Below are 115,343 nucleotides of genomic sequence, written 5' to 3'. Positions count from 1 at the left end.
TTCGTGGTGCAGTCGCGCGAGGACGGGCGAACGCTCGCCGCGCTCACACCGGACGCGGTGGTGAAGTTCAATCCCATGCCGGTCTTCGACCTGTTCGGCGGCAACGCCGAGGACCGCGCCACCGCGCGCGCCCGCCTGGGCGTGGACGGCAACGTGGTGCTGTTCTTCGGGCTGGTGCGACCCTACAAGGGGCTGGGCGCGCTGCTCGACGCGTTCGCGCTGTGCGCGGAGGAGATCGACGGCACGCTGCTGGTGGTGGGCGAGTTCTACGAGCCGCGCGCGCCCTACGACGCGCGCATCCGCTCCCTCGGCATCGAAGCGCGCGTGCGCGTGGTGGACCGCTACGTTCCCAACGAGGCGGTGGGCGGCTTCTTCCGCGCGGCGGACGTGGTGGTACTGCCCTACGTGAGCGCCACCCAGAGCGCCATCGTGCAGACCGCGTTCAGCTTCGAGCGCCCGGTCATCGTGACCGCGGTGGGGGGGTTGCCCGACGTGGTGGCGGACGGGGTCACCGGTTACGTGGTCGCCCCGGGGGATACCGGGGCACTGGCCGCGGCCATGGTCCGCTTCTTCTCCGAGCAGGCGGGGGGGCGCATGGCGCAGGCCATCCGGGCCCGGGCGGGGGAATTCGCGTGGAGCCGGTGTGCCGGGGCCATCCTGGCCGCCGCGGCGGGGGCACCGGGCGAGCAAGCCCTTTAAAAAACGCAATTTGTGGCGGGCGGTGAGTGTGGTATCATCGCGGCCACCGTCGTTCCTATGCCCGCAAAGAGTTCCAGATCCAACCGGGCTGCGGCCGCGAAGCCGCGCCCCGACGTGGCGGCCACCGGGTCCTCCGGGATCCGCTTCCTGTACACCCCGAAAGGGGTGTTCCTCGTGGCGGCCGCGGTGATGATGCTCGCCATCGCCTTCCTGTACCGCGAACTCGTGTTCGGCGGGAAGGTGTTCTTCGCCAGCGACAACCAGGCCGCGGCGAGCTTCGCCGCGGTGGGGGAGAAGGCACTCGCCGCCGGTTCCTATCCGGTGTGGAACCCCTACCTGTTTTCGGGCATGCCCAGCTTCGGCAGCCTGTCGTACACGCCCTGGATCTACCCGGTCAACTTCGTGGTCGGCTTTCTGCGCCGCGCGCTCTTCTTTCCGGAGTACACCTGGCTGCTCTTCCACACCTTTCTCACCGGCCTGGGCACCTACCTGCTGCTGGCCGACCGCGGTGTCACCCGTGCCGCGGCCATCGTGGCCGGCGTGCTGATGATGTGGATGCCGAACCTGGTGGCGGTGGGTGCGAACGGCCACGGCAGCCAGGCGTGCGCGGTCGCCTACCTGCCCTTCGCGCTGCTGTTCTGGGACCGCATCTGGCGGGGAAAGGGCCTGGTCGCCAACGGGGCCGCGCTCGCGCTGGTGCTCGGTTTCTCGATGCTGCGCGGTCACCTGCAGGTGAGCTACTACACCTACCTGCTGGTGGGGCTGCACCTGCTGTTCTTCGGCACCGCGCGCATCGTCGACGGACTGCGCGAGCGCGCGCCGGGGCGCGCGCTGGCCGGGAGCGGTTTCGCCGCCGGAGCGCTGGCGGTGATCGTCGCGCTGTCGCTGGCCATGTGCGCCGTGCTCTACCTGCCGGTGCACGACTACGCGCAGTACTCCATCCGCGGCGCATCCGCGGCGGGCGGCCTGGACTACGGCTACGCCACCTCGTGGAGCCTGCACCCCGCGGAGACGCTCACCTTCGTGGCGCCGTTCTCCTACGGCTTCGGCAAGGAACTCTACCTCGGCCACATGCCGTTCACCGACTACCCCAACTATCTGGGCATCGTGGTGAGTGCATTTGCGCTCGTCGCCCTGTTCGCTGCGCGCACGCGCTGGGTGTTGTTTCTCGCCTTCGTCGCCCTGTTTGCCACGGTGGTCTCCTTCGGCAAGTTCTTTCCGCCGGTCTACGACCTGCTCTTCAAGTTCCTGCCCTACTTCAGCAAGTTCCGCGTGCCGGTGATGATCCTCATCGTGCAGCAACTGGCCGTGATCGGACTGTTCGCGGCGGGACTGGACGCGTTGATCCGCAGCGACCGCACGCAGTTGCGCCGCTGGGCCCTGCGCGGGCTGATGGCGGCGGGGGTGCTCTTCCTGGTGGCGATCTTCTCGCACGGGTACTGGACGGACGGATTCGTGTCGGCGGCTGCGGGAAAGGTGCGCGCCACCCAGAACCCCGAGGAGCAGCGCATGGTGGCGCGGCTGGCGGGTGGCTTCATCGCGGCGGACTTCGTGCAGATCGGGTTGCTCGCCCTGACACTCGCCGCCGCCGTGTTCGCGTTCGCATCGATGCGCAGGATGAGCGCGGTAACGCTGTGCCTGCTGGTGCTGCTGCTGGGCGCGGTGGACTACCACCGTGTGGATCGCTTCATCCTCCACCCCGAGGTATTCCGCTCCCACGACGCGTACCGCATCATCCGTGACAAACCCGACACGCAGCGCTATCTGCAGACAGACGACATGATGACCTTCCTGCAGCAGCAGGAGGGGACGTTCCGCGTGTTTCCCATGGACAGCCCGCAGCGGCCCTTCTCGGCGCTGTTCGCGTCCAACCGGTTCATGGTGTTCGACATCTCGTCGGTGGGCGGGTACCACCCGGCCAAGCTTTCGGCGTACGATGCATTCCTGCCCGCCTTTGCCGGCGCGCTGGCCAACGGCAGCTTCGCGCTGCTGGACATGATGAACGTGCGCTACGTGGTGGCGGGGGCGCGCCTGCCCGATCACCCGCAGCTGCAACCGTTGTGGACGGGGCGCGATTTCGAGGGCCAGCCGCGGGCCATCTACGAGAATACGGGTGCGCTGCCGCGCGCGTGGGTGGTGGGCGATTACCGCGTGGCCGGTTCCGAGCAGGTGCTGGAGGCCATCGCGCAGCCCGGGTTCGATCCGAGGCGAATGGTGTACCTGGATCGCGAGCCGCCGCTGCGCCCCGAGGCGGGGGACAGCAGTGCCGCGGCGGTCGAGACCCGCCGCACCATGGACGAGGTGGCCTTCGCGGTGGACATGGACCGCCCCGGCCTCCTGGTGGTGAGCGAGGTGTTCTATCCCGACTGGAAGGCCACGGTGAACGGTGCGCCCGTCGAGGTGTTGCGCGCCAACGGCGTGCTGCGCGCGCTGGCGCTGCCGGCCGGACACCACGAGGTGGTCTTCGTCTACGACCGCTCGTTGATCGAGAAGAGCGCCGGCATTTCGATCGGCGCTTTCGTACTCACGCTGCTGGTGCTGGTGGCGTCGTGGGTCACGCGCCGAAAGGGAGCGCGGTGGAAACGCTCGTTGTAGTTCCCACCTATAATGAGCGCGAGAATATCGCGCGGCTGGTGGACGCGCTGCTGGCGCTGCCGCTGGATCTGCACATCCTGGTGGTGGACGACAACTCTCCCGACGGCACCGGGACCTTCGTGGACGAATGGGCCAGGCGCGAGCCGCGCCTGCACGTGCTGCACCGGCCCGAGAAGGCGGGCCTGGGTGGTGCCTACATAGCGGGTTTCACCTGGGCGCTCGCGCATACCGACGCACGCTACATATTCGAGATGGACGCCGATTTCTCGCACAACCCCAGCGCGATTCCGGAGTTCCTCGCGCGCATTCCCGACTTCGACCTGGTGATCGGTTCGCGTTACGCGCGCGGCGTCACCGTTGTCAACTGGCCGCTCTCGCGGCTGATCCTCAGCGTGTCCGCCAACATTTATACGCGCATCATCACCGGGCTTCCCCTGCACGATGCCACCGGCGGATTCAAATGCTTCCGGCGCGAGGTGCTTGCGGCCCTGCCGTTGCAGGACGTGCGCAGCGACGGATACTCCTTTCAGATCGAAATGAATTTTCACGTGTGGAAGCGCGGCTACCGCATGGTGGAAATCCCCATCGTCTTCACCGATCGCCTGGTGGGAACCTCCAAGATGTCCCGGCGCATCGTGTGGGAGGCGGCCTTCATGGTGTGGAAGCTGCGTTTCGCGTCGATCTTCAGAAGGATTCCCTGAGCGGTGCAAACCTCGGTCATCATCGTCACCTACAACAGCGCCGGCGTCATCGGTGCCTGTCTCGATTCGCTGGCCGCCGAGGCCGCGGCCGGGATGCTGGAGGTGGTGGTGGTGGACAACGCCAGCGCGGACGGCACGCCGGATGTGGTGCGTGAACGCTATCCGTGGGCCACGCTGCACGCGGGGCGCGAGAACCTGGGGTATTCCAAGGGCGTGAACATCGGCATCCGGCGCGCGCGCGGTCGCTACCTGTTCATCCTCAATCCCGACACGGTGGTGCGGCGTGGGTCGGTGCAGAAGCTGGTGGACTTCATGGAGCGCACGCCGGACGCGGGCATCGTGGGCCCGAAGCTCGTGTTCCACGACGGTACCGTGCAGCTCTCCTGCCGGCGCTTCTATACCTTCCGCGTGCTGCTGATGCGGCGTACCCCGCTGGGGAAGATCTTCCGCGACGAGAGCGCGGTGCGCGAGCACCTCATGCTGGACTTCGACCATGCCTCCACGCGGCAGGTGGACTGGCTCATCGGCGCGGCCATGCTGGTGCGGCGGGAGGCGGTGGACAGTGTGGGTATGATGGACGAGCGCTTCTTTCTGTACTTCGAGGACGTGGACTGGTGCTACCGCATGGCGCAGAAGGGACTCCGCGTCTACTACGTTGCCGACGCGGTGGTGGAACACGGCTACCAGCGCGAGAGCGCGCAGGCGGTGCTGAACCGCTCCTTCGTGGCGCATCTGGTGAGCCTCTTCCGCTACTACGAGAAGTGGAACGCACTCTTCTACTTCCTGAAGCGCTATCGCGAAGTGGGCAAGGTGGTCTTGTTTCTGCTGCTCGACGTGGTCGCGTTCAACGCTGCCTTCCTGGCCGCGTACTACCTGCGCGTGGCGCTGGGGACGCTGTTCACCAACCCCATGTTCCCGGTGCAGGCCTACGAGCGGTTCGTCGTCTTCGAGAATCTGCTGTTCGTGTTCACCTTCCTCGCGCTGGGGTTGTATCGCATCCGTCGCGAGACGCGACCGGTGGACGAGCTCTTTCTCATCGGCCGTGCCATCGTGTTCGCGTCCGTCCTGCTCATGACCAGCACCTACCTGTCACAGATCCGCACCTATTCGCGCATGGTGGTTGCGTTCATGGTGCCATTTGCGATTCTGTTCGACTGGCTGCTGCGCTACGGTGTGCGCCGGCTGCACCGCCGCCTGCTGGTGCTCAAGGTGGACCTGAAGCGGGTGTGCGTGGTAGGGCCCAAGGCGGAGGCGCGTGACATCGAGTTGAAGCTCATGCAGGACGACGAACTCGGCTTCGACGTGGTGGGAATCGTCGACACGGCGGGGCAGAGTGATAGCATCCTGACCGGCACGCTGGGACCGCTGGAGGACCTCGAGAAGATCGTGGAACGCTACCGGTTGCAGCAGGTGGTTGTGTTGCCGGGATCGGTGTCGGACGCGCAGCTGGCCGAAGTGGTGGCCATGGGCCGCCGCCGCGTCATCGACGTCACCATGCTCACCGGCTACGCGACACTGGTGTTCCACCAGGCCCGGGTGTCGGAGTTGCAGGGGAGGCCCATCATCTTCTTTCCGCGCGACACGCGTTACCTGCTGGACCGCTTCGCCAAACGCGCGCTCGACCTGGTGACCGGGACGGTCTTCGCCGTGGTCTCGGCGCCGTTCCATGTGCTATACTCCCTGTACGCTTTTTCGCGGGCGCGCAAGCCGTTCACGGTGCTGGAGCGCCTGGGAGCCCGCGGGGAGCCCCTCGCCCTCCCCATTGCGGGGAGCGGCCGGACGGATGGGCCGTCCGACTTCGTCAATTTTCCCCTGTTCTGGCTGGTCGTCATCGGCAAGATGAGTATTGTGGGACCGTACCCATTGCCCCCCGGCGAAGCACGGTACGTGGGGCGCGTGGGCCGGGTGCGCTTCGAAGTGCGGCCCGGCGTGACGGGGCATTGGCGCGAGGGGGCGGCCGTGATCGGGCGCGAGGATCTGTTCGTGCGCGACGCCGCCTACGTGCAGGACTGGTCGCTGATGAACGACGCGAAGATACTGGTGGCGACGCTCGCGCGCATGATCCGGGGCCGCCGCCGCCTGCTGGATATCACCGCCAATGGCGGACGGATGGAACCATGACTCTTTCACGCGCGACGTGTCCGGCCCTGGTGGTGGGCGTTGTGGTGTCACTGATCCCCAGCGCGGGTGCCGCGCAGTTCTCGTGGCGCAATCACATCGATGCCAGCGCGATCAACGAGGTGGTCTCGCGTGACGGCCGTCTCTACATGGCGACCTACGGTGGGCTGCTGGTGTATGACCCCGCGCGCGGGACGTTCCAGCAGTTTGACAACACCGACGGCCTGCCCTCCAATGCCCTCACCTGTCTCGCCTTCACCCCGGACGGACTGCTGTATATCGGCACCGAGGACATCGGCGTCGCCAAGGTGCGCCTTTCGGCCAACGGACTCACCCTGTTGCGCTCGCTCAATGAGCAGATCGACGGGCTGTCCAGCAATTCCATCCACTCGGTGGCGCTGTGGGATGCCGATGTGGTGTACGGCGCCACGCCGGGCGCGGGAACGATTCGCAACGACTTTGCCTCCGCGCGCTACTTCGCGCGCGACGGACTGCCCGCCGACGACGTCAACGACGTGCTGCCGGACGGTGACGTCGTATTGATGGCCACCGACGGCGGGATCGCGGTGCTCGACCGCCTGGGCCTGCTGCGCCAGCCCAGCGGGGGACCGTCCGAGGCGGCGGTGCTGGGCACGGACGGTTCGCGCATCTGGGTGGGCACCAGCGACGGCGTCTGGCGGCTGGATCCGTCGGACAGTTCGTGGACCGACATCGGACCCGACACGCGCGCCATGCAGTCCCTGTTCTGGGACGGGACCACCATGTGGGGCGGCAGCACGCGCAACCTGTTCCGCTACACCGGCACCGGCGCGAGCTGGACGATATTTCGAGCCGACTCGGTGCTGGTGCGCTACGGGTTCACCGGCGGCAACGGCGCCAACCTGATGCGGGGCTTGAGCGTGGAGTCGAACGGCGACGTGTACGCGGGTGGCATCGTGCTGCAGGACCGCCGTGGTCCAGGCATGATTCGTTTTGACGGTACAAGCATGGAGAATGTGTTTCCAAACACGCCGGGAGCCAACGACGTGATCCGGCTCTCGCAGGACATCGACGGATCGATGTGGGCCTCGTTCCGTAATTTTTACGTGGGCAAGCTGACACCGGCGGGGACCTGGATGAACTACAACTCCTCCCGTCCCGGCATCCAGCTGCCCAGCAACCAGTTCTCCAACGTCACCCTGCTCGCCGATCGCAGCGGTCTCAAGTGGTTCTGCACGCTCTCCAACCCCACCAATCCCAGGCCGCTGGACACGCTGGACGACGGTCGCGACGCCAACTACGGCAACGACGTCTGGGAGCGCAACGACATCCTCTCCGGTGGCGGCGACGGGCTCGGCTCGCTCAATCTGCAACTCGCGGTGGAAGACCCGGCCGGCAACCGCTGGTTCCTGTCCGACGAGTTCTATTCGTCCAGCGGGTGGTGGGGCATCCAGATCCTCAGGGAGGACCGCAGCGCGTGGTTCCAGATGAATCCGGGCAAGGACGCGCGCATGCTCTCGGGCAACGTCACCGACGTCGAATTCGGTTCCAGTTTTGCGTACGTCGCCCTGCGCGAGGTAGGGGTGCAGGTGTGGAGCCACGGCGGCTACGACTGGCCCAACCTGAGCAACGCGTCCAACGACGTCTGGGCCACGCCGGTTTCGCGCGGCAACGGGCTGCCGGCGGAGGCGGAGGTGAACGCGCTCGCGCTGCGCAGCGACCGCGTGTTGTGGATTGCAACCTCGGCGGGCCTGTTCCGTTACGAGTCGGGCAGCACGCGCCGCATCCCGGTCTACACCGGCACCAGCCCTGGCATCCTCAACGACCAGGTGCGCGACGTGGCGCTCGACGCCGATCAGAATCTCTGGGTGGCCACCGATTTCGGGCTCAATCGCATCGCCTTCGACGACGAAGGCGACATCGACGCGTATACCACCGCGGCGGGGTTCATCGCGCTCTCCGGCCTGCGCTACCCGCTCGACATCATTTCACCGCTGGCCCACGCCAGCTGCCAGGTGCTGAGGATGGACCTCGCCAACGACCGGCTCTACGTGGGGACGTACGGAGGACTGTCGGTGGTGGATCTGGTGGAGTCCAGCACAGCCTCGTCGGACCTGTCGCGCGTGTACCTGTATCCGAACCCGGTCTACGCCTCGCGGGGAGCCGATGCGCTCAAGATTCAAAACATCGATGGCCCGGTGACTATCGAAGTCTACAACCTGGAGGGCGAACTGGTGCACTCGCAAACCGCCGATGCGTCCGGTCAGGCGGTGTGGGATCTCACCACGCGCACCGGAGCGGACGCCGGGAGCGGCAACTACCTGGTGCGCATAAGCGGCAATGGCGTGTCGGTGACGAAGTCGATTTCGCTGTTACGCTGATTTCTGACATGACCAAGAAACTCCTGATTGTCGGTGCCGGTGAGGCGGGGCGCATGCTCGCCCGCGAGATTGCCAACCGCGCCCCGGACCAGTTTGCGCTGGTGGGCTTCCTGGACGACGCGTCATCCCTGCGCGACAGCGTGGTGGAGGGCGTGCCGGTGGTGGGTGCCACCGCCGATCTGCCCGGCGCGGTACGCGCGCTCTCGGCCGACGAGGTCCTGATCGCGGTGCCCTCCGCGGGGCGCGACTTCGTTCGGCGCATGGTCTCGCTGTGCCGCGACGCCGCCGTTCCCTACCGCATCGCACCCGGTCTGCTCGAGATCGTCAAGGGGCCCGTGCGCCTGGAGCAGATCCGTGACGTGCGGCCCGAGGACCTGCTGGGGCGGGAGACGGTGGAGTTTGACGAGGGTGAGATTGGTTCGTTCCTGGGTGGGCGCACCGTGCTGGTCACGGGGGCGGGTGGGTCCATCGGTGGCGAGATCTGCCGGCAGGTGGCGCGTTTCGACGTGGCGCGCCTCGTGCTGCTGGGCCGGGGCGAAAACCAGATCTACGAGATCGAGCACGAATTGCGCGAGCGCCACCCGGAACGGGAGGTCGTTCCCGCCATCGTTGACGTGCGCGACACGCGCGCGCTGCGCCGCGTGATGGAGGCACACCGGCCCGATATCGTCTACCACGCCGCCGCGCACAAGCACGTGCACTACATGGAGGCGTTTCCGGCCGAGGCCATCAAGAACAACGTGGTCGGTACCCAGAACGTCATCGACGCCGCGACCGCGGCCGGCACCTCGCGTGTGGTCATGCTCTCCACGGACAAGGCGGTGGAGCCGTGCGGCGTCATGGGCGCGTCCAAGCGCTTCGCCGAATACCTCATGGCCGCGCGCAACGGAGAGGGGGGACCGCGCCTCATCTCGGTACGTTTCGGCAACGTCCTCGCCAGCCGCGGCAGCGTGGTGCCGTTGTTCGTGCACCAGATCCGGACCGGTGGACCGGTCACGGTGAGCCACGAGGCGGCGACGCGCTACTTCATGTCCATCCGCGAGGCGTGCGTGCTCGTGGTCCAGGCGTCGCTCATGGGAGACGGCGGCGAAATATTCATCCTGAAGATGGGCGAACCGATCAGAATCTCGGAGCTGGCGCGCGACCTGATCGCGCTGCACGGCTATCGTCCCGGCGTGGACATCCGCATCCAGTGGACCGGGCTTCGCCCAGGGGAAAAACTGCACGAGGCACTGGTCGCCGACGGCGAGACCGCGGAGGCCTCCACGCACGCGCACATACTGCGCGCGCGGCCGGCACCGCCGCAGGGTGTCGACGTGCTGGAGTCGCTGGCGCGCCTCAGCCGCCTGGCCGGGGAAGAGGACGACGCGGGCATCCGCGAGGAACTCGACCGGGTCATCCCCGACGCGCACCTCTTCGACCCGCGGCCGGGACGCGGCGGGAAGGGCGCGTGACGCCGTGAAGGGACCTGCGCGCGCACGGCTGCCCGCGGTGGCGGGGGGGACACCGGTACGCGAGACGCCGCTTCCGTTCTACCGGGCGGCGGTCGACGAGGCGGACATTGCCGCCGTTTCGGACGCGCTGCGCTCCGGCTGGCTCACATCGGGACCCCGTGCGGTGGAGTTCGAGAACCGCATCCGCGATTACTGCGGGGTGGGAAACGCCATCGCGGTGAGTTCGTGCAGCGAGGCGATGTTTCTCGCACTCAAGGCGCTCGGCGTGGGACCGGGACACGAAGTGGTGACATCGCCGGTCACATTCGCATCCACCGTTCATGCCATCATCCACACCGGCGCCACGCCGGTGCTGGCCGACATCGAGCGGGAAACGCTCTGCGTGGATCCGGACGAGATACGGGCGCGCATGGGCGCAAAGACGCGCGCGCTGCTGCCGGTGCACTTCGCGGGGCAGGCGTGCCGCATCGAGGAGATCGTGGCGCTGGCCGCGGAGCGCGGCGTCGACGTGGTGGAGGACGCGGCGCATTCGTTCGGCGCGCGCGTGGCCGGACGGCGGCTGGGGAGCGAGGGACGGGCCACGACATTCAGCTTCTATGCCACCAAGAACCTCACCACCGCCGAGGGTGGCGCCATCACCACCAACGACGACGATCTCGCGCGGCGTCTGCGGCTGCTGGGCTACCATGGCATGTCGCGCGACAGCTGGAGCCGGTATGCGGATCGTGGCTCGTGGTACTACGAAGTGGAGATGCCGGGGTACAAGTGCAATCTGAGTGACGTGCACGCGGCGCTCGGGCTGGCGCAGCTGGCCCGTATCGACGGACTGCTCGAGAAGCGGCGCGAAATCGCCGCCGCCCTGTCGGCGGCCATGGGCGATTGCGATGCCGTGGAACTGCCGCTTGAGCGGCCGGGCAACTGGCACACCTGGCATCTGTACGTCATTCAGCTGCGTCCCGGGGTGCTGCGCATCGGGCGTGACGAGTTCATCGCTGCACTGCGCGCAGAGAACGTGGGCAGTTCGGTTCATTTCATCCCCATCCATCGTCACCCCTTCTTTCGTCCCTACCTGCCGCGCGATGCGCGTTTCCCGGTGAGCGACGACTATTACTCGCGCTGCGTTTCCCTGCCCATCTTTCCCGACATGACGGCCGGCGATGTTCGCGACGTCGCCGAAGCGGTGACGCGCATCGCAGACCACTTCCGGGCCGGCTGATCGTCCATGAACATCGCGGTGCTCGACTCTCTGCCAGCGGAACTCGACGCGCTCGCCGATGCAGCGCCGCGGGCAACGTTCTACCACACGCGCGTCTGGCTGGAATCGCTGGCCGCGGCCTACCCGCGCATGTCCCTGCGCTGCCTGCTGGCCACGGATGCGGGCGCCGTGCGTGGCTACCTCCCCTTCTTCGTTTCGCGCCGCGGGCCGCTTCGCACCTGCTGGTCGCTGCCTTTCGGCACCTACGGCGGCCCGGTGAGCGACGGGGGCGACGTCGATCGCGCCCTGCTGGCCGCCTACCGCGATCAGTTGTCCCGGCCGGGAACGATCGAGGCCGGGTTGGTGGACTTCCACAGCGGCGCACCGGATAGCGGTGCAAAGGCGGAAACGGCCGTCACCCACATAGTCGATCTGCGCGGAGGGTTCGACGTGGTGTGGAACGAGCGCTTCGACAAGCCCCGCCGCCGCCGCGTGCGGCGCGCGGAGGAGAACGGGGTGGAGGTGCGGCGCGCCCAGGGTGAGGAGGACGTGCGGCGGTTCGTCGACGTCTACCGCCAGCGGCTCGACGCGTGGAAGACGGGTGGGGGACACCCGGAGCAGCTGTTTCTGGAACTGGTGCGGCGTGGGGGCGGCAAGCGCACGGCGCTCTTTGTGGCGACACACGAGGGCGGCATCATCGGGGGTCACCTCAATCTGTATCACCGCAAGTCGGTGATCGCGTGGTATGGCATGGCGTCGGCGCGCGGCGATGAACTCAACGCGGGCACGCTGCTGTACGCACGCTGCATCCGCGATGCGTGCCAGGAGGGCTACGCCGACTACAACCTGGGGGCCAGCCTGGGGAAGCGCTCGCTCATCGACTACAAGAAATCGCTGGGGGGCGTCGAGTATCGTTATCGGATTGTTCGCCACCGGCGTTTCGTCGGACGGCTCATCGGCGCACTGCGCGGGATGCGGATGTCGGGATGACGCAGACGCGCTCGCGTTTCTTCGGCAACACTGTCTGGCTGGCGGTATCCACCGTGGTTGCCACCGGGCTCACGCTGGCGCAGATGAAGATACTCGCCGCCAACCTGCCGCTGGCCCTGTTTGGTCTGTTTGCATCGCTGCGCGGTCTGTCGCTGCTGGTTTCCATGCTGGCGGCGAACGGATTCCCCCAGCTGCTGGTCCGCTTCCTGCCCGAGCACGCCGCGCATCGTGCCGGTGCACGTGCGTTGCGCCTGAGCGCAACGTCGTTCACGGCCACCGTCGTGCTGAGCGCCGCGTTGCTGGCGGGTGTGTGGGCGTTTTCCGGAACGCTCTTTCGCCAGGCGCCGGCCGGTGAGGTGGGCGGGCCGTTGCTGGCGTGGTTCGCCGTCACCACCCTGGCGGTGGCGCTCAAGCTGGTGCTCTACGGGGGATTCAACGGACTGCGGCGCTTCGGGTCGCAGACGGTGGTGGAAACGCTTTCGCTGGCCGCGCAGGTGGCGTGGATGGCCGCGGTCGCGGACGCGCTGACGCTCACCCGACTGTTCGAGATCACCGGGGTCACATCGCTGGCGACGGTTCTGGTGGCGCTTCCGTGGTACCTGCGTGGGCTTCGGCACGACGCGGGGAGCGCGTCGACGCAGGCAGCGCCGGCGGCGCGCGACGAGTACCTGCACTACTGGGGTGGTGCGGTGGGCCTGAGCCTGGTGGCGATCGCGTTCACCGATGCCGACCGCTGGGTCCTCTCCAACGTGCTCGCGCTGGAAGCGCTCTCCCTGTTCCACGTGGCGTCGCGCATCGCGCGCCTCGCCAACCGTTTCATCGCCATCCCCGTGCTCGCGTTCCAGCCCGAGGCGACGCGCATGCAGGCCGAGGGACGGCCCGAGGCGCTGGAGTTGTCGGTCCGAACCTTCCTGAAGACCAACATCCTGCTGGCGGTGCTGGCCACGGCGGGGATCATGGTCTACGCCACGCCGCTCATCGAACTGGCATCGAGCCGGGAGTTCGCGGGCGCACGTACCACGCTGTGGCTGCTCGCCGCGTCGACACCGATTACCGCCATGACGGCATCGCTTACCGCGGTCATGAAGGCGCTGGACGGAATCCGCGCGGCGTTCTTCTGCGATCTGGCGTGGGCGCTGGTGTATCTGGCGGGCATGCTGACGCTCACCCCCCGGCTGGGCGTGGAGGGGACGGGCGTGGCGTTGCTGCTCGCGTGCGGGGTGCAGGCGCTGCTCGCCTTCCGCCTGGCGGTCATCCGCCCGCGCACGGGTGTGGCGCTGGCCACGCTGTTGCGTTCGCTCGCCTGCGCCGCGGCGGCATTCCTGCCCGCGGTGGTGGCGTTTGCGCTGCAGGCACCGCTGCTGGTGGTGCTGCTGCTGGCGCCGCCGGCGGTGTGGATCTACCTGCGGCTTTCGCGCTGGATCGGCGTACTCGCACCCGACGAGCGCGCGCGGCTGCGCCAGGTGGTGTCGGGTGGGCGCATGTCCGCCCTGGCGGGGTGGATCGCGTGAAACACCTGCTGATGATCGTGCCCTTCTTTCCGCCCATGGGCGGGGGGGGCGTGTACCGGCCCCTGTCGTTCGTGCGCTACCTTCCCGCCAACGGCTGGCGTGTCACCGTGATCGCACAGCGGGGCGATGCGTTCTGGATCCGTGACGAGAGCCTGCTGGAACGCGTCCCGTCCTCGACGCGCGTGATTCGAACGCGCACCTGGAGCGGGCAGGCGGTGTTGCGGCGCGGGGGCGCCGGCGCTCAGCGCCGGTCTTCAAGGCGCTTCGGCCTGCTGCGGCGCAGCGCCTCCGCGCTAATGGTTCCGGACAGCTACATCGGCTGGTATCCCTTTGCGTTGCGTGCGGCGATGCGCGAGGTGCGGGGCGGGACGGTGGACGCGATCTACTCGACCTCGCCGCCGGAGACCGCGCACCTGGTGGGCGGGGCGGTGGCGCGACGGAGCGGGTTGCCGTGGGTGGCCGACTTCCGCGATCCATGGATGAACCTGCACCTGATGGACGTGCCCAGCCGCGCGCACGCGGCATTGCACGCCCGCCTGGAGCGCTCGGTGTGCAGGCGCGCGCACACGGTGGTGACGACGGCCTGGAGCGAAACGTTGTTGCGGCGGGCGTGCCCGCCGGCCGGGATAACCCGCATTCCCAACGGCTACGACGGCGCGGAGATGGCCGCGCTGGAAATGCTGCTGCCGCCGCCGTCCGGGCCCATGCGCATCGTACACGCGGGCATGTTGACCCAGCGCCGCAGCGCCGGGCCGTTTCTGGAGGCGCTGCGCGTGTTCCTCGACCGGCGCCCGGACGCGCGCGGTGCGGTGGACGTGGAGTTCGCGGGCGCCCGCGAGGATGAAAACGAACTCGCGCTGCAACGGCTCGGTCTGGCGGACTGCGTACGCTTCGTGGATACCCTGCCGCACCCGGAGGCACTGCGACGGGAGCGCACGGCGCACGTCCTGCTCTTGATCAAGCACACCGATCCGCGGTACAACGGCCTGGTGCCGGGCAAACTGTACGAGTACGTGGGTGTATGTCGTCCCATGCTGGCGCTGGCGCCGGCGGGTGAGGCGCGTTCATTGGTGGAATCGCTGCGGCGGGGAGAAACGGCCGACCCGGACGATGTGGCGGCAATTGCGCGCGCCATGGAGCGCATGTTCGACCTGTACCGCGCCGGTTCCCTGGACACGCACTATGATCTCTCGCCGCGTCCCGAACTGGATCGTTCCCGCCAGGCCACGGCGCTGGCCGGACTGCTCGACCGTGTCACCGGGGGAAACGCATGAGCACGCGATGGAAAGATGCGCTGCTGCCGGTATTGCTGCTGGTGGCAATGATGCTGCCGCTGCGCCATGGCTTCACCGACGACGGATTCATTCATATCCAGTACGCGCGCAACATCATGACCCGGGGCGAATACGCCTTTAATCCGGGGGAGGTTTCGTTTGGAACCACCAGTCCGCTGTGGGTGATGGCGCTGGCCGTGGCGGGCAAGGTGGCAGCGGGGCCGGACGGGCTGGTCGGCGCGAGCCGCTTCTTCTCCTGGCTGGCGGCGCTGGCGACGCTGCTGGTGGTACACCGCGCCCTGCTGGTGCTGGGGGCGTCGCGCCTGGCGGCGCTGTGCGGGACGCTGGCGTTCGCGGCCGACGCGTGGTTCGTGCGCTGGTCGGCGCTGGGGATGGAGTCGTCGGCCGCGGCGTGGGCGGCGGCGCTCATGGTGCTCATGTCCTTCGACGCCTACTCGGGTCCCACGCGGGCGGCGCGTTTCGCCGCCGCGGCGGCGGTGGGCGCGCTCATCCGTCCGGAGATGTACCTGGCGTTTCCGGTCTTCGTGCTGGCGGCGCTCACGCTGCGCCCGCGCCCGCGCCTGCGTACGCTGCTGGTGGCCGCCGCCGTGGCCGCGGCCCTGCTGCTGCCGTGGTTGCTGTTCGCGAAGTGGCACATCGGAAGCTTCCTGCCCAACACCGCCGGCGCCAAGAGCGGCGGAATGGTGCGCGATCCGGTGACGTTCATCCGGAATTTCTCGCCGGTCGTGAAGGTCATTGCGAGCACGCAGGCGGTTGCGCTGCTGGCGTTGCTGGTCGATCTGGTGGTGTCGCGCCGCGCGGCGGTGGCACTGTCGCGCGAGTTGCGCTTCACGATGCTGTGGGTGATCGCCCTGCCACTGGCGTACGTGGTGGCGGACATTCAGATCCTGTCGCGCTATCTGCTGCTCATTGCGCCCGCCATCTGCGTGGTCGGCTGGCGCGCCGCGGGCAGCCTGGCCGAACGGCTGGCGCCGCGCCGTGCCGCACTCGCGATGGGGTCGGCGGCACTGCTGGCGGTGGCCGGCAACGCGGCGTTCTACACGCGGGTGGTGCTGCCGCCTTCGATTGCCTTCAGCGAGGACCTGCAGTCGAACATGGTGGGGCTGGCGCGTTACCTGCATGACAACTCCATGCCGGACGTGGTGGTCGCCGCGGCGGACATTGGTTACCTCGCCTATTACTCCGAGCGGCGCGTGCTCGACCTGGGCGGGCTGGTGGAGCCGAAGACGGCCCAACTGCGCGAGTCCTATGATTACGAGGAGATTATCGAGCGCGGCCTGTACTTCGGCGTTCCCGGGTACCCGCGCGTGGACTACCTGGTGGATCGCGACCACCAACCGGATCGCTTCACCAATCGGATCGTGAACGGACACACGTTCACACCGGTGTACGCGACGGTGGTGCGCAACCTCGGCATCCGCAAACCGGGTGAGTTTCATTACACGCTGTACCGGGTAATGCCGGCGGTGGGGGAGGGACCGTGAGCTTCACGCTCCCGGACATTGCAGTACCGCCGGAACTCGCTCCGGATGAGATGCCGGATCTCCTGCGCCACTGGTACCTGGGTCCACGCGCGCGCCGGCACATGATGCTGCGCCGCTTCGCGGAGGTGGACGGGCGTCTGGGTGCGTCTGCGGGAGAGCGCGTGCTCGACGTTGGATCCGCCTGGGGGTTCAATGTCATGGCGCTCAACCGACTGGGTCTGCGCGCCGTCGGTGTGGACCTGGTGCCCGACCAGTTCCCGGTGGGGGCGAGAATCGCGGCGCACAACGGGGTGGCGTTCGACGTTGCCGGTGCCGACGCGTCGGCGCTGCCGTTTCCGGATGGGCGCTTCGATCGCATCACCATGGTCGAGACCTTCGAACACATTTTCGAGGAGGATCGTCCGCACGCCCTGGCGGAATGCCTGCGCGTGCTGCGCCCGGGCGGGACGATGGTTCTCTCCACACCCAACCACGCCAGTGCGGTGGAGCGGTTCAAGCGCGTGGCCGTGCGCCACGGCTGGATACGCGGACGCCTGCCATCCATGTGCCTGCCCGACGCGGGCAGCGCGCGCGACGAGTACCACCCCTACCGCTATCACAACCCGCTTCCCGCGCGCGACATCGCGGCACTGTTGCACAGCGCGGGATTCGAGGTGACGGGAACGGCCTACTTCCTCTTCACCCTCAAGAACACGCCGGACTCGCTCTTCGGCGCGTGGTCCGCGCTGGAGCGCGGTCTCGAACGAACCCCGCTGCTGCGCGGCGTGGCCGCCACCGTCTGTGTGGTGGCCCGCCGCCCCCGCTAGGTCCCCCGGGCCTCATTTATAGAGAGAACTGGAAGCGTGGGGGAGTACAACTCCGCCCGCTTCTCCCCGTCCCCAGGGGCACGGGTCGATTTCTGTCCCTGTCTCGCGTTTTAGCTTGACCGTCGTCCCTAAAAGTCCCTAAAATCCGGCCTCAAGTGGTGCATTGTCCCTAACTAATCCGTAAATCGCTGTTTTTCAAAGAGTTAGGCTGCTCATGCAGGGCAACTTCGGCGAAAAACATTTGCACGCCATCGATCCCAAGGGCCGGCTTCAGCTGTCCCGGGCGGCCCGCGAGCATTTCAAGCTCAAGAAGGGCGACCGGCTCCACCTGCTGCCGAACATCGAGGATCCTCCGTTCCTGGAGATCCGCAACGCGGCCCAGTGGGAAGAGTATGAGCGTCGGTTCCTGAGCCAGGCCCCCGGCGACCTGAAACGGGACTTCGTGCGTTTCGTCCAGCTCCACCGCGAGACGGTGGTGGCCGACGCGCAGGGCCGCCTCATTGTCCCCAGGGGACTGCGCGATCGTTGCCAGCTCGGCGCGGAAGTGGTCGTCATCAACATGAACGCCTGCGTCGAAGTCTGGAATCCCAAACACGTTGAACAGCGCTACGCCGAAATGGCGAAGGCGTTCAAGCACATCAACAACTCGTTCTTTTAAATGCTGGCGGTGGTCGTTCCATATGCGCGCACGCACGCACGGGTGCGAACCAGGGAGAGAATGCTGCACGTCCCGGTGATGACCGAAGAGGTGGTGCGCTACCTCCTGCACGACCGCTCGCGCGTGGTGGTGGACGGCACCGTGGGCTTCGGCGGCCATGCGGAGGCAATCCTGCGCGCCAGCGCCGGCGTGCGTGTGATCGGCATCGATCGCGATCCGGTGGCCATCGAGAGCACCGCGCGGCGTCTCAGCCGCTTCTCGGACCGCTTGACCCTCGTGCAGGGGCACTACTCGGATCTGGAGGGGGCGCTCGCGGGGGTGGGGATGGTGGACGGGATCCTGCTGGATCTGGGCATCTCCAGCCCGCAGATAGACGATGCCCGACGCGGGTTCGCGCACGGGGCCAGCGGTCCGCTGGACATGCGCATGGGAGGCGACGGTGAGACCGCGGCCGATCTGCTGCACCGCTCCGGCATTGATGAAATTGCACGACTGCTCAAGGAATACGGCGAGGTCCGGCAGCCGCGTCGTGTAGCTCGCGCGATCCGCGCCGCCGCGGATCGCGACGAGCTGCGAACCACCGCCGATCTGCGCGCGGCCGTGGTCGCGGTGCTGGGGCGCAGCGTCGCCCCGGGCGAACTGTCACGCGTGTTTCAGGCGGTGCGCATCGCCGTGAACAGCGAGCTGGACCATCTGCGCCGCCTTCTCGACCGCGCCCCGGCCGTGCTGCGACCCGGCGGGCGCCTGGTGGTGTTGAGCTACCACTCGCTCGAGGATCGAATGGTCAAGGAGTTCATGCGCGACGCGGCCAGTGCATGCGTGTGCCCGCCCAGCGTGCCGGTGTGCGTGTGCGGCCGCAAGCCGTCGCTGCACATCCTCACACGCCGCGCGGTGCGCGCGGGCGATGCGGAGACTGCAAGCAACCCGCGGGCTCGGAGTGCGCTGCTGCGCGCGGCAGAGAAGATCGACCGGGAGCGTGCGTCGTGAAGCGCCGCCACGTGGCCATCGCCGCGGGACGCTTTCTGCTCGACGCGCTGTCCGGAAAGCTGGGCGTACCGATGATGGTGATGGCCTATGCCACCTCCTCCGTATTCCTGCTCGCCTACGTCTCCACCCAGGTCTACACCAACAGTCTCATGGAGACGATCGCGGAGAAGAAGCGCTCCCGCCAGGCACTGGAGGAGCGCATCGGGGTTCTGACCGCGCAGTACACCACCCTGACTGCGAAGTCGCGTATCTCGCGGCAATGCGAGGAGACGATGGGCATGGTGAGCGCGAACATGAACGATGTCGTGCGCGTGGCGGTCGAGGGCGATGCACTGCCGGAGTCGCCGGTCGAGCCGCGCGTGCGCGTCAACGAGGTGCTGGGTACTGAGATCAGCGATCTTACCCAGGTGGTGGGCGAGTGACGAGCCGCGCTCAAAAGCGGCGCCTGTGCGTTGTGGGCGGTGTATTCGTCATCGCCATTCTGGGTCTGTGGGGCCGGCTGGTGCAGGTGCAGTACCTGCGCCACGACGCCTACGCGGCGCGCGCCGCCGAGCAGCGCGAATCCTCGGTCGAGGTGGCGGCCACGCGCGGCGGTATCTTCGACCGTGATGGGCGGCCGCTCGCGCTGAATATCCGCCGCTGCTCGGTGGCCGTGCAACCGGATCGCGTGAAGGACGCAGCGGGTGTCAGTCGTGTCCTGTCCGCGAAGCTCGGCGTCTCCCGGGATGTGGTGCGGCAGAAGCTGCGCTCCCGCAAGTCATACGTGTACGTCAGGCATGATGCGATGCTGGACGAGACCGCGCGCACGGAGCTGGCCCGTCTGCGCGGCGTTGCGGTGGAGGTCAAGGCCAACCGCATCTACCCGTACGATGCGGTCGGCAGCAAGGTGGTCGGTTTTGTCAGCCGGGAGAACCGGGGGCTCTCCGGTGTGGAGGCCGCCTACGACGACGCGCTGCGCGGCGCACCCGGGCGCGAGAAGATAATTCGCAACGGCGTGTACGAAAGCGAACGCTATTACCGCTTCGTCGACCGCAAGCCGCGTGACGGCAAGCACGTGTATCTGACCATCGACGCCACCGTGCAGGACATCGCGGAGAACGAACTGCGCCGAGCGGTGGTCGAGAACGACGCGCGAGGCGGCGCCATCATCGTCATGGAGGTTGCCACCGGCGACGTGCTGGCCCTGGCGGAGGCGCCGGCAGTGGGGACGCGCGATGGCTCATCGCGCGCCGACTCGCTGTGGACGCTGCGCAGCGTATCGCACATCTACGAACCCGGATCCACCTTCAAGCTGGTCACCGCGGCCGCCCTGCTGGAGAAGTCTTCGGTGGCGCCCGCCGATTCCTTCGACGCCGAGGACGGGCGCGCCGATCTCGGCTTCGCGGTCATCCGCGATCCCCATCCGCACCGCTACCTCACCGTGGAGGAGGCCTTCGCACTCTCCAGTAATATCGTGATGGCCAAGGCGGTAAGCACGCTCTCCGCGGGCGATTTCTATGGATACGCGCACCTGTTCGGGTTCGGCGCGCGCACCGGGATCGGCCTGCCTGGAGAGTCGGCCGGCACCGTGCCGGAGATCGGCCGCTGGTCGGCGCGTACCAAGGCCACCATGGCGTTCGGCCAGGAAGTGGCGGTAACACCGATACAGATGCTGAACGCCTTTGCCTCCATCGCCAACGGCGGTCTCATGATGATGCCGCGTCTGGTGAAGGCGGTCGTCGATCCGGCCACCGGTGAGGCGGCGCGCTCCGAGCCGGTGGTGGTTCGCCGCGTGGTGACCGAAGAGACCGCGGCGATACTGCGCGAGTTCTGCCTGAACGTGGTCGAGGAGGGCACCGCCAAGGCCGCACGCGTGGAGTTCATGCGCGTCGCGGGCAAGACCGGCACCGCGCAGAAGGCGGGCCAGCGCGGCTACGTCGCCAACAAGTACATTTCGAGCTTCGTCGGATTCGCGCCCTACGAGAGCCCGCGCATCGCCTGCCTGGTCATGCTCGACGAGCCGCACTGGTCGGCCCGTTTCGGCGGTGACTCCGCGGCGCCCGTCTTTGCGCGCGTGTGCCGCAGCCTGGCCAGCGCCACCCCCATCTTCGACGATGTTCTCTCCGTGGAGACGCTCGCGGTTGCCGCCGATTCCGGCCGGCGCAATGCCGCGCCGAACTTCCTGCGCATGGAACGCCAGGCCGCGCTGGACTACGCGCGCCGGCGTGGCAGCAACGTGCTCGTGCAGGGCGATGGCGGACGCGTGGTGGCGCAGGTGCCCGCACCCGGGGCGAGGATGGATCGCAATGGCGTCATTCGCCTGCTGGTTGCGGCCGGCGGCGTGGACGGGCGCACGCGGGGCGACTTCGAACGCAACGCGCGCCTGCGAATGGCGTACCGCGACGCCTCGGCCGCGGGCAGGCGCGATGACGATCAAGCGGGTCTCGGCGCGATTGCACGCACCATGGCCATCGCCGGCCAGGCGGCGGTTGCGAGCGCCATGGTGGGGCGTTAGGGCCTGGAAAAGATGCTCACGATGACCGGGAAGAACGACGCGCACACGATGACTCTGGGATCGTTGATCGACGCCCTGGGTGTGCTGGTGCTGACCCCGCTGGACGGCGGCACGCGCACCCTGGTCGTGCGAGGCATCGCAGTCGATTCGCGCAAGGTGCAGGACGGCGATCTGTTCGTTGCGGTGCCCGGTACCGCGGTGGACGGGCACGCGTTCATCGGTGACGCGCTGGCGCGCGGGGCGGTTGCCGTGGTTGCCGAGCGCCCGGTTTCGTCCCTTGGAGTTCCCTGTGTGGTGGTGGAGAGTTCCGCGCGCGCGCTGGCCCTGCTGTCCGCGCGTTTCCACGGGGACGCGGCCGCGGATCTGCGCCTGTGCGGCGTCACCGGGACCAACGGCAAGACGTCCACCGCCCACCTGGTCCGTTCCATCATGATGGCGGCCGGGCGGCGCATGGGGATCATCGGAACGCTGGGACACGGCGTCGACACGCTGGTGCGCGATCCGCACACCACGCCCGACGCCCTTACGTTGCACTCCTGGTTCCGCGTCATGCGGGACCAGCACTGTTTCGGGGTGGTCATGGAGGTCAGTTCTCATGCCGTGCGGCAACATCGAACATGGGGATTGGACTTCGAGGTCGGGATACTTACGAATGTCACTCACGACCACCTCGATTTTCACGGAAGCATGGGCGACTACAAGTCCGCGAAGGCTGAGTTCTGCAACTCGCTCGTGGACCCCGGCCGGCGCAAGCCCGCCGGGACGCTCGTGTTCTGGATTGACGACGCCAACGCGCGCGAAATCGGCGCCGCGTTTCGCGGCCGCAAGATTGCGGTCGGCACCGGCGACGACGCCGACGTGCGCGTACGCGATATGGACGTCTCCATACACGCGACGCGTTTCACCCTGTTGTTGCCCGGCGGTGGGGAAATACGCCCCGATATGAAGCTGCTGGGCGGATTCGTGCCCGCCAACGCGGCGCTCGCGGCGGTCGCCTGCATGCAGATGGGGGCGACCCCGGAGCAGGCGCGTGCGGGACTGGAGGCGGTCGCGCATATCCCGGGACGGTTCGAAGCGCTGGGGGGCGGCGGGCGCCCCGTGGTCGTGATCGACTATGCGCACACACCGGACGGGTTCGAGCGGGTGCTGGAGACATGTCGCGGCCTCAAGCCCCGGCGCCTGGTGGCGGTTTTTGGATGCGGTGGCGACCGCGACCAGGCCAAGCGGCCCGTGATGGGCGCGCTGGCGGAACGTTTCTGCGACCGGATCTATCTCACCACCGACAACCCGCGTTCGGAACGCGCCGAGACGATCGTCGAAGACGTGCTGGGCGGGATTGAGAATCGCACCCGCGTGGTCGTCGAACCCGACCGCGCGCGGGCCATCGCCGCCGCTCTCGCCGCCAGCGGCCCCGACGACGTGGTGGCGCTGCTCGGCAAGGGTCACGAGGAATACCAGATCATCGGAACGAAGAAGATCCCCTACAGCGAACGCGCTGAGGCGGAGGAGGCGCTGGCGCAATGGCGTGCGCGGTGATCGTCAGAACCCTGGAATGGGTGCGCGATGAGTTGGAGGCCGCCGGGCAACTGGTGGACGCGTCCCTCTGTGCGGACGCGGCCCTGCTCGCCTGGTCGGGCGCCACCATCGACACCCGCGCCGAGTGCGCGGGCCGTCTCTTCTTCGCCATCGCCGGGGAACATACCGACGGACATCGCTTCGCGCTGAACGCCTACCAGGCGGGAAGCCCCGCGGTGATCATTTCCAGCGCCGCCGCGTGCGGGGGGCTGCGGGCGGCGGGTGCCCCGTATTTCCTCGTGCGCGACTCACGTGGCGCGTTGCAGGAACTAGCGCGCGGCTACCGGCGGCACCTCGATGCACAGGTGGTGGCCGTGACCGGGTCGAGCGGCAAGACGACCACCAAGGAGTACGTTCGTGCCGTGCTGCGCACCAAGTTTCGTACCCACGCCAATCGGGGTAACTTCAACAGTCAGATCGGCGTGCCCATCACCATCCTGGAAGCCGACCAGCACTGCGAGTACCTGGTGTGCGAGGTGGGCGCCAACCAGATCGGCGAGATCGACCTGCTGGGCGCTCTGCTGCGCCCGGACATCGTGGTGATCACGAATATCGGCGACGCGCACGTGGGGCACTTCGGCTCGCGTGGCGCCATCGCGCGCGAAAAGGGATCGATCCTGGCCCATCAGACCGCGGATGGACACGCCATCCTGCCGCGCGACGACGACTATTTCGAGAAGCTGAGCGCCATCGTGCAGGGACGGCTCTCCAGCTTCGGCCGGTCGCCCACGGCCGACTTCAGGCTTGCGAACCTCTCGTTCGGGGACGGGATACTCTCGTTCACGATCAACGGGGAGCCGGTAGGCCTGTCAGCCGTGGGCGACTACAACGCGCTCAACGCGTGCGCGGCGTTCGCGGTGGGGGATGTGTGCGGTGTGGATGCGGCGCGCCAGCGCGACGCGTTCCTGTCCGTGCGTCCCATGCCGGGGCGCGGGCGGATTCACACCGCCGCCGGTGTCACCATCATCGACGAGTCTTACAATGCGAGCCCGGCCAGCATGCGCAAGTCACTGGCGATGCTCGCGCAACTCGACGCCGGCCGTCGCGTGGCGGTGCTGGGCGACATGAAGGAGCTGGGTGATGCATCCGCCGCCGCGCACCGCGGGGTCGGCGAGGAGATCGCTCGCTTGAAGCTCGATCGCGTCTACTGGCTGGGTGAGGAGGCGAAGGTCGTGCAGGGCGGTGTCAGCGCGGTGGCGCCGGACACGACCGTGCATGCCCACGCGGATCTCGAGCGGCTGGTGTCGGCGGTGGCCGCGGACAGCCGCGATGGGGACGTGATTCTCGTCAAGGCATCACGGGCGTGCAAGCTGGATGAATTCGCGACCGGGCTTCTCGGCGCGCTGGTGGCGCGGAACTGAACGGAGGCAACAACCCCCCCATGCTGTACCACCTGCTGTATCCGCTGCATACCGAGATCTCGGCGTTCAACGTCTTCCGCTACATCACGTTCCGTTCCGCCTACGCCATGGTCACGGCATTGCTCATCAGTTTCGTGCTGGGGCCCGCGCTCATCCGCCTGCTGCGGCGCACACAGATGTTCCAGGTGATCCGTCAGGAGGGACCGCAGACACACCACGCCAAGGCGGGCACACCCACCATGGGCGGGCTGCTCATTCTGACCGCGATCCTGGTTCCGGCGCTGCTGTGGTGCAACCTCACCAACCGCTATGTGCAGATAGCGCTCATCACCACCGTGTGGACCGGCGCGCTGGGGTTCTTCGACGACTACCTGCGCGTGGTGAAGCGGCGCCCCAAAGGACTGGTGGGGCGTTACAAGCTGATCGGGCAGATGACGCTGGGCCTGGCGCTGGGCGCCTTTCTGTACTGGAATCCGGTGGCACGCGACGCGGGCACGCTCACCAGCATTCCGTTTGCCAAGGGACTGTTCATCAACTTCGGGTTGTTCTTCATCTTGCTGGTTGCGCTGGTGGTGACGGCCACCAGCAACGCGGTGAACCTGGCCGACGGCGTGGACGGGCTCGCCATCGGGCTCTCCGCTTTCTGCTTCTTCGCCTTCGCGGGGCTGGCGTACGTGAGCGGCCACCGCGTGTTCTCAGACTACCTGAACATCATGTACCTGGAGGGAAGCGGTGAGCTGGCGGTCTACTGCATGGCGGCGGTGGGCGCCTCACTTGGTTTCCTGTGGTACAACGCGCATCCCGCGGAAGTGTTCATGGGCGACACCGGCTCGTTGTCGCTGGGCGGCACCCTGGGTGCCATCGCGGTGCTGCTCAAGCGCGAGCTTCTGCTCGTCATCATTGGCGGGTTGTTCGTTGCCGAGGCGCTGAGCGTGATCATGCAGGTCGTCTCCTTCAAGCTGACCGGCAAACGGGTGTTCAAGATGGCGCCGTTGCACCATCACTTCGAACTGTCCGGATGGCACGAGAACAAGGTTGTGGTGCGTTTCTGGATTGCCGGTGCGTTGCTGGCGCTGCTGAGTCTGAGCACACTGAAACTCCAGTAGGGCGATGGCGAACTTCGACGAATATCATAGCTTTCTCGTGGTCGGGCTGGCGCGCAGCGGTGTCGCGGTGAGCGCACTGCTGGCTTCTCACGGGCACGCGGTGTCGGTCTACGACGATGACCCGCAGGCCATGGCACGCTTTGCAGATTCCGAAGTGGCCCGGGATTTCAAGCAACGCGTTGTGACCCTGTCGCGGCAGGACGCGGCTGTCGCCGCCACGCGCAGCGACTGTGTCGTGGTCAGCCCCGGCGTGCCGATGGAGCACCCGCTCATCGTGGCGGCGCGCGGCGCGGGCGTTCCCGTCATTGGCGAGATCGAAGCAGCCTGGCACTACACGCGGGCGCGCATCGTGGGCGTGACGGGCACCAACGGCAAGTCGACCACGGTGGGTGTGATCGGTGAGATCCTCGCCGCCGCGGGTGACGACGTGGTGGTGGCCGGAAACGTGGGCACGCCGCTGGCGGATGTGCTGCGCGAGCGCGATCCGCACACGCTGGTGCTGGAGCTCTCCAGCTTCCAGCTGGACACCATCGACCAGTTTCGTGTGGACGTCGCCGTGCTGCTCAATGTGACGCCGGACCACCTGGATCGCTACCAGCGTTCCATGGCGAAGTACGCGGCGTCCAAGGCGCGCATCCTCAACCGTGCTGGCGAGGAGACATGGTACGTGTATAACGCCGAGGATGCGGCCGCGGTGCGTATCGCGAGCGGCCATCGTGGTCCGGTCGTACCCTTCAGTTCCATGCGCTCGCTGGACCGCGGCGTCTTCTTCGACGGCGGGGCGGTGGTGCGGGTGTGGGACGGCCAGCGTGTGGAGGTCATCCGCCGCGGCGAGTTCACCCCGGCCGGAATCCACAACCTCGAGAACGCCCTGGCGGCGATCGCCGCGGTGATCCCGCTGGGCGTCGACCTGGCGTCCATACGCAGCGCGTTGCGGGCCTATCGCGCGCTGCCGCATCGGATGGAAATGGTGCGGGTGGTGGACGGCGTGGCTTACATCAACGACTCCAAGGCCACCAACGTGGATGCGGCCATCAAGAGCCTGATGAGCGTGGAGGGTCCGGTGGTGGTGATCCTCGGCGGTCGCGACAAGGACGGCGACTTTGCCGCACTCGTCCCGCAGCTGGGGCGGGTGAAACGCGCGGTTCTGATCGGCGAGGCGAGCACCGCCATCCGCGCCGCACTGACCGGGCACTGTGAAATGGCGGATGCGGGTGACATGCGCGATGCGGTGAACACCGCCCGTGCAGCGACCGCGCCCGGCGACACGGTACTGCTGGCGCCGGCGTGCGCCAGCTTCGACATGTTCAAGAACTACCAGGACCGTGGGGAAACGTTTCGCGCGTGCGTGAACGCGCTCTAGGAGGGATTGTGCGGCAGGGCACCGTCGAATCGACCGGACGTCCGTCCACGCGTGGCCAGGAAATGCTGCGCATGGTGATGGACACCCGCATCCTGGTGATCACCATGTTCCTGATGGCGATCGGGGTGAGCCTGGTGCTCTCCTCGAGTTCGTTCTTCGCGGGAGGGAAGTTCGGCGATGAGTTTGCCCTCATGCGCAACCACGCCACCCGCTGCCTGGTGGCCGTTGTGGTGCTGTTTCTGGCCTCGCGCGTGGACTACCGGGTCTATCGCAAGGCCGCGCCCATGCTGCTGCTCACCGGGCTGGTCCTGATGGCCGGGTTGTTCGTGTTTGGGGCCAACATCCGCGACACACAACGCTGGTACATCATTCCCTTCATCAAGACCACACTGCAGCCGTCCGAGATTGCGCGCACCGGACTGGTGTTCTTCCTGGCGTACTGGATTGCGAAACGGGGAAACGACATTGCCGACTTCCGCCGCGGCTTTCTTCCCGCGGCGGCCGCCATCGGACTGGTGGCGGGGTTGTCGGCCGCCATGCCCAACTTCGGGACCGCCGTCGCCACCATTCTCATTTCGCTCATCATTCTTTTCGTGGGTGGCGCGCGTCTGCTGCACATTGGCGCGTTCATGGCCGCGGGCGCTGCGCTGGCCGCATTCGCCCTCATCCGCTACGACTACGTGCGCGAGCGCGTGGCCGCCTTTCTCGGTCACGGCGGGTCTCCCACCGGCATGAACTGGCAGGTGGACCAGTCGCTCATCGCGCTTGGCTCCGGTGGTCTTTTCGGTGTCGGTTTCGGTCACAGCGAACAGAAGCTGAGCTGGCTGCCGGACGCATATACCGACTTCATCTTCTCCATCGTGGGGGAAGAGGGCGGACTGTTGTTCACCCTGCTGGTGAGTGGTGCGTTTCTCGCCATCACCCTGCGCGCGCTGAAGATCTCGCACGAGTGCAGCGATCGTTTCGGCCAGCTGCTCGGCGTGGGCATCGCCGCGTCGCTGTTCGTCTATGCAATCCTCAACATGTACGTGGTGACGGGGCTGTTTCCGGTGACGGGCCTGCCACTTCCTTTCCTCAGCTACGGCGGATCAGCTCTGGTGGTGAACGCGTTCGCGGTGGGCGTGCTTCTCAATTTGTCGCGCCGGCGCGTCAGCGCGCGGCGCGGCGCACCGATGAGCTGGGCCCCGTGGCCGGCGGCGGGTACGCGATGAGCGACACGCTGCGCATCGTGGTGGCCGGTGGTGGCACGGGGGGGCACGTCTACCCGGGCATTGCCATCGTGGAGTGTCTGCGGGAGCGCGCCGCAACCGAGGCGCTGTTTGTCGGAGCGCGCGGCGGTGTGGAGGAGGGAATACTGGCCCGCGCGGGTTTCCCGTGCGAGCTGTTGCCGGGATACGGACTGCGTGGCGCGTCCCTCGCGCGCCGCCTGTTGTTCCCCGTGGTACTGGCGCGCGGTGTTGCACGCGCACTTGCCATACTCGCGACGTTTCGCCCGCATGTCGTTCTGGGTACCGGTGGATACGCCAGCGCCGCCATGGTCATCGCCGCCGTGCTGCGGGGCACGCCGCGCGTGCTGCAGGAGCAGAACAGCGTGGCCGGCCTCGTCAACCGCCGGCTGGCGCGTTTTGCCGACCTGGTGCTGCTCGCGTTCGAAGAATCCATCCCTTCGCTGCCGCGCGGCACGCGCACGCTGGTGGTGGGAAATCCCATCCGCAAACTCCCGCGGGCGGGCCGCGAGGCGGCCGCAAAGCGCTTTGGTCTGCACGCGTCGCGGCGCACGGTGCTGGTGGTGGGTGGCAGCCGCGGTGCGCGGACGCTCAACCTGGCCGGGGCCGACGCCGCCCCACGCATCGCCGAGGCGCTGGACATTCAGTTTCTGATGCTGGTAGGCGCCAGCGATCGCCCGCAGGTGGAGCGGCGTCTGGGCGCCGCGAAGACGCGCGTGTGCGTGCTGGACTACCTGGACGAAATGCAGGATGCCTACGCGCTGGCGGACCTCGCGGTGGCACGCTCGGGTGCGTCGTCGGTGTTCGAACTCGCCGCCTTCGGCGTCCCCGCCATCCTCGTCCCCTATCCGTACGCGGCCGACGGGCACCAGGAGGGGAACGCGGCGCCGCTGGTGGCGCGCGGTGCTGCGCGCATGGTTGCGGATGCGGAACTCGACGGCGAGCGTCTGGCGCGCGAGGTAACCGATCTGATGTCTTCGCCGGAGCGGCTGGGGACGATGGGCGCGGCCATGAAAGCGTGGGCGACACCGGACGCGGGACAGCGCGCCGCGGATGCCATCCTGGACATCTGTAAAAAAAAAGACCCGGTGAGGTTGGCGGCATGAGGGGGAATGACTGACATGGTGTTCCTGGGACGAACCAGACGGGTGCATTTCGTGGGTGTCGGCGGAATCGGGATGAGCGGCATCGCGGAAGTGCTGCTCAATCTGGGCTTCGAAGTCAGCGGTTCGGACCTCAAGGCATCCGACACCACCGCGCGCCTGCAGGAGATGGGCGCCGCGGTGTGGACGGGACATGAGGGAGCGCACGTCGCGGGAGCGGACGTCGTGGTGTATTCGAGCGCGGTCAAGCCGGATAATCCCGAGCTGGTGGAGGCGGTACGCCAGGACATTCCCATCATCCCGCGCGGCGAGATGCTCGCCGAACTGATGCGCCTCAAGTACGCGGTCACGGTGGCGGGCGCCCACGGCAAGACGTCGACCACTTCCCTCATCGCATCGGTGCTGGCGCAGGGTGGGCTGGATCCCACGGTTATCGTGGGCGGCAAGGTGCGCGCGCTTTCGAGCAACGCACGGCTGGGCGGAAGTCGCTACGTCGTGGCGGAAGCGGACGAGAGCGACGGGCAGTTCGTCAACCTGCCGTCCTCGGTTGCGGTGATCACCAACATCGATCTCGAACACCTCGACTTCTACCCGGACCTGGCCGCCATCGAGGACGCGTTCGTGGCCTACGCCAACCGCGTGCCGTTCTATGGCGCGGTGGTGCTGTGCGCCGACGACGCGCGCGTGGTGGATATCGCGGCGCGCCTGCGGCGGCGCAAGGTCACCTACTCGCTGGGTGGCGAGGCCGACGTGGCGGGCCGCGTGGTGGAGCGGGGGCCGGGGTGGACGCGATTCGCGGTGCGCAACGGCCGCGCCGACATAGGCGACGTCCGCCTGCCCATCCCCGGCGATCACTACGCGCGCAACGCGCTGGCGGCCATTGCCACCGGGCTGTGGCTCGACATTCCGTTCGAGCAGGTGCGCTCGGGGCTGGAATCGTGGCAGGGGGTGGGACGGCGGTTCGAAATGAAGGGCGAGGCGGCCGGCGTGATCGTGGTGGATGACTACGGGCACCACCCCACCGAGATCGCCGCCACCATTCAGGCGGCGCTGTCCAGCTACCAGCGGCGCCTGTTCGTGCTGTTTCAGCCGCACCGTTACTCGCGCACGCGCGACCTCGCGGAGCAGTTCGCCGCGTGCTTCGACGGTGCGCACCGGGTGCTGGTGAGCGACATCTACCCGGCGGGCGAGAAGCCCATCGAGGGGATCGGTGTGGACACGATCATCGACCGCGTGCGTGAGCACGGCGGTGTGTCCGTTGCGCACACGGCATCCTTCGAGGAAATGGTGGCGCGTGTGGCGGACGAGGTACGCGAGGGCGACCTCGTCATCACCATGGGTGCGGGCGACATCACCCGGGTTGGAGACATGGTGCTGGCCGCGCTGGCGGCTGCACCCGGAAGGAAAGGATGAACGGTGGGCGCCGTCATCGACTGGAAGATCGTGGCGAAGGAACTCGCGTCCTTCCTGGGTGCGCGGGTGCGCATCTCGGAGCCCATGTCGAAGCACACCACCATCGGCGTCGGGGGGCCGGCGCGGATCATGGTATTGCCGCAGACGTCCGCGGAGGTGGCGCGCGTGGTGCGCTACGCGCTGCGGCGGGGTGTCCCCTACCTGCCGGTGGGAAAGGGGTCGAACCTGATCGTGCGCGATGCGGGCTACGACGGAATCGTGGTCCAGCTGGCCGCGCACTTCACCGGGGTGCATCTGAATCAGCGCAGCGTGTGCGCGGAGGGCGGCGCCTCGTTTGCCGCGCTGGCGCGGCGCATGACCAAGCTGGGACGCACGGGGCTCGAGTTCGCGGTGGGTATTCCCGGTTCGGTGGGAGGGGCGGTGCGCATGAATGCGGGCGCCTTCGGCGGCGAAGTGAAGGACGTTCTGCAGCGCGTACGCCTCGTGGACGGGGAAGGACACTTTCGGTCGCTGCGTGCCACGGATCTGGAGTTCTCCTACCGGCACACGTCTCTGCCCGCGCGGGCCATCGTGGTCGACGCCACCTTCAGCTGTGTGCCGGGCGCAATTCGAACCGACGTGTACGAGCGGTCGGTGGCGAGAAAGAAGACACAGCCCATCTGGGAGCGGAGTTTCGGCAGTACGTTCGTGAATCCGCCGGGGCGATTCGCGGCGGAAATGATCGAGGGGTGCGGATTGAAGGGCCGGCGGCAGGGCGGGGCGATGTTCTCGGACCTGCACGCGAATTTCATTGTCAACATCGACGGCCATGCCACGGCCGCCGATGTGGAAGCGCTGATTGAGATCGCGCGCGACGCGGTCCGGGCACGATACGGCGTGGATCTAAAGACGGAGGTGATCGTCATTGGCAATCGTGGATAAGAGTCGTGAACGCAAGGCGGCGATTCGTGCGCGTGCGGGCCGCGTCATCGCGGTGTTTGTCGTCGGTGTGCTGATCGTGTCGTCGATGTACCTGTACAACTACGCGACCACCTCGCAACGCTTCGCCATCGAGCGCGTGGAACTCGCCGGGCTCTCGCGCGTTCCGGAGAACGACCTGCGCCGGCTGGTCGCCGATCTCGACGGCGCCAACATCCTGCTGGCGCCACTGGATGCGTGCGAGGCCCGTCTGGAGGCGCACCCGCGCATCGAGCGCGTCACCGCCCGGCGTGTGCTTCCCAACCGGGTCACCTACAGCATCACCGAGCGCGAGCCGGTGGCGCTGGTGTTTACCGACCGTTTCTATGAGATCGACGCCGCGGGCATGGTCATGCCCGGCGACACCTACACGGCCCTGCTCGACCTGCCCACCATCACCGGTGTTCCCGCCGCCGAGGTGCGGCCGGGTGAGGTGTGCCGCGACCCCATGGTGACGGGTGCGCTGGAGGCGCTGGTCGTGTGCCGCTCGTGGGGCGGCGAGTTCGCCGAGGAGATCGCGGAGCTGCGTGCCACCAGCTCCGGCCTGTCGATCCGGTCGCTGCGCGAGGACTGCGTCCTGCTGGTGGGGGATGCGGACTTCGAGAAGCGCTTGCGAAAGTTCTTTCTGTTGCGTGACGAACTGGCGAGGCGGGAGTCGCCGGGCCGTCTGATCGATCTGCGCTTCGACAATCAGGTCGTCTTGCGCAGCGGCATCTAGCCCCAAACGGTGTGAAGGAGGGAAGGGCATGATCATGAAGAGCCCGAGAAAGGTCATCGGCGCCATCGACATGGGAACCACCAAGGTGGCCGCGCTGGTGGCGGAGGAAACCGGCGCCGTCCTGCGCGTGATCGGTGTGGGGGTCGCCCCGTCCGAGGGAATGCGCCAGGGCGTCGTGGTGGATATCGACCGCGCCCGCAGTTGCGTCATCCAGGCGGTCCGCGAGGCCGAGCAGATGGCGGCGGTGGCACCCCGGCGCTACAACGTGGGTGCGGCGGGTGAGCACATTCGCAGCATGAACAGCCGCGGCGTGGTGTCGGTGGCGGGGGCCGACTCCGAGATCGGCAACGACGACGTGGCGCGCGCGCTGGACGTGGCGCGCAAATTTTCCTTGCCACCCGATCGTGAGATCATTCATACCCTGCCACAGGAGTTTATCGTTGACAGGCAGCGGGGAATTCGACAGCCTGCCGGCATGTATGGCGCGCGCCTGGAGGCGCGCGTCCACGTTGTGACCGCATCGCGTCCCGCGCTGGACAACCTGGCCAAGACGCTGATGCTCGCCGGCGTGGAGCTGGGCGAGATCGTCCTGGAGCCGCTCGCGTCGGCGACGGCGGTGCTGACAGGCGACGAGCGCGAGGCCGGTGTCATGGTGCTGGACATCGGCGGTGGGACCACCGACGTGCTGCTGGTGGCCGACGGATGCGTCGTCGCCAGCGGCGTCATCGGGCTCGGCGGCCACAATGTGACGGCGGATATCGCCTATGGCCTGCGGACCTCCCCCCGCGAGGCGGAACGCCTCAAGGTGGAACACGGCTGCGCGGTCTCGACGTTGGTGCCGGGGAGCGCGGCCGTTGACGTATCGATGGTGGCCGGGCGCGGGCCCCGGCGCGTGGCGCGCCAGGTGCTCAGCGGCATCATCGAGCCGCGGCTGACGGAGTTGTTCGGGCTGATCGACCAGCAGATCGGCGGCAACGGCCTGAAGCGGACCCTGGGGGCCGGTGTCGTCGTGACGGGCGGTGCCGCCATGATGGAGGGCATGCGCGAACTGGCCGAGCAGGTCTTCGACCTGCCGGTGCGCATCGGAACTCCCGCCGGGGTCGGCGGACTCGCGGAGGTGGTGGCGCACCCGCGCTTCGCGACGAGCGTCGGATTGCTGCGAACGCTGGCGCCCGTGGGGGCGGCCGGCGAGGAAGCGTCGGAGCGAGCGGGTCGCTTCACGCTGGGACTGCATCAAGTCAAACGAGCCATCGCCAGTTTAATCTGACCGGCGGGAAGGAGAAGACCATGCGCTTCGAACTGGAAGAGGACAAGAAGCTCACGGTGCTGCGAGTCATCGGTGTCGGTGGCGCGGGCGGCAATGCGGTCAACCGGATGGTTTCGGCTGACTTCAAGGGCGTGGATTTCGTCGCGGTGAACACGGATCTGCAGGTGCTGCGCGAGTCGCAGGCGTTCACCAAGATCCAGATCGGTGAGGACCTGACCCGCGGGCTCGGCTCCGGCGGCGACCCCCGGGTGGGGCGCGAGGCCGCCGAGGAGAGTATCGAGGCCATCCGAACCGCGGTGGCGGGCGCGGACATGGTGTTCATCACCGCAGGCATGGGGGGTGGCACCGGCACCGGCGCGGCGCCGGTGGTGGCGGCGCTGGCCCGGGAAGCCGGCGCGCTCACGGTGGGTATCGTCACGCGCCCCTTCTTCTTTGAAGGGATGCCGCGGCTCAGGCAGGCGGAGACCGGCATCGCCACCTTCGCGGAGTCGGTGGACACGCTGATCGTGATCCCCAATGACAAGTTGCTCGAGACCTCCGACGACGACACCTCGATGCTGGACGCGTTTGCCGCCGCCGATGACGTGCTGTGCGGCGCGACGCGGGGTATCTCCTCGCTGATCACCGAGACCGGCGTGGTGAATCTCGACTTCGCCGATGTGCGCAGCGTCATGAAGAACGGCGGTGCGGCGTTGATGGGATCCGGGGTGGCAAGCGGCCCCAACGCCGCGGAGGAAGCGGCGCTCATGGCCATCCACAGCCCGTTGCTCGACGACGTATCCATCCAGGGTGCCACGTCGATCCTGGTGAACATCACCGGGCCCGCGTCGCTCGGGATCCGCCAGATCAGCAAGGCGGCCACCGTGGTGAACAACGAGGCCGGGGCGGGTGCGCACGTGTTCCTGGGAACGGTTATCGACGAGTACGTTCCCGAGGGTGAGGTGCGTGTCACCGTGATTGCAACCGGCTTCCAGGTGTCGGCGCACTCGTCGGTGGTCGCCGCCCCGCGTGCCGAGTCACGCACGCCGGCGCCCGCCGCGGATGTGGCCCGCCCGGTGCCGGCGCGGCAGCCGCGCCCCGAAGCGCGGCCCGCGCAGCCCGCGGCCGCTGCACAGCCGCCCCGCGTGGAGAGCGTGCCGATGATGAGCCGGATATCCGATGGCGAGCCGATGGATGACGAGGAGCCGGTGATCAGCTTTCCGGACATCCTCGCCAGCGGGAACTCGATGATCGAGTTCGAGGAGGATCCGGAGGAATCTGACGAGCCTGTGATCATGGACAACGGATCCATCCGGTCGTTCAATCCGGAAGTGTTCCGCGTCCCGACGTTCGTGCGCAAGCAGATGGACTGATCGACAGGAGGCGAAGTGTCGTTCTGGACCCGGTTGTTGCGGGGATCGGCCGGAGATCTTTACCATCGCGGCATACAGCTCTACAACGAGGGGAACTACGACGAAGCCGTGCAGGTGCTGGAGGAGGTCGTCGAGGACGGCATCCGCCGGGCCAACCCCTACGCCAAGCTCGGGGCGTTCTACGCCGCGGAGGCCCACGCCCGCATCGGCACCGCCCACCTGCACCGGGGTGAGATGGGGGGCGCCCGTCAGCACTTCGCCCGTGCGCTGGACGAGAACCCGCACTATCCCGACCTCCACTACTACCTCGGCCTGGTCGAGCACCAGGAGGGGAATCTCGAGACCGCCATCGAACACCTCCGGCGCGCGGTCGAGTTGAACCCCCAGTACGCCGAGGCCACCTGTCTGCTCGGCATTGCCCTCCACGACGCCGGCTTCTTCGACCGCGCCAGCGAGAGCTTTGGTCGTGCGCTGGAACTCGTGCGCAGCACGCCCAACCCGGTCAGCCGCATCTTCGTTGAGAAGCTGGAGGCGCGCGCCTTCGACCTGCCGGTTCTGCAGGAACTGCGCGAGATGGTCTCGGATCCCGAGGGATACGCGCAGTCTTTGCGCCAGGCCACCAATGCGTTCAACCGCGGGGAGTACCACCAGGCGGCGCAGTTGTTCCAGTCCGCGCTGGATCGGCATCCGCACTACGCCGATCTGCACGCGCGGCTTGGCCTGGCGCGAATGGAGAACGGGGAACTGGATACCGCCCTGGACGCATTGCGCCGCGCGCTGGAAATCAACCCCAACTACATCGAGGCGCGCTACTACCTGGGGGCCGCACTGTTCCGCCGCGGCGACTACGACACCAGCGTGGAAGAGCTGGAGCGCACGGTGGGCGAGCAGGGCAGCTACGCCGACGTGCATTGCCAGTTGGGGCTGTCGCGCCTGGCACTGGGTGACTTCGACGGCGCGCGCTCGGCGCTGGCGCGCGCGCTGGAGATTTCACCGGGTTACGCGAAAGCCCACTACCTCGCGGGGCTCGCGCTCTACGCGGCGGGCATGACGGCGGAGGCGGCGGCGTCGCTGCGCCGCGCGGTCGAACTCAGGCCCGACCTCTCCGCCGCGCGCATCGATCTCGGCGTGCACGCGCTGCGCGAAGAGCGCTGGAGCGAGGCCGCGGCCGAGTTCGAGGCCGCCCTGGGCGCCGCGCCCGGCCACGCGGACGCGATGTGCCTGCTGGGAACGGCGTTTCTGGGCATGGACCGGGCGGAGGAGGCGGTGCGCTGCTTCGATGAGGCGCTTGCCCTGAATCCGGGTTACGTGGATGCGCGCAAGAAGCTCGCGCTGGTGCACTACCTGGCGGGCGACTGGGAGGCGGCGGAGGTGCAGATCGATGCGGCGCTCGAAGCCCAGCCCGACTTCGCCGATCTCCACAAGATCCGCGGCGACATTCTGCTCAAGCGGGGCGATGTGGCGGGGGCGCACGACGCGTACGCCGGTGCGGCGGCCATCAATCCGGACTATTCGGACGCCGTGCTGGGGCTGGTGGTCACGCTGCGCCGCGATGGCCGGGGCCGCGAGGCGGACGCAACGTTGCGGCGGTTCATGGCGCGCCATCCGCACGACGTGATGGCACGCACCCTCCTCACCGTGGACAAGATCCCCATCCCCGACGCATAAAAAAAGAAAGGGTTCCCGAGGGCCCGGCGCCGTAACTTCGTGGAACGGGATACAGGAAGAGGAAACTTGTCCCCGAACTAACAGGCCGTCGATGCTCCGAGAATCCTTTCGACTTGAGTCTAGCCACGTTACTCCCCTCCGTCAACCGAGCCCCCCGAGATTTACCCCCCGGGCACGGGCGGATGCTATCGCGGACTGATGGGTCCGCAATCCCAACGGCGTTAGTTCACATGCCGGTACGGTGCGGTGCTTCCAGTCCTGCGTGAAGGGGAGGGGCAATGAAAAACGGCGCCCCGATTCCTCGGGCCGCCGTCATGCGCGGAGCAATCCTGCGTGCCGCCGCTAGATGACCTTCTTGATCTTGCCGGTGCGGATGCAGGCGGTGCAGACGGACGCGGTCTTTACGCGACCGTCGATCTCAACCCTGATCTTCTGCAGGTTCGGCAACCAGCGACGCTTGGTCAGGTTGTGCGCGTGACTAACTTTGTTGCCCACAGTGGGGCCCTTGGCGCATACGGCGCAGCGACGGCTCATTCCATGTACCTCCGTTATAGACCCTGGAACCGGGGTTGGCTTACCATACCAGAGCCGAACGCGTAAGGCAAGGAGTTGTCGATGGTTCAGGAACGAGCCCGCCCTGCGGCCCGCCGGCCGCCCCCCGCCCTCGAGGACGCCTGCCAGTACCTCAAAGGGGTCGGGCCCGCGCGTGCCCTCAACCTTCGCCGGCTGGGCATCGAGAATGTCAACGACCTCTTAACTCACTTTCCCAGAACCTATTACGACCGCCGGCAGCTGGCCGCCATCGCGCGCCTGCAGCCCGGCATCGAAGAGACCTTCGTGGCCCGCGTGCTCAGCGTCACCCAGCGCGGACCCTTTCGGCGCCGGTCCATCCTCACGGCAGCGGTCGGTGACGACACCGGCATCGTGCAGGTGGTGTGGTTCAACCAGCCGTACCTGGCGAAGCATCTCAGACCGGGCCGGGAGCTGGTGGTGAGCGGCCGGCTCACCTTCTTTCGCGGGCAGCGGCAGGTGGTGAACCCGGAATTCGAATTGCTCGGCGAGGAGGGAGACGAATCGCCGGGGAAAATCGTTCCGGTATACCGCCTCACCAGCGGTGTCACCCAGCGCTACCTGCGTTCGGTGATGGCGAAGGTGCTCGACACGCACGCCGGTGCGGTGGCGGAGACGCTGCCGCAGCAGCTGGTGGACGAGTATCACCTGCCCTCGCGCATCGCTGCGCTGCGCGCCATGCACTTTCCCGACGACGAGGACGCGCGCGAACGGGCGCTGCAACGTATGAAGCTCGAGGAACTGTTCTACATGCAGCTCATCCTCTCGCTGCAGCGCGCGCGGCGCATGGAACAGGCGGCCCGCCCGCGTCTGGCCACCGCGTACGAACTGGAGCGGCGCTTCATCGAGGCGCAACGTTTCTCCCTCACCCGTGCCCAGCAGCGCGTGCTGGACGAGATCCACGCCGACCTCGCCACGCCGCACGGCATGAACCGCCTGCTGCAGGGAGACGTCGGTTCCGGAAAGACCATTGTCGCGGGTGCCGCCATGCTGGCCGCGGTGGAGGCGGGCCACCAGGCGGCCATGATGGTCCCCACCGAGATCCTCGCCATCCAGCACTTCCGCACCCTGGTGCCGCACATGGAGCGGCTGGGCGTGCGCATGTCGCTGCTGGTGGGCTCGCTCAAGGCGCCGGACAAGAAGCGCGTACACGCGGGTCTCAAGGACGGGAGCATCCAGATGGTGGTGGGGACGCACGCGCTGATCCAGTCCGACGTCGCCTTCCGCCGCCTTGCGCTGGCGGTGATCGACGAGCAGCACCGCTTCGGCGTGCGTCAGCGCGCAGTGCTGGCGGCGCAGGATCCGCACATTCTGGTGATGACCGCGACGCCGATTCCGCGCACGCTGGCGCTCACCGCGTACGCCGACCTCGACATCTCGGTGATCGACGAGATGCCGCCGGGACGCGCGCCGGTGAAGACGCGGGTGGTTCCGCCCGAGAAGCGGGAGTCGATGTATGCGTACATCCGTGAGCGCCAGGCGGCCGGGGAGCAGGCCTACCTGCTGTACCCGCTCATCGAAGAGACCGAGAAGCAGGACATGGAGGCGGCGGAGGGGGCCTTCGCCGAACTGTCGGCCGGGTTGCTCAAGGGCGTGCCCATGGCGGTGCTGCACGGGCGCATGACCATGACCGAGAAGGACGAGGTCATGAACGCGTTCAACGCCGGCGTTGTGCGCGTGCTGGTTTCAACCACGGTGGTCGAAGTGGGGGTCCACGTGCCGCAGGCCACCATCATGGCCATCCACCACGCCGAGCGGTTCGGCCTGTCACAACTCCACCAGTTGCGGGGCCGCGTGGGGCGCGGGGGGCGCGAGGGATTCTGTTTTCTGCTGGTGGGTGACGGTGCGTCGCCGGAGGCGATGGACCGCCTGGGCGTGCTGGTGCGCGAGGCGGACGGCTTTCGTATCGCCGAGGAGGATTTGCGCATCCGCGGACCCGGCGAGTTCCTGGGAACCCGCCAGCACGGCGTGCCCGGTTTCCGCGTGGCCAACCCGCTGCGCGACCGGGCGCTGGTGGAGCGGGCCAGCGCGGCGGTCAAGGCCCTGCTGGACGCGGACGCGCGGCTCGGGAGCTCCGACGGCCGCCGCTGCCGGGACCACCTGCGCGCCGTGCTCTCCGAGGACGTCGCCGCGGGTGCATTCGCGGTCTCGTAGCGTTACAATCCGAATTCGGTGTCGATTCTCCGGTGGAGCGCTCCGCGCCGGAGCGGCTATGTTGCCCCGCGAACACGAACGCGGAGGGATTGCGATGAACCAGACCATGCCCAATACCCGGGAAATGGAGCGCGCGGTTTTCGCGCGCGATGCGTCTTATGACGGTGTCTTCGTGCTCGCGGTGCGCACCACGGGGATCTTCTGCCGGCCCTCGTGCCCGGCGCGCAAGCCGCTGCCCGAAAACATCGAGTACTTCGCGAGCGCCCGTGACGCCATCTTTGCGGGTTACCGCGCGTGCCGCCGCTGCCGGCCCATGGAAGCCGCGGGGGCGGCGCCCGAATGGATTCGCGGCCTCATCGACCGCGTGGAGGAAGACCCGGGTGCGCGCATCAGCGACGACGATATCCGCGCCATGCGGCTCGACCCGGCGCGCGTGCGGCGCTACTTCATGGAGCGCCACGGCATGACCTTCCACGCCTGGTGCCGCGGCCGGCGCATGATCGACGCCCTCACGGAGATCCGCGAGGGGGCGGGCATCGACGACGTCGTGTTCGAGCACGGCTACGAGTCGCACAGCGGCTTCCGTGACGCGTTTGTCAAGGCCTTCGGCACCGCGCCGGGGCGGGCGCGCGCGAGCGACGCCATTGCGGTCACCCTCGCCACCACGCCGCTGGGACCGATGATCCTCGGCGCGACGCCGCGCGCGGTGTGCCTGGCCGAGTACACCACGCGGCGCATGCTGGCCCGGCAGATGAAGATTCTCTCGCGGCGTTTCGACTGCGCCATCGTGCCCGGCGTCACCGACGTGCTGCGGCGCGCCAGCGCGGAGCTGGAAGAGTACTTTGCCGGCACGCGGCGCCGCTTCGAGGTGGCGCTGGAGGCGCCGGGTACGCCGTTCCAGGAGGCCGTGTGGGCGGCGCTGCTGCGCATCCCGTACGGAGAGACGCGCTCCTACGAAGATATCGCGCGCGAGATCGGCAGCGCCGCCGCGGTGCGCGCCGTGGGAACCGCCAACGGCATGAACCGCATCGGCATCCTCATTCCGTGCCATCGCGTCGTCAAGAAGAGCGGCGAGCTGGGTGGCTACGGCGGCGGGCGCTGGCGCAAGCAGGCGCTGCTCGACCTGGAGCGCGGTGGGCCGCAAACCACAACCCGGGAGTCATGACATGCACATCGCCCTTCGCATCGCCGCCCTCGTCACCCTCCTGGCCACCGGTGGCGCCACACCCGCGGGCACGCTCTCCCGCGATGCGGCCGTGTCCCAGCTGCTGGCGCTGCACCGGGAGGTGTTGGCCGCGCACCGCGCCGGTGACGCCGCGGCCATCGTGGCACGCGAGTCGGAAGACTACGTGACGTCCGGCCGCGGCGAGGTCACCTTCCCGACGCTGGAGGAACGCCGGCGGCAGTTTGGCGCCTACCTGGCCAGCACGCGCTTCGAAACCTACGAAGACCTCATCGAGCCGGTGGTGCAGGTATCGCCCGATGGCCAGCTGGGCTGGGTGATCGCGCGGGTGGGCGCGCGCGGCCTGCAGGAGAAGGGTGATGGCACCAGCGAGCGCGTCGAGTTCGTGTGCGCGTGGATCGAGTTGTACGAAAGCCGCGACGGGCGCTGGTTCCGGGTGGGCAATCTGGCCACGTTCGGACCGGAGGCAGAATCGGGGCAATGAAACGGGTTGCCGGGCTTCGCCCTGCGTCGTAGAATGCCCTGGAGCGGTGGAAGCCGCCGTGAACAAGGAGAAAATATCATGCGTTCTTTCATGCGGGTGCGTTCTCTCGCGCCCATTATGGCGGTGGTGCTGGTGTGCGGGGCCGCGGCGCTGCTTGCCTCGTGTTATCCGGGCGACAGCCTGACGGTGTCCGAGGCAGACGTCGTTGTCACGACATTCGACAACGCCGTCGATTTTGCGGACCTCACGAATTACGCCCTGGTGGATTCTGTCTATCACCTCGTGGGTGACGGCAAGGATGAAATCTCACGCGCCTACGACGCGCAGATGCTCGCGCAGGTCAGGAGCAACATGGATGGCCTGGGCTTCACCGAGGTGGCGGATACCAACGCCGCCGATGTGATCCTGGTGATGGCGGTGACCACCACCGAATACCGGGGCTACTATTCGTACGGGTGCTACTACTACTGCGGCTGGTACTACCCGCCCTACTGGGGATCGTACACATACACGATCGGCACCATCCTCATCAACATGGCGCGGCGCGATCCAGGCGCCAGCAGGGTACCGGTGGCGTGGCTGGCCGCGCTCAACGGCTACTCGGACAAGAACAGCAACGGGCAGCGCATCAAGAGCGGGATCAACCAGGCGTTCGCGCAGTCCAAATACCTCGGGGCGGGCAAGTGATGAGCAACAACTACAGGAACATGATGATGTTTGCGTTGGCGTGCTTGCTGATGCTCGGTTCCGTGAGCGGCGCCCGCGCGCAGGAGTGGTACGGCGCGGCGACCTGGCAGATATCGATTCCATCCGGCGACACCAAGGACTTCGTGAACAGCACGAGCTTCGGCGGCTTTGGTCTCGACTTCCGCAAAGTGGTCAAGCCCAAGACCACGGCCGGTTTCATGGCGGGGTGGAACATCTTCCACGAACGGCGCACCGGCACGGACGCCTTTGGCGACGTCACCGTGACCGGAACCCAGGACCGCTACATCAACGCGTTCCCGCTCATGGTGAACGTCCACCGCTACTTCGGTGAACGCCGGGGGACGCAGTTGTACATGGGCCTGAACGCTGGTGGCTTCATCGTCCTCCAGAAGTTCGCGCTGGGGGTCTGGGCGGTCAAGGATGACACGTGGGACTGGGGGCTCGCCCCCGAGGTGGGTGTCATTTTTCCGATGCAGTCCGGCGCCGGGTTCATGATCAACGCCCGCTACAACTGGTCGCCCACCGCGCAGGACCTTACGGGCAACGACGTGGATCTCACCTACTGGGGGATCAACATCGGTTTTGTCTGGGAGCAGTACTGATCGCGGCGGGATTTCCCGAAGCGGCAGCTTTTGCCAGTGCGGGCGGCGATCCCTCGGGGTCGGCCGCCCGCCTCTTTTCTTGCCCGGGGCAAGGGAACCCGCTGCTGGCGTGATATTTGCTGGGTAACGACCGGCGCCTGCCGGCCCGGCCGCATGGCAGCCGGGCCCGACACCGGGCCACGCCGCGGCCCGCGCGGCGCGCAAAGGCCGATTCCGAGCAACCGACGGGGTGATTGCGCGATGATCATTCAGTGCCAGAGCTGTGCGGCAAAGTACTTCCTGCCCGAGGAGAGGGTCCCGGACCAGGCGCTGAAGGTGCGCTGCCCGCAGTGCCGGGGTGTGTTCATGCTCGAGCCGCGCCCGGAGCCGGTTTCGGCCGGCGTGGCAGCCCCGTCAAAGAAGAAATCCCAACCCGCCGCCGCACCCGCCGCTCCCGAAATGGAAGCGCCGGCGCCGGCCGGCCGGCCCGCGACGGCCAAGCCATCATCGCGCCCGTCCCGCGGGGGACGAAGCCCCGAAGACCGGGCAAAGAGGTTGGCGCGCGTTCTCGTCTCAGATATTCTGTACTACAACCGCGAGCGCCGGGACGAAGCACTCGAGGACGGAACCCTGATGACAGCACTGGGCGAAGAGATCAAGAAGTCATGGGAACTCTACAAGGAAAAGGTCGGCCCGGAAGCTGCGCAGTCGACCAACTACTTCAAGGAAGCCTTGAACGAGATTCTGGCCGATGGCCAGGAAGTCTTCTGATTCACCCGCCGGTGCTCCCCCGGTGCTGCGCGCCATGAAGGAAAAGCGCGCCGTCTTCGTGGTCGCCGACGAGCCTGCCTACCTGGAGCAGGTCTTCTCCCTGTGCACGGACGCTCCCGCCGCCGCCGCACGCTTCTCGTCTCTCGATGCGCTCCTGACCGCCCTCGGTGAGTTCGAGCGCCTGCCCCTCGCATTCGTCATCCTCGTCTTCCGCCGGGGCGCCAACCTGGACATTCCCGCGCTGCGGCGCGTGCGGCTGGAATACCCGCAGTTGGTGATGATCGCGGTGCTGGGCGAGTGCGACCAGCAGAGCGCGCTGCGCCTGCAGTCCATCGGGGTGCACGGCATCCTGCTGCCGCCCTTCGAGCGCATCAGCCTCGGGCGCGAGATCGCCACCGCGGTTCCCAACGTGCCCAACTTCAAGCGCCACCCGGACCTGATGCGGCGCGCGAGTGTCCGCGTCGACTTTCTCATCCCCAGCGACCTCACCTACGTGATCGGCATCAACTACCATATTTCGAGCCTGCTCAAGGAGTTCGGCTACCCGCCGCAGGACACGCGCGTCAACATACCGCTGGCGTGCGACGAAGCCATCACCAACGCCATCGTCCACGGCAACGGCTCCGACCCCGACAAGCGGGTGGGCATTCAGATCTACGTGAGTCCCAACCGGTTTCGAATGCGGGTGCGCGACGAGGGCGCCGGGTTCAAGCTGGAGGATGTCTCCAACCCGACGCAGGGCGAGGCGCTGCTGCGCGCCTCCGGCCGCGGCGTCTATCTCATGAAGAACATCATGGATTCGGTGGAATTCAAGGAAGGCGGGCGCGTGGTGGAACTGGAAAAGCGCAACGGCGGGAACGGCAACGGCGGCGGGCACGCCTCGTGAACGGCTACTCCTGCCACTTCTCGCGCGCGAGCTTCTCGAGCATGTCGTCGATGGATCCCCAGATGCGCGCGTTCTGATCCGGCTCGAACAGGGCCTTGCGCACACGGCCGTACTGGTCCTTCTTCACGTAGCGAATCGACTTCATCGTTTCCATGGGTACGAGGATGTCCTTGCACGCCTTGACCTCGAGGGTCTTGCCGTCGAGGTTGGCGTTGGGGTTGTTGTCGGGATGCATTCCCAGGCCCCATCCGTGCGCAACCATGCTGCAGATGAGCGCGCGGAACGTGTTCTGCCCCTGGACCGTGTCCAGGTCGATCTGGCCGTCCACCTTTTCGGTTACGCCTTCGATAACCGGTACGAGCTTGTCCAGCACCGACTGGCTGACCTCTATGTTCAGCAGCCGGGCGAACATCTCCTTCATCATCTTCTCGACGACGCCCGAAGAGGTATTGCGGTTCTTCATGATTTCTCCACCTTGAGCCATTGAGTGCGTTCGAGGATGACGCCGAACAGTGCAAGAAACAGGCCCAATCCCACCAGGATGGCGGTCTTGGAGACGAAGGCGTTGATCACCGTGGCGATGATGGCGGTCGCTATATAGGTGGCTTTTATGAGCGCCTCGCGCGCGGCAAAGACACGCCCGGTAAACTGGGGCGGGCTCTGGCTCTGCATGAGGGTCTCGGTGACGATGAACACGGGGGAGAGTGCGCCGCCCAGCAGCACCGCCCAGATGCCCATGGGAATGAGCGATTCGGCCCGCCCCAGCCCGGCAATGGCGACCCCGCACAGGAGTGTGCCCACGGACACGGTCCGGTCGGCGATGACGCGGTTTCGGAACATCCCGATGATGGCCGAGCCCAGGATGAGACCCACGATGAACGCGGCGCCCACCTGGGAGAGGAAGAGGGTCTTGCCGGGGGGCGAGACCTCCTGGATGCGCGCGATGCCCACGATGCTGAGCGCCCCGCCCACCGCGAACAACCCGGCCTGGGCCACCAGGCTGGCGCGGATATCGCGGCTCTGGCGCAGCAGGTTTAGCGCGTCCGAGATGGACCGGGTGAAGAGACGGAACTCGCTGCGCACCGGATCGTCTGGAATCCGAACCGCCTGCAGCGCGGGACGGTGTGCGAACACGATTGGAACCATGAGCACCGCCGCCGCCACGTACAGGAGTGCGTCGGTGTAGAAGCTCGTTATCCACGAGTGGTAGTCGAACAACCAGCCACCCACCAGGAACCCCGCCAGCGTACCCCCGATGCCGAGGGCCCAGAAGACCGCGTTGGCCGACAGCAAACGTTCGTGCGGCACGATCTCGGGCAACAGTGCGGATCGGGTGGGCGCAAACACCAGGTCGAACATTGAGAGCAGGCATGCGGCCGCATAGAGCGTGTAGATCGAGCCGGTACGCAGGAACGCGGCCGGTACCGCGAGCAGGATCACGGCGCGGGCAAGCGATACGATGAGTATCGTGACCGGCTTGTGCCAGCGGTCGATCAGCGTGCCGGCCAGTGGCGTCAGCAGCAGGATCGGCACCTGCATGAAGAGGGTGAGCTTGAGCAACTCCACGCTCGAACCCGGCGCCAGCAGGCCCAGCATGCCGATCAGGGAGAACTGTTTGAGACGGTCCGCGGACAGGGCGGTCAGCTGGACTGCGCCGAAGAGGAGGAGCGTGGCATCACGACGTTTCGACTTCATGGGGAGAAGGCTGCGATGGTAGTCGCTGCATTCCTCGTTTTGCAAGCGCGGCAGCATATTGCACCCCGGGCGGCGGCCGCGACCCGCCCGGTTGGGGCCGCCGGACCCAACCGCATGTGGATACTGGCGTTGTGTGGGCAAGGGAGGGTGATGGTTGGCATGTTACTTGCCCTCTTCGCCAAGCCGGGGCGGCCAAATCACAGAGGCGCTTGAGCTTTCTCACCCTGGCCTCATGCAGCAAGTGCACTTTTCTGTGGGCCGCTCCGGCGACAAGACTCGCGGCAAACTCGACTTCGAGCAACATTGACGCGCAAGCTGGCGGGAAGGACGCGACGAACATGGTCGTGCTGAATTACACAGGCGGCGAGATCAACGCCAAGATCGTTTATTACGGTCCCGGGGTGAGTGGCAAGACCACGAATCTGGAGTATATCCACGAGAAGGCACCCGAGTCGGCCAAGGGCAAGATGGTCTCTATGAAGACCCAGACCGACCGCACGCTTTTCTTCGACTTCCTTCCCCTGGAACTGGGTGACATCAACGGGTACCGCACGCGGTTCCTGCTCTACACCGTTCCCGGCCAGGTGTACTACAACGCCACGCGCAAGCTCGTGCTCAAGGGCGTGGACGCGGTTGTGTTCGTTGCGGACTCGTCGCGCGCAAAGCTCGATGAGAACCTCGAAAGTCTGAAGAACCTCGAACAGAATCTCAACGAGCACGGGTTGACGCTGGACGAGATTCCCTGGGTGATCCAGTACAACAAGCGTGACATTCCCGACGCGATGACGGTCGAGGAGCTGGACGCGAAACTCAACCCACTGCGCGTGACCACCTACGAGGCGGTGGCCACGCTGGGTACCGGTGTCTACGAGACCCTGCACGGGATCTCCACCAGGGTCTACGGGGTGCTCAAGGAGCGCCTGGACCGCGAGGAAGCCGCCGGGCTTGCAGTGCCGGAACCGGCCGCGGAGACGCCCGCGGAAATCGTGACGCCGCCTTCGCAGCCCGCGGCAGCGCCCCGGCCCGCCGCTCCGGCCCCGAAACCGCAACCGCCCCGCGCCGCTCCGGCGCCAAAACCGGAGCCGCCCCGGCCCGCACCGGCGCCGAAGCCGGCACCCGAGTTTGCCGAGGTGTTCGCGGGGCCCGGAAAGCCCGCGATGTCCCCGCAGCCGGAGGACGGGGAGATCGAGCACGAGCACGAGGTGGATCACGCCATCGATTTCGCGTTGCGTGAGTCGCCCGGCCACGGGGGTGCGCCCGCGAAGCCGGTTGCCGCGAAGCCCGCGGCCCCGCGCACCAGCACGCCGCCGGCCCCGCCAGCGAAACCCGCATCCAGGACCGCCGCCGACCCTGACGACCTGTTCGAGGCGATTCCCAATTCCGGGTTTGACGAGGCACTCGGCCGCCTGCCGTCGCTCGACGAGGCGTCCGCGGCATCCGACACGGCGCGAGACGAGGGCCCGGGCGAGTTCGTCACCGATCCCATGCGCCACACCCCGCGCCGCGAGCCCGCGCCAAAGGCACCGCCCGCAGCGGCGCCCACGTCGCCGGTGTTCAAGCGCGCCGCCCCCAGGGAAGAGCCACCGGCCACGCCGCCGGCCGCCGCCGCGAAGCCGGCCGCCGGGCGCCCGACCACGCGCTCGATGGTGAGCATTCCCATCGTCGAGGAACTGCATGCCACCGTGTACATTTCGCGGGCGCAGCTCGAGCGCTCCTCGTCCATCCGTGTCGTGGTCGACGTGGAAGTCGAGGACGAGGGCGACCACGACTGATTCTCCCCTCGCGGGGCCCCGGGCGCGTTACCACCCCTGTGCGTGGCCCGGGAAGCTGCCCGGAGGGCTCCTCGGCCCGGCCTGTGGATAACCAGGCAAAACCCCTTCCGTCTCTTCAGTTGCACAATCCCCAATAATTCTTGACAGGTTTTTTCTGGCTATACTACGGTGACGCCCGGGTCACCGATCCCGTTGATTTTTCGCATGTTCGACCGTTTTTGGTCCCTCGAGGAGGAATCTGTGCTGCGTGCCGACCGTTCCAACAAGCCCTCCCGCATTCCGTTGATCGGGCGCCGTGGCGCCGAGCCGGCCCGGGACGCGGGCGAGCGCTTCGAGGCGGCTCAGGCCGCCTGGGAGCAGGGACGCCGGGCGGACGCCACCGCGGTGGTGCGCCGGCTGGTGGCGGAGCCCATCTCCCCGTCATTGCGCCAGGCCGTGGGGCAGTTTCTTGCCGACGCGGGAGAGCTGGACACGGCCCGCGACAACTTCGAGCGGCTGGTGGGGGCGCAGCCCGCCAGCGCGCTTGCGTATTACTCGCTGGGGCGTATCTACGACCGGCTGGGCCGCGTGGAGGACGCGCTGCGCACGCACCGCCGGGCCATCGAGCTCGAGCCCGAGAACGCCGAGTGCCACTACCGCATGGGTGTCACGCTGGCGCGTGCCGAGCGCTACAACGAGGCGGAGGAGAGCTACCGGCGGGCGATCGCGCTGGATCGGGGGCACGCGCGGGCGTACACCAACCTGGGTTATCTGCTGGATCTTCGCGGCGACGGGGATCAGGCCATCCGGCTGTTCCGCCGCGCGCTGCAGTTCAATCCGATGAGTGCGGAGGCGCACTTCAACCTTGGCGCGCTCTACGGAGAACACGGCAGTCACGACGAGGCGGTGCGTGAGTTCCGGCACGCGCTGCGCCTGGCGCCGGACAGCGTGGAAGCCAACTACAACCTCGGTATCGCCCTGTACGAGCAGGGCGATCTGGACGGCGCGCTCGAGTCGTTCCGTCGTACCATCAAGCTCGCATCGAGCCACATCGATGCGCAGTTCTTCGTGGGCATGATCTTCTACCGCAAAGGTCTCTATGAGAAGGCGGTCAAGATGTTGCAGGTGGCGCTGAAGTCCAACCCGGACCACGTCGGCATCCTGTATCACATCGGGATGTGCTACAACCACATGAACCAGCCCACGCGCGCCATCCCGCCGCTCAAGCGCGTCACCGAACTCACGCCCGACGACCACCGCGCGTTCTACGCGCTGGGCATGGTGTACGATCGCGCCGACATGCGCGACGAGGCGCGGGAGAGCTACCGCGCCGCCGACGCCCGGTTGCACGGCAGTCGCAGCCGCGTCGCCTAGGAGCGGAGCCCGTGCGCCCCGCGATCCGGGTGGTCATCGCGGTCGCGGTCGTCATGATCGCAGCCGTCCCGGCGCGCGCACAGGGCAACGAACGCATTCCCACCGACAACTGGAGCTATCGCGCCATCGAGCGTTTCGAGACGCTGGGCCTGTGCGTGCTCCCGGAGGACCGGCCGTTCTCGCGCCACGAGTTCGCCGCCATCGTGGGCCGCATCCGCGTGGTCGCGGCCGGCGCGGATCTCTCCGCGCGCGACCGTTACCAGCTCGACCGGTTGATACGCGAGTTCGGCGAAGGCGAGGAACTCCCCGACCCGCGCACCCGTTACGACCGCGCGTGGTACGCTGAGGATCGCAGCGTGGCGGTGGAGGGCGACCTCGACGTGCACCCCTACGTGCAGCAGGCGCTGTACGGCGACGAGGTGGAGGCGTACATCGGCTCGGACCCGGAGTTCCGCGTGCATCTGGGGGCGCGCGTCACCTACGACGTGCGCTACCGGTTTCTCTTCGGCCCCGAGAGCGGCGACCGCGCGCGCAACCAGAAGCCGTCGCGCCGCGAGAAGAGCTTCAAGGGGCTGACGTCGCTGTTCGACCGCTCCTACGTCGTCGCGGCATGGGATCAGGTTCAGGTGCTGGTGGGGCGCGACTACATCGATTGGGGGCCGTCCGCGGACGCCGGACTGGTGGTGCCGGGCGAGCGCTACTCCTTGGATCAGATGAGCACGCGCATCGTGTTCAAGATGTTCCGCTTCGATGCCTTCTTCGGCCAGCTGTTTCCGGATCCGGAGCGCTACCTGGTGGGGCACCGCCTGGAGGGGACCTTCGGCCGCACGGTGGTGGGCATGAGCGAGACGGTCACCTACGGCGGCCGCGGGCCGGACTGGATGTACGTGCTCCCGTTTGCGTCGCTTTACGCCAACCAGTTCAACGAGCGCACCAACGCCGACAATATTCTGTGGTGTCTGGACGCCAAGACCAGTTTGTTCGACCACCTGACGGTGTACGGCAGTTTCCTGATCGACGACCTGCAGTACGAGCGCGAGGACGGCTACCCCGACAAGCTCGCCTGGGAGGCGGGATTCCGCTTCGTGCCCGCGCGGCCGCTGGGGCTCGCGCTGAGCGGCAGTTACCGCCGCGCGGACGTGTACACCTACTCGCACGACGACTCGCTTTCGGTGTACGTGAGCGGTGCGGGCGAGATCGCCGGGGGCGACGTGCTGCTGGGTGGTGTGCCGGGGGGCGACGCCGACGCGTGGCGCGTCGCTGCCGACGTGTACCCGCGCGCCAACCTGCGCGTGAGTCTGGCCGCGTTCGGCGGCCGGCTGGGGGAGGGCAATCCGATCCGCGCGTTCGAACTGGGCGTGGACGATCCCGATCCGCCGTTCCCATCGGGTGTGGTGCAGAAGTCGCTCGGGTTCGAGGTGGGCGCGCGCTGGGAACTCGCCGGCAACAGCTGGCTCGAGGCGGCTTACGCGCACGCGTCGTCCGACAACCGTGACCACGTCGAGGGCGCCGACGAATCCACCGACGCGTTCCGGGTGGAGATTCGCTGGGACTTCCCGTAGTCTGGGCGCATGCGTCGCGGCTTCCTCGCACTCCTGGAGATCATCCGACCGCACAACATGCTCGCCGCCGGCCTCGGTGTGGTGGCGGGGTACTACGTCGCGGCGGGGACCGCATCCGCGCGCGTGATGGTGGTCGCGCTGGTGGCGGCACTGGCCACCGGCGCCGGCAATGTGATCAACGACTACTACGACTTCGCCATCGACCGGGTGAACAAGCCGCGGCGTCCGCTGCCGTCGGGGCGCCTGTCGCCGCGCGCGGCGCGGGTGTGGTACGCGGTGCTCGTCGTCGCCACCACGCTGCTCGCGGCAATCGCACTGCCGCAACCGTTGCTGGTGCTGGCCCTGGTGTGGCAGCTGGCGCTGTTCGCGTACGCGCGCGTGCTCAAGCGCACCTGGATTGCCGGCAACGTGACCGTGGCGCTGGTCTCGGCGAGCGCGTTTCTGGCCGGCGCCATGGCGGCGGACTGGCCGGGCGCGGCCGTGATCCCGATGGCGATCGCGTTTGCGTTCGTGATGTGCCGGGAGATGATCAAGGGGGGTGAGGACCTGGAAGGGGATCGCGACGCGGGTGTGCGCACCCTCGCGGTGGTCTCCGGTCCGGAGCGGGCCGCGCGGGTCGCGGCCGGGGCCATGCTGCTCTTGGCCGTGCTGGTGCCGCTGCCGGCGCTGGCGGGGCTGTACGGACTCCGCTATTTCCTGGCCATGGAGGTGCTGGTGGCGCCGGTGCTCATACTGGGCGCGCTCGCGGTGGTGCGCCGGCCGGAGCGCCGTGTGTTCGGCCGCGTCAGCCGTGCGCTCAAACTCGCCATGTTCGCCGGGATTCTCGCCATCGCGCTGGGCGTCTGACCGACCGGCGCCGCACGCGCGCCGTGATCAGGGGAAGAACAGGCTTACGCCTCCGGTGAACGACCAGTACTGCACGTCGAAGCCGACGATGGTCGCCACCGGGTAGCCATTCGAATCGTAGAAACCGTCCACGTACGAGTCGTAGGTAGAGCCGTCGTAGTACAGCGCCTGCGCGTTCAGCCCGAGCCAGCGCATCGGCAGCCAGATCAGGCCGCCACCCACCTGGAATGAAAACGCGGAGTCGGCCTTGTAGCGCGCCTCCGGATCCAGGAACTCGAGGGTGACGCCGCCCATGCCGGCGCGCAGGTAGGGACGGATCGGGAAGGCGGTTGGCACCACCACGCGAATGAAACCCGAGTACGTGTCGAGAGCGGTCTCCAGCGTTGCGTCGTCCTTGTCCTGGAAGGTGGAAGCGGCGTAGCTGAAGCCGATTGACCAGGTGCGCCCGGCGAAGTACTCGATCTCCACCGCCCATTCATCCGGCGGCCAGTCGAAGACCTGGCTGGTGTGGTTGCCGTAGCCCTCGCGCGAATCCGAGAACTCACCCACCGGAAGTGCCGCTCCGGCGTACCCCGAAACCGCGGTACGGTTGAGCAGCAGCGGGCGGGTGATGGTACGAACCGCGAGTGCCCGCGCCGCAGTCGTCATCAGGGTGGCGGCAACGAGAAGACTGACAATGGTCGTGCGCGTGAAACTCATCTCGTTCACCTTTCACAGGGGATGTCTCGGGGCGGGTGCGTTCGATTCTGTCCCGCGCGGGCGCTGCCTGTCAACGCCCGAGTGGGGGACGCGTTACTTCAACAGCACCATGCGCTGCGTGTCCACCGCCACCCCATCGACGCGGAGCCGAACGATATACACGCCGCTCGCCGCCCGGGTTCCGTGCTCGGTGTCGCCGCGCCACGCCGCCGTGTTCGGGCCCGCGGCGCGATCCTCTGCCACCACGCGGCGGACGTGTTCGCCGCCGGCTGCGAAGATGTCAATCTCCACCCGGCCCGCGGCTGCGAGCGCGAAGCGGATGGTGGTGGCCGGGTTGAAGGGGTTGGGGACGTTGCCCAGCAGACGGCTTGCGGCGGGATGGGGGCGGTCGCCCACGGCGGTGACGGTTCGCGCGAGCTGGTAGATGGAGCCGTCGATGGACGCCACGTAGAGTTCCCGCGTCGGTCCCACCCCGAAGGTGAGCAGGTTGGGCGCGCCCGTGACCAGCTCGAAACGTTCCGGCGGTCCGGCGCCGTCGAAGCGCAGCCCCCACACCACGCCCCCGGTGTAGTCGGCGAACACGTACAGGCCGGCGAGTTCCGGCAGGCGCGGGCCCCAGTAGCGGTGGCCGCCGATCACCGCGATGCCCTCACTGTGGTCATACGCGTAGAAGGGCGCGACGAGCGCGGCGCCCTGCGCGTTGCACTGTCCCTGATCGAGGCAGTCGGGGCCTTCCATGTACGGCCACCCGTAGTTCCTGCCCGGGGTCACGCGGTTGATCTCCTCCCACGTGTCCTCGCCCACGTCCGCCACCCACAGCTCTCCGCTCAGCGGATCCACCGAAAAACGCCACGGGTTGCGGAAGCCGTACGCAAATATCTCCTCGCGGTAGCCCTGCGCGTTGCCGGCGAACGGGTTGTCCGCGGGGATCTCGTAGTGGGTGGCGATGCCGCCCGGCGGGGCCGCGGGCACGTCCACGTCGATGCGCAGAATCGATCCGCGCAGGTCGGACAGATCCTGGGCGTACTCGCCGACCTGGTCCTCTCCGAGGCCGACGTAGAGATACCCGTCGGGGCCGAAGGCAATCTGCCCGCCGTTGTGCCACACACCCGCCTTGGGCGCCTCGAGGAGGATGGTTTCGGTGGACTCGTCCGCCACGTCGGGGTCAGCGCTCACCTGGTAGCGCGCGACGGTGCAGCGGTACGGATAGTCCGAGACGAAGAACACGAAGAACGTGCCGTTGCTCGCGTACTGGGGGTGGAACGCCAGCCCCAGTGCACCGGCTTCACCCGACGCCCTTACCTTGCCGACGAGATTGAGAAACTCCGTCACCTCGCCCGGCTGCACCTCGAACTTCTTCGGGAAGACCTTGATCACGCCCCCCTTCTCGACCACGAAGACCCGGTTGCTGCCGTCGGGGGCGGACTGGATGTCGGTCGGGAAGGCGAACGAGAGGTAGGGGAATGCGTTCTCGAGCTGATAGTCCCCGGCGAGGCCCGCGGTGGGAGCCAGTATCAGGGCAAGGCAGAGCAGCTGCAGCAGGTGGCGCATGGTTGAGCGATCGAATGGCGGCCCAGGCGACGAAAGTTGTGTCAGGGACGGCGACGGGCGTGTTTCCCGTTGGATAACCGGGGTTCCCCATTATAATGGGGAGCCTGCCGGGGGGTCAACCGGCGGACGGTGGAAAACCCACTTTTTGTGCCGGGGGTGTGACGTTGTATATGGCATATAAACAGTTCGTTACGATGCTTATCTCACTTTGTTTCGCATTGTGGATAATCCTTCTGCCGGCACCCCTTGTCGCGCAACTCCCGGGCTCCGACATATGGCTTGCCCCGCTGACCGTGGACGACGGAGCGGTGCGGGTGGGGGTCGGGGTCAACGCCACCCGGCGGCCCGGTTACGACAACCAGCCCGCCTTCGTGTCGTCGGGATCGTTCCTCTACGTTGCCGGAGACAGCACCGGCACTGATGTCTGGCGCCGGGACGCCGGTTCCGGCGCGGCGGTGAGGGTGACGCGCACGCCGGAGAGCGAGTATTCGCCGACGCCGATGCCGGACGGCGGCGGGTTCTGCACGGTGCGCGTGGAGGCGGACAGCACCCAGCGCCTGTGGTGCTTCGACTCGGACGGCGGCAACCCGCGGCTGGTCATGGCGGGTGTCGATTCGGTGGGATATTTCGAATGGATCGACGCCGCCACGGTTGCGGTGTTCGTGGTGGGGGAGCCGCACACCTTGCGCACGGTCGACGTGGCCTCGCAGCGGGAGACGGTGCGCGCACGGGACATCGGGCGCTTCATCCGCCGCGTGCCCGGGACCCGCGATCTGGCCTTCACCATGCGCAGCGCGGATGACGCGTACCGCTTCTTCCGCCTGCCGGACGGTGCGGCGCAACCCGCCTGGCTCATCGACGCGCCGGCGGAGGGCCAGGATGCGGTCTGGATAGGCGACGTGCTGCTCGCGAGCGGCGGCGGCGAAATCTTTGCGGCGCGGCCGCTGTCAGGCGGCGCCTGGGAACGCGTCGCCGATGTGCGCGAGTGGGGTGCGCCCACGGCGACGCGTCTCGCGGTGAACCCGGATCACACCGCACTCGCGGTGGTCTGTGGGGAGTAGCGCCGCCAGCATGGTTGACCGCCGCGCGCCTGAGGTGCTATCTTCCCGTGCTCCAAGGGGTTCTGTCATCGAATCCCGGACTCCATGATGGAAAAACACTTCGATCCGGCCGGCGCGCGCGCGCGATGGAACCGGGAGTGGGACTCGCGCGGCATCTTCCCGCCCGACGACGACTCCGACCGGGAGCCGTTCGTCATCATCCTCCCGCCACCCAACGTGACCGGCGTCCTCCACGTCGGACACATCCTCGGCGACACCGTGCAGGACCAGCTCATCCGCTGGAAGCGCATGTCCGGTTACAACACGCTGTGGATTCCCGGCACCGACCACGCGGGCATCGCCACCCAGAAGGTGGTGGAGACGGCGCTCGCGAAGGAGGGGAAGTCGCGCGCCGACATGACGCGCGAAGAATTTCTCGCCCAGGCCTGGAAGTGGAAGGACCACCACCACGCGCGAATCGCCGAACAGATGAAGCAGCTCGGCTGCGCGTTCGACTGGACGCGCGAAGCCTTCACCCTGGACGAGCCACGCTCACGCGCCGTGCGCGAGGTATTCGTGCGCCTCTATGAGAAGGGGCTCATCTACCGGGGCGACTACATCGTCAACTGGTGCCCCTCGTGCCAGACCGCCATCTCCGATGAGGAGGTCGTGTACGAGGAACGCGACTCGAAGCTGTGGTGGATCCGTTACCCGTCCGCACACGGTGAGGTGGTGGTGGCCACCACGCGCCCCGAGACCATGCTGGGCGATACCGCGGTGGCGGTGAGCCCGGACGACCGCGGCAAGAAGAAGCTGGTGGGCCGGACGGCCACGCTGCCCATCGTGGGGCGCGAACTGCCCATCGTGGCGGACGAGGCGGTGGACAAGGCGTTTGGCTCGGGGTTCGTCAAGGTGACGCCCGCGCACGACCCCAACGACTTCGCCATCGCGCGGCGCCACGGTCTGCCCGCGGTGATCGTCATCGACCGCAGCGGGAAGATGACGCGCGAGGCGGGTGAGGACTTCGCGGGGCTGGATCGTTTTGCCGCGCGCAAGCGGGTGGTGGAACGGCTGGAGAAGGAAGGCCTGCTGGTCAAGATCGAACCCCACCGCCACGCGGTGGGCACGCACGACCGCTGCGGCACCGTCATCGAACCGCTGCTGTCGCGGCAGTGGTTCGTAAAGATGCAGCCGCTGGCGGAGCCGGCGGTGCGCGCGGTCGAGAACGACGAGATTACCTTCTATCCGCCGCGCTGGCGCAACGTGTACATGAGCTGGATGACCAACATCCGCGACTGGTGCGTGTCGCGCCAGCTGTGGTGGGGTCACCGCATCCCGGTGTGGTACTGCGACGACTGCGATCACTTCACCGTGTCGCGCGAGGACCCGTCGGCCTGCGGCGGTTGTGGCGGTACGGCGCTGCACCAGGACGAGGACGTGCTGGACACGTGGTTCTCGTCGTGGCTGTGGACTTTCTCGCCCATGGGTTGGCCGGACGAGAACGCGCCGGACCTGAAACGCTATCACCCCACGTCGGTGCTGGTGACCGGCTCGGAGATCATCTTCTTCTGGGTGGCGCGCATGATCATGGCCTCGCTGGAGTTCATGGGCGAGGTTCCGTTCCGCCACGTGTTTCTGACCGGCATCGTGCGCGACGGCCTGGGGCGCAAGATGAGCAAATCGCTGGGCAACTCGCCCGACCCGCTGGACATCATCGACAAGTGGGGAACGGACGCGTTCCGCTTCACGCTGTCCATGCTCTCGCCGCCGGGCAAGGACGTGTTCTTCGACGAGGACAAGCTCGAGATCGGCCGCAATTTCACCAACAAGATCTGGCAGGCGTCGCGCCTGGTGATGAGCGCAGTGGAGAAGGAGACGGCGCCCATCTTCGCGGACGGTCCCGGCGCGGGTGAGGGGTCACCGTTTGTCTCCGCGTGGCGCACGGCGCACGGTTCCTCGCTTGCCTTTACACCCGACCTCGCCTGGGAGGACCGCTGGATCCTCTCGGCGCTGTCGCGCTGCGCGCTCGACAGCAACCGGGCGTGCGAGGAGTGGCGGCTCAACGACGCCGCGGCGCGCGTGTACGATTTCTTCTGGCACGACTTCTGTGACTGGTACCTGGAGCTGGCCAAGGTTCGCCTCTACGGCGAAGGCGATGGCCGCACCGTGCTGGCGGTTCTGCTGTATGTGCTGGGTGAGTCGGTGAAGCTCATGCACCCGCTGATGCCCTATGTGACCGAGGAGATCTGGAGCGTGCTGCCCATGACGAACGGGCTCCTGCTCGAACAGCCCTACCCGCGCGGCGACGACGGGGACGTGGACGCGGAAGCCGAGGCGCGCATGGGGCTACTGCGCGACGTGGTGACCTCGGTGCGCAACATCCGCGCCGCCTACCGGGTGGCGCCGGCGGCGCGCATTCCGGTGCGTGTGCAGGCGCCGGAGCACCGGGCCGCCCTCTTGCGCGAGGCCGAAGACGGAATCCAGCGCCTGGCGGGCGTGGCCTCGCTGGACGCGGGCCCCGCGGTGCAAAAGGAGAAGGGCGACGCGGCCACACCCATCGGCGACATCGAGGTGGTGGTGCCGCTGCGCGGGGTGGTGGACTTCGCCGCCGAACGCGAGCGGCTGGAGCGCGAGCGTGGCAAGGTCGAAAGCGATCTCGCCGCGGTCAGCGCGAAGCTCGCCAACGAGAACTTCGTCACGCGCGCCAAACCGGAAGTGGTGGAGCGGGAACGCGAGAAGCAGGCCCGGCTGGAGACCGAGCTCGGCAAACTACGCGAGTCGATCGGGCTGCTGCGGGCCGACGGCTGATTGACCGCGGACGACGCGCGTGGGAGGATAGGCGGTACCTATGGACAACTCGCAGGGCAAGACGGTCGGGGAACTCCTGCGCGCCGCGCGCGAGGAGAAGAAGCTCACCATCGAGCAGGTCAATCGCGAGACGCGCATCTCGGTGCAGTCCATCCGCTCGCTGGAGGGGGACGACTTCGGTGCGTTCTCCAGCGAGACCTACCTCAAGGGGTTCCTGCGCAACTACGCGGAGTTCCTGGGGCTGGATGGCGGCAAGCTGTGGGACATGGTCGGGCAGCGCGGCGGCGGCGGCACCGGGGGCGGCCCGTCGTGGGACGTGGAAGAGGCCCTGCATGTCGAGAAGCTGGGTGCCCCGCGCCTGCTCAAGTCGCTCGTCTTTCCGCTTCTCCTCGTGGTGGTCATCGTTCTCGCCGTCCTGCTCGTGCGCGAGCGCCGGCGTTCGGGGGGCGCACAGACGGGGAGTGCCGCGCCGGTCGAGGCCGTGCGGCCGGCCGGGTGAAGCCGGTGGCGGGCGGCTTCGATCTTGTTTCCCACTACAAACCCACGGGCGATCAGCCGCAGGCCATCCGGGCCCTGGTGGCGGGATTGCGCGAGAAGCGGCGCGACCAGGTATTGCTTGGCGTCACCGGGTCGGGCAAGACCTTCACCATTGCCAACGTGATCGCACAGACCGGGCTGCCCGCGCTGGTCATTTCCCACAACAAGACGCTGGCGGCACAGCTCTACGGTGAGTTCAAGGGCTTCTTCCCCAACAATGCCGTGGAGTACTTCGTGAGTTACTACGACTACTACCAGCCCGAGGCCTATGTGCCGTCCACCAACACGTATATCGCCAAGGATGCGTCCATCAACGACGACATCGACCGCCTGCGGGTGCGCGCCACCAGCTCGCTCATGACGCGGCAGGACGTCATCGTCGTCTCCAGCGTTTCGTGCATCTACGGGCTCGGGTCGCCGGAGATGGTGCGCGCCATGACCATCCGCCTGCACGCGGGCGACGCGCTCAACCGCGAAGAATTCCTGCGCAGCCTGGTCGACATCCAGTACCAACGCAACGACGCCGCCTTCACGCGGGGGTGTTTCCGCGTGCGCGGAGACGTGGTGGAGATCCGCCCCGCCTACGAGGAGGAGGCGATTCGCGTGGAGTTCTTCGGTGACACGGTGGAATCGCTCTCCATCACCGACCCGCTCACCGGCAAGCGGCTGCGCGGCATCGAGGAACTGACCCTGTTTCCGGCCAAGCACTTCGTCACCCCGGAGCCCGCAGTGAAGCGGGCGGTGAAGGCCATCCGCGAGGAGCTGGCGGAGCGCGTGGTGCAACTGCGCGAACTGGGCAAGAACGTGGAGGCGCAGCGGCTCGAATCGCGCACCCTGTACGACTGCGAGATGCTGGAGGAGGTGGGATACTGCAGCGGTGTGGAGAACTACGCCCGCCATCTCTCCGGCCGCGGGCCCGGCGAACGTCCCATGACCCTGCTCGACTTCTTCCCGCAGGACTTCGTGTGCGTGATTGACGAGTCGCACGTCACCGTGCCGCAGGTGGGCGGCATGTACAACGGCGACCGTTCGCGCAAGCTCACCCTGGTGGAGCACGGGTTCCGGCTGCCCTCGGCGCTCGACAACCGTCCCCTGAAGTTCGACGAATTCGACGGCATGATCCCGCGCTACATCTACGTGAGCGCGACCCCGGCCGACTGGGAACTGGCGCGCACCGGCGGCGAGGTGGTGGAGCAGGTGATCCGGCCCACCGGCCTGGTGGACCCCGAGATCAGCCTGCGCCCGGTGGAGGGGCAGGTGGACGACCTGGTGGAGGAGATACGGGTATGCGCGGGCATGGGGGAACGGGTGCTGGTGACCACGCTCACCAAGCGCATGTCGGAGGAACTCACCGACTACCTGTCATCGCTCGGAATCCGCGTGCGCTACCTGCACTCCGACATCGACGCGCTGGAGCGCGTGCAGATTCTGCGCGGCCTGCGCCTGGGCGAGTTCGACGTGCTGGTGGGCATCAACCTGCTGCGCGAGGGACTCGACCTGCCCGAGGTGGCGCTGGTGGCGGTGTGTGACGCCGACAAGGAGGGGTTCCTGCGCAGCGAGCGCAGCCTCATCCAGACCGCGGGGCGGGCGGCGCGGCACGTGTCGGGGCGCGTCATCTTCTACGCCGACCACGTGACGGACTCGATGCGCGGCGCCATGCGGGAGACCAACCGCCGCCGCCGCCGGCAGCTGGCGTACAACGCGGAGCACGGCATCACCCCGCGGGGCATCGTCAAGTCGCTCGACGAGGTCGTGCTGTCGACATCGGTCGCGGATGCACGGCGCCGCGACGGCGCCGACGTGGTGCTGGAAGCGGGCGCGCCCACCGAGGCGCTCGCCGCGGCCATCGAGGCGGAGATGCTGCGCGAGGCCCGCGATATGAACTTCGAGAAGGCGGCCAGCCTGCGCGACCGCCTGGACGAAATGCGCATGCAGCTTGCGGCGGCGGACGAGCGTGCACCGCGCCGGCGGCGCGGGCGTGGTGGGGAGGACCTGTGAGCCACACTGGGCCGAACCTGCAACCCCCTGCGCCGGAGCACGTGACCGCGCTGGTCCGCGCGGCGCTGGAAGAAGACGCCGCGCGGGAAGACGCGACGGTCGCGTACCTGGAACTCGACGGCGCGCCGCTGCGCGCCGAGATCCGCGTGGCGGACGAAGTCGCCGTGTCGGGAACCGGCGTGGCGCGCGAGGTGTTCCGGCAGGTCGATTCCAGTGTGTCCTTCGAGGCACCGCTGGCTGACGGCGCGCGTGCCCGCGCCGGTGATGTCCTGGTGAGTCTGCACGGTTCCGCGCGCTCGATCCTTTGCGCCGAGCGAACCGCGCTCAACTTCCTGCAGCGCATGTGTGGCATCGCGTCGCTCACCGCGCGCTACGTGCGGGCGGTGGCGGGCACCGGTGTCACCATCCTGGACACGCGCAAGACCGTTCCGTTGTGGCGGGAGCTCGACAAGTACGCGGTTCGTTGTGGCGGCGCGCGCAACCACCGCCGCGACCTGCACGCCATGGTGCTCATCAAGGAAAACCACGTGCGCGCGGCCGGGGGGCACGACGCGGCGCTGGGGCGTATCGTGCGGGCGCCACGGGCGGCGTTCGTCGAGCTCGAGGTGGATTCGCCGGACTTTCTGGACGCGGTGCTGGCGTCGCCGGCGAGCGCGCGCATCGACCGCGTCATGCTGGACAACTTCGCACCCGCGGATGTTCGCGCGGCGGTGGCGCGCATCGGCGCGTGGCGCCGCGCGGGTGACGGGCGCCGCCTGGAGGTGGAGGTGTCGGGTGGCATCGTACTGGAGACGATTGGTGAATTCGCGCTGCCGGGTGTCGACTACATCTCCGTCGGTGCGCTGACCCACTCGCCGCCCGCGGCGTCGATGAGCCTGGATGTCCTGTGATGAATCCCTCGCCCGCCGGACCGCTTCCCGCCGAACTCGCGCGCTACCTCGCCACCGCGCGGTTGGGCCGGCGCGTGTATTTCTTCCCCGAAACGGAGTCCACCAACGACGTTGCCCTGGAACTGGCCCGGGCGGGCGAGCCCGAGGGGACCATCGTGGTTGCGGACTACCAGACGCGCGGGCGTGGGCGGCGCGGTCATGCGTGGACCAGCCCGCCGGGGCGCGACGTGATGTGTTCGGTCATTCTGCGCCCGCAGGCCGACGCGCGTGCCAGCCTGGCGGTGACGCTGGCCATCGCCACCGCGATATCGGTGGCACTCTCGAAACTGCTCGACACGGATCTCATGGTGAAGTGGCCCAACGATGTCGTGGGCGCGGCGGGGAAGATCGCCGGCATTCTTGCCGAGTCCGCCGCGTCGGCCGGACGCGTGGACCACGTCGTGGTGGGCATGGGGATCAACGTGAACGCCACCCCGGACGACTGGCCCGCGGAATGGCGTGCGGCCGCCGCGTCGTGCCGAACGCTCACCGGGGTGGTGTGGGATCGCGCCCTCGTGCTCGCCGATGTGCTGGGAACCATCGAGGCGTACTACGACCGTTTCCGCCGCGAGGGCTTCGCGCCCCTGGTGAGTTCATACCAGGCGCGGATGACGCAGATGAACCGGCCGGTGGCGTTCGCGTCCGGTGGCGGACGCGTGACCGGCGTGGTCACCGGTGTGGCGGGGGACGGGGCGCTGCAGGTCGTACTCGATTCCGACGCCTCGGTGGTCTCCCTTTATAATGAAACCGTGGAGGTGATCGGTTGACACTGTGCGCGGACGCGGGCAACTCGACCATCAAGATCGCGGTGGTGGACCGCGGCCGGGTGGGTCCGGTGGTGGCTGTTGCCAGCACCGCCTCGGCGCGTGCCATCGATGCCGCGGTGCGGCGGGCCCAGCGTGGCGGGGCGCGCCGTGGCGCGTGCGCATTCTCGTCGGTCTATCCCGCGGTGAATGCCGTGATCGCCGCGGCGCTGCGGCGGACGACGGGGGAGGCGCCGCTTCGCATCAGCCACCGCATCCCGCTCCCCGTCCGCATCGGCGTCCGTCATCCGGAGCGCCTCGGCGCCGACCGTATCTGCGCCGCGGTGGGCGCGGTGGGCACGCGCGGGAGCGGCGCGGTGGTGGTGGATGTGGGCACGGCGATTACGGTGGATCTGGTGACCGACCGCGTGTTCCGCGGCGGCGTGATCCTTGCCGGGCCGGATATGGCCCTGGGCGCGCTTCACGCGGGCACGGCCGCGCTACCGGCCGTGGACTTCCGCACCGGGGCGTTCCCCCCGGGCGGTATCGACCGCACCGACCTTGCCATGCGCTGGGGCGCGGGGCTGGCGGCGGCGGGGGGAATCCGCGAGGCGGTCGCCATGCTCCAGCGCCGGGTGGGCCGTCGCCTGCCGGTGGTCGTCACGGGGGGCGGCGTCTCCCGAATCGCCTCTCTGCTACCCTCCAGCTATCGAGTGCGCCCTCATCTGACGCTCATTGGCATCGATACGATCTATAGACTGTCAAGACGCTAGCGCACTGCCATAATAGCAGTAAAATCCGGCTTACCCACCTCTCTTTACGAAAAGTTTCACTTGCCAGACCCTGGCGGCGCGGTTATTCTAGTCTCTGTTAGCACTCTCATGATGTGAGTGCTAATATCTGGCGGCGGGGCATCGCTCCCGCGCAACGAATTCCGATCATCACAACACTGGCGAGTATTCGCAACTCAACCCGGAGGAAGAGGACCATGGCCATGAAAATGATTCCACTCGGTGACCGCGTGATCGTGCGTCTCCTGGAGAAGGAAGAGCAGAAGAAGGGCGGCATCATCATTCCCGACACCGCGAAGGAGCGCCCGCAGGAGGGCGAGGTCATCGCAGTCGGCAAGGGCCGCCGCACCAACAGCGGCGAGCGCATGGAGCCCGAAGTCAAGAAGGGCGACCGCGTGCTGTTTGCCAAGTATGCCGGCAACGAAATCAGCATCGACGACGCGAAGTATCTCGTCATGAAAGAAGACGAGATCCTCGCCATTCTCTAGTCATTCATTCGGAACACACACAGGAGGCCACCAATGGCAAAACAGTTGATCTACGACGCCGAAGCGCGCGAAAAGCTCAGGACCGGCGTCGACAAACTCGCCAACGCCGTGCGTATCACGCTCGGCCCCAAGGGACGCAACGTCGTCCTCGACAAGAAATTCGGCAGCCCGAGCATCACCAACGACGGTGTCACCATTGCCAAGGAGATCGAACTCGACGATCCGTTCGAGAATCTCGGCGCACAGATGGTGAAGGAAGTCGCCACCAAGACGCAGGACGTCGCGGGCGACGGCACCACCACCGCGACCATTCTCGCCCAGGCGATGATCGCCGAGGGCATCAAGAACGTCACCGCCGGGGCCAACCCGATGTTCCTCAAGAAGGGCATCCAGAAGGCCACCGAGGCGGTCGTCGCGGAGATCAAGCGCAAGAGCACCACGATCAAGATGACCAAGGAAGGCATCGGCAGCGTGGCAACCATCAGCGCCAACAACGATCCCGAGATCGGCGACCTGATCGGCGAGGCCATGATCAAGGTCGGCAAGGACGGTGTCATCACGGTGGAAGAGGCGCGCGGCATGGAGACCACCCACGAAGTCGTGGAGGGCATGCAGTTCGACCGCGGTTATCTCTCGCCGTATTTCGTCACCAACGCCGAGCGCATGGAAGTGACGCTGGAGGATGCGGTCATTCTCATCCATGACAAGAAGATCGCGTCCATGAAGGACCTGCTGCCGATCCTGGAGAAGGTGGCGCAGATGGGCCGTCCCTTCCTCATCATCGCCGAGGACATCGAGGGCGAGGCGCTGGCCACGCTGGTCGTGAACAAGCTGCGCGGCACCCTGCAGGTGTGCGCGGTGAAGGCTCCGGGCTTCGGCGATCGCCGCAAGTCCATGCTCGAGGACATCGCCATCCTCACCGGTGGCCGTGTGGTCTCGGAAGAGGCGGGCTTCAAGCTCGAGAACGCGACCGTCGCTGATCTCGGCAAGGCCAAGCGCATCACCATCGACAAGGACAACACCACCATCGTCGAGGGTGCGGGCAAGGCGGCCGACATCAAGTCGCGCGTCGGCCAGATCCGCCGCCAGATCGAGGACACCACCTCGGAGTACGACAAGGAGAAGCTCCAGGAGCGTCTCGCCAAGCTGGCCGGCGGCGTTGCCGTCATCAGCGTGGGTGCGGCCACCGAGGTTGAGATGAAGGAGAAGAAGGCCCGCGTGGAGGACGCGCTCGCGGCGACGCGCGCGGCGGTCGAAGAGGGCGTCGTGCCGGGTGGCGGCATCACGCTGATTCGCGCCGCGAAGGTGCTCGACAAGCTGGTGCTCGAGGGCGACGCCGCAATCGGCGTCAACATCGTGCGCCGCGCGCTCGAGTCCCCGCTGCGCCAGATCGCGGCCAACGCCGGTGCCGAGGGTTCGCTCATCGTGGAGCACGTCCTCAAGCAGGCGGAGAACATCGGGTACAACGCTGCCACCGGCGAGTACGTCGACATGTTCAAGGCCGGCATCGTCGACCCCACCAAGGTGACGCGCAGCGCGCTGCAGAACGCGGCCAGCGTCGCCGGCATGCTCCTCACCACGGAATGTGTCGTCACGGACATTCCGGAGGACGAGAAGGCCGGTGCGGGACGCGGCGTCCCGGGCGGCGGCATGGGTGACATGTACTAGAATCCCCCGGGATTCTGGATCCAGACGCAGCGCGTCGCCGGTTCGCCCGGCGGCGCGCTGCTCTTTTTCCGGGTGGCCGCGACGGTTGGGGCGGGAATCGCGCCCCCGCGGCCGACAAAAAGCCCTTGAACCCCCGGGCGGCGGCGGGTATCGTACTGGCAGGATAACCCCACCCCCGGTGCCAATTTCCGTTTCCTTGCGACAGAGTCGGACGATCCCTCGGCCGGCTTCTCGATACGCGGTCCAGTTGTGGAGGTTTGCGTTTGAAAACGACGGTTCTATCGGTTCGTCTTATCTGTCTCGCAGCCGTGCTGGCGTCGCTTGCGGCGTGCGATGACAACAAGAACAGCGACACCACCACTCCCGCGTCGACGCCTCTGAAGGTCCAGCAGATCATCGTATCGCCCAAGGCCGCGACTCCCGGCGACACCATCGCGCTGACCGCCGACATCCGGTCGAGTTCGGCGAATGTGGGGGACATTCCGACCACCGCATGGACCGCCGACGGCGGGGAGTTTGTCGAGGACAACAAGATGACGGTGCGCTGGGTGGCGCCGGCCGCCATCGGCTTCTATACCGTGACGGTAAAGGCCACCAATGATGCCGGCACCGTAAGCTCGAAGACCACGCTGTTCGTGGGTGAGCAGGAGACGCTGATTGGGACGGAGGCGGGCGCGGTGACCCTCCTGCCCGGTGGCATCGATTTCTACTACCTTCGTTCTCCCGACGTATCGCTCGGTGTTGAGACCTGGTCGTACATCAGCGGCGTGGCCTCGGACGCGGTGAGCCCGGTGCGTCCGACCGGCTTCGAGCTGGTCTACGCCCCGAACCTCGCCTTCGAGGTTCATGCGACCACCGTCGCCGAACCCAACTCGCTCACGGTCGCCAACCCCAACCCGAAGCAACGGCAGATCTACGTGGGCGACTTGACGCTCGGCACGCTGCAAAGGATCAGCCAGGACCTGGCGCCGTTCGATTCGGGGCGGCGCAACCAGTTCGCCAATCCGGCCGTCTCGCCCGACGCGCAGATGATCGCCTTCCAGGGGACTGTCACCAACGTGTTCAGCGCGTCGCTGGATTCCATCGACATTTTCATCTACTGGCCCGCGGGACCGACGCGCGTACGCGCAACCGGGAACCACTCGAATCACAAGAACTACTACCCCACGTTCTCGACCGACCAGAACTGGCTCACGTTCATCTCGGATCGTGGCGGCGCGAATCAGTGGGAGGTCTACGGGATGCCGGTTGCGGGCACCAACGTGGACACGAATCAGTCGAGCCTGGTTCGGCTGACCGACACCGGCGGGACCATGGCCCTGACGCTGCCCGGAGGCGTGCCGGCGCGCCCGTTGCGCGCGTGGAACCCGATGGCTTCCACGCTGGCCATCGTGAGTGGTGACAACATCCTCTACCTCATGACCACAAGCGGTTCCGGGGCGAGCCTGGTGGACGTTTCCGGCCTGCCGATTTCGGTCCAGGAGTTGAAGTGGTCCGTCAACGGGACGCTGCTCGGCGTGTCCGCCACCGGCAAGAACGCGGACGACGCGTCGGTTGCGCAGGTATTCACGGTGACCGGCACCACGGCGCAGCTGCGCTACCAGGCGCTGCCCGGAGACATCGTGCGCGACATAGCCTTCTCGCCCGACGACCAGTGGATGGTCTTCCGTGTCACGCGCGCCGGACTGGCGTGGCTGGAGATCGTGGATCTTTCCGGCGGCGTGCTCACGAAGTCGGTGGCCTTGACCGGAACGTTCCCGGCCGGCGACGCCGCCGTCTACCGCCCGGTGATGTCGCTGAGCCCGGTCTGGGGTGCGGGGAACATCCTCCACTCTCCCACGTTTTTCAGCCCGGATACGCCCGGTATCCTGTCGGTGGATATATCCGGCGCGGTCCAGTAGCGATACGCACGTGGCAGACATCATTCGTTTGAAGGACATCACGGTCTTCGGCTTCTATGGCGTCTCGCCGGCGGAGCGGGAGGTCGGTCAGAAGATCCAGATCGATCTGGACATCCACAGCGACCTCGCCGCCGCGTGCCGGAGCGACTCGCTGCAGGACACCATCAACTACGAAGCCGTGTACAGCAAGGTGATGGAGGTGGTCGGGGGCGAGAAGCGCTACCGGCTCCTGGAGGCGCTCGGCGACGAGATCTGCGCGGCCATCATTGCCGGGTTTCCGGTGTCGCGCGTCGAGATCCGCCTGCGCAAGCTCAACCTCCCGTTTCCGAACAACCTCTCGCACGTCGAGGTGTGCCTCGTTCGCGAGGCGCCCGTCATGTGACGCGCCGCCCGTGCCGCCGGGCCGGAACGGAGTCGAATGCCCCGCATCGCGTACGTGGCCCTCGGCGCCAACCTCGGCCGCCGCGAGGCCAACATCCTCCGTGCCGCCCGTCTGTTGCAGCGGCGCGGGGCCGCCCGCCTGCTCCGCGTCAGCGGGCTCTACGAGTCTGACCCCGAAGACATCCCCGGTGCGCCCCGCTTTATCAATGCGGTTGCGCAGGTTGTTGCTTTACATGACCCGGCCGATTTGTTAGAGCGAATGAAATCGATCGAAGCCGAGGTGGGGCGCAGCGGCGGACACGGGGAATCCCGTGAAATCGACCTGGACCTGGTCGACTATGCCGGCGAGGTTCTGGAGGCGCCGGGGCTTATTCTCCCCCATCCGCGCTATCACCGGCGCGCCTTCGTCCTGCATCCGCTGCGGGAACTGGCGCCCGGTTTCCGATGCCCCAGGAGCGGGCGCCCGATCGAGGAACTCGTCGACGCCCTGCCCGACGGCTTGGCCGTGGTCCGGGTGGGGGGATGGTCGCTGATAACGCGGGGTTGATGTGGACGCGAGCTACGCCGATATTCGCCGGGGGATCCTGGAACGCGGTTTCGGGCGCATCGCCATCGAGGGTAGCATCGGCGTGGGCAAGACCTCGCTGGCGCGGCTCATCGTGAAGCGCCTGGGCGGCCGCATGGTCGAGGACCGGGTCGACGACAATCCCTTCCTGGAACGGTTCTACGAAGACGCGGGGGCATATGCCTTCCAGGCCCAGCTCGTCTTCCTCATGAACCGCTACAAGCAGCAGTTGCAGCTCAACCAGCGCGACCTCTTCGCCGACCTGGTGGTGTTCGACTACGTATTTGCGCGCGACCGCATCTTTGCCAACGTGAACCTGAGCGACGACGAGCTCGCCCTGTATGAGCGGGTTGCCTCCGAGCTGGAGGCCAAGGTGAACGCGCCGGACCTGGCCATCTATCTGCAGGCGTCGGGCCAGGTGCTGTTCGACCGCATCCAGGCGCGGGGGCGGGACTTCGAACGGCCGTTGTCGCGCGATTACCTCGACGTACTCAACGAAGCCTTCAACCACTTCTTCTTCAACTATTCGGCGGGCCCGCTGCTGGTGGTCAACACCGATGCGATGGACTTCGTCAATGACGAGCGCCACTTCGTGGATCTGCTCACGCGTCTCACCGAGCCGGTGGTCAACACGGAGTTCTACGTGCCGTCATGGGAGGACCGATGACGGGGCGCGCGCGGGTGACCGTGCAGACGCTGCGCCAGATGAAGCGGGAAGGGCGCAAAATCGTGGTCCTCACCGCCTACGACCATCCCACCGCGGTCATCGAGGACCGGGCGGGCGTGGACGTGATCCTGGTGGGCGACAGCCTGGGCATGGTGGTGCTCGGCTATGAGAACACGCTGCCGGTGACGATGGAGGAGGTCATTCACCACGCCCGTGCGGTGGCGCGGGCGCGTCCGCGCGCCCTGACCGTGGGTGACCTGCCCTTCATGTCCTACCAGGCCGGGGTGAGCGACGCGGTGCGCAACGCGGGCCGGATGGTGAAGGAGGGCGGGATGGAAGCGGTGAAGCTGGAGGGCGGCCGGCGCATGGAGGCGGCCATCCGCGGCATCGTCGACGCGGCCATTCCGGTGATGGGCCACCTGGGGCTCACGCCGCAGTCGGTGCATCAGTTCGGCGGCTATCGCGTCCAGGGTAAGGAACAGCACGCCGCGCAGCAGTTGATCGACGACGCGGGTTTCCTGGAGTCGTGTGGCTGCTTCGCGGTCGTCCTGGAAGGGATGCCGTGGCCGCTGGCCCGGCAGATCACCGAGGCGTTGTCGATTCCCACCATCGGCATCGGTGCGGGACCCCACTGCGATGGCCAGGTACTCGTCGTCAACGACCTGCTGGGAATGGACGACCAGTTTGCGCCCCGCTTCGTAAAGCGGTACGCCGAGGTGGGGCGCACCATGGCCGAAGCCTTCTCGGCCTACGCCGAGGACGTCCGCGCAGGACGCTTTCCGGATCTCGACCACAGCTACCCGTCGGAGTAGTCTTCTCTCATGCACGTCTTCCACGAGATCGGGCCTCTGCGTGCCCATCTCGACGCGCGCCGCGCCGCCGGCCACCGCGTCGCCTTCGTCCCCACCATGGGGGCGTTGCACCCCGGGCACGGTGCGTGCGTGGCCGCGGCCCGGGCGGATGCGGGTGCGCTGGTGGTTTGCTCGATCTTCGTCAATCCCACCCAGTTCGGCGCCGGGGAGGATCTCGACGCCTATCCACGCACACTGGCGCAGGACCGTGCACTGCTGGAGGCGTGGGGGTGCGATGTGCTGTTTGCGCCCGCGACCGCGGTGATGTATCCCGAAACACAGACGGTGTGGGTGGACCCGGGGAAGCTGGCCGAGCCCATGTGCGGACGGTTCCGGCCCGGGCATTTCCGTGGCGTGGCCACGGTGGTGGCGAAACTGCTTCATATCGTGCGGCCCGACGTGGCGGTATTCGGCCAGAAGGACGCGCAGCAGGCGCTGGTGGTGCGCGCCATGGCGCGGCAGCTCTGCGAGGGTGTGGAGATCCGGCTGGCGCGCACCGTGCGCGAGCCCGACGGCCTCGCCATGAGTTCGCGCAACGCCTACCTGTCGGACGGCGAGCGCGCGCGTGCGGCGGCGGTTCCCGTGGCACTGGCCGCGGCCCGCGACGCGCTGCAGGCGGGGGAGCGTTCCGCGCGCGCGGTGGAGCAAGCGGCCCGGGGCGCACTCACGCGCGCAGGAATCGAGCGCGTGGACTACGTCGAGGTGCGTCGCGCGGACGATCTTTCTCCTTTGGAGCGTCTGGAAGGGCGCGCTATACTCGCGCTTGCCGCGTGGGTTGGAAGCACGCGGCTCATCGACAACATGGTGTTCGAAGTTGGCCCCGACCGTGTGGTTGCGGACGCGCCGCTGTTCTGATTACAGGATTACCGTGCAGCAAGACAGCAACATTGCCATCGTCATTCTCGCCGCCGGGCAGGGCAAGCGGATGAATTCCGAACTGCCCAAGGTCCTGCACGAGATCGGCGGACGGCCCATGCTGTGTCACGTCATCGACAGCGTTCAGCGCCTCGCACCGGGACGGGTGGTGGTGGTGACCGGCTACCAGGCCGAACGCGTGGAAGATGCCTGCCGCGACCAGGGGGTCGAGTTCGCGCGCCAGAACGAGCAACTGGGTACGGGGCACGCCGTCATGCAGACCGCTCCGCTGCTGCAGGACTGGAAGGGGACCGTCGTGGTCCTCAACGGCGATGTACCCGGCCTGCGCGCGGAAACGATCGGCGCCTTCTTGGAACACCACCTGCGCTCGGGCGCCGCGGCGACCGTGTTGACGGCCGAGCTGGACGACCCCGGCGGGTACGGACGCATCGTGCGTGGCGCCGCCGGCGGACTGGAGCGCATCGTCGAGCACCGGGATGCAACCGAGGCGGAGCGGGCCATCCGCGAAATCAACTCCGGCCTGTTCTGTTTCCAGGCGGATGAGTTGTTTCCCGCGCTGGGGCGCGTGACGCGGCGCAATGCGCAGAACGAGTACTACCTGACCGACGTGGTGGGGCTTTTGCACCATGAGGGCCGCCCGGTTGGGGCCTGGCGGGTGGAGGACGCGCGCGAGGTGGCGGGCGTGAACAATCCGGACGAACTGGAGTCCGTGCGTCGCTTCGTCGGGGATCAATCGTGATGGATCGGCTGTACGCGCCGTGGAGGTCGGCCTACCTGATGAGCGATCCGGAAGCTGGCTGTCTCTTCTGCCGCTTCGTCGCCGCAAGCGACGACCGCGCCAACCTGATCCTGCAACGCGGAGCGCGCTGGTTTGTGATCATCAACCGGTACCCGTACACCACCGGTCACGTCATGGTGGTGTGCAACCGGCACGTGGACCGCATGAGCGAGTTCGACGCCGAGGAAGGCGAGGAACTCGTGCGTCTGCTGTCCCGTTGCGAACGCGCCCTCGCGCAGGTCTATGGCCCCGACGGCATCAACGTGGGCGCCAACCTGGGGCGCAGTGCCGGCGCGGGTATCACCGGCCACTTCCACATGCATCTGGTTCCGCGCTGGCAGGGCGACACCAACTTCATGTCGGCGGTGGGTGAGACGCGGGTGGTGTCCGAGGACCTGAACGACACCTACCACAAGCTGCACGCGGCGCTGGCGGCGCTGTAGGGAGGCATGGCAATGGCGGCCAGAAAAGCGAAACGGCGGGCGCGCAAACCGGCCCAGGGCGGCCTGGGCCAGCGCATCGCGGTGGGCATGGCCACGGTGGCGCTGGTGCTGTGCGCCGCGTCGGTCACCTTCAGCCTCTTCGTGCGCCAGTCGGGCGACGGCGGGTCACGGCCGCTCACCGTCTCGATCAAGAACGGCAGCGGTGTGCCCGGGATCGCCGGCGACGCCGAGGCGGCGCTGCGGCGCATGGAGGTGTCGGTGGTCGAGGTGGGGAACGCGGAGCGGTTCGACTATGCGGAAACGGTTCTGATCGTGCGCCGGCGGGGTTCGGAGGCGGAACTGCTGGCCAAACGAATCGGTTGCCGGAACGTGACCACGCAGATCCGCCGCAACGCCGTGGCGGACGTCGAACTCATCCTGGGCGCCGACTACCGGCGCCTGCAGCTCGGCGGAGTGGAGTGAAAAGGGGCTTGGCGCCGCAGGGTGCCTCGCCTATGCTGATCCTAACCCGTACCGGGAGGCATTGGTGGCGCCCCGCAGACGTCCGTTAGCGTTCATAGCGCTCATACTCTTTCTCGGAATCGTCGTGGGCACCGTGGTGGGCGAGGCGGTTGGCCTGGTGCTTCCGGAGGGGAAGGTCATTCGTGACGTATTCGTCAACGCAACCGACCTGCACGTGGGACCGGTCCACGTCGACCTCGTGGTGTTCAGCTTCACGTTTGGCTTCTCGCTGCGCGTGAACCTGATGAGTGTGCTGGGAATATTCGTTGTGTTCGTGTTCCTGCGCTACTACTGGTAGCGCGCGGAGGGGTCATGATATTCGGTTTCCTGGGGCCGATCGGCTGGAACGAGCTGGTCATCATCCTCGTCATCGTGCTCCTGATATTCGGTCCGCGCCGCCTTCCCGATTTCGCGGAGGCGCTGGGCAAATCAATTCGCAAGTTCAAGCAGGCGACCAACGAGGCGCGCAGCAGCATCGAAGGCAATCAGGACGAATCCCCGCCCCACGACAAGAAGGACGACTAGGCAGAAAAAAGCCCGGCCGGATGGCCGGGCTTTTTTTTATCCGCCGCTCCGCTTCAGGATGCCTCCCGGAAATCCTCGATGGTGCTGTTCTTGCGCAACTCGGCGTACCAGTAGTTGACGTACTGCTGCACCTTCTCCTGATAGATACGGTCGCGAATCTGTGGCGCGCGCGCCTGGAACGTCGCTTCGTCCGGATCCTGGCGGCCGTCCACACGAATCACGTAGACCGCGTTGCCGCTCTCGACCGGGGCTGACACCGTCCCGGGCACCGTGGAGAGTGCCGCCTGCGCGAAGGCGCTGTGGGCGCCCATGCCGGCGACCGGAGCGGCCACGGTGAAGGAGTCCGTGCTTGCCACCGTCAGCTGGTACTGGGCCGCGGCCTTCTCGAAGGGTGTGTTGGGCACGGTGGCGGTGCGGCGGAAGGCCACCGCCTTGCGGGTGGCCGAATCGACCTTGCGCTCGCGCAACAGCATCTGCTTGATGACGTCCGCCACTTCCTCCACCGGGCGCGGCGCGGCGGGGGTGCGGTTCTCGACGCGGCACACGTAGAAATTGCTGTCGTCCTGGATCACGTCGCTGATGGTGCCGGGTGTTGCGGCGAAGGCAAAGCGCGAGACGGCGGGCACGAAGCCCAGCCCGGAGATGGGCATGCCGGCCGCGAACGGATCGGTGCCCACGACCTCGAGTCCGTGCGCGTTGGCCGCCGTCGCGAGGTCCTTCGCCGCGACCGCCTGGTCGTGGATGTCGCGCGCCACCGCGGCCAGCGAGTCCGCGGTCTCGGGGCCCGGCGTGAGCTCCATGTATATCTCGCGCAGGTTGACCTGCTGCTCGCCCTTCTCCTTGCGCGAAGCGATGAGCTGGATGACGTAGATACCGTCGGTGGTGGGGATCGGCTCGCTGATCTCTCCGGGTTTGAGCTGGGCCGCGGCGTCCATCACCACGGCGTCGCGCTGGCCGGCGCCGAGGAAACCGGTCTCGCCACCCACGCTGGCGGTGTGGGCCTCGGAATAGGTCCGGGCCAGCGTGGCGAAGTCCTCGCCACCAACGGCCTGCTTGCGGACGATTCCCGCGGTGTAGACCAGATCGGAGCGGTCGCGGTCGGAGGGAACCCGCGGCAACCGCACCACCTGCAGCGAGGCCTTCTCCGGCTGCTGGTAGCGGTCCAGGTGCTTCTGGTAGTACGCCGCCACGTCCTCGTCGGAGGGCGTCCAGTCGCCGATGTCCTCGCCATCGATGGGGAAACTGACGTAGCGCGCCACCAGCTTCACCGTCTCCTCGTCGAACGCGCGCCGTACCTCGGCGGCCGAGACGTGCACCTGTGACATCAGGTACTGGTTGAGCTTGAGCACGGGGATGCGCTGGCGCACCAGATCCTCCACCGCGGTCCAGTCGGCCTCGGGGTTGTTGAGCGCCGACTGATACGCGGCGTAGTCGAAGTTGCCGTTCTCGTCACTGAAGTACTGCTGCACCTCCGGTGGCGGCGAGGTGCGGATGGCGTTGAGCACCTCTTCGTCGCTCACCGTGATGCCGAGTTGTTTGATCTGCTCGGAGGTGAGGATGTTGCTGACGATGTTCTCCCACGCCTGGTCACGCAGCATCTCCTGCTGCATGCTGCTGAGCTCTCCATTGGGGCTCGAGGCGCGGAACTGTTGCGCCATCTGGGTATAAACGGACTGGTACGCCTGCGGCGTGACGGGCACGCCGTTCACGCGGCCCACCAGGGTCTGCTTCTGGGTCATTCCTCCGGACTGGAGGTCGAGCCCCCAGACGGCGAAGATCGTGATGACGAACGCCACGACCACCACCCAAAGGATGATCTTGGTGTTCTCACGCATCTGCTTCATCATATCGACATCACAACTCCCGGATCGGTCTACGAGGATGAAAAAACGCCAAGCGGTGAAGATAGCACAGGATACGGCCGCTGACAAGCGTGCCCCGCAGCCCCGCAACGGACTTTTGACACCATCGGTCGCGGGTGGTAGCGTGGCGCGACCGTCGGCCCTTTTACAATGAACACGACCCCGCGTTTCCTCTTTGTTGCGCTCGTTTGCGCCGCGACCGCCGCTTTCGCCGGCGACGACGCCGGGCGGCGCCCGTGGCCGGTGCCGCTGGGCCAGGCGGTCTCATCGAACTTCTGCGAGTACCGCGACGGCCGTTTCCACGCGGGGATCGACGTGCGCACCTACGGCCGCGAGGGCGTGGCGTGCCGTGCTGTCGGCGACGGGTGGGTGTCGCGGGTGCGCGCCGGTTCGCTCGGGTACGGCAAGGCGCTGCACGTGATGCTCGACGATGGCGACGAGGTGGTGTACGCGCACCTCGCCGAGTTCATGCCCGCGCTGGAGGACTCGCTCGCGGCCGCCCAGCGCCGCGCGGGGCGATACAACGTGGATTTTCACCTGGCGCCGGGGGCGCTGCGGGTGGCGAGCGGGGACGTGATCGCGTGGTCCGGCGCCACCGGCACCGCCGGGCCGCACCTGCACTTCGAAACCCGCTCCGGCGACCTGGCCATCAACCCGTTCCGGCGCGGATTCGCGGTGACCGACCGCGAGCGTCCCGTCTTTTCCAGGCTCGCGCTGGTGCCGCTGGACCCGGCGGCGCGGGTGGAGGGTGTCCTGCAGCCCCTGGAGCTGGTGCCGCGCCGTGCGGGTGGGGGGCGCTACGCCATCGCGGATACGCTGCGCATCTCGGGCCGGGTGGGGGTTGCGGCGAGCGTCATCGACCGGCTCAACGCCGCCTCCGGGCGGCTCGCCCCGTACGAGATGCAGGTGTGGGCGGACGACTCGCTCGTGGCGCGCATCGTCCTGGACCGGTTTGCGTTCGCGGATGCGGGTGAGGTCGACCTGCTCTACCACGCCGGTGCCAACCGCGCGCGCGGGGTGACGTTCTTCGAACTGTACCAGCGCGACGGGGAGACCCTCGACGGGAGGGAGTTCCCGGGCGGAGGCAGCCTGCCGGCCGGGCCGGCCGGGAAGGTTCACAGCGCGCGCGTGGTGGCGCTGGACACGGCGGGAAACCACGCGGAGGTCACGTTCCGCTATGTCGATACGCCGGCGGGTACGGGCGGACGCCCGCCGCGCGCCGGGCCGCGCGATCCCGTGCTGGCGCCGGACCTGGCGGGGGCCTTTTTTGCCGACGGCTTCGCCGCGGTCATGGACACGGTGGTGGTACGGGCGGTCGAACTGGCAGGCCGCGTGCGCGCCCTGCCGGGCGGGGCGGGCGGCGACACCGCCACCGTGTACGTGACTGGTTTCGTGCGCGGGGGCGCCGGTGACGTGGAGGTCCCGGCGCTGGGGGTGACGGTCTCGGTTGCGCCGGGAACACTCTTCGGCGACGGGGTGGTGTTCGTGACGCGGGCGCAGACGGAGCACGCCAAGACGGCCAACGGCCTGGTCTCCGTCGGCGACCCGGTGCGGGTGGGACCGGCCGGCTGGGTGACGCGCCGCGGGTTCGACTTGCGCATCGAGGCCCCCGGGTGCGGCGAGCGCGACGCGGTGTACCGGTTTGACGACCGCAAGCGGACCTGGTCCTTCCTGGGCGGGGCGCGCGACGCGGCGGGTATCACCGCGCGCTCCACGCGGCCCGGTGTCTTTGCGGTGCTGCGCGACGGCACGCCGCCGTGGCTGGGCGCGCCGCAGCTCGCGTGGCCGGCGTCCTACGCCACCGGGTTGCCGGTTGCGGAGATTCTGGTGCCGGTGGAGGACCGGGGCTCGGGAATCGACGATACGCGGATCACCGTTACCGTGGGCGGGCGCGAACGTTACGCACGCTGGGATTTCGCAAAGAAAAAAATCGTTGTGACCCTGCGGGGCGAACCTATAATCGGACCACAACCCGTCCACGTGGTCGTGTTTGACAAGGCCGGCAACCAGTCCGTCGCCGACGCGACGGTCGTTTTCGATTCGCGCTGAAGCAGCGCTTCCTTTCATGTCTGCTCCATTCGTACATCTGCACGCGCACTCGGAGTACAGCCTGCTCGACGGCTCCATCAAGGTGAAGAACCTGGTGCGCCGCGCGAAGGACCTGGACATGCCCGCGGTTGCGCTCACCGACCACGGCAACCTCTTCGGCATGATCCATTTCTACAAGGCGGCCAAACGCGCCGGCATCAAGCCCATCCTGGGCATGGAGGCGTACATAACGCGCGGCAGCCGCCACGACCGGGGCCGCAAGAAGGGCGAGCCCTCGCAGACCGACCATCTCATCCTGCTGGCGCGCAATCTCGACGGCTACCACAACCTGATCAAGCTCTCCTCCATCGCTTACCTCGAGGGCTTCTACTACAAGCCGCGCATCGATTTCGAAACCCTGCAGAGCCACGCGGACGGACTCATCGGTACCACCGCCTGCCTGCGCGGCACGGTGGCGCAACTCGCGCTCAACGACGGCTACGAAGCTGCCAAGGCGTTTGCCTGCCGGTACCGCGACGTCTTCGGCGCGGGCAACTACTACATCGAAATGCAGGACCACGGGCTGGAGCCGCAAAAGCAGCTCAACGAGATCTACCGGCGCCTGAGCGCCGATACCGGCATCCCGCTGATCGTGTCCAACGACGTCCACTACCTGGACCGCGAGGACGCGGAGGCGCAGGAGGCGCTCCTGTGCCTGCAGACCGGCAGCGACATGGACGACCCCAAGCGCTTCCGCTTCAGCACCACCGAACTGTTCTTCAAGACGCCGGCGGAGATGGCGGCGTTGTTCCCGGACGATCCACAGGCGCTGGAGAATACGGTGGCAATCGCTGAGCGGTGCGATGTGGAACTCAAGGAGGGGGAGCTGCACCTGCCGCGCTTCCCGCTGCCGGAGGGGTTCGCGAGCAACGGCGACTACCTGCGCCACCTCGCCTTCGAGGGGGCGGCGCAGCGTTACGGCGACGTATCCGAAGCGACGCGCAAACGCCTCGACTTCGAGTTGTCGGTGATCGCCAAGATGGGTTTCGACGGGTACTTCCTGATCGTGCGCGATATCGTCCATCACGCGCGCGAAAGGGATATTCCGGTGGGGCCGGGTCGCGGCAGTGCGGCGGGCAGCCTGGTGACGTATGCGCTGGGGATCACCGACGTCGACCCGCTGGCGCACGGCCTGCTCTTCGAGCGCATGCTCAACCCCGAGCGCGTCAGCATGCCCGACATCGACATCGACTTCTGCTTCGAGCGCCGCGACGAAGTGATTCGTTATGTGATCGACCGCTATGGCCAGGACAACGTCTGTCAGATCATCACCTTCGGCACCATGGCCGCGCGCGCGGTGGTGCGCGACGTTGGGCGGGTGCTCAAGGTGCCCTACGACGAGGTCGACCGCATCGCCAAGCTCATCCCCGGCGTCACCGGGACATCGTTGCGCGAGTCGCTGGAGAACATCTCCGAACTCAAGACCCTGGTGGACAACAGCGCCGACTACGCACGGCTGATGAAACTCTCGCTCACCCTGGAGGGCATTTCGCGCCACGCGTCGACGCATGCGGCGGGCATGATCATCACGCCGACGCCGCTGGTCAACCACGTGCCGCTCTACAAGTCGAATCGCGACGAAATCACCACCCAGTACGACATGAAGAGCATCGACGCCATCGGTCTGCTCAAGATCGACGTGCTGGGCCTGCGCACGCTCACCGTGATCGACAAGGCGCTGCGCATGGTGGAGGAGAACCACGGGCGGCGCATCCGCCCCGAGGACATCCCGCTCGAGGACGAGAAGACCTACGAACTGCTGCGCTCCGGGCGCACGGTGGGCGTCTTTCAGCTGGAGAGCTCCGGCATGCGCGAGCTCTTGACCAACCTCAGACCCACCGGGTTCCACGACGTGGTGGCGGTGAACGCGCTCTACCGCCCGGGCCCGCTGGGCAGCGGCATGGTGACGCACTTCGTGGACTGCAAGCATGCACGCAAGGAGATCGCCTACGAGCACGAGCTGCTCGAGCCCATCCTGCGCGACACCTACGGGGTCATTCTGTACCAGGAGCAGGTGATGCGCATCGCCAGCGACCTGGCCGGGTTCTCGCTGGGCGAGGCCGACCTGCTGCGCAAGGCCATGGGCAAGAAGCAGAAGGACGTGATGGCCGAGCAGCGCAAGCAGTTCATCGAGGGCGCGCGTGCGCGTGGCATCGCCAGGTCGACCGCGGAAAAGATCTTCTCGCAGATGGAGAAGTTCGCCGAGTACGGGTTCAACAAGTCGCACAGTGCGGCCTATGCCGTGCTCTCCATCCGCACCGGTTTCATCAAGGCGCACTACCCGGCCGAGTTCATGGCGGCGACGCTCTCCAGCGAAATCGACGACACCGACCGCATCACCGTGCTGATGGAGGAGTGCCGCGAGTGCGGCGTGGAGGTGGTGCCGCCCAACATCAACACATGCCACCCCGAGTTCCGCGCGCGCGAGGGGCGTATCTACTATGGACTGGGTGCGGTCAAGAACGTGGGCATGGCCGCGGTGGAGACGATCGTGGCCGAGCGCAGCGAGGCGGGGGCGTTCCGCTCCCTGGAAAACCTGTGCGGGCGTATCAACAGCCGCCTGGTGACGCGGCGCGTGTACGAGAGCCTGATCGCAGCCGGGGCGCTGGACGCGCTGCCCGGCCACCGCGCGCAGAAGCTGGCCGCGCTGGAGACGGTGACGGAGCGGGCCGCGCGCCGCTTCCGCGACCAGGCTCTCGGCCAGTCCAGCCTGTTCGGCGAGAGCGAGGAGCCGGACGAGGCCCCGCTGCCGGAGGTGGCGCCGTGGACCGCGCAGGAACAGTTGCAGAAGGAGAAGGAATCGCTGGGATTCTTTCTCTCCGGTCACCCGCTCGATCGCTACCGCGATCTGATCACCATGATCCGCACCACCACCTCGCGCGAGTTGCGCGACATGCCCGGCGGCGAGCGCGCGTTGATCGGCGGCATGGTGACGGCGGTCAAACTCACCACCGATCGCAACCAGCGCCAGATGGCGTTCGTCACCATCGAGGACCCGGAGGGTCAGGCGGAGGTGGTGATGTTCGCGGATGTTCTGGAGAAGTCGCGGCGTCACATCGGTGAGAACAGCGTGGTGGTGGTGGAGGGCCGTGTCTCGCGGCGCAACGGCGGCGACGGCAAGGTGCTGGTCAACAGCGTGCTCTCGGTGGGCGAGGACCAGACCCCGTCGTGGAAGGAAGTTCACGTCACCATCGACCTCGACCACATGGGCGAGGAGAAGGTGGACGAACTCAAGGGCGTTCTCACCGGGCGGCCGGGCGACTCGCGGGTCTTCTTTCACATCCAGGAGAACGGCCGCCGCTCCTACGTGATCCGCGCGCGCAGCCAGGGCGTGCTCGTCGACCCGGCGCTGGTATCCGGGTTGTCCGCCTCGGTGGGTGCGTGCAACGTGAGGCTGGTACCCGCGGGGATCGGTGCGTGAAGCGAGCCGCTGCGTTCGCGCTGCTGTGCGTGCTTACCGCGCCGGTGGCGCGGGCCGGGCTCGAGCAACCGGTCGACAACGTCGGCCATCCCATCGCCGGCATCATCCCGCACCGCGAGTATCGCGTGCAGGTACGCCTGACGCCGGAGAGCAGCCTGCAGGGAGGCGTGCGGCTGGGGTTCAAGGACCGCGTGCAGGTGGGCGTCTTCTACGGCGTGCAGAAGCTGGTGGAGACGGGTTCGCCCACCGCCAACGATCACCTCGGCTTCGAAGTGCGCGCGCGTGTGCTCGAGGAGGCGCGCTGGCCGGCGGTTGCGGTCGGGTTCGACTCGCAGGGCTGGTACGCGTACGACGGCGCCTACCAGCGCTATGAGCGCAAGTCTCCCGGGGTCTACGCGGTGGCGAGCAAGAACTGGCACTCGTTCGCCGGCGATCTGTCGCTCCACCTGGGGGCCAACTACAGTCTGGAAACGGCGGATGGCGACGACGCCCCCGACATGTTCGGCGCCGCGGACTGGACCATCGCCAACGCGGTCTCGTTGCTGGGCGATCTGGACATGGCCTGGAACGACGACACCCCGGATGGGCGCTTCGGGGAGGGCGGGGTGTACGTGGATGTGGGCGTCCGGGTGGCGCTTGGTGCCCACCTGCAATTGATGCTAGTATTCAGCGACCTCACCCGGAACCTCGGCCCGGACGCGGAGATCGGCCGGGAACTCGAGGTCACGTACCTGAACTGGTTCTGAGCCCCCCCGCGGGGCCCGACGGAGGGTGTATGGCACAGCGTGCTCCCCGGCGTTACGTGCTGGACTTCGAACAGCCGATCGTCGAACTGGAGGACAAGATCGCCGAGCTCAAGCAGCTCGCGATCGTCCAGAATGTCTCCGTCGACGACGAGGTGGGGCGGCTGACCGAAAAGGCCGACCGGCTGCGCGGCGAGGTGTTCTCGGGGCTCACCGCGTGGCAGCAGGTGCAGCTGGCGCGGCACCCGCAGCGTCCCTACACCCTGGACTACGTGACCGCGTTCGGGGGCGAGTTCACCGAACTGCACGGCGACCGCTACTTCGCCGACGACGAGGCCATCGTGGGCGGGTTCATGATGCTCAACGACCTGCGCATCATGCTCATCGGCCACCAGAAGGGCCGCGACACGCGCGAGAACATCCGGCGCAATTTCGGGATGCCCAATCCGGAGGGCTACCGCAAGGCCAACCGGCTCATGCGTCTCGCGGAGAAGTTCAACCTGCCCATCGTCACCCTCATTGACACGCCGGGCGCGTACCCGGGTCTGGGCGCCGAGGAACGCGGGCAGGCGCTGGCCATCGCCGAGAACCTCAAGCTGATGGCTTCGCTCAAGGTTCCCATCGTGTCGGTGGTGATCGGCGAGGGCGGCAGCGGTGGCGCGCTGGCGCTGGGGGTGTCGGACCGGATCCTGATGCTCCAGCACGCGATCTATTCGGTGATATCCCCGGAGGGGTGCGCGGCCATCCTGTGGAAGGACCAGGGCAAGGTGAAGGAGGCCGCGGACGCGCTCAAACTGACGGCCAAGCACCTGCTTTCATTTGGGATCATCGACCGTATCGTCCCCGAACCGGCCGGTGGCGCGCACCGGGATCCGGGGGCGGTGGCGGAGTCCCTGGGACAGGTGGTGTACGAGGAAGTCAATTACCTCTCGCATCTTAGCCCCGCGACCCTGCGCGAGCGGCGGCTGAAGAAGTACCTGAACATGGGTTTCTACGAGCAAGAAACGACTTGACCGTGCCCGCGCCGCGCTGTAAAATATTTGACAAGTTCGAGTTATCCCGCCCCTAGCCGTCCGTTGCGAGGTGTCCCTCATGCTCCGACCCGAGCTCCTGGAGATACTGGCATGTCCGAAGTGCAAGGAGAAGGTCGTGCTGGACGAGAAGGGACGCCATCTTGTGTGCATGCGCTGCCGGATCAAGTACCCGGTCAACGAGCACGGGATTCCGATCATGCTCATCGAACGGGCGGAACCCCTGGACGCGTAGAGGAGATCGCAGCCACCCGTTGCGTGCGAACGGCCGACCGACAGCGGCGGCCGTGAAGACGCGCGTTTGTTGCCACATGCGTTCAGTCAAGATTACGATTTTCATTCTCGCGTTGTGCGCGCTCACGGCGGCCGGCTCCGTCTATGCGGGCGGGCAGGTCCGCACCGTCTCGGACAGCAATGGCCGCGTCGTGATCGAGTTGACGAGCGAAAGCCCGGACAACCAGCCCGTCATCCAGACCTTCTTCGTCGCCATATCCCCCGGCGGCACGTGGTCGGTTGATTTCGAGCCGGGTGCGGGTGCCGCGATTCGCGCAGACGCCCTCGCCGACACCATCATCGTATCCCAGCCGTTCATATACCGTGGCACGCGCGCCCTGTGGGTGCGGGTCTCGGTCCCGGCCGGCCTGCCGCTGTCCACCGTGACCGTGGACTACACGCCCGCGGCCGAGGTGCGCGACGCAAGCACCGTGGATCCGTTGCTCAAGGCGCTGGTCGTGAATACCGACGTGTTTCCGGTGACACCGCGCAGCGGGTCGCCGGATCCGTGGTTCTCGCGCTCGCCCAACTGGGCCCGGCTCACGCTCGCCTCCCGCGGCATGTATGCAGTCACCGGCGCGGATCTTTCGGCGGCCGGCGTGAGCCTCGCCGGCATCGATCCCGCGACGTTGCGTGCATACACCGGCGGCGTGCGCATGCAGGCGCGCGACCTGACCGACGCCAACGGGTCGTGGCAGCCTGGGCAGGCGATGCGCGAAGTTCCCCTGCGCGTGGAAGCCGGCTCCGACGGGACCTTCGACGCCAGCGACCGGATTGTGTTCTATGCCGTCGGCGCCGAGGACTGGGCGGACTATTACGGTCCGGCGGCGGACACGCTCCACTACCGTCACAGCCACGCAAAGAGCAACACGTACTTCCTCTCCTGGGGAGGCGCGTTGGGGGGAACCCCGTTGCGCATGGCCGGCGTGGCCGCGGTGCCGGTGGCGGCGCCGGACCGCACCACCTACTTCCACCGCGAGTACCGGGAGCGCGACCTGATCAGCGATTTCGACTACCGCGGCGATGGCTGGCTGTGGCTCGACGTGCCGCGCCCGGGAAACTCGCGCTACGGCCTGGTGTCGATCGACGTCCGCGACCTGGTTGCGTCGCGCCCGCAGGTGTTTCGATCCGTGGCGCTCGCCCCGTACGTATCGGCCAACGACCCGACGGGCAGCAACATCGGGCACCATGCGCTGTACCTGAATCTTCGCGGCGGGGTGGAGCGCACCGTGGGCGGGCTGGTGTGGAACGCACAGGTGACCCACCGCTACTTCGAAGACGGAGTTCCCGTGCGTATCAGCGGCGACTTTCTGCTGAACGGCGCCAACCAGTTCCGTCTGCAGGTTCCTGGCGATCTCAATCCCATCGACAAGATGTTCTTCGCCTGGTTCTCGATCGGCTACGAACGCCGCATCCGCGCTGTCGACGATGCCATCGCGTTCTCGTCGCCCGATACCAGCGGCGTGGTGAACTTCAGCGCCACCAGTTTCACCACCCAGGGGACGTTGTACGCGTTCGATGTCACCGATCCGTGGTCGCCTTTCGAACTGACCGGCGCCGAGGTGACCCCATCCGGTGGCGGACGGCGCGTTCGCTTCTCATCCAGCCTGGCCGCCGAACGGCGCCACTACTGGGTTGGCAGCGGGGGAGCCCTGCGCAAGCCCAGCGTGACGCGCGTAACCCCGGTGGATCTGCGCAACGAGAGCGCGGGTCCCAATATGCTCATCGTGTGTCACGCCGGTTTCCGCGCGGCGGCGGAGCGCCTTCGCGCCCATCGGGCTGCCCATCTTCCGTTCTACGGCAATCCATCGGTGAAGGTCGTCACCACCGACGAAATCTTCGACAACTTCTCGGCGGGGCTCCCAGACCCGATGGCGATTCGCAACTACATCAAGTTCCTGTACGAAAACGCAATCGACGCCAATGGCAATCCCCGGCTGGGCTACGTGCTGCTGCTGGGTGACGCGACGGTCGACTTTCGCAACAACGCGAGTGCACAGCCCGATTATGTTCCGACCAATCTGTACTTCACCCGCACCACGCTGTTCGCCATGGCGACCGACGACTGGTTCGCCCACATGGACGCCAGCGATCAGGTGGGCGGCGCGTCGGTCATGGACGTCGCGCTGGGCCGCCTGCCGGTCGAATCCGCGGAAGAGGCGTCGATTGCGGTCGACAAGGTGATCGGGTACGAGCTCGACTCGCCGCGCGAGACGTGGCGCGATGAAATCATCCTGGTGGCGGACGACGAACTGTCGTCGTTCGAGTCCGCGTGCGAGACATCGTGGACGGACGAATCCGAGGCGATCACCTACACCTACGCGGCCAACTACCTGACGGTGCGCAAGATCTACCTCACCGAGTACGCGCAGATCGGCAGCGTGAAGCCGCAGTCGAGGCTGGAGTTCCTGGACGAATGGAACCAGGGCGCGCTGGTGGTCAACTACATCGGACACGGAAGTTCGCAGCAGATGGCGGACGAGCAGGTGTTCCTGGGGTCGGACGTGAGCCAGCTCAACAACGGCCTGCGGTTGCCGGTGGTCATGGCGTTCAGCTGCACGATTGGAGACTTCGCCAATCCGGCCGGCAAGAGCCTCTCCGAGAAGCTCATTGTTCGCGCCGAAGGGGGTGCGGTGGCCACGATGACCGCGTCCCGGGAAACCTACCCCGGCCCCAACGCCAAGCTCAATGCCGCGCTGTTCAAGTTGATGACGCCGCGCTGGCTGGGGGATACCGATGCACCCATCGGCGTGGCCGCCATGGCGTCCAAGCTGCACTCTGCGGCGGAAACGTATTTCCAGCCCTTCCAGGAAGAGAACAACTGGAAGTACAACCTGCTCGGCGACCCGGCCATGAGGCCGGCCATCGCGCGGCAGGCACTGCGTTTCGAGACCACGGGCCAGGAAACACTGGTGGCCGGCGCGCGCCACGTGCTGCGCGGCCGGGTGTTGCGGGACGGCGCCACCGACGCCGGTTTCACCGGTGCGGTGACGGTGACGGTGCGCGAGCCGCGCATTCGCCGCGCGTACCAGACGCGCTGCAACACGGCCATCGTGATGAACTACGACGTCCCCGGCGGCGTGATCTACAGCGGTTCCGCCGACGTCCACGACGGGGAGTTCGAGGTGAGCTTCCGCGTGCCGCGGCTGGCGGCCACCGGTCCGCTCGCGTTTGCCGCCGCGTACGCCGACGCCGGCGGGAGCGATGCCGCCGAGGCCATCGACAGCGTGCTGGTGGTGGCGGCGCCCACGCTGGCGGATTCGCTCGCGCTCAAGCAACTCGACGGCGCGCCCCGCGTGGAGTTGGGGTTCAAGAGCGGCCTCAAGGTGGTAAAGCCCGGCGACACGGTGCGTGCGCTGGTGCGCGACCAGGACGGCATCAACATCCTGGCCACGACCAACGAGGGGAGGCAGGCGATTCTGATCGATGATCTCCCGGTGCCCATCGATGTGAACAAGTACTTCTCCTTCGATCACGGGGGGGTGGATACGTCGGGCGTGCTGCTGTTCCCGTTGCCGGACCTCGACGTCGGAAAGCACCGCCTGGTGTACAAGGTGAGCGACAGCTTCGGTGCAACCGCGCTCGATACGCTGTTCTTCGACGTGACCGATGCGCAGGACTATTACGCGCAGGCGGTCATGAACTACCCGAACCCGTTTCAGACCTCGACCCAGTTCCTGTTCCGGCTTTCCAACCGGGCCTCGGTGACCGTGGACATCTTCACGGTGTCGGGCAAGCGGGTGCGGCGGATCGAGCAGATCCGGGACGGTGGCGAGGTATGGATCGAATGGGATGGCCGGGACGCCGCGGGCGACGATATCGCCAACGGGTCCTATCTGTATGTGGCAACAGTGGATTTCGTGGGACTGGACCGACCCCCGACGGTCCTGCGCGGCAAGCTGACCCGTATCCGATGACGGCGCCAGCCTTGACCGCTCAGGTCCTGAAGCCTTATTATTGTCTGGTACTTAGGAGGATTCCATGACGTTTCGGAAACTGTTGGGTGTCGTGTTCGTGCTCGCGATCGTGGGTTCGCACTCCAGCGCCTTCGCACAGGCGGAGGCGGCGGTGCCGTCGCTGACCATTCCCCCGGGCGCGCGCGCCAACGGCATGGGAGAGGCGTTCGTGGCCGTTGCGGACGACGCCACCGCCGGCTGGTGGAACGCGGGCGGGCTCGCGTTCATGAAGCAGCGCAGCCTCGCGTTCATGCACAGCCAGCTCGTGCCGGATCTGGTTTCGGACGTCTACTACGAGTACCTGGGCTACTCCGCGCCGGCGGGCGACGTCGGCGTGTGGCAGGCGAGCCTCATCTATCTCACTTACGGCGAAAGTGTGGCCACCGACCCGCAGGGCACCACGCTGGGCTACTTCGACAGCTGGGAAGGCGCGCTGAACGCGTCGTTCGCCATGCTGGTGGGCGACAACTTCGGCGCGGGCATTTCCATGAAGTTCATCCGCGTCGACTACGCGCCTGCCAACTTCACCCAGGACAACGTCGACGGCACCGGCACCAGCTTTGCGGTGGATCTGGGTACCCTGTACAAGTTCCAGAAGCAGCGGCTGAACATCGGCTTCGCGCTCACCAACATGGGCCCCAACATCGCCTTCATCGATCGCGAACAGAGCGATCCGCTGCCGTTCACCGGCCGCCTGGGGCTCGCGTGGACGCCCGTCGCAGACGAGATCAGCAACCTGCTGCTCACCTTCGACCTCGAGCAGAGCCTGGTGTGGCTGATCGACAGCGACATCGACACGCGGCGCAGCGAGGTGTGGCACGTGGGCACCGAGTACCGGTACGTCAATCTGCTGGCGGGCCGGCTTGGATACGTCTACGACCAGGACGGCGACTTCAAGGACTTCACGTACGGACTCGGCTTCATCTACAAGGACAAGCTGTCGCTCGACTACGCCAACGTGCCCCAGGCGCAGACGCTGGAGCGCGTGCACCGCTGGTCGCTGTACTTTACGTTTTAACCCCTGCGGACCCCCTGCAATACCGGCGACCGGCCGCCCCGGCGCCCCAGTGGAGGCTTTGACAGATGCAGGTATGTCGTTTTGCCGCCGCGCTCGTCTTGTTCAGTGGCGCGGTGGCCGCACCCCTTTGCGCCGCGCGGGCGCAGGATGCGCTGCCGCCCATGCTGGTGGCGCACAGCACCAGTGCGGGCGCGGCGCATGAGCCGTTGACGGCACCGCAGCCGGCGCGTTTTTCCTTCGACCCCGCCATGGTGGCGTCCGCGGACGCCGCTCCCAAACAGAATTACCTGCCGGTGCTGTACTCGCTGTTGATTCCCGGCACGGGGGAGATATCCATGGGCTACTACGGCCGGGGCATCGCCCTGGTGGCGGCGGAGATCCTCGCGTGGACCGGCTACGCCGTCTACCACAGCGACGGCATGGACCAGCGCGACGCGTACGAGTCCTTCGCGGACACGTACTGGAACATGGACAAGTGGATCGATGATCATCCGTGCAACGTCGAGCAGTACGGCGACGGCACGCGCACGCTCGAGAACCTCGAATTGTGCGGGCAGGGAGGTTCCGGCAGCGGCGCCTGGCCCGGCTACGTTCCGTATGTCTCCCGGGACGAGGACAAGCAGCACTACTACGAGAATCTGGGCAAGTACGACTGGTACATCTCCGGCTGGTCGGACTGGGATCCGTCGGCGGACCCGTACCTGGAAGATACCGCGCTGCGCGACCAGTACCGGGCCATGCGCGGCGAGAGCAACGACTCGCTCGACAAGGCCAACGAGTTCATCTGGATAAGCGTGGTGGCGCGCGCCTTCTCACTGGCGGAGACCGCCATCATCGTGCACAACCGCCGCGGCGCACAGGACGGCGGCGAAGGCGGCGGCATGGCGTTGCGCGCGAGGCCGCGCGGCCTGGACGGCGGCGAACTCGCGCTGGAGGTACGGTTCAAATGAGGCGGATTGCGGTTCTGTTGATTCTGGCGGCGCTGTCGCTGCCCGCGCCGGGGGCGGCGGGCTCGCTCCGCGACGCGGCCTCGGTGCCGGCGCCACCCGCGGAAGCGAATGCGTGGCAGTACGACGCCGACACCCGGGGAGTGTCCGAGCCCCTCTCACCCGGCAAGGCGGTGTTGTACTCGCTGCTGATCCCGGGGCTCGGGGACTACAAGCTCGGCAACCACGGGCGCGCGGCCGCGTTCTTCGCGGTGGAAGGCGCAATCTGGGTGTCCTACGCCGTGTTCCAGATGCAGGGCAGCGGCCGTGAAGACGAGTACCAGAACCTGGCGGTGCAGTTCGCGGGGGTCACGCAGACCGGGCATTCCGACGAGTTCTACGCCACCATCCGCGAGTACGATAACTCGGCCATCTACGAGGCCGACGTCAAGGATGACGGCCGCTTCGAGTTGCGGCAGGTTCTCACCAGCGCGGAGCTCCAGCAGTATTTCATCGAGAACCGCGTGGCGGACTACGAGCCCTGGCAGTGGACCTCGCTGGAGCGCCGCCTGCAGTACTCCGAGATGCGTTCGTCCAGCAAGACCTCGTACCGGCGCGCGGACTACATGTTTGCGGCCGCCGCGGCCAACCGGGTGGTGAGCGCCATCTTCGCCTACGCCGCCGCGCGCGGTATGCACAAGGATACCGACGTTGGTTATCGCCTGGACCTTTCACCGGCGCCGGGCGGTGTGGACGTCGCGTTCACGCTGACCAGGCCGTTCTAGCGCGCCGGTGCCGGACTGGGGGACGGGACCATGCGCACATCCCTCGCAATGATCATTCTCTCGCTCGGGGCCGCATCGTGCGCGCCGGGCGCCGACGCGCCGCCTCCCGCCACGGGTGGCGAGCCCGCGTCGCTGCTCACACCCGACGCCGCGTGGAACGCGTGTGCCACCATCACCCCCGGCAAGCCGGCGGGGGTGTGCACGGACTTCGGTGGCAACGTGGTGGTGGCGGATACGTCGCCGCCGCGTTTGATCGTGTTTCGGAGCGTCGGCGCGTGCCAGGAGTTTCAGATTCCCGACGGCCAGCCCGCCTTTCGTCCCTCGGATGTCTCCATCCGCGGTTTTTTCGTCTATGCGGTGGATGAAACCGATCGCATGCTGTTGCGCTGGGACTCCAGCGGATCGTTCCGCGACGTGCTCTTGAACTTCGAGGATCTGCAAACCGGCCGGCGCATCTCGCCCTACGGTCTGGATGTGGATTCGTCGGGGCGGCTGGCCATCACCGACGTGGAGAACCACAAGGTGCTGGTGCTCGACACGTACCTCAATATCGACGTCGCCTTCGGGAACTACGGGACGTTCGACGGGCAGTTCGATACGCCGCTGGGGGTCTCATTCACCCCGCGCGGCGAGTTGCTGGTTGCGGATTCGGGCAACGGGCGGCTGCAGGTGTTTTCGGATTCGGGATCGCACCGCCGCACCCTGCCCGGCGCCGGCGTGGACAATCCCATGCGGCGCCCGCGGCGCGCGGTGGCGGCGGAGGACGGCACGGTGTACGTGGCCGACCCGGTGGCGCGCTGTGTCTTCGTCCTGCCCGCCGACGGCGGCGCGGTGCGCGCGTTCATCGCGCAGGAGGGTGCGGCGTTCGAGCCGACCGATGTCGCGCTGGGACGCGAGGGCCGCCTGTTCGTGACCGACGCGGCCACCCAGTCTCTGCGCGTATTCAAGGTGATGTAGCATCCACGGAACACGCGCGCAGTACCGGCCCCTGGTCGCCGCCCTCATCGCCGGCGTTCTGGCCGCGGGTGCTGGGGTTGCACGTGCGGACACGGTGCCGTGGGGCGCGGTGGCCGATACCCTCAAGAGCCCGACCCCGGGCGAGCGCATCACACTCACCGCCGCGTTCATCGTCCCGGGCAGCGTGCGCGTCGCGTTCGACGGCGTCGCGGTTCCACCCGAGGGTTACCAGGTCAACCATCACCTCGGCACCATCCGCTTCCGGATCGACATCCCCCCGGGCGCGCGCGTGGTGGTGAGCTACCAGCGGCAGCCCTTCCTGCTCTCGCCCGTCTACGCGCTTCGCCCCGCGGAGGTGTCGCGGCCCGACTCGGTGCAGGCCCCGCCGGAGCGGGTCAAGTCCACCCGGCCCGCCGAAACCGGGACGCCTCCGAACCTCGTATTCGGCGGAACCAAGTCGGTGTCTTTCTCAACCGGCAGCAACCGCGGCCAGACACTCGACCAGTCGCTGGAAGCCACCGTGGAAGGCCAGCTCACCCCCACCATCAAGGTGCGCGCGCTGCTCTCCGACAACAACCTGCCCATCCAGCCGGAGGGGAATACCGAGGAGCTGCAGTACTTCGACCGCGTGTTCGTGGAGATCGAGGGGCCCAACGCGAAGGCGGCGCTGGGCGACATCGCGCTTGACGACCGCACGTCCTCCTTTTCGCCGCTCACCCGCCAGCTGCGTGGATTCTCCGGCGCGGCGTGGCAGCGTCGCGGACGCGTGGCGGTGGCGGCGGCGGAAACCAAGGGGCAGTTCCGCACCGTGGAGTTCCGGGGCACCAGCGGACTGCAGGGACCCTACGCGCTGCTCTCGCAGGCGCGCACCACCAGCGACGTGATCATCGCGGGCACGGAACGGGTGTACGTGAACGGCGCGCGCATGGAGCGCGGCCAGAATCACGATTACGTCATCGACTACGACGCGGGGACGGTGACGTTCACCCCGCGCCGGGCGATCACCTCCGACACCGAGATCGCGGTCGACTACGAGGTGACGCAGGAGAGCTACGAGCGTTCCACCGTTCTCACCGGCGCCGAGGACGTTCAGCTGGGCGCGGGTGTGCGCCTGGGCGTGGTGTGGGCGCGCGAGGCGGATGACCGCGACCGCCCCATCAGCGTGGTCCTGTCCGAAGCGGACCAGCAAACGCTGGCCGCGGCGGGGGACTCCGCCAACCTGGCCATCACCGGCGGCGTCGCGCCGGCGGACTCGGGCAAGGGGACGTACGTCCTGGTTCCGGCGGACAGCCTGGCGGGCACGCCCGCCCACTACCGGTTCGACGAACTCAGGGGCGACCTCATCGTGACCTTCGTCGAGGTGGGCACGGGGGCGGGCGACTACCGCCGCGCGGGCATCTCCTCGCGCGGGGTCGCGTACTACGAATTCGTGGGCGCTGGCAACGGCGCCTATCGCGTCGGGCGCCAGTTGCCCCTTCCCGCGCTGCTCGACGTTGCGACCGCGCGCGTGGGGTGCGCGCAGGGGGACGTGACCTTCGACGCCGAGTGGAACGTGAGCGACCACGACGAAAACCGCTTCTCCAGTCTGGACGACGACGACAATGTGGGCCAGGCGGCACAGGCGCGTATCGGCATCGAACGCGGCGAGGCGTGGCGCGTGGGTGTGAGCGCGGCGGGGAGCATGCTCGAGGAGCGCTTCACCAGCTTCGACCGCGCGCGTCCCTGGTATTACTACCGCGACTGGAACCTCGAGGACGTGGCGCTCTCCGGGCGCGAAGTGACCGGCGAAGTGGCGTTGAGTCTCGCCCGCAAGGACGCGCTCAGCGTGCGCTACTCGCTGGCGCGGCTGGATCGCACCACATTCGAGGGTGTCAAGCACGAGGCGCTGCTGGCCGGACGGCGCGGAGACCGCGGGTTCAACGCGCGCGCCTTCGCCACCGACATGAACGGCGACGACAACGAGCGCACCCGGCGCCACCTCGGGCTGGACGGCTCCTGGGGTGTGTGGCGGGTGATCCCGGGTGCGACCGTGGTGAGCGAGGAGTACCGCAGCGCGTACACCGCCCAACCCGACAGCGGCCGCGCGTACCAGCTGCTCGGCGTGTGGCTGGCCTCGCGCGGGGCGGGGCGGATGACGTGGCGGCTGACCGCCGACCGCCGCGACACGCAGGACATCGATCCCGCCAGCGACGACTTCCGCGACACCCGCCGCAACGACACCTTCGGCGGGTTGCTCGCCTATCGATCGCGCGGGTCGGCCAGCGCGGAGCTGCAGCTGACCCACCAGTTCGAACTGGACCAGCTTACCGGGGCCGAGATCACCACCGACCTCGCGCGTATCAAGGCCGGCGGTGCGTGGGACGGCATCGGTCTGCGCGCGGACGCGGACTACGAGGTGAGTCAGAACGACGCCGCCACACTGCAGCGTTCGGTGGTATTCGTTGGCGAGGGCAAGGGAGACTACAACGAGCAGGGTGAAGCGGTGGGCAAGGGCAAGGGTGACTTCACCGTGGTGTTCCTGCCCACACCGGAGTCCACCCCGGTGCACACCGTCGGGTTCAACCTGCGCATCGTGTGGAAACCATCCGCGCGGCAGTGGAACGGCAGCGGCGCGGGCCGGTGGGTGCTGCGCAACGTCTCGCTCGACCAGACCATCGGCATCCGCGAGGAGTCCACCTTCGAGCCGGCCTGGCAGGTGTACCTCATGGTGCCCTCCGCCCTGCAGCGCGATGAGACCACCGTGTTCGGAACCAGCACCCTGCGCCAGGACTGGTCGTTGCTGGACGGCTACCGCAACGTGTCGCTCGTGTACCGCTACCTGCGCGAAGACCTGGAGGACAACCGCTTCGAGGGTGTGCGCGAGAACGCATTCACGTCGGAGCACTCGCTGCGTCTGACGCGCTCGCTGTCCAAGCGCCTCACCACCACCTTCGAGGCCGGCCGGCGCGCGGATCGCCGCGCGGGCGTGGGAATCGCGGCGGGCACCGGAAGCACCTACGACGTCGAAACCTGGTCGGGGCTGGCCGGCGTGGGGATCTTGGTGGCTCCGGGTGCGACCCTCGATATCGACCTGCGCGGGACGCGCGCGCGCGATGCGGACTCGGGCGCCGAACAGAGCACCCTGCGCCTCAATCCCCGCCTGGTGTGGCGCGTGGCGGAGCAGATCAACGTCTTCGGGACGTACGAGCTGGCAAGCGTGCGCGATGCGGGCGACGTGGTGACAACGCCCATCATCTTTGCCCGTGAGGGGCGCGCGCACCGATGGAGCATCACCCCCAACCTGCGGATCTCCCGCATCATCAGCATCTTCGCCACCTACTCGGGGCGCAACGAGGTGGTGTTCAGCGGGCGGCGTGTCACCGAGCACGAGTTCCGGCTGGAGACGAGGGCGTACTTCTGATGCGGCACCTGCTTCGCATACTCGTCGTGCTGGCGTGCCTGCCGGCGCTGCACATACCCGCGTACGGGGAGCAGGCGCGCGTGCGCGTCGTGGGCACCCGTGCCATCACCCCGGAACGCGCCGCCGCGATCCTGCGCGCCGGGGGCTTCCCGGCGGCGTCGGGCGCGCGGGCGCTGCAGGACGCATACCTGCGCCAGGGCTACCTGTTCGTGGAACTCGACGTGAGCTGGGACGCGGACTCGACCTGCGTGGTGGTGGTGGCGGAAGGGGAGGCGGCGCGCATCGGTGACGCGCGCGTGCGCGGCGCCATCTCGCGCCCCGTGGCGGACGTGGTGCGTGACCTGGGTGTGGAGCGCGGCGCGCGCTTCGAGCCCGAGCGCCTGGAGAAGAACCTCAAGGCGTTGCTGGCCAGTTACGACGCGGCGGGGTTCCCGTTTGCGCAGGTGTGGATCGACAGCGTGGGAGTCGACCGCGAGGCGGCGACGGTCGACATCGCCTTCTACATCGTGGAGGGGACGCCGCGCGACGTGACCGGCGTGGTGGTCGAGGGGCTGAAGAAGACGCGTCCCGAGCTCGCGGTGCGCATCGCGGGCGTGGAGCCGGGGGTTCCGTACCACGCGCGCCTGCTGGAGGACATGTACCTGCGCCTGGTGGCGAGCGGCGTGTTCCTCGACGTCGAATTCCCCACCGTGCGCGTGGCCAGCGACGGGCGCGGTGTCGATGCGGTGATCACCGTGGAGGAGGCCGCCCGTTCGCACGTCTTCCAGGCCGCACTCGGCTACGCGCAGGCCGACCAGTCCAGCGAGCGCATCCTGTCCGGCCTCGTGCAGTTGGAGCTGAACAACATCGGCGGGACGCTCAAGGACTTCGGTGTGGTGTGGAACAACGACGGCAACGGGCGCAGCAACACGCGCATCAGGTACCGCGACCGCCTCTTCCTGGGGCGTCGCACGGGCGTGGGGCTGCGACTGGAACAGATCGGCCAGGACACGCTGTACACCTGGCAGTCACTGGGCGTCACCGCGGAGCGGGGCTTCGGCCGCGTGGCGGGCACGCTGGCAGGTGTGTCCGCCGGCGCCTTCGGCGACCGCAACGTGTTCAGCCAGGGCAGCGTGCAGCGCTCGACGCGCCTGCGCGGGAGTGTCGGCGTCAACGCGCTGTGGGGAAGCGAGCGCCGCGCGGCATACGCGCGTGTCGGCGTCGCCGCCACGCTGGCTTCCAAGAGCATCACTTACCGGGAGGGGAGCAGCGGGCCGGGTGACGTGAACCAGTCCATCTACGATGCCAGCGTGGAGGGCATGGTGCCCGCGTTCTGGTCGCTGTACTACAGTCTGGCGGGCGCTTTCCACACGCTGGAGAGCGGCGAGGCGTCGGTGCCGCTGTCGGAACAGTTCTACGTGGGCGGTGCGAGCACCGTGCGCGGTTACAAGGAGAACCAGTTCCACGGACGGCGCGTGGCTTATGCGCGCAACGAGCTGCGGCTGGGCCGCACGCCGCGCGAGGGGCTGTACCTGTTCGCCGACGTGGGCTACGTGCTGCAGGAGTCCACGCAGAGCGACGGGGCGGTGACCGAGAGCGGCAGCGGACTGAGGGGGTTCGGCTTCGGCGTGCGCAGTGCCTCGCGCCTGGGGCGGATCGACCTCAGTTTCGCGGTGTCGGACGAGATTTCCCTGCAGTCCACCAAGGTACATGTGTTGCTGGAGCAGAACTTCTAAAGGTGCTAGCATGGGCCGGTCTATGCACACACTCACCCTCGACGGCCGGAGCCTCCGGCTGTCCGACATTGCGGCTCTTCTCGCCGGCCCCGCCACGGTGGCCGCCGAAGCGGACGCCATGGAGCGCGTCGCCCACTGCGCGCGCCTGTGCGACCAGCTCGCGGCCGGCGACGTGCCCCACTACGGCATCAACACCGGTTTCGGCAAGTTCGCGCGCACCCGCATCAGTGCGGCCGACGCGGTGACGCTGCAGCACAACCTGCTGCGCAGCCATTCCGCCGCGGCGGGGCCCCCGCTGGACGACGACACCGTGCGCCTGATGATCGTGCTGCGCGCCAACTCCCTGCTGGCGGGCCGCTCGGGCGTTTCGGTGGAGCTGGTCACGCGCCTGCTCGACCTCTTCAACCGCGGCATCACCCCGGTGGTGCCCTCGTACGGCTCGGTGGGGGCGAGTGGCGACCTCGCGCCGCTGGCGCACCTCTCACTGGCGGTGATCGGCGAGGGCGAAGTCACGTATCGCGGAAGGCGCGTCCCCGCGGGCGAGGCGCTCTTTGCGGAAGGCCTGAAGCCGCTGACCCTGCGGCCCAAGGAGGGACTCGCGCTCATCAACGGCACGCAGTTGATGAGTGCCGTGGCGGCGCGGGAACTGCTGCGCACCCGTAACCTGCTCAAGACCGCGATGGCCGCGGCCGCGATGTCGCTGGAGGCCTGCCAGGCGACCGACCGTGTGTTCGACGCGCGCCTGCACGAGCTCAAGCCCCACCCGGGGCAGATCGCCGTGGCGGCCGGGTTCCGGCGCCTGCACGCGGACAGCCAGGTGATCCGCGCGCACCAGGACTGCGACCGCGTGCAGGATCCGTACTCCTTCCGTTGCCTGCCGCAGGTGCTGGGTGCGGTGCTGGACACGTGCCGCTGGATCGAACAGTGGGTCACCATCGAGATCAACGCGGTCACCGACAACCCCATCATATTCCCCGACGACGGCGAGGTTCTCTCCGGGGGCAACTTCCACGGCGAGCACATGGCCTTTGCGCTGGACGGACTCGCCATCGCCGCCTGCGAAATCGCGTCCATCGCCGAGCGGCGTATCGACAAGCTGATGGAGGGGGACGGCGAGCGCGTGCCACGCTGCCTGGTCAAGCACCCCGGGCTCAACTCCGGGTTCATGATCGCGCAGTACCTGGCGGCGGCGCTGGTGAGCGAGAACAAGATCCACGCGCACCCGGCGTCGGTGGACAGTATCCCCACCTCGCTCGGCTTCGAAGACCACGTGAGCATGGGCAGCATTGGCGCGCTCAAGGTGAGCCGTGTGCTCGACAACGTAAACCGCGTGATCGCGGTGGAACTGTTGTGCGGGGCGCAGGCGCTTGATTTCCACCGGCCGCTGGTGCCGGGGCGCGGCGCGGCGGCGGCGCTCGACGCGGTGCGCGAAACCGTTCCCTTCATCGAGCAGGACTCGGTGCTCACCGGGCACATCGCGTCGCTGGAGAAGCGGTCGGCGGACGGGGACATCGTGAACGCGGTGGAAGCAGCGGCGGGCCAGTTGCTGCGCGGCGACGACTAGACATGGGAGGCAGCATGGATTTCACACCCGGTGCGATCCGCGCACCGCGCGGGAGTCAGCGTTCCTGCCGCGGCTGGGCGCAGGAAGCGGCGCTGCGCATGTTGTGCAACAACCTCGACAACGAGGTGGCCGAGGACCCGAAGAACCTGGTGGTGTACGGCGGGCGCGGGAAGGCGGCGCGCAACTGGGACTGCTTTCACGCCATCGTCGCCGCGTTGCGCGGCCTGGGCGACGACCAGACCTTGCTGGTGCAGTCCGGCAAGCCGGTGGCGGTGTTTCCCAGCCACCCCGGTGCGCCGCGCGTGCTCATCGCCAACTCGCTGCTGGTGCCGCAGTGGGCCACCTGGGAGCACTTCTGGGAACTCGAGGGCAAGGGACTCATGATGTACGGCCAGATGACCGCCGGCAGCTGGATGTACATCGGCACGCAGGGGATCCTGCAGGGAACCTACGAGACGTTCGCGGCCTGTGCGCAGATCGAGTTCGGCGCGTCGCTCAAGAACCGGCTGGTGCTCACCGGCGGCCTGGGTGGCATGGGTGGCGCGCAGCCGCTTGCGGTGACCATGAACGAGGGCGTGGTGATCGCGGTGGAGGTGGACCCCTCGCGCATCGCGAAGCGCCTGGAGACGCGCTACGTGGATGTGATGGTCGACGATATCGACGACGCGGTCGCGCGCGCCATGGACGCCAAACGCGCCGGACGCGCGCTCTCCATCGGACTGGTGGGAAACGCGGCCGAGGTGTTTCCGGAGCTGCTGCGCCGCGGGGTGGAGATCGACGTGGTCACCGACCAGACCTCGGCGCACGATCCACTCAACGGCTACGTGCCGGTGGGACTCGACGTCGCCGCGGCGGCCGAGCTGCGCGCGCGCGATCCGAAGGCGTACGTGGAGCGCGCCATGCAATCCATGGTGGCGCACGTCACCGCGATGGTGGGCTTCCAGCGCGCGGGTGCGCGCGTGTTCGACTACGGCAACAACATCCGCGGCCAGGCGGCGGCCGCGGGGTACGGGGACGCGTTCGCGTTCCCCGGTTTCGTGCCCGCCTACATCCGGCCGTTGTTCTGCGAGGGCTACGGGCCCTTCCGCTGGATCGCGCTCTCCGGCGATCCACGTGACATCGCGGCCACCGACGACCTCATCCTGGAGCTGTTTCCCGACAAGCCCGCGTTGTCGCGCTGGATTGCGCTGGCGCGGGAGCGCGTGGCGTTCCAGGGGCTGCCGGCGCGCATCTGCTGGCTCAAGTACGGTGAGCGCGCGCGCTTCGGCGAGCGCCTGAACGACCTCATCGCAAAGAGAACCGTCTCCGCGCCGGTGGTGATCGGCCGCGATCACCTCGACAGCGGTTCGGTGGCAAGCCCGTACCGCGAGACCGAGGCCATGCGCGATGGCAGCGACGCGGTGGCCGACTGGCCCATCCTCGACGCGCTGCTCAACGCGGTGAACGGGGCCGCCTGGGTGTCGGTGCACCATGGCGGGGGAGTGGGCATGGGATTGTCGATCCACTCCGGCTTGGCGGTGGTGGTGGACGGCACGCCCGAGGCGGGGGCGAAGGCGGTGCGCTGTCTCACCGGGGATCCGGGGATGGGAATCGCGCGCCACGCCGATGCGGGCTATCCGATGGCCATCGACGCGGCGCGCCGCGACGGTGTCGACATCCCCATGCTGAGGAAGGACTGACGGATGTCCGCCCGCCCGGCCGCCGATCTCATTCTCACCGACGCCTCGCAGCTCCTCACCCTGGCCCACCCGGCGGGCGGCCCGCGGGTGGGGCCGGCGCTGGGCGAGCTTGCCATCGTGAGCGACGGCGCACTCGCGGCCTGCGGCGGACGGATCGTGGCGTCCGGCAGCCGTGATGCGGTTCTTGGCGCGGTCGATCCCCGACCGGACTGCCGGCAGATTTCCGCCGGGGGCCGGGTGGTCATGCCCGGGTTCGTGGACTGTCACACGCACACAGTCTTCGCCCGCTACCGGCTGGATGAGTATGCGTGGCGCGTGGCCGGCACCCCGTACGAGGAGATTGCCGCCCGCGGCGGCGGCATCGCAAAAAGCGTCGAGCACATCCGCGCCACGCCGGAGCCCGAGCTGGAACGGATCAGCCGGGAAAGGCTTGCCGGTTGCATTGCGTACGGAACCACAACAATAGAAATAAAAAGTGGTTACGGCCTCGACTTCGACAATGAGATGAAGCAGCTGCGCGTCATCCGGAAGCTCGCGGAGTCCTTCCCGATCACCGTGGTGGCCACCTTTCTCGGCGCCCACGCCATCCCCCGGGAACACGCCCGCAGCCGGGCGGCCTATGTGGCGGCCGTCGTGGACGAGATGATCCCGGCCGTCGCCGCCGCTAACCTCGCCGAATTCAACGATGTGTTCTGTGAGACGGGGGTCTTCACCCTGGAGGAAACGGAACGAATCTTGCGGTCCGGGCAGCGGGCTGGACTCAAGGCCAGGCTGCACGCCGATGAGTTGACCGATATGGGCGCCGCGGAACTCGCCGCGGCCATCGGCGCGGTCTCGGCCGACCACCTGAAGAAGATCAGTGAACGAGGGATATCGCGCATGGTCAGTGCGGGAGTGTTCGGCGTCCTGTTGCCCGGGACCAGTTTCGGGCTGCCGTCGCTGTCCTTTGCACCCGCGCGGCGCATGGTCGAGGCCGGCATGCGACTGGCCATCGCCAGCGATTTCAACCCGGGAAGTTCGACGAGCGAATCGATGCCGATGATGACGTCCATCGCCTGCTCGCACATGCGGCTCTCGCCCGCGGAGGCCATCTCCATGTCCACCTACAACCCGGCATTCGTGCTGGGTCGCGAGGGCCAAGTGGGCAGTCTCGAAGCCGGCAAGCGGGCGGACTTCCTGCTGTTGAACTGTACGGATTACCGTGAGGTGCCGAATCATTTCGGCGTGAATCCGGTTGCACAGGTTTTCGTCGCGGGCGCGCCGTGGAACGGCGACGCGCGCGGCGTGGCGGAGTGACGAGGCAGGGAGCGTCGTGAGCAAGGCAACCACCGTCCGCAAGAAGGCTCTGGATCTCGTCCGCCAGCAGGACTGGCAGGGCGCGATCCGTGAGTACAAGCGCCTGGTCGAAATGGACCAGTCCAATCCGAACGTCCACAACGAACTCGCAGACATCTACCTCAAGACCAGCGCCAAGGCCGAAGCCTATGACTGCTTCGTCCGGGCCATCGACGAGTACACACGCGTTGGGCTCTACAACAACGCGGTGGCGGTGGCCAAGAAAGTCATGCGCGTGCTCCCCGCACGCACGGAAGTTCTGACACTGCTCGGCAACGTGCGCATGAAGCAGGGGCTCACGCGCGAGGCCGAGTCGTACTACACCAGCTTCCTCGACAAGGTCGCCGGCAGTTCCATCGAAGCGTCCGCCTTCAAGACCATTGCCCGCGAGATCGGCGAGGCCGCGCCGGAGTCGGTGCCCGTTCTGCAGCGCCTCTCGCAGTGCCTGCTCTCGTTCCAGCTCGACGAGGACGCGGGCGAGATCCTGATCAAGCTGCATGGCCTCGTGCAGCGCAACGGCAACGCGGAACTGCTGGAGCAGGTGCGCGGGTCCATCGAGAAGCTGGGACTGGGCGCGCGCATCGCCATGCCTACGGGTGCCGGCGCCGCCCCGGATCCGAACCGCACCGTCGTTACCGAGCAGAACATCTGGACCAAGAGCCACAGCGCGGGCGAGCGCATCGAGATCGAATCCACGCCGCAGTTCACGCCACGCGCCGCCGACGCGGCGCCTGCCAGTGCGCCGCCCGGGGATGCGCCGGTGGCGAAGGCGCCGCCTGCCGCACCGGCCGGGCCGCCGAAAGAGGCCGCGCCCCCCGCGGCGCCGCCGTCCGACGGACCCTCGGAGAAGGAACTCTACCTGCTGCGGCTCGCGCGCGGCGTGGGGGGGACCTCGCCGCAGCCGCGCGACAAGAAGGAAAAGGAAAAGCAGGAGAACAAGAAAGGCGCCAAACCGGCGCGGCACACGCAGCAAGCCGCGGCCAGCGAACCCGCGCCGAACGCGGCCGGGGCGACGCCGGCGGCCGAACCGGCCGCGCCCGATCAGGAGCCCGTTGCCGCGCAGGCGCGTGCCGAAGCGCCCGCGGCGCAGCAGAAGGCCGCTGCATCGGCGCCGGGGTCTCACGACGCCCCGCCGTCCGCCACAGCGGCCACGGATACCATGCCGAGGCCGGCGCCCGCACAGCCCGCGCCGCCGCCGGCGGCGAAACCCGCGCCGCAACCGCCAGCGGCCAAACCGGCACCCGCTCCGCCGGCGGCGAAGCCCGCGCCGCAACCGCCAGCGGCCAAACCGGCACCCGCTCCGCCGGCGGCGAAGCCGGCGCCCGCTCCGCCCAGCTCGCGTCCGGCGTCCGGTGACCACACCCAGATATCGGCGCTGATCGACAACGACATGGACGGCGGGCAGGGTGAAGCCGACTACCGCAGTCACTACGACCTGGGAATGGCGTACATGGAGATGGACCTGCTGTCGGAGGCGATTCGCGAGTACCAGGCCGCATCCAAGTCGCCGCAGTTCCAGGTGAAGTGCCTGGAGATGATCGGCCTGTGCTTCGTGCGCCAGAACCTGCCGCAGCTGGCGATCAAGCAGCTCAGCAAGGGGCTCTCGATCATCGGCGACGAAAGCGAGGAGTCGCTGGGCATGAAGTACAACCTCGGCCTCGCCTACGAGATGGTGGGCGACCTCGAGTCCGCCCGCGCGCAGTTCGAAGACGTGTACGTGGTCGACGTGACCTTCCGCGATGTCGCCGAGAAAGTGGCAAGGCTCGCCCACAAGTCCTGACGCCCGCCCGCGGGTGGCTCCAGGCCGTTCTTGACGCTCTCCCCCCCGACCGATAGCATCGCACTACGGAACGCGGCCCCGCGTACCGACCCGCGATGAAGCGTACGCGCGCTGCACTTCTTTCCGCCCTGCTGACGGCCCTGGTCTTCGTGGCCGGGCAGGCGCTCGCGGGCGTCCCCAACGTCGAACTCGTGACGGTACTCGTGTTCGTCGCCGGTTATCTGCTCGGCCCCGCGCTGGGTGCGTTGGTGGGGGCGGCCGGCATGGGCGCGCACTCGCTGCTCAACGTCATGGGGGCGGTGGCGCCGCCGGTGTGGGTGGCGCAGTTCGTGTGCTATGCGGTGGTCGGGCTGGTGGGGGGAATGCTGGGTCCGGTGCTGGCGCGGATGCGCCGCCGCGGGCTGGCGTCGGTGCTCGCGGCCGCCACCGGTGCGGCACTCGCGCTCTTCTATCAACTGGTGATAAACGCGGTGACGTTCTTCGTCTTTTCCAGCGGGGTGAGTGTGTGGGTCTACGTGTGGGGTGGGATCGCGTTCGGCGCGGTGCAGGTGGCGTGGAACACGGCGGTGTTTCTGTTCGTGCCGGGCACGCTGCGCGTGCTGGCGCCGTACCGGCGCGAACTGGCGGCGCGGCCGTGACGGCACGCGCGCGTTGCGTGTGCGCGCTGGTGGTGCTGGCGGCGTCCGGGGCGTGCCCCGCGGCGGCGCAGCAGCCGCCGGTTGCCTTTCCCGATTCGCTGGGCGCCTGGACCCCGACCCGTTCCGGCGGCGCGTTCGAGTCCGTCTCCCGCGCGGATTATCTGCGCGCACACGCGTTCTCGCTGGACAACTACCTGGAGTTCGCGCCCGGCGGTGTGCTGGTGCGCCCCGGCCCCATCGGTTTCGTCACCGGATACTCGCGCTGGGGGATCGGGCGCGGCCGCGCCGCCCTGTCCATCAACGGAATTTCGTTCAACGACCCTCAGAACGGGCTGGCGCCGTGGGTGGATGTGGCTACCAGCGGTCTCGGGCGCCTGGATATGGACAACGCCGCATGGTCGCCGACCTGGATCGAGGGGAATCTCGCGCTGGTGACCGCGCCGCCCGCGACTTCGCGCCCCACCACCTACGTCGAACTGTCCAAGGGAACCAACGACCTGCGCCAGCGGCGCGTACAGTTCGGGTCGGAAGAGGGAAAGGTGGGGCTGGATCTGTCCTACGATGAGGTGCTCGACGATGGCTACGGCTTCGACGCCAGCGGCGCCCTGGGTGCGCCCCCCGACTACGGCAAGGCGCGCTCACGCAACAGCTCCATCGTCCTGCGCGGTGCGCCGGACGACCGCGGCACCTTCACCTTCGGCTTCCGGCAATACGAGAGCAACACCAGCGGCGACCTGGTCTCGGTGACCGCGGAGGGAGCGCGCTCGGGTCACCTCGCGTGGCTGGATGCCGCCGCGGGCGACACCCGCCTCACCGTGTACGGCCGCGGTTTCAACGCGTCGGCGCCCGACTCGGAGACGGTCAACGAGACCTCGGGCGTGGCGGTTGAAACGAGCTTGGGTGGCGATGCGCGCGAGGTGCGCGTGCGCGTCACCGCGGAGGAGACGTCGTTCTCCCAGGAGGTCGGTGGCGTGTACGCCGCCCGCCTGGTGGGCGGGAGGGCGGTGCTCTCGGCGCGCAGTCGCATCGGGGATACGGCCGAGCTGTTCGCCAGCGGCTCCGCGGTGGGGGACGAGGCGAGCGACGTTGCGTGGGGTCTGCTGGCGGGCGTGCGCCGCACGGGCCCGCGCCACATTCTATCGGCGCAGGCGGGCCGCAGCAGCCGCGTTCCCACCCTGGCCGAGCGCTACCTGCCCGCCCACGACTCCGGGGGCTTCACCCTGGCCGGTGACAACGGGGTGAACCCCGAGCACGCGCTGGAAGTGCGCGCGGACTGGGAGCAGCGCAGCCACTGGTTCGTAAACAACCTGCGCGCGTCGTGGATGAGCGCCGAACGCACCATTGCATTCCTCCCGCGCGACGTGGGGGGCACGACGTGGCGCGTGGCCACCAATGGCGAGGGAACGCAGTCGATGTGGTTCGCCGAGGAGCGGTTCCGCAGCGAGTTCCAGACCGGACCGCTGCGCGCGCTCGGGGAGGGCGCGGTGCTGTTCACCACGGGCGACCGTGAGCAGGCGTTCGCGAGTGTCCCGGACGTGCAGGTCAACGCGTCGCTGCTGATCGGCGGGGAGATGTTCAACGCCACCAGCGCGCTCTACGTGGGCGCCGAATACACCCACATGGGCTCGCGCGAAGACTACGACGGCCGTGCGCTGGCGGCCTACGACGTACTGAATCTCACGCTGCACGCGCGCCTCGTCGACGCACACTTCTATCTACGCTATATCAATGTACTCGACGAGGCCTACCAGACCTACCAGGGCTACTTGATGACGCCCGCCACGTTCGTGTACGGTATCGAATGGACGCTCTTCAACTAATTTGACGGCGGGGTGACATGCGACGGGTGGTGGGGGCGGGGCTCCTCGTGATTCTGCTGGGTGGAGACCACATCGTGCGCTGGGTGGACGACCAGCGGGTGCCGGCGGCCCGCGTCGCGCAGCCATCCGCGCAGCAACCATCCACCGCCGAAAGCCAGCGCCGCCCCGCCGCGCGCCCGTCCCTGCCGTATCCCGCCGCGTATCACGACGATCCGCTGCACTTTCTCTCCACCGCTCCCGCAGAATCTCTCGCACTCCTGCCCGGTATCGGACCGGTACTTGCCGGGCGCATCGTCGGCGAGCGCGCTGCCCGGGGTCCGTTCACCTCCTGGACGGAAGTCGACCGGGTGAGCGGCGTGGGACCGGTGACGGTCCGGCGCCTCGAAGCCGCCTCGCGGCGCCGCTAGGCCAGCGGCGCGGCGTTCGCGCCTTCCTGCCTCGCATTGGTTCTCATTTTGCAACCCGAATGCGGAACGCGCCGTGCGTGTGCCGTTCGATTGTTCCGTGGAAGGGGCTCCGGTTTCCCAGCGTGCCCCCACCGTGGGGACGTCCCCCGTGCCCCGTGGCACGGGAATTGCGGAATGGCACGCGCACCGAGCAGTTATTCGCCAGGTCGTCACCCGCTTGCCAGCCGGGCCGGGGAACGTACAACGCGTCGGAGGCTATTCCATTGAGAGACCGCATCGCCCAGAAGCTCCTGGAATCTTCGCTCATCAGCCAGGATCAGCTCGCGCGCGCCCTCGAGTCACAGCAATCCGATGGCGGAACCCTCTCCTACAACCTGGTCAAGACCGGCGCCATCTCCGAGATGGCGTTCGCCGAGTTCATGGGCCAGGTCTACAACGTCCCCGCCGTAGACCTGGACTCCGCGTCCATTGACGGCAGCGCCGTCGACCTGATCCCCGCCGACGTGGCCACCAAGTTCCAGGTGGTGCCGCTCAAGCGCGAGGGCCGCACCCTCACCGTGGCGATGGCGAACCCGGACAACATCTTCGCCATCGACGACATCAAGTTCATCACCGGCTTCGACGTCCGCCCCGTGGTGGCCACCGAGACGGCCATCAAGCGCACCATCGACCGCCTCTACGACTCGGCCGACTCGCTCGCCACCATCATGGGCGAGATCGAGGACGACTTCGAGATCGTGGAGGAGTCGGAGGAGGCGGAGGCGGGCGCGGTCGCGGCCGCCGTCGACGCGCCGGTGGTCAAGCTGGTCAACAGCCTCATATCCGACGCGGTGGGGCGGGGCGCTTCCGATATTCATATCGAACCGTATGAGAAGTCGCTGCGGGTGCGCTTCCGCATAGACGGCATGCTGCACGAGATGATGTCGCCCCCCTTCAAGATGAAGAACGCCATTACCTCGCGCCTGAAGATCATGGCGGAGCTGGACATCGCCGAGCGGCGCGTCCCCCAGGACGGCCGCATCAAGATCCGCATGCACGGCAAGCCCATCGACCTGCGTGTCAGCACGCTGCCCACGATTTTCGGCGAGAAGGTCGTGATGCGTATTCTCGACCAGAGCAACCTGCAGATCGACCTGGCCAAGCTGGGTTTCGCGCCCTCGGCGCTGGGGCGGTTCCTCAACGCCATCGAGAGCCCCTACGGCATGGTGCTGGTAACCGGGCCCACCGGTTCCGGTAAGTCGACCACGCTGTACAGCGCGCTGCAGAAGATCAACAAGGTCCACTCCAACATCATGACGGCGGAGGATCCGGTGGAGTACAACATCCCCGGCATCAACCAGGTGAACGTGCACGAGGACATCGGTTTCACCTTCGCCACCGCGCTGCGCGCATTCCTCCGGCAGGACCCCAACATCATCATGGTCGGTGAGATTCGAGACCTGGATACGGCCTCGATTGCGGTCAAGGCCGCTCTGACCGGTCACCTGGTATTGAGCACGCTGCACACCAACGACGCGGCCAGTTCCATCAACCGACTCGTGGACATGGGCATCGAACCGTTCCTGGTCTCCAGCTCAGTGCTGCTCATCATCGCCCAGCGTCTGGTGCGGCGCCTGTGCGAGAAGTGCAAGGTACCCACCACCCTGCACGCCGAGGTGCTCAAGGAGCTCGGCATACTGGAGAACCCGGACGAGCTGCGCATCTGCGAGCCCAAGGGGTGCCCGGTGTGCAACGACACCGGCTACAAGGGACGTGTGGGTCTGTATGAAGTCATGGAGATCAGCTCTTCGCTGCGCGAGATGATCATCGACCGCGCGTCGAACGCGGACATCAAGAATCACGCGATGAATGAAGGCATGCTGACACTGCGACTGGATGGCATCGAGAAGTTCAAGCTGGGGCACACGTCTCTCGAAGAAGTGCTGCGCGAGACTGCCAAGGGTTAGAAACAAGGCGGCAGGAGAATATACACATGATCAACCTTCGTGATTTGCTGCAAGAGATGATCGAGGCGGGTGCGTCCGACCTCCACCTGACGGCCGGACTGCCGCCGATGATTCGCGTTGACGGCAACGTCAGGCCGACCGACCGCGAACCACTGTCGCCGGAACAGGTGCAGTCGCTTGCCTACAGCGTGCTGAACGAGGAACAGCAGAAGCGCTTCGAGGCGGCCAAGGAGCTGGACTTCTCCTTCGGCGTCAAGGGCATGAGCCGCTTCCGCGGCAACGCCTACCTGCAGCGCGGCTGCGTGGGGCTCGCCATCCGCCAGATCCCCTACGAGATCCGCACCTTCCGCGACCTCGGGCTGCCCACCGTGATGGAGAAGCTGTCCAAGAAGCAGCAGGGTCTGATTCTGGTCACCGGGCCCACCGGCAGCGGCAAATCGACCACGCTGGCGAGCATCATCGACAAGGTGAATACCGAGCGCCCGGCCCACATCGTTACCATCGAGGATCCGGTGGAGTACATCCACCAGCACAAGAAGTGCATCGTCAACCAGCGCGAGGTCAAGGCGGACACCGAGTCATTCGGCAACGCCCTCAAGCACGTCCTGCGGCAGGACCCGGACGTCATCCTCATCGGTGAGATGCGCGACCAGGAGACCATGCAGGCGGCGCTCACCATTGCGGAGACCGGACACCTTACCCTCGCCACGCTGCATACCAATTCGACCTTCGAGTCGATCAACCGCATCGTGGATACGTTCCCGCCCTCGCAGCAGAACCAGGTGCGTGCGCAGCTGGCGTTCGTGCTGGAGGGGGTGCTGGCCCAGCAGCTGGTGCCGCGTATGCGCGGAAAGGGCCGCGTGCTGGTGACCGAGGTCATGGTGTGCACGCCGGCCATTCGCGCGGTCATTCGCGACGACAAGGTGCACCAGATCTACGGTCTCATGCAGGCCGGACAGAAGCACGGCATGCAGACGATGAACCAGGCACTTTTCAATGCGGTTATGGGCAAAGAAATCGACATGGAAGAGGCGCTGCGGCGCAGCAGCGACCCGCAGGAGCTGACCCAGATGGTGGGCGGCCCCGTGGGCGTGCGTTAAAAGGGGGTCCCGACGATGGCCACGACCTATACATGGAAGGGCAGAAGCCCGAGCGGAGAGTTGCTCTCCGGCGAATACGCCACGGAGAGCAAGGATGATCTGGTCAGCTATCTGCGCAAGCGGAAGATCATCATCACATCGGTGCGCGAAAAGGGCGGCGGTGCACTGAAGATCAACCTGCCCGGCAGCACGCGGGTGAGTGTGAAGGACATCGGCGTGTTTACGCGCCAGTTCGCCACGATGATCAACGCGGGTCTGCCCATGGTGCAGTGCCTGGATATTCTGGCCCAGCAGACCGAGAAGGTTCCGCTGCGCGAGGCGGTGGCCAAGGTCATGAGTGACGTGGAGGGTGGTTCCACCCTGGCCGAGGGCCTCGCGCGTCATCCCAAGATCTTCTCGAACCTGTTCGTCAACATGGTGGAGGCGGGTGAAGCGGGCGGTATTCTGGACGTGATTCTGGTGCGCCTTGCCACCTTCCTGGAGAAGCTCGACGCCCTGCAGCGCAAGGTGAAGAGCGCGCTTACCTACCCCAGCGTGGTGGGTGTGGTTGCGCTGGGCGCCACGGCGTTCATGCTCATCTTCATCATTCCCACCTTTGCCAAGATGTTCACCGACTTCGGCGGCGACCTGCCGTTGCCGACGCGCATCGTCATCGGCATCAGCGACTTCCTGCGCGCCTTCTGGTGGGCGTTGCTGGCCGCCATCATCGGCATCGTGGTGGGGTTGCAGCGCTACTACAAGACTTCGCAGGGCCGTCTGGTCATCGACAAACTGCTGCTGAAGATTCCGGTGCTGGGCATGGTCATCCGCAAGGGCTCGGTGGCGCGCTTCACGCGCACGCTGGGCACGCTGATTTCGTCCGGTGTGCCGATTCTGTCCGGCCTGGAGATCACCGCCCGCACCTCGGGAAACCGGGTGGTGGAGCTGGCGGTCATGTCGACCCGCGAGAGCATCAGCCAGGGCAACACCATCGCCGAGCCGTTGAAGGCGTGCGGTGTGTTCCCGCCCATGGTGACGCAGATGATCTCGGTGGGCGAACAGACCGGTGCCCTCGACGAGATGCTGGACAAGATCGCCAACTTCTACGACGACGAGGTGGATACGGCGGTGGACTCGCTGACAGCGATCATCGAGCCGGTCATGATTGTCGTGATGGGCACACTGGTGGGCGGCATGCTCATCGCCATGTACCTGCCGATGTTCAAGCTCGTGACCCTGGTCGGCGGCGACTAGGCACGGGGCCGGGAGGAACTGGTGGCGACCCAGGAATCCGCGACCGCCGTCGAGCGACGCGACTTCGACCGGTTCCTCGTCCTGCGCGCCATCATCGCCGCACTGGTGGTGGGCGCCGGGGTGACGATCGTCGAGCTGACCAGCGACGCCTTCGCGGTGGGCCCGCTCTACGGCCTGCTGGGGGCGAGCATGGTGGTGGGCGCGGCCGCCCTGGGGCTGGACCGCGCGGGGGTGTCGAGACGGCGCATTGCGTGGGGGGTGGTGGTGGCGGACATCGCGCTCTCCGCCGGCATCATGCACTACGGCGGGGGCGTGGACGGGCAGTTCACCACCGTCTACTGCCTGGCGATTGCAGCGGGTGCGTTCCTGCTGGCCATGCCGGGCGGGCTGACCACCGCGCTGCTGTCGTCCCTGTGCTTCGTCGGATTCCAGTTGCTGGAGGCGCAGGGGATCCTGCGGCCGCCCGGGGGCGAGGGGCTGCCACGCACCGTGACCAGCGGGCTCATCGACGCCTACATGCACGTGTCGATGTTCTTTCTGGTGGGAACCGTCGGCGGCTACCTGGCGGATCGAATCAAACTGAAGGGACGGGCGCTGCAACACGCACAATCGGCGCTCGAGCAACTGCGGGTCGACACCAACTACATTCTCGAGAACATGAGCAGCGGTGTGCTGGTGGTGGACACCGACGGCCGGGTGGTCACCATGAACGCGGCCGCAGAGCAGATTCTGGAACTGGCAAAGAGCGGGGTTGAGAACCGGGGCATCCACGAGGCACTGACGGTGCGGGCCCCCGACCTGGCGCACGAGCTGGAACTGTCGCTGGAGTCGGAGCACGGCAAACGCCGCCAGGAGATCGCCACGCACACGCGCGGTGGCCGCGACCGGCCGCTGGGCATCAGCATCTCGCACCTGCACGATGCGGACGGCAACCGCCGGGGCATCATCGCCGTGTTCCAGGACCTCACCGAGGTGCACGAGATGCGCGAGCGGGTGCGCAAGGCCGACCGCCTGGCCGCCATTGGAGAACTCTCGGCGGGAATTGCGCACGAGCTGCGCAACCCGCTGGCCTCGATCTCCGGCTCCATCGAGATGCTCTACCAGGAGCTGGAGCTGGACGGAGAAAACAAGCGCCTGATGGAACTGATCATGCGCGAGTCGGACCGGCTGGACCGGATCATCTCCGACTTTCTCGAGTTTGCGCGCCTGCGCACGCCACGGCGTTTCCCGTCGCGCGTGGACAAGAGCCTGTCGGAGACGATGGTGCTGCTCAAGAAGAACGCCGAGAAGAGCAACGGCATCGCGGTGCGGCTGGAGTGCGCGGACAACCTGCCCACCGTCTACATGGACGACGAGCAGCTGCGCCAGGTGTTCATGAATCTCTCCATCAACGCCTGCGAGGCAATGGTGGGCGGCGGGACGCTGGAAGTGGTGGCGACTCCGCAGGGCGGGGAGGCCATCCAGGTGGAGTTTCGCGACAGCGGGCGCGGTATCGATCTGGAGGGGGTGGAGCGGTTCTTCGAGCCGTTCTTCACCACCAAGGAGGGTGGCACCGGGCTGGGACTGGCTATTGCCAACAAAATTGTTTCCGCGCACGGAGGAACGATTGGGTTCCGGAATCGTGTGGGCGGGGGTGCGGTGTTCACGATCACACTGCCGGTGGGGACGCCGGTGCAAGCTAGGGTCGACGACGATGTTGCCGTCGCGACCGTGGAGTAGGATATGGCCCGACAAGAAAAGGAAGTCAGCATGGCTGGAGAACGCATTCTGGTGGTGGACGACGAGAAGAGCATGTGCCAGTTCCTTTCGATCATGCTCCGCAAGGAGGGCTACGACATCACGACGGTGAGTACGGGCAAGAAGGCGATCGAAGAAGTGAACGGAAGCCGTTTCGACGTCGTTCTCACGGATATCAAGATGGCGGGCATGGACGGCATGGAGGTGCTGCGTGAGATCAAGCGCATCGACCCCACCATGCCGGTGGTGATCATGACGGCGTACGCCTCGCAGAAGACGGCCATCGAGGCGGTGAACCAGGGGGCGTTTCACTACCTGATCAAGCACGCCAAGAACGAAGAGATCAAGATGGTGGTGCGCAACGCGCTGGACATGAGGAAGGTGCGTACCGAGAACGTCATGCTCAAGAAGCAGCTCAAGCGCACCGCCGATCTGCGCACCATCATCGGCAAGAGCGAGGAGATGCAGAAGGTGTTCGGTCTGGTGGACAAGGTGGCCGACACGGAGTCCACCATCCTCATCTATGGTGAGAGCGGAACCGGCAAGGAACTGATCGCGCGCGCCATTCATTTTAGATCGTCGCGCGCCAATGGTCCCTTCGTGAGCATCAACTGCGGCGCGCTTCCCGAGAGCCTGCTGGAGAGCGAGCTGTTCGGTCACGTGAAGGGCTCCTTCACCGGCGCCATCAAGGACAAGGAAGGCCTGTTCAAGGTGGCGCAGGGCGGGACGTTCTTCCTGGATGAGATCGGCGAGACCTCGCCCACCATTCAAGTCAAGTTACTGCGTGTCTTGCAGGAGCGCGAGGTGATCCCGGTGGGCGGCACCAACCCCATCAAGGTGGACGTGCGCCTGGTGGCCGCCACCAACGCCGACCTGGAGAAGGCCATCAAGCAGGAGCGCTTCCGCGCCGACCTCTACTACCGGCTCAACGTCATCCCGGTGCAGCTGCCGCCGCTGCGCAAGCGCCGCGACGACATCCCGCTCATCGTCCAGCACTTCCTCAAGAAGTACAACGAGGACCTGCCCGAGTCGCGCCAGAAGGGCATCACCCGCGAGGCCATGGAGATCCTGGTGGTGTACGACTGGCCCGGCAACGTGCGCGAGCTGGAGAACGTGGTGGAGCGGGCGCTGATCCTGGAGGAGAGCGACCAGATCACGCCGGGCTCGCTCCCGGAGAAGATCTGCCAGCGCGAGCCCAACTCGCACTCGCTGATCACCGAGCGGGCCCAGGTCACCCTGGACGAGCTGGAGAAGGAGTACCTCATTAAAGTTCTCAACGACACCAACTGGCAGAAGAAGAAGGCCAGCCAGATCCTTGGGATAAACGCCTCCACGCTGTACCGCAAGATCCAGCGCTACGGGCTCGACAAGGAAATGGAGAAGGTGCTGATCGACGCGGATTAGCGATTCCCGGCAAACTGCACTTTGCGACACGGCCGCAAAGCCGGCCCCGGCGGCCGGCGCGGCCCTGGGGACGAGGAAGCCCGGGCGACACGGCAACACACGAGGGAACAACTGGATACAGGGAAGATATCGGCAAGTTGATTTGGCATGCGGCTTGCCTTTACACACGGCAGGACCGTTAGTCGGTCCGGATGGATAAACATCCATACGCACAACAGCTAAATAGGAGGTTGTCCGATGCGTAACAAGGGTTTCACTCTCATCGAGCTGATGATCGTAGTTGTGATCATCGGTATTCTCGCGGCCATCGCGATTCCGAACTTCATTAACATGCAGTCTCGCGCCAAAGAGGCCTCGACCAAGTCGAATGCGCACACCACGCAGTTGGCTGCCGAGGACTTCTCGGTGCAGAACGACGGCGTGTATGCCGGCAGCGTGGGCGGCGACGCCCTCGCGAACGGCGACGTCATGACGGACCTGCTTCCGGCGGGTGCCCTTCTGACCAACCCGTTCTCGCGTCTGCAGGATTCGCCGGTCGACGGCGCTGCCGCCGGCGCCGGGCTCGTCGGCTACCAGCCGCAGGATCCCGACGGTGACGGTACCTGGGACGGGTACATCATCGACGCCGTGGGCAAGGACGGCGCGACGACCATCATCACGCTGACGAGCGGCCAGTAAGCCGAACGCCAGAGTGTAGTGCTCGTACGGGGCGGGGCCGAGAGGTCCCGCCCCGCTTGCTTTTGTCCCGTAAGAATCGGCACGGAATCTGCATTTTCCCCTGCCGGGCGGCCCCGCCGCCCGGAAATCAGCCATGGTTATTCTCGAATTGCACGGCATACGCAAGTCGTTCCGCCAGGGGTTCTGGGGTGTGCGCACCCCCGTCCTGCAGGGCGTGGACCTCTCCCTCGAGCAGGGGGAGGTGTTCGGCTTCCTGGGTCACAACGGCGCCGGGAAGTCGACCACCATGAAGGCCATCCTGGGCCTCATCCGCCCCGACGCGGGCTCGGTCACCATCTTCGGCCAGGACGGCGCCAGCGAGCGCACCCGCGCCCGCATGGGCTACCTGGGCGAAGAGGTCGGCCTGTACCCGCAGATCACCGGCCCCGAGATGCTGCTGCTGGTGGGGCGCCTGTTCCGCCTGCCGCGCGCGGTAGTGCGCCGCCGGGCCGACGAGCTCATCGAGCTGGTGGGCCTGGGCGAGAAGCGTTCCGTCAAGATCCGCCACTACTCCAAGGGCATGAAGCAGCGCCTGGGCATCGCCACCGCGCTCATGAACGACCCCGAGCTGCTGCTGCTGGACGAGCCCTACAGCGGCCTCGACCCGGTGGGGCGCAAGCAGCTGCGCGAACTGCTGATCGATCTCAAACGCCAGGGCAAGACCATCATGATGAGCTCGCATATCGTGCCCGACGTGGAAGCGGTGTGCGACCGGGTGGGAATTCTCAGCGGCGGGCGCATCGCCCGCGTACTCGACCTGCGCGAGGTGTACGCCGACCAGAACGCGCAGGTCGAGGTGACCTTCTCCGGTGTGGACCGCCGGCGCCTGCAGGCGCGCGACTACGGCGCGCGCGAGGTGTTCGCGGGCGAAACCGTGACCATCGTGCGCTGCGACGAGACGCGCCTCAAGGACCTGGTGGCCGACGTGTACGCTGCCGAGGGACACGTGGTGGAAGTGAAACCGTTGCGCACGCGGCTCGAAGACGTCTTCGTCGACGCCGTGCGCGAGTTCTCCCCGGCCGCGCCGGACCCGGCGAAACGAGACTCTGAACCCGTACTGACGCGCAGGTAACCATGACACCCATTTTGACGCTCGCCCGCTTTACCCTGCGCAATTACCTGCAGGAGCGCATCCTGCTCGTGGTGATCCTGTTCGGGGTGCTGCTGATGGGCTCCTCGTACGTGCTCTCGCCGCTGGCGGTGGGTGCGCAGCAGAAGATCGTCATCGACATCGGGCTGGCCGCGGTCTCGATTTTTGCCGTGGTGCTCATCGTCCTGCTGGGTGCGGGCTCGTTCCACATGGAGAAGGAGCGGGGCATTCTGCGCGCGCTGCTGGCCAAGCCGATTTCGCGCGTGGAGTTCATGCTGGGCAAGTACGCCGGCACCGTGGCCACCGTGTCGGCGGTCATCGTATTGATGGCGGCCGTGCACATGCTGGTGGTGGTGCTGAGCGGTACCCGGATCACCAGCACCCTCGCCATCGCCGTCTACCTGACGTTGCTGGAGGGCGCGCTGGTCACGGCACTGCTGACGCTGTTCTCGTCGTTCAGTTCGCCGTTGCTGGGGTCATTCTTCACCATCGCCTGCGTGGTGGCGGGCCACACCGCCGGCGACCTGCTGGCATTCGCGGAACGCTTTGGCGGCACCGTGCCGCGACTGGTCGCCACCGGCGCCTACTACATTCTGCCCAATCTTGAACTGCTCAACGCGCGCACCGAAGCGGTCCACAACCTGCCGCTGCCCGAGGGCTTCGTGGTGGCGGTCACCCTGTACGCGCTGGCCTATACCGCGGGCCTCCTGTACCTGGCCACGGTGATCTTCCGGGCGCGGGAAGTGAGCTGACATGCGCCTGCCGCGCGTGCTGGGAGCGGCCGCGATCGGCCCGGTGGTGCTCGCCTCGCTGGTGTTCGCCACCGCCGGCGTGCAGGAGCACCGCGTGCGGCCCTACCTGTACGCCAATCTGTACCTGCCGTCGGGAAAGCTGGTGGAGCAGACCTCGCTGGGCTACCGCGAGCTGGCCGCGGACCTGGTGTGGTTTCAGGCCGTGCAGTACTTCGGCGGCTACGCCAAGAACCAGCACAGCCTGGCCTACTTCAACGGGTTGATCGATATCGTCACCGACCTAGACCCGCACTTCCAGTTTCCGTACGTTTTCGGCGCGGTGGTGATGTCGCAGGACATGGGAGACTTTCCCCGCGGCGTGGAGGTCCTCAAGAAGGGCATGCGCGCCAACCCGGAGGCGTGGGAGTTCCCGTTCGAGATCGGCTTTCTCTATTACATAACCCGTGGTGACGCGGACTCCGCGGCGCGCTACTTCCACCTGGCCTCGCGCATGCCCGGCGGCGGGGACCGCGCGCGGCGCTTCGCCGCGTTCGTGTACTCCAGGGGCGGACACGCCGAGACCTCGATCCGCATGTGGGAGGAGCTGGCCGCGTCGTCGGAGCAGCCCTACATGAAGGAGATGGCGCGCCGCTACATCGAGCAGATCCGGCGCACCGGCCGCATCGGCAAGGAAGAGAATGACGGCTGACGTCGCATATACGGCGATGGCCGCGGCCTTCGGCGCGCTGCTGGGGAGCTTCCTCAACGTGGTCATTTACCGCCTGCCGCGCGCGACGTCGGTGGTGGGTGGGCGCTCGCAGTGCCCGAAGTGTCAGCAGACCATTTCCTGGTACGACAACGTGCCCGTGTTGAGCTGGCTTCTACTGGGCGGAAAATGCCGGCGCTGCAAGTGGCGCATTCCCGTTCGCTACCCACTGGTGGAACTGTTGACCGCAACCGCGGCCGGCCTGGCCGTCCACGTGTACGGACCCGGATTGCAGGCGGCGTGGATTGTTGCGTTTCTGTGCATTCTCATTGCGATCACCTTCATCGACTGGGACCACCAGATCATTCCCGACCCGCTCTCCATCGGGGGCACGGTGCTGGGCTGGCTGGGGGCGTGGGTGTGCCTCGACATCGGCGTGCTGCAGTCCCTGCTGGGCTCGCTGGTGGGGGCCGGGCTCATCCTGGCCATCGCCGGCCTCTACAAGGCCGCGCGCAAGGTGGACGGCATGGGCGGCGGCGACGTGAAGCTCATGGCCATGATTGGCGCGTTCCTGGGCTGGCAGATGGTGTTTGCGGTGCTGTTCATCGCCGCGGCCGCGGGCAGCCTGTACGGAATCTGGCTGATGCGGCGCAGCGGTGGCGATGGCAAGACGGCGGTTGCATTCGGTTCGTTTCTTGCCCCTGCTGCGTGTCTCATGCTCTTCGCAGGCGAGCGGTTGCTGACACTGTACATGGGAGCGCTTTCGGTTCCCCGGTAATGCATGTCGCGTATGCAGATTGCATGGCGTAACCCGGCAAAATTCGCCGATTGAGTACACGACGCAGAATAACTCATGCGGACATAGCCAGTTATCATCGGAATGCATGCTCCGCGGCGCGGCACACGGCTGGCATGCTTGTTGCGAGATTGACCGCCGCGGCAAGGTCTATTTGTACATAGGGATAGTAGTTAGACGAACACCCGGCGAATCCATTCGTCGATACGGCGTGAGCCAAGGCTGGTGAAGAGATGAAAGTGTTCTCGCGGAAAGGCAAGACGTCCATCGGGCTGGACATCGGTTCGAGCCTGATCAAGGTGGTTGAGATCGACCACTCCAAGGACACACCGATGCTCATCCGTTACGGCATCGTGAAGCTTCCGTCCGAGGCGATCGTCGAGGGCGAGATCATGGATCAGAGCCTGGTCGTCCAGGGTATCCAGGAGTGCATGACCAAGGCCGGCGTGACCGCGAAGAACGTCGTCACCGCGGTGTCGGGCCGCGCGGTCATCGTGAAGAAGGTCGTCATGGACAAGATGAATCCCGACGACGCCAAGGAAGCCATCTTCTGGGAAGCGGAGCAGCACGTGCCCTTCGACATCGACGACGTGTGTCTCGACTTCCAGGTCCTCAACGAGGACGTGGGCGCCAACCAGATGGAGATCCTGCTGGTCGCCGCCAAGAAGGAAATGGTCAACGCGCACGCCGGTATCGTGCGTGACGCGGGCCTGAATCCGGTTGT

93 protein-coding genes and 2 pseudogenes (1 of these 95 running past the window's edge) are annotated in these 115,343 nt (G+C 67.2%); 89 read left to right on the top strand and 6 right to left on the bottom strand.

Annotation, left to right across the window (positions count from 1 at the left end; genetic code table 11):
* The 28 genes from OEX18_05370 to OEX18_05235 all read left to right on the top strand — a co-directional run.
* Positions 1 to 699 carry the 3' portion of a glycosyltransferase gene (locus OEX18_05370; GenBank protein ID MDH4336691.1) on the top strand. Its footprint begins 444 nt before the window's first position, so 699 of the gene's 1,143 nt are visible here — the last part of the coding sequence; the start codon falls outside the window, past its left edge; its stop codon occupies positions 697 to 699.
* Positions 700 to 813: 114 nt separating this feature from the next.
* Complete coding sequence (locus OEX18_05365; protein MDH4336690.1) at positions 814 to 3,294, top strand: YfhO family protein; 2,481 nt, start codon at positions 814 to 816, stop codon at positions 3,292 to 3,294.
* Complete coding sequence (locus tag OEX18_05360; GenBank protein MDH4336689.1) at positions 3,276 to 3,995, top strand: polyprenol monophosphomannose synthase; 720 nt, start codon at positions 3,276 to 3,278, stop codon at positions 3,993 to 3,995. The genes OEX18_05365 and OEX18_05360 overlap by 19 nt, the downstream gene beginning before the upstream one ends.
* Positions 3,996 to 3,998: 3 nt before the next feature.
* Positions 3,999 to 6,116, top strand: coding sequence for a glycosyltransferase (locus OEX18_05355; protein MDH4336688.1), 2,118 nt, complete (start codon positions 3,999 to 4,001; stop codon positions 6,114 to 6,116).
* Positions 6,113 to 8,473, top strand: coding sequence for a T9SS type A sorting domain-containing protein (locus tag OEX18_05350; GenBank protein ID MDH4336687.1), 2,361 nt, complete (start codon positions 6,113 to 6,115; stop codon positions 8,471 to 8,473). Before OEX18_05355 ends, OEX18_05350 begins: the two co-directional genes overlap by 4 nt.
* Positions 8,474 to 8,481: 8 nt before the next feature.
* The gene (locus OEX18_05345) at positions 8,482 to 9,927 is read left to right on the top strand and encodes a polysaccharide biosynthesis protein (protein ID MDH4336686.1); all 1,446 of its coding nucleotides are present in this window, start codon (positions 8,482 to 8,484) and stop codon (positions 9,925 to 9,927) included.
* Positions 9,928 to 9,931: 4 nt separating this feature from the next.
* The gene (locus OEX18_05340; protein ID MDH4336685.1) at positions 9,932 to 11,143 is read left to right on the top strand and encodes a DegT/DnrJ/EryC1/StrS family aminotransferase; all 1,212 of its coding nucleotides are present in this window, start codon (positions 9,932 to 9,934) and stop codon (positions 11,141 to 11,143) included.
* Between the two features lie 6 nt (positions 11,144 to 11,149).
* Positions 11,150 to 12,112 carry a GNAT family N-acetyltransferase gene (locus OEX18_05335; GenBank protein ID MDH4336684.1) on the top strand — a complete coding sequence of 321 codons (963 nt, stop codon included), beginning with the start codon at positions 11,150 to 11,152 and terminating at the stop codon, positions 12,110 to 12,112.
* Positions 12,109 to 13,623, top strand: a complete 1,515-nt coding sequence (locus tag OEX18_05330) for a lipopolysaccharide biosynthesis protein (protein MDH4336683.1) — start codon at positions 12,109 to 12,111, stop codon at positions 13,621 to 13,623. Before OEX18_05335 ends, OEX18_05330 begins: the two co-directional genes overlap by 4 nt.
* Positions 13,620 to 14,897 carry a glycosyltransferase gene (locus OEX18_05325; protein MDH4336682.1) on the top strand — a complete coding sequence of 426 codons (1,278 nt, stop codon included), beginning with the start codon at positions 13,620 to 13,622 and terminating at the stop codon, positions 14,895 to 14,897. Before OEX18_05330 ends, OEX18_05325 begins: the two co-directional genes overlap by 4 nt.
* Positions 14,894 to 16,402, top strand: coding sequence for a hypothetical protein (locus tag OEX18_05320; protein MDH4336681.1), 1,509 nt, complete (start codon positions 14,894 to 14,896; stop codon positions 16,400 to 16,402). Before OEX18_05325 ends, OEX18_05320 begins: the two co-directional genes overlap by 4 nt.
* Positions 16,399 to 17,208, top strand: a complete 810-nt coding sequence (locus OEX18_05315) for a class I SAM-dependent methyltransferase (GenBank protein MDH4336680.1) — start codon at positions 16,399 to 16,401, stop codon at positions 17,206 to 17,208. Before OEX18_05320 ends, OEX18_05315 begins: the two co-directional genes overlap by 4 nt.
* 214 nt (positions 17,209 to 17,422) lie before the next feature.
* Positions 17,423 to 17,866 (top strand): hypothetical protein, encoded by a 444-nt coding sequence (locus tag OEX18_05310; protein MDH4336679.1) that lies wholly within the window; start codon positions 17,423 to 17,425, stop codon positions 17,864 to 17,866.
* A gap of 60 nt (positions 17,867 to 17,926) precedes the next feature.
* The gene (gene rsmH, locus OEX18_05305; protein ID MDH4336678.1) at positions 17,927 to 18,853 is read left to right on the top strand and encodes a 16S rRNA (cytosine(1402)-N(4))-methyltransferase RsmH; all 927 of its coding nucleotides are present in this window, start codon (positions 17,927 to 17,929) and stop codon (positions 18,851 to 18,853) included.
* Positions 18,850 to 19,275 carry a hypothetical protein gene (locus OEX18_05300; protein MDH4336677.1) on the top strand — a complete coding sequence of 142 codons (426 nt, stop codon included), beginning with the start codon at positions 18,850 to 18,852 and terminating at the stop codon, positions 19,273 to 19,275. Before rsmH ends, OEX18_05300 begins: the two co-directional genes overlap by 4 nt.
* Positions 19,272 to 21,347, top strand: coding sequence for a penicillin-binding transpeptidase domain-containing protein (locus tag OEX18_05295; GenBank protein MDH4336676.1), 2,076 nt, complete (start codon positions 19,272 to 19,274; stop codon positions 21,345 to 21,347). The genes OEX18_05300 and OEX18_05295 overlap by 4 nt, the downstream gene beginning before the upstream one ends.
* 21 nt (positions 21,348 to 21,368) lie before the next feature.
* Positions 21,369 to 22,883: a UDP-N-acetylmuramoyl-L-alanyl-D-glutamate--2,6-diaminopimelate ligase gene (locus tag OEX18_05290; protein MDH4336675.1), complete on the top strand. Its 1,515-nt coding sequence runs from the start codon at positions 21,369 to 21,371 to the stop codon at positions 22,881 to 22,883.
* On the top strand, positions 22,880 to 24,283 hold the full coding sequence (gene murF / locus OEX18_05285) for a UDP-N-acetylmuramoyl-tripeptide--D-alanyl-D-alanine ligase (GenBank protein MDH4336674.1): 1,404 nt from the start codon (positions 22,880 to 22,882) through the stop codon (positions 24,281 to 24,283). Before OEX18_05290 ends, murF begins: the two co-directional genes overlap by 4 nt.
* A 20-nt stretch (positions 24,284 to 24,303) precedes the next feature.
* On the top strand, positions 24,304 to 25,389 hold the full coding sequence (mraY, locus tag OEX18_05280; protein ID MDH4336673.1) for a phospho-N-acetylmuramoyl-pentapeptide-transferase: 1,086 nt from the start codon (positions 24,304 to 24,306) through the stop codon (positions 25,387 to 25,389).
* 4 nt (positions 25,390 to 25,393) lie between these two features.
* The gene (gene murD, locus OEX18_05275; GenBank protein ID MDH4336672.1) at positions 25,394 to 26,752 is read left to right on the top strand and encodes a UDP-N-acetylmuramoyl-L-alanine--D-glutamate ligase; all 1,359 of its coding nucleotides are present in this window, start codon (positions 25,394 to 25,396) and stop codon (positions 26,750 to 26,752) included.
* A gap of 8 nt (positions 26,753 to 26,760) precedes the next feature.
* Positions 26,761 to 27,963 (top strand): putative lipid II flippase FtsW, encoded by a 1,203-nt coding sequence (locus OEX18_05270; protein ID MDH4336671.1) that lies wholly within the window; start codon positions 26,761 to 26,763, stop codon positions 27,961 to 27,963.
* Positions 27,960 to 29,084 carry an undecaprenyldiphospho-muramoylpentapeptide beta-N-acetylglucosaminyltransferase gene (gene murG / locus OEX18_05265; GenBank protein MDH4336670.1) on the top strand — a complete coding sequence of 375 codons (1,125 nt, stop codon included), beginning with the start codon at positions 27,960 to 27,962 and terminating at the stop codon, positions 29,082 to 29,084. The genes OEX18_05270 and murG overlap by 4 nt, the downstream gene beginning before the upstream one ends.
* A 15-nt stretch (positions 29,085 to 29,099) precedes the next feature.
* Positions 29,100 to 30,494 carry a UDP-N-acetylmuramate--L-alanine ligase gene (gene murC, locus OEX18_05260; GenBank protein MDH4336669.1) on the top strand — a complete coding sequence of 465 codons (1,395 nt, stop codon included), beginning with the start codon at positions 29,100 to 29,102 and terminating at the stop codon, positions 30,492 to 30,494.
* A 3-nt stretch (positions 30,495 to 30,497) separates the two neighbouring features.
* The gene (gene murB, locus OEX18_05255) at positions 30,498 to 31,415 is read left to right on the top strand and encodes a UDP-N-acetylmuramate dehydrogenase (GenBank protein ID MDH4336668.1); all 918 of its coding nucleotides are present in this window, start codon (positions 30,498 to 30,500) and stop codon (positions 31,413 to 31,415) included.
* Positions 31,408 to 32,169 (top strand): FtsQ-type POTRA domain-containing protein, encoded by a 762-nt coding sequence (locus tag OEX18_05250; protein MDH4336667.1) that lies wholly within the window; start codon positions 31,408 to 31,410, stop codon positions 32,167 to 32,169. Before murB ends, OEX18_05250 begins: the two co-directional genes overlap by 8 nt.
* 34 nt (positions 32,170 to 32,203) lie before the next feature.
* Entirely contained in the window at positions 32,204 to 33,436 is a 1,233-nt protein-coding gene (gene ftsA / locus OEX18_05245) for a cell division protein FtsA (protein ID MDH4336666.1), read from the top strand.
* 20 nt (positions 33,437 to 33,456) lie between these two features.
* Positions 33,457 to 34,788: a cell division protein FtsZ gene (gene ftsZ, locus OEX18_05240; GenBank protein ID MDH4336665.1), complete on the top strand. Its 1,332-nt coding sequence runs from the start codon at positions 33,457 to 33,459 to the stop codon at positions 34,786 to 34,788.
* Between the two features lie 15 nt (positions 34,789 to 34,803).
* Complete coding sequence (locus OEX18_05235; protein MDH4336664.1) at positions 34,804 to 36,456, top strand: tetratricopeptide repeat protein; 1,653 nt, start codon at positions 34,804 to 34,806, stop codon at positions 36,454 to 36,456.
* A gap of 342 nt (positions 36,457 to 36,798) precedes the next feature.
* Here the strand turns inward: OEX18_05235 and rpmB are convergent, their stop codons facing one another.
* Entirely contained in the window at positions 36,799 to 36,990 is a 192-nt protein-coding gene (gene rpmB / locus OEX18_05230) for a 50S ribosomal protein L28 (protein ID MDH4336663.1), read from the bottom strand.
* Between the two features lie 81 nt (positions 36,991 to 37,071).
* Between rpmB and recG the strand changes: the two genes are divergently transcribed.
* The 7 genes from recG (at position 37,072) to OEX18_05195 (ending at position 43,793) form a co-directional block, all read left to right on the top strand.
* On the top strand, positions 37,072 to 39,180 hold the full coding sequence (gene recG / locus OEX18_05225; protein ID MDH4336662.1) for an ATP-dependent DNA helicase RecG: 2,109 nt from the start codon (positions 37,072 to 37,074) through the stop codon (positions 39,178 to 39,180).
* A gap of 94 nt (positions 39,181 to 39,274) precedes the next feature.
* Positions 39,275 to 40,345, top strand: coding sequence for a methylated-DNA--[protein]-cysteine S-methyltransferase (locus OEX18_05220; protein MDH4336661.1), 1,071 nt, complete (start codon positions 39,275 to 39,277; stop codon positions 40,343 to 40,345).
* A gap of 1 nt (position 40,346) precedes the next feature.
* On the top strand, positions 40,347 to 40,847 hold the full coding sequence (locus OEX18_05215; GenBank protein MDH4336660.1) for a hypothetical protein: 501 nt from the start codon (positions 40,347 to 40,349) through the stop codon (positions 40,845 to 40,847).
* A gap of 78 nt (positions 40,848 to 40,925) precedes the next feature.
* Positions 40,926 to 41,534 carry a DUF4136 domain-containing protein gene (locus tag OEX18_05210; protein ID MDH4336659.1) on the top strand — a complete coding sequence of 203 codons (609 nt, stop codon included), beginning with the start codon at positions 40,926 to 40,928 and terminating at the stop codon, positions 41,532 to 41,534.
* A complete protein-coding gene (locus OEX18_05205) occupies positions 41,534 to 42,157 on the top strand; it encodes a hypothetical protein (protein MDH4336658.1) in 624 nt (207 codons plus the stop codon). Before OEX18_05210 ends, OEX18_05205 begins: the two co-directional genes overlap by 1 nt.
* Positions 42,158 to 42,397: 240 nt before the next feature.
* Positions 42,398 to 42,907 (top strand): zinc-ribbon domain-containing protein, encoded by a 510-nt coding sequence (locus OEX18_05200; GenBank protein ID MDH4336657.1) that lies wholly within the window; start codon positions 42,398 to 42,400, stop codon positions 42,905 to 42,907.
* Positions 42,888 to 43,793, top strand: a complete 906-nt coding sequence (locus OEX18_05195; GenBank protein MDH4336656.1) for an ATP-binding protein — start codon at positions 42,888 to 42,890, stop codon at positions 43,791 to 43,793. Before OEX18_05200 ends, OEX18_05195 begins: the two co-directional genes overlap by 20 nt.
* 4 nt (positions 43,794 to 43,797) lie before the next feature.
* Here OEX18_05195 and OEX18_05190 read toward each other — a convergent pair whose 3' ends face one another.
* Positions 43,798 to 44,256 (bottom strand): hypothetical protein, encoded by a 459-nt coding sequence (locus tag OEX18_05190; protein MDH4336655.1) that lies wholly within the window; start codon positions 44,254 to 44,256, stop codon positions 43,798 to 43,800.
* Positions 44,253 to 45,488 (bottom strand): MFS transporter, encoded by a 1,236-nt coding sequence (locus OEX18_05185; protein MDH4336654.1) that lies wholly within the window; start codon positions 45,486 to 45,488, stop codon positions 44,253 to 44,255. Before OEX18_05185 ends, OEX18_05190 begins: the two co-directional genes overlap by 4 nt.
* Before the next feature lie 338 nt (positions 45,489 to 45,826).
* Here OEX18_05185 and OEX18_05180 point away from each other — a divergent pair.
* The 4 genes and pseudogenes from OEX18_05180 to OEX18_05165 all read left to right on the top strand — a co-directional run bounded on the left by OEX18_05180 (position 45,827) and on the right by OEX18_05165 (position 51,021).
* Positions 45,827 to 46,378, top strand: a pseudogene (locus OEX18_05180) (ADP-ribosylation factor-like protein).
* A gap of 1,086 nt (positions 46,379 to 47,464) precedes the next feature.
* Entirely contained in the window at positions 47,465 to 48,613 is a 1,149-nt protein-coding gene (locus OEX18_05175) for a tetratricopeptide repeat protein (GenBank protein ID MDH4336653.1), read from the top strand.
* A gap of 11 nt (positions 48,614 to 48,624) precedes the next feature.
* Positions 48,625 to 50,175: a capsule assembly Wzi family protein gene (locus OEX18_05170; GenBank protein ID MDH4336652.1), complete on the top strand. Its 1,551-nt coding sequence runs from the start codon at positions 48,625 to 48,627 to the stop codon at positions 50,173 to 50,175.
* Between the two features lie 9 nt (positions 50,176 to 50,184).
* Positions 50,185 to 51,021: a geranylgeranylglycerol-phosphate geranylgeranyltransferase gene (locus OEX18_05165; protein ID MDH4336651.1), complete on the top strand. Its 837-nt coding sequence runs from the start codon at positions 50,185 to 50,187 to the stop codon at positions 51,019 to 51,021.
* 27 nt (positions 51,022 to 51,048) lie between these two features.
* Here OEX18_05165 and OEX18_05160 read toward each other — a convergent pair whose 3' ends face one another.
* Together OEX18_05160 and OEX18_05155 are read right to left on the bottom strand one after the other, a co-directional pair.
* Complete coding sequence (locus tag OEX18_05160; protein MDH4336650.1) at positions 51,049 to 51,720, bottom strand: hypothetical protein; 672 nt, start codon at positions 51,718 to 51,720, stop codon at positions 51,049 to 51,051.
* Between the two features lie 93 nt (positions 51,721 to 51,813).
* On the bottom strand, positions 51,814 to 53,271 hold the full coding sequence (locus OEX18_05155; protein MDH4336649.1) for a PQQ-dependent sugar dehydrogenase: 1,458 nt from the start codon (positions 53,269 to 53,271) through the stop codon (positions 51,814 to 51,816).
* Between the two features lie 293 nt (positions 53,272 to 53,564).
* Between OEX18_05155 and OEX18_05150 the strand changes: the two genes are divergently transcribed.
* From OEX18_05150 to tatA, 20 genes are all read left to right on the top strand, one after another.
* Positions 53,565 to 54,332, top strand: coding sequence for a hypothetical protein (locus OEX18_05150; GenBank protein MDH4336648.1), 768 nt, complete (start codon positions 53,565 to 53,567; stop codon positions 54,330 to 54,332).
* 84 nt (positions 54,333 to 54,416) lie between these two features.
* Positions 54,417 to 57,119 (top strand): valine--tRNA ligase, encoded by a 2,703-nt coding sequence (locus OEX18_05145; GenBank protein MDH4336647.1) that lies wholly within the window; start codon positions 54,417 to 54,419, stop codon positions 57,117 to 57,119.
* A gap of 40 nt (positions 57,120 to 57,159) precedes the next feature.
* The gene (locus OEX18_05140; GenBank protein ID MDH4336646.1) at positions 57,160 to 57,618 is read left to right on the top strand and encodes a helix-turn-helix domain-containing protein; all 459 of its coding nucleotides are present in this window, start codon (positions 57,160 to 57,162) and stop codon (positions 57,616 to 57,618) included.
* Between the two features lie 5 nt (positions 57,619 to 57,623).
* On the top strand, positions 57,624 to 59,654 hold the full coding sequence (gene uvrB, locus OEX18_05135; protein MDH4336645.1) for an excinuclease ABC subunit UvrB: 2,031 nt from the start codon (positions 57,624 to 57,626) through the stop codon (positions 59,652 to 59,654).
* Positions 59,651 to 60,544: a carboxylating nicotinate-nucleotide diphosphorylase gene (gene nadC, locus OEX18_05130; GenBank protein MDH4336644.1), complete on the top strand. Its 894-nt coding sequence runs from the start codon at positions 59,651 to 59,653 to the stop codon at positions 60,542 to 60,544. The genes uvrB and nadC overlap by 4 nt, the downstream gene beginning before the upstream one ends.
* Positions 60,544 to 61,350, top strand: a complete 807-nt coding sequence (locus OEX18_05125) for a biotin--[acetyl-CoA-carboxylase] ligase (protein ID MDH4336643.1) — start codon at positions 60,544 to 60,546, stop codon at positions 61,348 to 61,350. The genes nadC and OEX18_05125 overlap by 1 nt, the downstream gene beginning before the upstream one ends.
* The gene (locus OEX18_05120; protein ID MDH4336642.1) at positions 61,347 to 62,099 is read left to right on the top strand and encodes a type III pantothenate kinase; all 753 of its coding nucleotides are present in this window, start codon (positions 61,347 to 61,349) and stop codon (positions 62,097 to 62,099) included. Before OEX18_05125 ends, OEX18_05120 begins: the two co-directional genes overlap by 4 nt.
* A 221-nt stretch (positions 62,100 to 62,320) precedes the next feature.
* Positions 62,321 to 62,605, top strand: a complete 285-nt coding sequence (gene groES, locus OEX18_05115; protein MDH4336641.1) for a co-chaperone GroES — start codon at positions 62,321 to 62,323, stop codon at positions 62,603 to 62,605.
* Positions 62,606 to 62,638: 33 nt separating this feature from the next.
* Entirely contained in the window at positions 62,639 to 64,273 is a 1,635-nt protein-coding gene (gene groL, locus OEX18_05110; protein MDH4336640.1) for a chaperonin GroEL, read from the top strand.
* 263 nt (positions 64,274 to 64,536) lie between these two features.
* On the top strand, positions 64,537 to 66,174 hold the full coding sequence (locus tag OEX18_05105; protein MDH4336639.1) for a hypothetical protein: 1,638 nt from the start codon (positions 64,537 to 64,539) through the stop codon (positions 66,172 to 66,174).
* Positions 66,175 to 66,184: 10 nt separating this feature from the next.
* Positions 66,185 to 66,556, top strand: a complete 372-nt coding sequence (folB, locus tag OEX18_05100) for a dihydroneopterin aldolase (GenBank protein MDH4336638.1) — start codon at positions 66,185 to 66,187, stop codon at positions 66,554 to 66,556.
* 36 nt (positions 66,557 to 66,592) lie between these two features.
* A complete protein-coding gene (folK, locus tag OEX18_05095; GenBank protein ID MDH4336637.1) occupies positions 66,593 to 67,102 on the top strand; it encodes a 2-amino-4-hydroxy-6-hydroxymethyldihydropteridine diphosphokinase in 510 nt (169 codons plus the stop codon).
* Between the two features lies 1 nt (position 67,103).
* On the top strand, positions 67,104 to 67,787 hold the full coding sequence (locus OEX18_05090; GenBank protein ID MDH4336636.1) for a deoxynucleoside kinase: 684 nt from the start codon (positions 67,104 to 67,106) through the stop codon (positions 67,785 to 67,787).
* Positions 67,784 to 68,599: a 3-methyl-2-oxobutanoate hydroxymethyltransferase gene (gene panB / locus OEX18_05085; protein ID MDH4336635.1), complete on the top strand. Its 816-nt coding sequence runs from the start codon at positions 67,784 to 67,786 to the stop codon at positions 68,597 to 68,599. Before OEX18_05090 ends, panB begins: the two co-directional genes overlap by 4 nt.
* A 9-nt stretch (positions 68,600 to 68,608) precedes the next feature.
* The gene (gene panC / locus OEX18_05080; protein MDH4336634.1) at positions 68,609 to 69,493 is read left to right on the top strand and encodes a pantoate--beta-alanine ligase; all 885 of its coding nucleotides are present in this window, start codon (positions 68,609 to 68,611) and stop codon (positions 69,491 to 69,493) included.
* Between the two features lie 13 nt (positions 69,494 to 69,506).
* On the top strand, positions 69,507 to 70,253 hold the full coding sequence (locus OEX18_05075) for an NTP transferase domain-containing protein (protein MDH4336633.1): 747 nt from the start codon (positions 69,507 to 69,509) through the stop codon (positions 70,251 to 70,253).
* A complete protein-coding gene (locus tag OEX18_05070) occupies positions 70,253 to 70,735 on the top strand; it encodes an HIT domain-containing protein (protein ID MDH4336632.1) in 483 nt (160 codons plus the stop codon). Before OEX18_05075 ends, OEX18_05070 begins: the two co-directional genes overlap by 1 nt.
* A 12-nt stretch (positions 70,736 to 70,747) precedes the next feature.
* Positions 70,748 to 71,197: a LytR C-terminal domain-containing protein gene (locus tag OEX18_05065; protein MDH4336631.1), complete on the top strand. Its 450-nt coding sequence runs from the start codon at positions 70,748 to 70,750 to the stop codon at positions 71,195 to 71,197.
* A gap of 64 nt (positions 71,198 to 71,261) precedes the next feature.
* Positions 71,262 to 71,534, top strand: coding sequence for a DUF4321 domain-containing protein (locus OEX18_05060; GenBank protein MDH4336630.1), 273 nt, complete (start codon positions 71,262 to 71,264; stop codon positions 71,532 to 71,534).
* 14 nt (positions 71,535 to 71,548) lie between these two features.
* A complete protein-coding gene (gene tatA, locus OEX18_05055; protein MDH4336629.1) occupies positions 71,549 to 71,761 on the top strand; it encodes a twin-arginine translocase TatA/TatE family subunit in 213 nt (70 codons plus the stop codon).
* A 53-nt stretch (positions 71,762 to 71,814) separates the two neighbouring features.
* On the opposite strand, the gene OEX18_05050 is transcribed toward tatA, so the two are convergent.
* Entirely contained in the window at positions 71,815 to 73,608 is a 1,794-nt protein-coding gene (locus OEX18_05050) for a SurA N-terminal domain-containing protein (GenBank protein MDH4336628.1), read from the bottom strand.
* 165 nt (positions 73,609 to 73,773) lie between these two features.
* On the opposite strand from OEX18_05050, the gene OEX18_05045 reads away from it, so the two are divergent.
* The 30 genes and pseudogenes from OEX18_05045 to pilM form a co-directional block, all read left to right on the top strand.
* A complete protein-coding gene (locus OEX18_05045; GenBank protein MDH4336627.1) occupies positions 73,774 to 75,672 on the top strand; it encodes a M23 family metallopeptidase in 1,899 nt (632 codons plus the stop codon).
* Between the two features lie 16 nt (positions 75,673 to 75,688).
* A complete protein-coding gene (locus OEX18_05040) occupies positions 75,689 to 79,132 on the top strand; it encodes a DNA polymerase III subunit alpha (GenBank protein ID MDH4336626.1) in 3,444 nt (1,147 codons plus the stop codon).
* On the top strand, positions 79,129 to 79,878 hold the full coding sequence (locus tag OEX18_05035; protein MDH4336625.1) for a YjbH domain-containing protein: 750 nt from the start codon (positions 79,129 to 79,131) through the stop codon (positions 79,876 to 79,878). Before OEX18_05040 ends, OEX18_05035 begins: the two co-directional genes overlap by 4 nt.
* A gap of 29 nt (positions 79,879 to 79,907) precedes the next feature.
* A complete protein-coding gene (locus OEX18_05030) occupies positions 79,908 to 80,888 on the top strand; it encodes an acetyl-CoA carboxylase carboxyltransferase subunit alpha (protein MDH4336624.1) in 981 nt (326 codons plus the stop codon).
* A 79-nt stretch (positions 80,889 to 80,967) separates the two neighbouring features.
* Positions 80,968 to 81,141, top strand: a complete 174-nt coding sequence (locus OEX18_05025) for a Trm112 family protein (GenBank protein ID MDH4336623.1) — start codon at positions 80,968 to 80,970, stop codon at positions 81,139 to 81,141.
* Between the two features lie 76 nt (positions 81,142 to 81,217).
* Entirely contained in the window at positions 81,218 to 85,096 is a 3,879-nt protein-coding gene (gene porU / locus OEX18_05020; GenBank protein MDH4336622.1) for a type IX secretion system sortase PorU, read from the top strand.
* 64 nt (positions 85,097 to 85,160) lie between these two features.
* Complete coding sequence (locus OEX18_05015; GenBank protein MDH4336621.1) at positions 85,161 to 86,153, top strand: PorV/PorQ family protein; 993 nt, start codon at positions 85,161 to 85,163, stop codon at positions 86,151 to 86,153.
* A 65-nt stretch (positions 86,154 to 86,218) separates the two neighbouring features.
* Positions 86,219 to 87,103, top strand: a complete 885-nt coding sequence (locus OEX18_05010) for a hypothetical protein (GenBank protein MDH4336620.1) — start codon at positions 86,219 to 86,221, stop codon at positions 87,101 to 87,103.
* The gene (locus tag OEX18_05005; protein ID MDH4336619.1) at positions 87,100 to 87,864 is read left to right on the top strand and encodes a hypothetical protein; all 765 of its coding nucleotides are present in this window, start codon (positions 87,100 to 87,102) and stop codon (positions 87,862 to 87,864) included. Before OEX18_05010 ends, OEX18_05005 begins: the two co-directional genes overlap by 4 nt.
* A 30-nt stretch (positions 87,865 to 87,894) precedes the next feature.
* Positions 87,895 to 88,821, top strand: a complete 927-nt coding sequence (locus tag OEX18_05000; protein ID MDH4336618.1) for an NHL repeat-containing protein — start codon at positions 87,895 to 87,897, stop codon at positions 88,819 to 88,821.
* A 109-nt stretch (positions 88,822 to 88,930) separates the two neighbouring features.
* Positions 88,931 to 92,221: a hypothetical protein gene (locus OEX18_04995; GenBank protein MDH4336617.1), complete on the top strand. Its 3,291-nt coding sequence runs from the start codon at positions 88,931 to 88,933 to the stop codon at positions 92,219 to 92,221.
* The gene (locus tag OEX18_04990) at positions 92,221 to 93,936 is read left to right on the top strand and encodes a BamA/TamA family outer membrane protein (protein ID MDH4336616.1); all 1,716 of its coding nucleotides are present in this window, start codon (positions 92,221 to 92,223) and stop codon (positions 93,934 to 93,936) included. The genes OEX18_04995 and OEX18_04990 overlap by 1 nt, the downstream gene beginning before the upstream one ends.
* Before the next feature lie 22 nt (positions 93,937 to 93,958).
* Positions 93,959 to 95,500 (top strand): histidine ammonia-lyase, encoded by a 1,542-nt coding sequence (gene hutH / locus OEX18_04985; protein MDH4336615.1) that lies wholly within the window; start codon positions 93,959 to 93,961, stop codon positions 95,498 to 95,500.
* 14 nt (positions 95,501 to 95,514) lie between these two features.
* Entirely contained in the window at positions 95,515 to 97,179 is a 1,665-nt protein-coding gene (hutU, locus tag OEX18_04980; protein MDH4336614.1) for a urocanate hydratase, read from the top strand.
* A gap of 3 nt (positions 97,180 to 97,182) precedes the next feature.
* Complete coding sequence (hutI, locus tag OEX18_04975; protein MDH4336613.1) at positions 97,183 to 98,475, top strand: imidazolonepropionase; 1,293 nt, start codon at positions 97,183 to 97,185, stop codon at positions 98,473 to 98,475.
* A 16-nt stretch (positions 98,476 to 98,491) separates the two neighbouring features.
* Positions 98,492 to 100,294 carry a tetratricopeptide repeat protein gene (locus OEX18_04970; GenBank protein MDH4336612.1) on the top strand — a complete coding sequence of 601 codons (1,803 nt, stop codon included), beginning with the start codon at positions 98,492 to 98,494 and terminating at the stop codon, positions 100,292 to 100,294.
* Between the two features lie 95 nt (positions 100,295 to 100,389).
* Positions 100,390 to 100,932 (top strand): ECF transporter S component, encoded by a 543-nt coding sequence (locus OEX18_04965; protein MDH4336611.1) that lies wholly within the window; start codon positions 100,390 to 100,392, stop codon positions 100,930 to 100,932.
* Positions 100,929 to 102,752: a hypothetical protein gene (locus OEX18_04960; GenBank protein MDH4336610.1), complete on the top strand. Its 1,824-nt coding sequence runs from the start codon at positions 100,929 to 100,931 to the stop codon at positions 102,750 to 102,752. Before OEX18_04965 ends, OEX18_04960 begins: the two co-directional genes overlap by 4 nt.
* 17 nt (positions 102,753 to 102,769) lie before the next feature.
* Positions 102,770 to 103,159, top strand: coding sequence for a helix-hairpin-helix domain-containing protein (locus OEX18_04955; protein MDH4336609.1), 390 nt, complete (start codon positions 102,770 to 102,772; stop codon positions 103,157 to 103,159).
* Between the two features lie 263 nt (positions 103,160 to 103,422).
* Positions 103,423 to 105,105, top strand: a complete 1,683-nt coding sequence (gene pilB / locus OEX18_04950) for a type IV-A pilus assembly ATPase PilB (protein ID MDH4336608.1) — start codon at positions 103,423 to 103,425, stop codon at positions 105,103 to 105,105.
* Positions 105,106 to 105,131: 26 nt separating this feature from the next.
* A complete protein-coding gene (locus OEX18_04945) occupies positions 105,132 to 106,205 on the top strand; it encodes a type IV pilus twitching motility protein PilT (protein MDH4336607.1) in 1,074 nt (357 codons plus the stop codon).
* A 15-nt stretch (positions 106,206 to 106,220) separates the two neighbouring features.
* Positions 106,221 to 107,438 carry a type II secretion system F family protein gene (locus tag OEX18_04940; protein ID MDH4336606.1) on the top strand — a complete coding sequence of 406 codons (1,218 nt, stop codon included), beginning with the start codon at positions 106,221 to 106,223 and terminating at the stop codon, positions 107,436 to 107,438.
* A 21-nt stretch (positions 107,439 to 107,459) separates the two neighbouring features.
* Complete coding sequence (locus OEX18_04935; protein ID MDH4336605.1) at positions 107,460 to 109,157, top strand: ATP-binding protein; 1,698 nt, start codon at positions 107,460 to 107,462, stop codon at positions 109,155 to 109,157.
* 3 nt (positions 109,158 to 109,160) lie between these two features.
* A complete protein-coding gene (locus OEX18_04930; protein MDH4336604.1) occupies positions 109,161 to 110,579 on the top strand; it encodes a sigma-54 dependent transcriptional regulator in 1,419 nt (472 codons plus the stop codon).
* A gap of 237 nt (positions 110,580 to 110,816) precedes the next feature.
* A pseudogene (locus OEX18_04925) lies at positions 110,817 to 110,936 on the top strand (prepilin-type N-terminal cleavage/methylation domain-containing protein).
* Positions 110,937 to 111,390: 454 nt separating this feature from the next.
* The gene (locus OEX18_04920) at positions 111,391 to 112,368 is read left to right on the top strand and encodes an ABC transporter ATP-binding protein (GenBank protein MDH4336603.1); all 978 of its coding nucleotides are present in this window, start codon (positions 111,391 to 111,393) and stop codon (positions 112,366 to 112,368) included.
* A 2-nt stretch (positions 112,369 to 112,370) separates the two neighbouring features.
* Complete coding sequence (locus OEX18_04915; protein MDH4336602.1) at positions 112,371 to 113,138, top strand: ABC transporter permease; 768 nt, start codon at positions 112,371 to 112,373, stop codon at positions 113,136 to 113,138.
* A gap of 1 nt (position 113,139) precedes the next feature.
* On the top strand, positions 113,140 to 113,826 hold the full coding sequence (locus OEX18_04910) for a hypothetical protein (GenBank protein ID MDH4336601.1): 687 nt from the start codon (positions 113,140 to 113,142) through the stop codon (positions 113,824 to 113,826).
* On the top strand, positions 113,816 to 114,601 hold the full coding sequence (locus tag OEX18_04905) for an A24 family peptidase (GenBank protein ID MDH4336600.1): 786 nt from the start codon (positions 113,816 to 113,818) through the stop codon (positions 114,599 to 114,601). The genes OEX18_04910 and OEX18_04905 overlap by 11 nt, the downstream gene beginning before the upstream one ends.
* Positions 114,602 to 114,858: 257 nt before the next feature.
* Positions 114,859 to 115,343: pilus assembly protein PilM (pilM, locus tag OEX18_04900; protein MDH4336599.1), on the top strand; the 485-nt coding region annotated here is incomplete at its 3' end.

The organism is Candidatus Krumholzibacteriia bacterium, from assembly GCA_029865265.1.
GTDB lineage: Bacteria > Krumholzibacteriota > Krumholzibacteriia > WVZY01 > JAKEHA01 > JAKEHA01.
The sequence above is the reverse complement of the archived record's forward strand: the minus strand, read 5'-3'. Positions and strand labels throughout refer to the sequence as shown.

Excerpts from the sequence above, each read along its gene's own strand:
- OEX18_05350 (MDH4336687.1), top strand. The coding sequence starts at position 6,113 with ATGACTCTTTCACGCGCGACGTGTCCGGCCCTGGTGGTGGGCGTTGTG.
- OEX18_05345 (MDH4336686.1), top strand. The coding sequence starts at position 8,482 with ATGACCAAGAAACTCCTGATTGTCGGTGCCGGTGAGGCGGGGCGCATG.
- OEX18_05335 (MDH4336684.1), top strand. The coding sequence starts at position 11,150 with ATGAACATCGCGGTGCTCGACTCTCTGCCAGCGGAACTCGACGCGCTC.
- OEX18_05330 (MDH4336683.1), top strand. The coding sequence starts at position 12,109 with ATGACGCAGACGCGCTCGCGTTTCTTCGGCAACACTGTCTGGCTGGCG.
- OEX18_05320 (MDH4336681.1), top strand. The coding sequence starts at position 14,894 with ATGAGCACGCGATGGAAAGATGCGCTGCTGCCGGTATTGCTGCTGGTG.
- OEX18_05310 (MDH4336679.1), top strand. The coding sequence starts at position 17,423 with ATGCAGGGCAACTTCGGCGAAAAACATTTGCACGCCATCGATCCCAAG.
- rsmH (MDH4336678.1), top strand. The coding sequence starts at position 17,927 with ATGCTGCACGTCCCGGTGATGACCGAAGAGGTGGTGCGCTACCTCCTG.
- OEX18_05290 (MDH4336675.1), top strand. The coding sequence starts at position 21,369 with ATGACCGGGAAGAACGACGCGCACACGATGACTCTGGGATCGTTGATC.
- mraY (MDH4336673.1), top strand. The coding sequence starts at position 24,304 with ATGCTGTACCACCTGCTGTATCCGCTGCATACCGAGATCTCGGCGTTC.
- murD (MDH4336672.1), top strand. The coding sequence starts at position 25,394 with ATGGCGAACTTCGACGAATATCATAGCTTTCTCGTGGTCGGGCTGGCG.
- murG (MDH4336670.1), top strand. The coding sequence starts at position 27,960 with ATGAGCGACACGCTGCGCATCGTGGTGGCCGGTGGTGGCACGGGGGGG.
- murC (MDH4336669.1), top strand. The coding sequence starts at position 29,100 with ATGGTGTTCCTGGGACGAACCAGACGGGTGCATTTCGTGGGTGTCGGC.
- ftsA (MDH4336666.1), top strand. The coding sequence starts at position 32,204 with ATGAAGAGCCCGAGAAAGGTCATCGGCGCCATCGACATGGGAACCACC.
- ftsZ (MDH4336665.1), top strand. The coding sequence starts at position 33,457 with ATGCGCTTCGAACTGGAAGAGGACAAGAAGCTCACGGTGCTGCGAGTC.
- rpmB (MDH4336663.1), bottom strand. The coding sequence starts at position 36,990 with ATGAGCCGTCGCTGCGCCGTATGCGCCAAGGGCCCCACTGTGGGCAAC.
- recG (MDH4336662.1), top strand. The coding sequence starts at position 37,072 with ATGGTTCAGGAACGAGCCCGCCCTGCGGCCCGCCGGCCGCCCCCCGCC.
- OEX18_05220 (MDH4336661.1), top strand. The coding sequence starts at position 39,275 with ATGAACCAGACCATGCCCAATACCCGGGAAATGGAGCGCGCGGTTTTC.
- OEX18_05215 (MDH4336660.1), top strand. The coding sequence starts at position 40,347 with ATGCACATCGCCCTTCGCATCGCCGCCCTCGTCACCCTCCTGGCCACC.
- OEX18_05210 (MDH4336659.1), top strand. The coding sequence starts at position 40,926 with ATGCGTTCTTTCATGCGGGTGCGTTCTCTCGCGCCCATTATGGCGGTG.
- OEX18_05205 (MDH4336658.1), top strand. The coding sequence starts at position 41,534 with ATGAGCAACAACTACAGGAACATGATGATGTTTGCGTTGGCGTGCTTG.
- OEX18_05200 (MDH4336657.1), top strand. The coding sequence starts at position 42,398 with ATGATCATTCAGTGCCAGAGCTGTGCGGCAAAGTACTTCCTGCCCGAG.
- OEX18_05195 (MDH4336656.1), top strand. The coding sequence starts at position 42,888 with ATGGCCAGGAAGTCTTCTGATTCACCCGCCGGTGCTCCCCCGGTGCTG.
- OEX18_05190 (MDH4336655.1), bottom strand. The coding sequence starts at position 44,256 with ATGAAGAACCGCAATACCTCTTCGGGCGTCGTCGAGAAGATGATGAAG.
- OEX18_05185 (MDH4336654.1), bottom strand. The coding sequence starts at position 45,488 with ATGAAGTCGAAACGTCGTGATGCCACGCTCCTCCTCTTCGGCGCAGTC.
- OEX18_05175 (MDH4336653.1), top strand. The coding sequence starts at position 47,465 with ATGTTCGACCGTTTTTGGTCCCTCGAGGAGGAATCTGTGCTGCGTGCC.
- OEX18_05165 (MDH4336651.1), top strand. The coding sequence starts at position 50,185 with ATGCGTCGCGGCTTCCTCGCACTCCTGGAGATCATCCGACCGCACAAC.
- OEX18_05160 (MDH4336650.1), bottom strand. The coding sequence starts at position 51,720 with ATGAGTTTCACGCGCACGACCATTGTCAGTCTTCTCGTTGCCGCCACC.
- OEX18_05155 (MDH4336649.1), bottom strand. The coding sequence starts at position 53,271 with ATGCGCCACCTGCTGCAGCTGCTCTGCCTTGCCCTGATACTGGCTCCC.
- OEX18_05145 (MDH4336647.1), top strand. The coding sequence starts at position 54,417 with ATGATGGAAAAACACTTCGATCCGGCCGGCGCGCGCGCGCGATGGAAC.
- OEX18_05140 (MDH4336646.1), top strand. The coding sequence starts at position 57,160 with ATGGACAACTCGCAGGGCAAGACGGTCGGGGAACTCCTGCGCGCCGCG.
- OEX18_05125 (MDH4336643.1), top strand. The coding sequence starts at position 60,544 with ATGAATCCCTCGCCCGCCGGACCGCTTCCCGCCGAACTCGCGCGCTAC.
- groES (MDH4336641.1), top strand. The coding sequence starts at position 62,321 with ATGAAAATGATTCCACTCGGTGACCGCGTGATCGTGCGTCTCCTGGAG.
- groL (MDH4336640.1), top strand. The coding sequence starts at position 62,639 with ATGGCAAAACAGTTGATCTACGACGCCGAAGCGCGCGAAAAGCTCAGG.
- folK (MDH4336637.1), top strand. The coding sequence starts at position 66,593 with ATGCCCCGCATCGCGTACGTGGCCCTCGGCGCCAACCTCGGCCGCCGC.
- panB (MDH4336635.1), top strand. The coding sequence starts at position 67,784 with ATGACGGGGCGCGCGCGGGTGACCGTGCAGACGCTGCGCCAGATGAAG.
- panC (MDH4336634.1), top strand. The coding sequence starts at position 68,609 with ATGCACGTCTTCCACGAGATCGGGCCTCTGCGTGCCCATCTCGACGCG.
- OEX18_05070 (MDH4336632.1), top strand. The coding sequence starts at position 70,253 with ATGGATCGGCTGTACGCGCCGTGGAGGTCGGCCTACCTGATGAGCGAT.
- OEX18_05065 (MDH4336631.1), top strand. The coding sequence starts at position 70,748 with ATGGCGGCCAGAAAAGCGAAACGGCGGGCGCGCAAACCGGCCCAGGGC.
- tatA (MDH4336629.1), top strand. The coding sequence starts at position 71,549 with ATGATATTCGGTTTCCTGGGGCCGATCGGCTGGAACGAGCTGGTCATC.
- OEX18_05050 (MDH4336628.1), bottom strand. The coding sequence starts at position 73,608 with ATGATGAAGCAGATGCGTGAGAACACCAAGATCATCCTTTGGGTGGTG.
- OEX18_05045 (MDH4336627.1), top strand. The coding sequence starts at position 73,774 with ATGAACACGACCCCGCGTTTCCTCTTTGTTGCGCTCGTTTGCGCCGCG.
- OEX18_05040 (MDH4336626.1), top strand. The coding sequence starts at position 75,689 with ATGTCTGCTCCATTCGTACATCTGCACGCGCACTCGGAGTACAGCCTG.
- OEX18_05030 (MDH4336624.1), top strand. The coding sequence starts at position 79,908 with ATGGCACAGCGTGCTCCCCGGCGTTACGTGCTGGACTTCGAACAGCCG.
- OEX18_05025 (MDH4336623.1), top strand. The coding sequence starts at position 80,968 with ATGCTCCGACCCGAGCTCCTGGAGATACTGGCATGTCCGAAGTGCAAG.
- porU (MDH4336622.1), top strand. The coding sequence starts at position 81,218 with ATGCGTTCAGTCAAGATTACGATTTTCATTCTCGCGTTGTGCGCGCTC.
- OEX18_05015 (MDH4336621.1), top strand. The coding sequence starts at position 85,161 with ATGACGTTTCGGAAACTGTTGGGTGTCGTGTTCGTGCTCGCGATCGTG.
- OEX18_05010 (MDH4336620.1), top strand. The coding sequence starts at position 86,219 with ATGCAGGTATGTCGTTTTGCCGCCGCGCTCGTCTTGTTCAGTGGCGCG.
- OEX18_05005 (MDH4336619.1), top strand. The coding sequence starts at position 87,100 with ATGAGGCGGATTGCGGTTCTGTTGATTCTGGCGGCGCTGTCGCTGCCC.
- OEX18_05000 (MDH4336618.1), top strand. The coding sequence starts at position 87,895 with ATGCGCACATCCCTCGCAATGATCATTCTCTCGCTCGGGGCCGCATCG.
- OEX18_04990 (MDH4336616.1), top strand. The coding sequence starts at position 92,221 with ATGCGGCACCTGCTTCGCATACTCGTCGTGCTGGCGTGCCTGCCGGCG.
- hutH (MDH4336615.1), top strand. The coding sequence starts at position 93,959 with ATGCACACACTCACCCTCGACGGCCGGAGCCTCCGGCTGTCCGACATT.
- hutU (MDH4336614.1), top strand. The coding sequence starts at position 95,515 with ATGGATTTCACACCCGGTGCGATCCGCGCACCGCGCGGGAGTCAGCGT.
- hutI (MDH4336613.1), top strand. The coding sequence starts at position 97,183 with ATGTCCGCCCGCCCGGCCGCCGATCTCATTCTCACCGACGCCTCGCAG.
- OEX18_04965 (MDH4336611.1), top strand. The coding sequence starts at position 100,390 with ATGAAGCGTACGCGCGCTGCACTTCTTTCCGCCCTGCTGACGGCCCTG.
- OEX18_04955 (MDH4336609.1), top strand. The coding sequence starts at position 102,770 with ATGCGACGGGTGGTGGGGGCGGGGCTCCTCGTGATTCTGCTGGGTGGA.
- OEX18_04945 (MDH4336607.1), top strand. The coding sequence starts at position 105,132 with ATGATCAACCTTCGTGATTTGCTGCAAGAGATGATCGAGGCGGGTGCG.
- OEX18_04940 (MDH4336606.1), top strand. The coding sequence starts at position 106,221 with ATGGCCACGACCTATACATGGAAGGGCAGAAGCCCGAGCGGAGAGTTG.
- OEX18_04930 (MDH4336604.1), top strand. The coding sequence starts at position 109,161 with ATGGCCCGACAAGAAAAGGAAGTCAGCATGGCTGGAGAACGCATTCTG.
- OEX18_04920 (MDH4336603.1), top strand. The coding sequence starts at position 111,391 with ATGGTTATTCTCGAATTGCACGGCATACGCAAGTCGTTCCGCCAGGGG.
- OEX18_04915 (MDH4336602.1), top strand. The coding sequence starts at position 112,371 with ATGACACCCATTTTGACGCTCGCCCGCTTTACCCTGCGCAATTACCTG.
- OEX18_04910 (MDH4336601.1), top strand. The coding sequence starts at position 113,140 with ATGCGCCTGCCGCGCGTGCTGGGAGCGGCCGCGATCGGCCCGGTGGTG.
- OEX18_04905 (MDH4336600.1), top strand. The coding sequence starts at position 113,816 with ATGACGGCTGACGTCGCATATACGGCGATGGCCGCGGCCTTCGGCGCG.